This window comes from Pseudomonas sp. A2, assembly GCF_023100865.1.
GTDB lineage: Bacteria > Pseudomonadota > Gammaproteobacteria > Pseudomonadales > Pseudomonadaceae > Aquipseudomonas > Aquipseudomonas asiatica.
Genome location: NZ_CP039127.1, coordinates 3,023,988 through 3,136,973 on the forward strand (window position 1 = coordinate 3,023,988; position 112,986 = coordinate 3,136,973).

The following is a 112,986-nucleotide window of genomic DNA, read 5'->3' on the forward strand; positions in this document are numbered from 1 at the left end:
CATCGCCCCGAAACCTACGCCCGTTGGGCTGCGTCCGTACCAGAGCATTTCCGCTTTGCGGTGAAGGTGCCCAAGGCCATCAGCCATGAGCAGCGGCTCTGCGGGTGCGAGGAGGCGCTGGACAGGTTTCTTGCTCAATGCAGTCAGTTGGGCGACCGCCTGGGTTGCCTGCTGGTACAACTGCCCCCATCGCTTGGCCATGACCCCCAGCATGCGCGACGTTTCTTCGAAAGCCTGCGGCAACGGTATGACGGGCCGGTAGCGCTGGAGCCCAGGCACGCCAGCTGGCAATCGGCGCAGCCGATGCTGGTCGATTTGCGTATCGCCCAGGTTGCCGCGAGCCCGTCGCGCTTCGTTACCGATGCGCAACCGGGAGGTTGGCCGGGGCTGGTCTACTGGCGCCTGCATGGTGAACCAAGGATCTACCACAGCGAGTATCCCGACGAATATCTGCAGCGTCTGGCTGAACACTTGCGGTACAGCCTTGCCGCCGGAGTGCCCACCTGGTGCATTTTCGACAACACCGCCTCCGGTGCTGCGACAGCCAATGCACTGGCTCTGGAGCGGCATTTGCGCTGAGGAAGTGATGGAAGCATGGCGATGGAAAAGAGCGATGACCAACCAGTCAAAATTAATGAATCTTTTTACACGTTGCTCGCTCCATTAGTCTGAATTGGTGAAGGAGAGTGCAATGGCTGGACAGCAGTTGTATGTGATCGAGTACGAGCTTCATGGGGAATTTCGCACCTTCATCATCCGGCTCGAGCGTATGGACAACGCCGAAGCCTGGCACTGGGCAAGTTGCGATGCCGGCGTGGGTATCATTCCACGGTTCGGCCAGCACAAGATCAAGAAGGTCAGCCGGCCGATGGCTGAGCGCTACGGCATCAACAATGTGCGCTGGCGGGTATCGGGCGACGGGCCGGAGTTCGTCGCACCGACCATTGATGTAAAGAAGTTCTCCAATAGCGGTACCGGCAATACCTGAAGCTTGTTGTGCGCAAGCCCTGCCTGAAATCTTCAGGCAGGCTTGCGCTCATGGGTTCGCTTCTCAAGTTTCGAGACACGATCATCCTCACTTTCTTTCAGGAGCCAGCACGTGCCGCGAATCATCACTCCCGCCACCCCTGAACACGAAATCAGTGAGCAGAACGCCCGCATGTTCGGTTCGCCGAAAGAGCGCCTGGATTTCTACCGCTGTGAAATCCAGTACGAGACCAGCATCCTCGCCAACCGCACAGACGCCTATCTTGCCGCGCAGTCGTTTCTGGTGATCGCCTTCGTATCGTCGATGGGTAACCTCAACCAGAGCTGGGGGGAGATGTTCACGCTGGTGGTTCCGCCGTTTCTTGCCTTGCTGGGCGTATTGAGTTCACTCAATGCCTGGCCGGGTATTCGCGCGGCCTACAAGATCATCGAGCATTGGCAAGTGAAACAGAGCCACCTGCTGCGCAGCGAGCCATTGATGGGGCTGGCGTATGACGAATCGCCATTGTTCAGTGAGGCGGAAATTTCAGAGGCCGGGCACCGCAAGTCGTTGTTGTTTTCGCTGCGTACGCCTTGGATATTCCTGGTCTTCTGGATGGTTCTCGGTATCTACGCGGTCTTCATCCAGCTGGCGTGAGCAGCACAGCCGCACCCCGTTACAAGGCGGTGCTGCGATCGTTGTCAACGCTGATTACCGCCACATGCAAAGCCTTTGCTCCGGTACCAGCAACCAAGATTGATTGCGCTATTTTCTTTGGTCCTCCGGACAAATGTCATAGATCACAAACGCTGAACTCCTGCCGCCTTACCTGCGTCCCTCGAATGAATGCCCCAATAAAAGTGGCACTCACCCAACATTCAGCTTCGAGGGCGAAACGATGGACAAGACCAATCAAAGTTCGACATCTCCACCCGGTAGCACCCAGGAGCATGCCTTTATCGATGACGCCGGTGCGCTGCTTGGCGAGGCCAGGCACAAAGGCAGCGAGCAGTTCGAACATTACCGCGATAACGCAGCCGATCAGCTTGATTCGCTCGAGGAAGGTGCGCGTTCGGCGGCAGCTGCACTGCAAGGCAAGGACAGTCTCGGGCTGTCGCAGTACCTGAACCAGGCAGCAGAGTGCGTGGGTGAGTTCGCCGAACAGGTACGCCATGAAAGTGCCGAAAGCCTGCTGCAGCGTGGTGCTCAGTTGGCCAGGAGCAACCCGGCGCTATTCCTGGCCGGTAGCGTCGCCATCGGGTTTGCCGTATCGCGTTTCATGCGAGCCAGCACCAGCCATGAGTCCACCACCCCTGCGTCGTCCGGTGATTGGCAACAGTCCCACCCCGCGCAGCCAGTGCCTGATCGTGGTAGCGACGTATCCACCCGTGAACCTTTCACCCCAATCGACCCAGTCGGCCCTGGTGCAGGCACGCCGGTCAGTGGCAGCCCGTTCGAACGCGATCCACTCAAAGGAGGTGAATGATGAACAAAGAACCCTTGCATACCACCCCGAGCTTGCACACGGCGGAAGACGACGCCGTCGGTGTTGGCGGTTTGTTGCGCCAGCTGATGCGGGAAGTACCGGACCTGTTCACCAAGGAGCTGGCGCTGGCCAAGGCAGAGCTGCAGCAGAACCTCGCCACCCTCAAAGCCGGCACGGCTGCGGTGGCAGCGGGTGCGATCGTGATGCTGGCGGGCTTCGTCATCCTGTTGCTGGCGGCAGTCTACGCCTTGGCGATGGTGCTCGAACCCTGGCTGGCAGCCCTGATCGTGGGCGTGGTCACCTTGGTAATCGGGTTCATCATGTTGCAGTCGGGCAAGAAACGGTTCGAACCCACGCATCTGGCCCCTGACCGCACCTTGCATGCCATGCAGCAGGACAAGGACACGCTGAAGAGGAAACTGCCATGACCACTTCCTTCGAACATGAAGCGCACAAAGACCCGGACTTGCTCGAGCAGGAAATCAACGCCAAGCGCGAGCACATCAGCGATCTGGTGGACGCCCTCGAACAGCGCCTGAGCCCGGGCCAGATGGTCGACCGGGTCCTGGCCTATGCCAAGGGCAATGGCGGCGAGTTCTTCGAGAACCTTGGCACCACCCTCAAGAACAACCCCGTACCCGCAACCCTGACGGTATTGGGCCTGGCCTGGCTGGGCCTGAACCAGAACCGCCCCTTCAACCCCGGGCCTGCGCACCATGGGCCTGGGTTGGGCGAAAAGCTCGGCGACGCGGTGGACACGGTGAAGGGCGCTTTCGCGCAGGCGGGGGAGGCAGTGCACGACGCCAGCCAGAAGGTGCGCATGAAAGCCCATGACATGCGCGATCGGGCCAGCGACCTTGGCAGCGGCGCCCGCGACTCCGTGGGGGCTTCCGCGGATACCGTGCGCCATTCGGCACACAAGGCCGCAGATCAGGCCACGGCACTGAAGGGCCAGTTCGATCACCTGCTTCAGGAGCAACCTCTGGTATTGGCCGCTTTGGGCATAGCGCTGGGTGCGGCATTGGGGGCCGCATTACCCACTACCCGCAAGGAAGACCAGCTGATGGGCGGCAGCAGCGATCGCTTGACCGACACGCTCAAGGCCAAGGGCCGCGAGGTGAAGGCGTCGGTCGAAGAGTCGCTCGATCAGGCGGGTGGTAAAGCGTCGACACAGGCGGAGCGCAAGCCTGGAGACTCCGACCTTTCCTCAGGGTTGGGCTTCAATTCCTGATCCCGCTGGATGTGCGTCGCCGGCCCCTCTGCCTGCGCAGAGGGCTGGCGGCTCATCACGAATGTTGTAGACCCAGGCTGGGAATGGCTGCGCAATGTCGCTACGCTTTGGCCCACGTGCCAGGTCAAGAATTCGCCACAGTGAAGAAAACAGTTCGGTTTGATGATCTTCAGGTCTTCGTCACAACAGCCTTTGCCGGCAGCTTCTCGGCAGCGGCCAGGTTGTTGGATATTTCACCGGCCTTGGCCAGCGGGGCTGTCCAGCGACTGGAAAGCAGCCTGGGTGCCAGGTTGTTCGTGCGCTCCACGAGGCGTTTACGGCTCTCGGATGATGGCGAGCGATATCTGCCCCATGCCCGTCAGGCCTTGGACGCACTGGACGCCGGTGAGGTGGCGCTGACCGAAGGGCGAGATGAGATCGCGGGTACACTTCGCCTGTCCATCCCTTCGGATATTGGCAGGAATCTGTTGCTGCCCTGGCTCGACGATTTCCAGCGGTTGAACCCCAAGGTGACGCTGCAACTGCGGGTCAGCGATCAGGTGGCCGACCTTGTCGGCCAGCAACTGGATGCGAGTATAAGGTATGGGCAACTGGCAGACTCCAGCCTCGTTGCACTGATGCTCGCCCCAGGGAATCGCAGAACGGTCTGCGCCTCACCTCGATACTTGGCACGACATGGGGCGCCAGACGCTCTGGAAGACCTGGGCAGGCATAATTGCCTGCGCTATGTGATGGGCGAGCAGACTTACGAGCGATGGAGCTTCCATTTGCCCGATGGAATCAAGACCGTCCAGGTTACAGGCGACCGCTTGAGCGATGACGCCGATGTCGTTCGGCGCTGGGGTGTTGAAGGATTGGGGATCGTTTACAAATCCAGGCTGGACGTTCTGGCGGACATACGCGCTGGGCGGCTGGTCGAGTTGTTTCCTTGGGATTACGGCCAACCTGCGCCGTTGCAACTGGTGTGCGCTCATCGAACCTCGCTCACACCTGCTGTGCAGGTGCTCAGAGCGTTTCTGGCGGAGCGATTCGAGCAGCTCATCGCTGCTGATGGATAAGCTGACGGGGCTCATGGCCCCGCCTTGGTTACCTTGACTGGATGAATGCTCAGAAGCCTTCCAGGACAATCTTGCCTTTTGCCTTGCCGCTTTCGATCAGGGCATGGGCGCGTTTGAGGTTGCTGGCATTGATGCTGCCGAAGTGCTCGCCAACGGTGGTCTTGATGACCCCTTCGTCGACCAGCGCCGAGACTTTTTCCAGCAGATGGTGCTGCTTGATCATGTCCTCGGTCTGGTACAGCGAGCGTGTGAACATCAGCTCCCAGTGCACCGACAGCGATTTGCGCTTGAACGGCACGACATCAAGATGCTCAGGGTCATCGATCAGCGCGAGCTTGCCCTGTGGGCGCAGGACTTCGAGGATCTGCGCGAGGTACGCATCGGTGTGAGTCAGGCTGATCACGTAATCCACTGGGTTGAGCTGGAGTTGCTCCAGTTGCAGGGCAAAGGATGCCGAATGGTCGATGACGTGATGTGCCCCGAGTTCGCTGACCCAGGCCTGGGTTTCAGGCCGCGACGCGGTACCGATCACCTTGAGCTGGGTACGCTTGCGTGCAAGCTGTACCAGGATCGAACCAACCCCGCCGCCGGCACCGATGATCAGCAGGCTCTTGCCAGCGCCGCCATTTTCCTCAACACCAAGGCGGTCGAACAGCAGCTCCCAGGCGGTGATGGACGTCAGCGGCAAGGCTGCGGCACTGGCATTGTCCAGAGTACGAGGCTTGTGCCCGACGATGCGTTCGTCGACCAGGTGAAACTCGCTGTAAGTGCCCGGGCGGTCGATCGCGCCGGCGTAGAACACTTCGTCGCCAGGCTGGAACAACGACACCTCGGCGCCGACCTCGCGAACGATCCCCACGGCATCCCATCCCAACACCTGGGGATGGGCGCCGCTGCGGCTGGCTCTGACCTTGGTATCGACCGGGTTTACTGCGATAGCTTTGACTTCCACCAACAGGTCCCTGGCGCCGGGCGTGGGTTTGGGCAGTTCGTGCTCGTACAACGATCGGGAATCCTGGATCGGGAGGCCGGGGGTGTCGTAGACGATTGCTTTCATTGGGATGTGACCTTTCAGGTAAACAGTGGTAACAGGCTAATCGTGTCGGCCCCCCTGAAAAACCGGGCTATTGCCGGAACACTTTCCGCGTTTCGCTGAAAATCGGCTAGCTGCCGCCCGGGTTGAAAGGGCTCCCTTGGACCGGGCGGCAGCAATCGGCAGCCTTGTGGTGGAACGTTGCCAACAGACTGCGCAACGTTGTCGGGATTCGGGAATTGGGTTCAGGCAACAGGGATCGGGTTCTCAACCAGCGCCAGGTTGAACTGGTGAATCAGTTCGTGTTCGTTCAGGCCCTGGTTGGCACGCAGCGGGACGACACGATCCACCAGGACTTCCGTGGTTGCGGATTCGAGCTTGACCAAGGTTTCCTGGATAAAATCATCCAGCGGCATGGCGCGCTCATCACCGCTCTTGTGAATCAGATCGGTGTCCACCCAAGGTGGCGCAATTTCCAGTACCTCGACACTGGTGTCACGCAGGCTGAACCGCTGCGACAGTGAGTAGGAGTGGATGGCAGCCTTGGTCGCCGAATACAAGGCGGTGGCCGCCAGCGGCAGGTAGGCCAGAACCGAACTGTTGTTGATGATGCAAGCATCCGGTTGGCGCTTGAGGTGCTCGACGAAGGCTGCGCTGACGCGCACCGGGCCGAGCAGGTTGGTCTGCAGCAGGCTCACTGCTTGTTCGTCGTCGAGGTCCCCGGAAGCCGGATTGTCGAACGGCATGACGCCGGCATTGTTGATGATCACGTTCAATGCAGGATGGCGGCGGATCACATCCTGGGCCACCTCCTTGATCTGCTGCGGATCATTGATGTCCAGGCGCACTGTATCGATCCCCGGGTTGGCCTGGGCGATTTCATCCAACAGTGCCTGACGGCGCCCCGCAACGATCACTTTATTGCCACGTTGGTGGAATGCCTCGGCCAGGGCGCGGCCGATGCCTGAAGTACCGCCGGTAATGAAAATGGTATTTGCGCTAAGTTTCATGATCCGTCTCCTTGTATTGTTCAGTTGGCGTTGTAGCGAGGGGCAAGCTGATTGCTGGACAGCTGGCCGAACAGGGCTTGCCGGCTGGCCTCGTAGCGTTCGAAGGACTTCAGGTCATGCATCGAGGGGATAGAGATCAGTACCTCGTCGTCAAAGTCCTGCAGGGCACCGTCCACCAGGTCCTGGGCCGACATCACGATGCCCGGATCGAGGTTTTCGACCGGCAAGCCGCCGATCTGCCAGAAGTCGGTGGCGGTGGCTCCTGGCAGCACTGCCTGGATCCTTATGCCTTTGTCCGCAAGCTCCTTGTGCAGGGACTGGGTAAATGCGGTGACATACGCCTTGCTGCCTCCGTACACACCATTGAGCAGCTCCGGCGCCAGGCTGACAACGGACGAGATGTTGATCACGGCGCCTTGCGCACGGGCGACAAATCCGGGGATGGCCGCGTAGGTGAGGCGGGTGAGGGCGGTGACGTTGAGGGTGATCATTTCAGCCATGCGCTCGACATCACTTTCCAGCAGGCTGGTGTGGGTGCCTATGCCTGCGTTGTTCACCAGCAGGCTGATACTGGCGTCCTCGCGCAATTTGCGTTCTACCTTGGCCAGGTCATCCGTGTTTGCCAGGTCTGCCGGAAACACCTCCACGTTCTGCCGGGTTTCCGTAGTCAGCCGGCTGGCCAACGTATTGAGGCGCTCCCGGTTGCGGGCCACCAGCACCAGGTCGTAACCCCGACGCGCCAAGCGTTCTGCGTAGATCGAACCGATGCCGGTAGAGGCGCCAGTGATGAGGGCAGTGCCTTTGAATTGCTGCTTCATGGTCATGCTCCGTTGTTGGATGTGGAGCCCATGATGCAGAAGGTCGCCTTTGTCTTAAACGACACATATGGTACGTTTTCAGGACATCCAATGTGGAGCTCCAACCATGCACCGGGTCGGCTATCTCATCACCGAAGGTTTCCAGATCATGTCGCTGGCGACGCAGGCCGTGTTCGAGTTCGCGAACATTGTCGCGGGCGAAACGGTTTACAAGATCCAGAATTTTTCCATCGGCGGCGGCACGGTGCGTTCTTCCCTGGGCATGTACATGGACACGCTGCCGTTGGGCGCTCCTGGTCTGGCTGATACCTGGATGATCACGGGAACCCTGACGCCGCTGACTCCGCCAGGCGAGGAAGTGCTGGCCAGCGTCAGAGGCTTTGTCGATGGCGCTCGACGCACTGCCGGTCTGTGCACCGGCTGTTTCGTGTTGGCCCAGGCAGGCGTGCTGGACAACCGGCGGGCCACGACACATTGGGCCTATGCGAAAAAGTTGCGTGAACTGCACCCGAAGATCGAAGTGGAAGAAGACCGAATCTTCATTGTGGACGGGCAGATCTGGACGTCCGCCGGGATGACCGCCGCCCTGGACATGGCGCTGGGTATGGTGGAAAAAGACCTGGGAACCGAGATGGCCAGGTCAGTGGCACGCAAGCTGGTGATGCATCAGCGCCGCTCCGGAGGGCAATCGCAGCATTCCGAGTTGCTGGCGCTTTCGCCGAAGTCTGATCGGATACAAAACGCCCTGGATTACGCGCGCAAGCATTTGTGCCGTCCATTGAGTGTCGAAGAGCTCGCCGAGTCCGTGCATTTGAGCCCCCGACAATTTACCCGCGTATTCACTGCCGAGACAGGTCAGTCACCTGCCAAGGCTGTGGAAAGCCTGCGTCTCGAGGCTGCCCGCCTGATGATCGAGCAGAGTCGCCACAGCCTGGATGTGGTGGCGAAGGAAACCGGGTTCAGGGACCGTCGGCACATGCGGGAGGTGTTCATTCGCGGTTTTGGTGTCCCGCCTCAAGCCGTGCGAAGAGATGCCCGGCGGGTCGTATTGGTTGAATGACAACGCACGCAGCCCGGTGGATGTGCGCTTTCTTGCTCTGATCCACTACACAGGAAGCAGGTGCTCTCGTTCAAGCAACTCGATGTTGGACGGCTTGACCCGAACTTCGTGAAGCTCTGGGGCAGTGAACCAGCGGCACTCGACTATCTCGTGATCTGCAGCAGGCTTTGCTCCCGCTTCAACAGGCAGCTGATAGAGGTAGTGCTCCTCACCTGCGAGCACGTAATGGTTGAGGAATCGAGCACCATTGAAGGGTAGGCAAGTTTCCTCCATCAGCTCGCGCTGCACTGTATCCAGGTGGTGCTCGCCTGGGTCAATCTTCCCGCCTGGCAACGCCCATTCAGCGCCTTGCTTGCGCACGAAAAGGATGCGTCCTGCTTGCAGGCAAATGACGGTCGAGTGTCGTTCTCTGGCGTTGTTCATCATGCCCCTCCCGTACCATGGAGGTGGCATCAGGGCAGCAATCACCCTGATGCCTGCTGCTGATTATCAGCGCTCTTTATCCCACTGCTGCTGATCATCTGCCTGGTTTTGCTGACCACCCATGCGGTCCTTGTCTTGCAGGTTCTGGTTCTGCTTGTCGGTTGTACCCTGGCCGCCCTGGCTGCCCGTATCACGGGAACGTTCCCAGTCCTTGTTCATCTTGTCCTCAGGTTTTTGGCCGGATTGGCTGCCACCTTGCTGCTGACCGGGCATCCGCCCCCCCGAACCTTGGCCGCCTTGCTGGCCAGCTCCGGCAGTATTGTTGCCCATGCCGGTGTCAGCATTGCCCTGGTTGCCACCTTTGTCTTGATTGTTTGCCATGATCGCTTACCTCGGGTCAGACACAGGAAGATCTGTGTGTACTGTTATGACCGAGGCCCGTTCGCGCGGTATGCAAGGAATATTTGGCTAGCTGACTAAACGCATGAATTTCAGGGGTACGAGATTTTGGTGTGTGAACAGGAAGGTGCCTGAAGGGCAGCGCCATCTGCGAATCCCTGTTCGGGGCGATCGGTGATCGCCCCTTTTACGGTTCAGGGGCGGTCCTTGAGGGTTTCGAAGGCTTTGACGCTTTTGATCAGGCTTTTGTTGCTGGCGGAGCCGGCACTGTTGAACAGGAAAGAGAAATCCGAGGCCAATGACGGGCTGCCGGCAATCGTCGCGTACTGATGGCACTGATTGCAGTCATCACCCTGCACGTAGGTCTCCATGGTGGTGTTGGCCACCGGCACGTTGCCCTGGCTGATGAACGGCCCGTACGACCGCGGCACTTGCGCGTTGGCGCCCGGTTCCGGGCTGGGCGGATTGGGGGCGAGGGTCCAGAGTACGTTGATCAGCTTGTAGTACTGAAACACCGACTTGCCTTGGCTGTGCTGCGCGAAGTTGGCTTGTACCGCGCTGTTGAGGGCTTGCAGGTCGCCGGGCACGGGGTGTACGCGGGTGGTCTGTACCGGCTGGTCGCGTGGGAAGAGATCGGTGCAGTCCTTGTCGGGATGCGTTTGCTTGCACTGGATACGGGCTTGGTTCGGTGTGCACTCGGGGCCGTCGCCACAGTCAGGGTTGTTGAAGGCAAACCCGTTTGGCGGGGTTTGTTGCGGCGGGACCTGGGCCGGTTCGGGCACGTTGTCCACCTGCTCGAAGGTGGTCCAGATGAAGTTGGGCGAAGCCTGGGTCTTGTTGATGATATGCAGGCCCACCAGCCCCACCACCTCCTGGGTGCACTCCAGCGTGTCGGGGCGTTTGAGCCAGGCGACGGTAGTCAGGTAGCGCCCGAACAGCTCGGGTTTGCCGGTCAGCACCCGCCAGGCGGCCTTGAGCTCGATCGCGCCCAGTTGCTCCTGTGGCACTGGGGAGGTCGGCAGTGAGCGCATCGGTTCGCCGATGGGCAGCGACAGGCCCTCCGGTGTCTGGCCGTCGAGGTTTTGCGCGACCTTCAACTGGTTGGCAGCGTCGTAGAGCCCCTTGTCGACGATGTAGTCGAACTCGGCCTTGCCCACCTTGCGCTCAAAAAATACCAGTTTGCCCGCCTGGTCCGTCAGCCAGCCGCCGGACGCCTCCATGACCGGGTCGGGAATGGACGCAAGTGTCCCGGTCGACAGGTGGAAACCGTGCAAGGCATTGATCGCGCCTTCGGAGGTGGCGTTCATGAACTTGCGTGCGCCCACCTTGAGCGCCTTGAGGCTACCCTGGGTGCTGCAGCCGGACGGCACCAGGGTTTGCACGCCCCAGCCGGTAGGCGTGGGTGCGCCGGGCAGGAAGATGTCGTTGGCGTCCTTGTAGCTGGCCCATACCGGGGCCACGCTCATGGGCTGACCCGGTGCAGAGGGGACCCCGAACTGCGCCAGCGTGCTTTGCATGTCGGGTTCACCCGCCAGGCTGGCGGTGGCTGGCCAACCGGGGTTCACCGGCCAGTTCAAGGCAATGAACAACTGCCAGCCAAAGCAGTTCATGAACGCCTGGCTGGTGGCATTGAAGTTGTTGACCGGCAGGAATCCCCCGCTGGCCGGGTTGAACACCAATTGCTTCTGTACACAGGTATCGGCGTCCGACAGCGTGGCCGCCGTGGCGGGTTGCGGGGTCGACAGGCACAGTAGAATGCCGCACAGCAGCGACAGAAGACTCAAGCGTGACCTGGACATCATTGCGCTCCTTGCAAGCTGTGAAGCCGCACCCGAAGGTGCGGCGGTAGAAGGGCGTAAGTGGCGTAAGTGGCGTGGCTCAGGCGCCAGGCACCAGCGCCAGGCCAGATTCCCAAGGGTGGTCTGTCGCGCTCACGTTCACATCTTCACCCGGGTTGAGGGCACGCACTGCGACCAGGCCGGGTGCTGCGGAGGGGCTGACCGTGATGGTCAGAATGTAGGCCTGGGTGCCGCCCGAGTTGGTCTGCCCGGGAATGGCCGACGCGTCGGGCAGGTACTGGGTGACCTGCGCCGTCACCCCGGGGTTGGAGAATTGCACCCTTGCATTCTGCGCCGTGGTAGTCGGGTCGGCACCTTGCACCACCAGCACGAACTGGTTGCTGCTACCCGGTGCAAGCCAGGCGGGCAGGTCGGTGGGGGATTGCCCGTAGAACAGGTCCAGCGGCAGCAGTTGCACTGGCCAGGGTTGCAGGCCGGCCACCCGGTCTTGCACGCATGGGAACGCTTGTGGCGTGGCGCTGAGCGGCTTGACGGTGACGCTCAGGCCGACCAACAGTTGTTGGGCGATGACCCACACATAGTTGACCTTCTGGTTGTTGATGGTGATGTCATTGATCGAGAAGCCGGCGCTTTCCGGCACCTCGAACACCGCCTGGAGGATCTGGTCGGAACCATTGGCAGCCGACTTGGCCGTACCGCGCGTGATGCGCCAATACTGGCTCACGTCCTGGCCTTGCGGGCCCTTCCAGGCGCTGAAATCGGTGGGCTGCTGCAAGTACAGGCCAATGGGGTTGGTCAGCGACAGTCGGTTGTTCACTGCCGTGGTATTGGCCATGAAACCGATGTGCGGATCAGAGTTGCGATAGTTTTGCCCGTACTGCGCGCAGCAGATCAACGACTGGGCGTTCTGACTGCTGCTCACCGGGCGCAGGATGGTGGCGGCGGCGGCCAGGTACACCTCGGCGCTGAGGGTATTGGGGCCGGAGGTCAGGTGCATCGCACCGCCGTACTGGCCGGGCACACAGGCCGTTCCGGCGTTCCATTTGTTGACGGTGTCATAGGCCGGCTTGCCGGTGGTGGGGTCGATGACCGGGTCGCCGGCCTTGCCGGTCGGGCAGTCGACGGTGTAGCGCAGGTACAGGTCTTCGAGTTGCACGTTCGGGTCGATGTAGTCGCGGTACAGGCCCAGCACTGCGTTCGGGTCGATGCGCCACATGGTCAGGAAGTACGCGGGGTTTTCGCAGGTGAAGGTGATCTTGCGCATGTTGCCGTTGGCATCGCGTACGATCGACCACTCGCAGTACTCGTCGAGCCAGCCCCGCGGGCCGGAAGGCGAGAACGCCGTGTACTTGCCGTTCCAGTCGATGCTCGGGCAGCGCTTGGCCGGCAGTTGCAGCACAGTACCTTGCTTGTTGGGGTCGTAGAGCATGTAGAGGGTGTTGTCGAGCGTGATCTGGCCGTGGTCGGTCAACGCCATCACCTGGTCCAGGGTCATGGCCTTGCCACCCAGCTGGGGAATGACCGCCGCACCGTTGTTGTAGAAGAACGTCCAGAGCCGGTTGGGGAAGGGCGCCCAGGTGATCGCCGGGGCGGTCACGTCGCCGAAACCTTCCACCAGCGGGTTGTAGTAACCCGAGCGGGGGGCGTCGTTCAGGCCCGACCAGGGGTTGCCGATGATCGACGATTCGGTCCAGCCGGTGAGGTTGTTGTTCCAGTCGGTTTCAAACTGCGGCAACTGGTCTTCCAGGCCCAGCTTGTTGTAGTCCTTGGGGGCTTGGCCGGCGGGAGAGGTGAACTGCTTGAAGGGCGTGCTCATGTCGGTTCTCCTGATGTGCGTGAGGTGGAAGCAGAGCAGCAGCCGGCGACCGGGGGCGGGCCGGCGAGGGTCTGGCGCGGGTCGTCCCACACCAGTTGGGCGATGAAACCGGGCAAGGTCATGTATTCGTCAGGCGTCAGCACGCGACCGCTGTCGAGGTGGGTCACCACCAGCGACAACTGCACCGCGTCGCCGCGGCCAAGGCCCAGCGCAGCGGTGTTGCGGGCCGCATTCAGTGCGCGGGACACGCCGTGGGTGATGCATCGGCCCTTGTCGTCCACCAGCCCCATGCCGATACGGCTGAAGCGCCCCACGTAATGGGGGTTGTCGGCGCTGATGTGCTGCGTGGCAGCGTCGGGCTGGTCGAGAAAGACATCGATCAGATAGGTGTCATGGGTGCAGCGCACATGATCGAACACCACCCACGGCCCGGGCCCTGCGGCGTTGCCCGCGGCAGGCCCGGCTGTTGCGCTGTGCTTGCAGCAGGCGCCGGTGGCCGCCTTGGGCGCGCCGAATTGTGGGGCCACCGGCACGCCGTAGTCGTAGCCGATGTGCCGGCTGTCCTGGGCCATGTCGCCGATGGTGGTGTAGCGCCAGGCGTCGGCGCTGGTGAATGTGAGCTGCGTGGCATCGTGACCGGAGAACGGCTGGAGCAGGCACTGCGTGGTGAATTGCGCCCCGGGGTTGGCCCTGATCCATACCTCGAGCATGCGGTCGATGTTGGCGTGGTAGGAGCAGAACACCGGGTCGAAGGCGGTGTAGGCGTTGTCGGCCATGTCGCCGCCGATCCAGCCGTGATAGTTGTCGTGGGGTTGCTCGTAAAGGCCGTCGAAGTTGAGGGCACGATTGGGGTACAGGCTGTCCTTCTGGGGCGGGTCGAACACCGGGATGTTGGCCCACGGATAACCGGGCACACCCTGTGGTTGGCTGAAGGTGGTGAACTTCAGGGCATCCACCACCTGTTGCTGGAAAATCCGGCTCATGCCGAACAAACGGGTGCGCTCCGAACGCGAGTCGTCACCGTGGGTGTAGAACAACCGGTCGCGTTGCACATACCGGCAGTCCACCCCTTTGACCGCACCGCTGGCGCACACTTTCGAACAACCATCCTTGGCGGCCGCGTAGCGCAAGGGGTTGGGCCGGGTTTCGCCGGTGTGCGGGTGCACATAGGTTTCATCGAGAAAAGCCTGGGGCAGGCCGGCCTGTGGGCTGCCGTCGACGCTGGCGTCTTCGGCCATCCAGTCCCAATAGGGAATGGCACAGTCGATCAGTTGTTCCAGATACAACAGGTAGGCCCGGTGCCAGAGGGCAAACGCCTCCTGATAATGCAGGCACCAGTTGGTGTGGATGTAGGCGTAACGTTGCCAGGGCGAACCACTGTCGGGGTCGCCCACCTGCATTACATCGTCCAGGCGGGCGCGGTACAGGTTCAGTTCCTCAAGGGTCAGGGCGCGGATGTCCTTTCTCACCCGCCTGACCGATTGCGGCAGGTCTGGTGGCGGAATGCGTTCGGCCAGGTCGAAGGGAGAATCGGCGTCCAGGCGCCAGCCCTGGTTGACCCACAACCTGAAGGTTTCCAGCGCATCGATCGGCCAGAACTGTTGCTGGTCGAGGGTCAGCGGCATGTTGCGCGAGGCCAGGTGCTGGTAGATGGTTTCTGACCAGGTTTTGACCGAGTCCGGGTCGTCCAGGTAGACGAAATAGGCGTTCATGCACCCGGTCCACGAGGCTGCCACGGCCGCGCGCTGCGCAGCGGGGATCCAGTAGGGAGCGGTAAAAAGGCCGTGGATGTCCGCGGTCCATGTCGGTTTCGCGATGATCATAAGGTCCCTCTCATGCGCCCCGCAGGCCATATTCGGCCGGGCTGCTAAGCTCAGTTGATGGTAAAGAGCTGACGCGCAGGGAATCGTGCAAATTGGCGCGTTCTTGCGGCGGATTCATTGCAGTTTTTCAGGGAAGACACGTGAAAAATGACAGACGCCATGGATCTGAAGATTCTGGGAAAGCTGCAAAAGGATTGCAGCCAGAATCTGGAGTTGCTGAGCGACAGCGTTGGGCTGTCTTCCACCAGTTGCTACCGGCGTATCAGGCGCCTGGAGAGCGCAGGCATCATCAAGGCCAAGGTCGCGATACTGGACGAGCGCAAGCTTGGCATTCAGGTGACTGCCTTCTTTCTGGTGAAGCTGGACCGCGACAGCAACGACATTGACCGCAAGATGCAGCACATCCTGGCCAGCCACCCGGAGATTCAGGACTGTTACCTGATGACGGGCGAGTTCGACTTCGTGATGGTTGCCAAGTTTCGCGATGCCACCGAGTACACCGACTATATCTACCGGTTTCTCGACACCTACCGAGATATTCCGATTCGCACTTACTCCTCGACGTTGGTGGTGCGCACGGTAAAGAAATCGTACGAATTGCCGCTGGGAGGAGGGCTGCAGCAGACTGTCGATGCCTGACAAAGCTAGCGCGGTACCTTGAACCGCTCGTGATACTCAGCATTTATTCAGAGGTAGATTGCTGCCGTACCGTCGGAAGAGTACAGATGTGCTCCTTGATTGAGCAAAGGCTCAGTTTGAATGGACGCTTGTCGCTGCCAAGCCTGCGGCGACATTCCCTCGGCCTTGACGAATGTGCGGCAAAAGTGGGACTGATCGCAGAAGCCGCACTCCAGTGCGATCTCAGCGAGCATCATTCCCGAGCCCCCCAGTAGTTCCTTGCTTTTGCGCAACCGTTGTTCACGCATGTTGCCGCTGACCGAAAACTGACCCAGTAGAGGCTGTTCTGCCGACTGAAAACTGACCCAGGTGTTCAACTGCTTCTGCTCAATTTTTGAGCAGGAGAACACAGGGTGATCAGTATGGAAATGATGGGCAAAATTCGCCGGATGTATTTCCGCGACAAGCTGTCGCTGCATGAGATAGCCAAGCGCACCGGGTTGGCGCGCAACACGATTCGCAAGTGGGTCAGAGCACCTGAGGCCAAGCCGCCGGTCTACCAACGCCGCGCGATCTTCAACAAACTCAGCCCTTTTCACGCCACGCTGGAGCAGGCGCTAAAAGCCGATTCGCTGCGGCCCAAGCAACAGCGGCGCAGTGCCAAGGCGCTGTTGGCGCAAATCAAAGCCGAAGGTTATGACGGTGGCTACAGCCAGCTCACCGCGTTTATCCGTGCCTGGCGAGGGGGACAGGGCAAGGCGTCGCAGGCCTTTGTGCCGCTGACCTTTGCTCTTGGCGAGGCGTTTCAGTTTGACTGGAGCGAGGAAGGCTTGCTGGTCGGCGGCATTTACCGGCGTATGCAGGTGGCACATCTGAAGCTGTGTGCCAGCCGTGCGTTCTGGCTTGTGGCGTATCCGAGCCAGGGCCATGAGATGTTATTTGACGCCCATACACGCTCGTTCGGCTCCTTGGGCGGCGTGCCGCGCCGGGGCATCTACGACAACATGAAGACCGCCGTCGACAAGGTCAATAAGGGCAAAGGCCGGGCGGTGAATGCGCGCTTTGCGGTGATGTGCGCGCATTACCTGTTCGATCCGGACTTCTGCAACGTCGCCGCTGGTTGGGAAAAGGGCATCGTTGAAAAGAACGTGCAAGACAGCCGCAGGCGTATCTGGCTAGACGCCCAGGACTGCCAGTTTCACTCCTTCGAGGAACTCAATGCCTGGCTGGGCCAGCGCTGCCGCGCGCTTTGGAACGAGCTGACGCACCCTCAATACAGCGGGCTGAGTGTGGCCGAAGTGCTGGAGTTGGAGCGCGCTGAACTGATGCCTGTGCCAGCGCCATTCGACGGTTACGTCGAGCGGCCTGCGCGGGTCTCCAGCACCTGCCTGGTCAGCGTCGGGCGCAACCGCTACTCGGTGCCGTGTGAGTATGCGGGTAAGTGGGTCAGCAGCCGTTTGTATCCGACGCGAATCGAGGTGGTGGCTGACGACGCGCTGATCGCCAGCCATGTCCGCTTGCTGGATCGCGACCAGGTCAGCTATGACTGGCAGCACTACCTCCCGCTGATCGAACGCAAGCCCGGTGCGCTGCGCAACGGCGCGCCCTTTGCTGATCTGCCGGCGCCGCTGCGTCAGCTTAAGCACGGTCTGGGGCGTCATGCCGGCGGTGACCGGATCATGGCGCAAGTTCTGGCTGCCGTACCGGTCGCCGGGCTCGATGCGGTGCTGGTGGCTGTTGAGCTGGTACTGGAAAGCGGCAGCCTGAGCGCCGAACACATCCTCAATGTCGTGGCGCGCCTGGCCGCGACCGAACCACCACCCAGCGTCGAAACCCACTTGTCGCTCAAGGAAGCCCCCGTCGCTAACACGGCGCGCTACGACCGCCTGCGTGGCCAGACCGAGGAGATCGGTCATGCGTGATTTGATGGCGGAACTCAAGGAGCTGCGCCTGCACGGCATGGCCACGGCCTGGGCGGAGTTGACTGCGCAGGGTGAGTCGAACACAGCCTCGTCCAAGTGGCTGCTCGAACACCTGCTGGAACAAGAGCACACAGATCGCGCCATGCGCTCGGTGAGCCACCAGATGAACATGGCCAAGCTGCCGATGCACCGCGACCTGGCCGGCTTCGACTTCAGCGCCTCCAGCGCAGACGCTCGTTTGATCAGCGAACTGGCCAGTCTGGCCTTTACCGACACCGCGCAGAACGTGGTGCTGATCGGTGGGCCTGGCACCGGTAAAACCCACCTGGCCACTGCGCTGGCCGTGTCCGGCATCACCCGGCACGGCAAGCGCGTGCGCTTCTACTCCACGGTCGATCTGGTCAATCTGCTGGAGCGCGAAAAGCACGACGGCAAAGCCGGGCGGATCGCCCAAGCTCTGCTGCGCATGGATCTGGTCATCCTCGACGAACTGGGTTATCTGCCCTTCAGCCAGGCCGGCGGTGCGTTGCTGTTTCACCTGCTATCCAAGCTGTACGAACACACCAGCGTGGTGATCACCACCAACCTGAGCTTCGCCGAATGGTCGAGCGTGTTCGGCGACGCCAAGATGACCACCGCCCTGCTGGATCGGCTGACCCACCACTGCCACATCGTCGAAACCGGTAACGAGTCCTATCGCCTGCAACACAGTAGCTTGGCGGCCCAGGCCAAGATCAAATCACGGGAGCGAAAGCGTAAGGGCGGCCAGGAACCGGAGGACGATGAGCCGTTCTGATTTCATGGCGACGACGGCCTGCTACATGGCTGCGTGTGGCAGGTCTTAAACAACTGAACTGGGCTAGCGAAGGAGTGGGGGCAACAGCAGCTGCGCTGGTAGACTTATCCACAGTTGCTGGTAACAAAATCAGCAATCCGCCCTGGGTCAAATTTCAATCGGCAGGGTGGGTCAATTTTCCATCAGCGCCAACAGTCTATAACCAACCCTTGATCGAGGCATTCGATGTGCGGCCATTGTTCAGCGAACGGATGGTGCTGGTTGGCCCACCTGGCGAGGCATCGCGTAACGTCCGTCTGACTGCGCTTGGCGACTTCCCTTTGATCTTGCCGGGGTTGCCTCATAGCAACCGTCGCCTGGTGGAACAGATTGCCGCACAAAACGCGGTTCGTCTGAATGTCGTGCTCGAGGTCGATAGCGTTAGTTTGACGAAGCGGTTGGTCGCTGAGGGGCTTGGCTACTCCATTCTCGCCCATGCCGCTGTTCAGGAGGACATGAACAGCCACACGCTGGTCGGCCATGCAATTGAACGGCCCGGTATCCGCTCAACCGTGTCATTGACTCGGCTACGCGACCGACGTAGCTCTCGTCTGGCCTTAAGCTATGAAAAAATCTTGCTGGAGACCCTGGAAGAGCTCGTTACGGTCGGTGCTTGGAAAGAGGCAACGCACTGGCTGGCGCAGTGACAGCGATGCTCAAACCCATGTATGTCCTGTGCTAGACATCGCCCTCGCATGCTGTTCTTTCACCGAGGGAGCGGATTGAAGAGAGCCATGCTCAATTGTCATGAACTGCTATCAATACACGGTATTTGTCAGTTTTTTTTAAATGCATAGTCTGCTGTCAGCGGGGCAGGTATCAGCCTTCGCATACCAGATAAAAATAAGAGGCATAGACCATGCGTTCTACCTACTTTGCGACTTCACTAACTCTGCTCAGTTTTTGCTTGGCTAGCCAATTTGCTCACGCCAAGAATGATGTCTCCATCCTGACTGCGAGCAAGGGGGATGTCCACATTGAGGCATTGGTTCAGGGATCTGGAAAAACCATCGTCATCCTGCCGTCTAAGGGCCGGGGTGCTCACGATTACGATCAGGTAGCCAGCTACCTGGCTGATGATGGTTACCGCGTGATTCGACCAGAGCCTCGGGGTGTCAATGGAAGCCGGGCCCCCATGGACACGCCAACGTTGCATGATTTTGCTGCCGATGTTGCGTTAGTGATGGACAAGGCCCACACCGGGGCTGCAATTGTCGTTGGTCATGCCTGGGGAAGCCAGCCCGCACGCGTGCTTGCGGTTGATCGTCCGGATCTTGTGAAAGGTGTGGTGTTGGCTGCTGCATCCATTGGCAAGTTGCCTCCAGGATCGTCGGAGAAGCCCTATGGAAGGATGGTTGAAGCGATCAAGGGAGCGGGCAACTATGCGTTACCTGAAGCTCAGCGAATCAAATACCTTGAGCTAGCATTCTTCGCCCCTGGCAATGATGCGCGAGCGTGGTTAACCGGGTGGTATGACAAAACACATGTGGCTCAAGATCACGCCCGAGATAGCACACCGGTTGAGAGCTACTGGTCTGCTGGTAACACAGTGCCCATTCTGGACCTTCAAGCTGAAAAGGATGCAGTTGTAATTCCCAATATACTCAAGTCGATGCTGGGTGATCGAGTGGAACACCAAGTAATTGCCGGAGCAGGCCATGCCCTTGCACCTGAACGGCCGAAGGAGATGGCTGATGCGATTTCCAGGTTTGCTGATCGGGTTTACGCAAGTAAGGACTGACTCCTCCACCATCTCTCGGCTCGAGGTCTACATAATTTCTAAGCAAATTTGTCGTGTTCAGGAATCTGGCCATCGCTGATGGCCAGTTGGGAGTTTGATGTCGAAGCTCCAAATCAGGTCTGGTGTGGAGACATCACTTACGTCTGGGCACAGGGCAAATGGCACTATCTTGCAGTTGGATCGCGCCAATGTGGACACTGACGCTATTCTACCAAAGCAATTCCTGATGATTATCGAACGCAGTACCATGGAGAACCCTATCAGGACTGCTCAAAAAGGCCTCTAAACTTGAGCTTTCCACTCAACCAGCCACGATATGAAGGCGCTGGAATTATGTTGGCTCGCGGTAACTTTGGTTGTGGTTCTAGCCGTGAACATGCGCCTTGGGCTTTGCATGAATGGGGAATTAGGGCGATTATTGCACCGAGCTTTGCTGAAATTTTTTATAGCAACTGCTTCAAGAACGGGATTCTACCAATCGTGCTGGACGAGGTTGCTCTCGAAAATTTATTCGTCGCAGTTGAGCAGCTGCCAGGTTATCAAATAAGCATAGACCTTGAAAAACAAGAGATTGTAGACGGCCATGGCAACCGCGTTCCGTTTGATGTCGACCCGTTCCGAAAGCATTGCTTGCTTAATGGTTTGGACGAAGTGGGGATGACGTTACTAAAGGTGGGTGCTATTCGGGAATTTGAGAAAACACGTATAGTTTTGGAACCATGGCTTTACGAGAGGTTCTAGCCCTTCAATGGCTCCTCTACCAAAACTTTTTGGCGTTCGGCGCTGAGCATCCAGATGTCGTCGTGTAGCTAAAGGCTTTAGCGATGCTATACGCCATAGCGTTTGTTTCCCCCAGACGTGATGCAGTAGCGGCCGCCTCTTGGGCCTATGCATACACGACCAGAGGAGCAGGGGCACGATGATCCATATTCGGGTGTTGAGCTTCGAACTGGCTGCGGAGTAGGGCGCTCCCGTTTGGGCCGCGGGGCGACAAAGCAGTTCGGGCCGCTGCAGAGATTTTTGTAGGAGATCCACCGTTGTGGTTGGCCGTCGAGGCTGATGCGCGCCCATTCCGCTTTTTGCTCATAGACCTGAACCTTCTCACCGCGCTTGAGGCTAGAGATCACTTTCCCTCCCGGTTCAGCGCGCAGATTCAGCTTGTCCGCGTTGACGAAATGCTCAGGTGCCGAGGCTTGTGTAGGTTGTGGTGCTGGTGATGAATTTGAAGCCAAAGTGTTAACCGACGCCTGGATAGCTGGTGGCTCAGTTTTAGGCGAATCCTTCTTGCCAATGGCCCAGATCACCACGAAGAGAACTAGCAGCGGCAGAAACCATGATTGACCTTTCTTGCGCATATCCTTTGCACCCTCGAAATGATATCTGTCCTTTTAGAAGAGGCCGGCTGGAGCCTGGCGAGCAATTTTCCATCTTTCATCGCCGATACAATTCAGCTTAGCCGACTGAGGCTGGTTGGAGCGGCAGCCGCACCTGGCTGACGTCCCGGGCCGTTAACGCGCCTGATGGTATGTCGTGCCGGCTATGTTCAGTCATACGCTACCTGAGCCTCTCAGTGACCAGCCTTCGATAATCCCATGTGTGTCAAAGGTGCTCAGGAAAGCACGCAGGGTCGGGGAAGTTGGTGGTTGCAGCGACAGCAAGAGGATTGAGTACAAATGTGCTCCGTGGCGCTAGTGAAGGCTGACGGGCTCCATGAACGGGCACTTCCAAATACGTCATTTAACATAATACTCATTATGCGCTAGTCTATATTTGGTCACCAGACCACGAGTGAGGCACTTTGGGACCAGGGAAAGCTCCCTGGTCTAGTGTGACTATCAGTTGAAGACGGGAACGGGCAACGCATTTAAGTCTGAAGAAGCGCGATCGGCCCAGTGTCTTCATCATATTTATGAAGGAGCCTATAAAAGTACTTTTTGAACATGAAATAAGCCCGAGCGCGCTTTTTAGAGCTATTTCTTTATTTATGTATTTTTGGATTACGTCATTGATAGGAGGCTACCTTTGTAAGGTTTTCCCTTTTTAACAGCTAAAAATAAAAATACTGTTAAAAATCAAATGGTTTGGCCGGTCACCTGCTTCAACTGTTTTTCACAGGAAAGCTCCCTGGTCGATTTGATCTTCGCCAGCTCTGATCGATCGCTGGCCCACCAGCGCGGTCGTCAATCCGGTACCTCTGTCCGTGGTGCCTGCGATGCAAAAACGAAATCAGACCTTCGCACCTCAAGCGTCAGGCCAGCCATGTGCTTTCAGATTTGCGCGCAGGCCAGGAGCTTTCGGCATCACCGCACTTACTGTTCAGCCTTGCCCATCCCATTTCCATCCGCTGCCATTTGGAACGCAACGCGTGCGCATCCTCATTCCATGCCTCGTGTATGGATTGCAGGCTACGGCGATCAGTTCACATGATCGGCCTTATCGTTCAGCTTCCTGAATCCAGTCGCGCACCAACCGTTCACGTTGTTCATCAGATAACGCCGGCCTGCTTCAGGCCAAAGTTTGCCTTGATCATGAAGTAGCGACCGTCTGCTGGCTTCTTCGCGGGAAAGCCCTGCACCCGCATGTAGAACGCAAGCTTGAGGTTAACGCGGTACCTGTGGGAGCGGCGCCGCGCCGGCTTCTTCACGGTGAGCCCTCCCAAAAGTACAACGCAAGCTTCAGGTTCACACGATAACTATGGGAGCGGCTTCAGCCGCGGACTGACTGGCATGCGACTACTGACGATACCGGGACAGCACCCTGCGGAACACTACGTTTGCGGCTAATATGCAAATAAATTATAACTATGCTAAATATTCATTTAGAGTAGTTATATTAAAGCACCCACCTATCTGAGCATCCGCACCGAACTGGTCGCATCACAGGCCATATCCAGGTCCTCTCCTGAGAGGATTTGCGCGTAATGATCCTTTAACTCCTGCTCCCAGCTCGCCACTTCTTCAAGCAAATGCTCGGCTTGATCCCGTGTCAGTGCAAAGTGCGTATGGTGGCTGAGCAGATTGCTCCGGCTGACCTGGCTGCCCTCCCGGCCAATCGCCATGGCCAAGGCCTTCGCGGGCCCCTCATCAAGCATCGGCAATACGTCGTACATCGGTGAAAGCCGCCACTTCCCTCCAACCCAGACCACTGCATGGTTGCGCGGATGGTCGTCGGAGTTGCCTGCCAGGGCGTTGTAGCACATGCGTTTGAACAGCTCCTGCAGGTCGCCATCCGGCACGCCCCGCCGACGCATCTCGTCTGCCACGGCGGCATAGCGCCAATCCCTGTGGTGCGGGCCATCCCACTCCGAGTCGAGCAAAGTCAGAGCACTGAGCATCGGTATGCGCCTGGCGCCCTGGGCAATGGGCGTGCGGTCAAAGCGCTCGACCAGCAATGTAGATGGGTTTTCAGCATGCAGCGCGGTCCGGGCCACGTTAATACCCTTCCCCGCCGCAAATGTCATACAGGCGTACTCAATCGTCGGTAGGTCGTAGTGGTCAAACCGATCGCGTGGTTTAGCCAGAATGAGCATCCCTTTGTCCTGAAGGGTGCGTTTTGGTCGTGCGCCACCCAACGCAGAGCGTTGCTGCCGCACATTCAGCGTAGCGGCGGATTCACTGTCGAGCTGCCCGTCATATACCGTTTCACAAGCGGCAACGAATCTTGCCAGACCCATCAGGCTCGGTACCGCACCCCCGCCAATGCCTTCGGCAGGAGTTGTGGCGCTGCCTGCCATCAGGTTGCCGACGCGATCGTTGTTTGGTGATTTGAGCAGAAAGTCGATTGTGCCCAGGTCTTGCCCGTAAGCCCGGTGCAGCAGCCGCTCCCCCCAGCCGTCAGGCATGGCATCATTGATGAAGCCAGGTATGCCGCGGTTCTTGGTAATGCCGGAGTAGGCTTCGGCGCGCAGAGGGTAATTGATCGGGTCAGGTATCCAGCCGCCACGCGCCACCTGGTCTGGGGCATACAGGAACTCGCCCACCTTACCTTTCAGCGTTAGCCGCCCAAGAGTCATGACTTCGCCCGTTTCCGGGTGCTCCATATAGATGTACGCGCGAGACATCAGAACTCCTCGGGCTTGGGCTTCGCCAGCCGTACGCGCTTGGCCGCGATGCCCTGATGCGCGTCGTGGCCTCGGGTGAAGCGTGTGATCTGTGAGCTTTTTTCCAGGCCCTCCAGCGACGAGAACACCGTATCACTGATACCAAGTCGCCACAGCACCAGCATGAACGACCGTAGGTCCACTAGCTCGGAGCCGCTCTCGATCTTGCGCAGGGTATGCGCTGAAACATCGATAGCTGCCTTGAGGTCAGCCTGGCGCAGGCCTAGCGCCAGGCGCCGGGCCTTGACCAACAACCCGATTTTACTGAGTGTGTCGGCACATGCGACGGGGAAGTAGTCCGGCATAAGGCTTACCATGGTTAACATTAATCAATTTAAAGTTAACCATATCACACATTACGCAGGGCTTTCCCAAACCTAATGTCTATATGGGTTTACCTTATAAAGGGTAAGGCTCACTATGGTTGACATTATTTTTCAAATCAGCCCGCCAAAACGCCTGTAAAAGCCTTCATTCACATCCGGCAACGGCCCATCAGCCGTCTCCAGCGCTGCATTCAGCCATTCTTCCGCCTTGGCAAACACCAGCCGATAGAGGTTACGGCACAACTGTCGCGCGGCCCTTCCCTCCCAATCCCCAGGCAGCAGCTCGTCCGGCAGTTGCGGGTCGCGCAGCAGCAGCCGGCGGTGTTCGTGAATCAGCAGCGTACGTGCCAGGAAGCAATCCTGCGCATCGAGCTGTTGCTGCTCTTTCAAACCTTGCCAGAGCGGCCTGAACAGTTGGATGAACTCGCTGTACTGCTGCCCCAGTTCGTCGATGCGCCAGCTTTCCCGCACCTGGGCACGCATGGCCTTGGATGCCAGCACTTCCTGGGTGTGGGTTTCGAAGACGATGCTGTCGTCGCTCGCCTCCAGGTCACGCAAGGTGGCGGCCAGGTCGGCGCGGTCTGCCCGTGGGCAGCCCAGCAGGTTCGGCGCCATGGTCCCGAAGCCCTGCCACTCCAACTCTTCACGCACAGCCTTGCGCTTGCCGGCCTCCAGTTGCGAGAGCAAAACCAGTGTCCAGGCACCGTCCCAGGCTGGCTGGCTGGGGCTGTAGACCCGCTTGAAGGCCTTCTCGAAACGCCGGCGGCCGGTACCTGTCAGGCTGTAGTAGCTGCGGCGGCCAACCTTTTCGGCAGTGAGCCAGCCTTCCTTGGTAAGGCGGAAGATCGATGTGCGGATCAGGCGCTCGTTGATGCCGATCGGTTCCAGCAGGTTGATCAGGCTACCCAGCCAGACGGTTCCGCCGTGGGGCTCGATGGCGTCGCCGTACAAAGTGATGATCAGGGAACTGGCGCGGATCGGCGTCTGCTCCTGGAAGCGGGTGATCAGGTTGTTCAGTGGGGCGAGATTGCTCATGGGCGAACTGTGCGCGGTTAAAGCACCGACTATACCTGCGCGGCAGGCCGCCTGACCATTGCGTGACGCTGCCAGGCTCATGCCGATGCCTGGCCTTTGGGCCTGACGCCGGTGTCTTCCATGCGTGGGCGCTCGGGCTCGACCTCGGTCAGTGGCGAGCATTCGACCATGCTGTTCATGCAGCGTTGCGCCAGGTGCTGGTACTCCGCCGTGCCACATTGCTTCCAGGCCAGTTCCTGTTCGGTCAGTGGGCGCTTGACCTGAGCTGGCGAGCCCATCACCAGGCTTTGTGCCGCACATTCGAAGCCCGCCTTGACGAATGCCGTGGCCGCGACGAGGCAGCGCGGTGCCACATGGGCACCATCCATCACCACCGCGTTCATGCCGATCAAGGCGTCTTCGCCCACGCGGCAGCCGTGCAGCACGGCGCCATGCCCGACATGCCCGTTGCGTTCGACCACCGTATCGCCACCCGGGAAACCATGCATCACGCAGGTGTCCTGCAGGTTGGCACCCTCCTCCAGCACGATACGGCCGAAATCCCCCCTTAGTGACGCCAGTGGGCCGACGTAGCAACGAGGGCCGACGATGACATCACCAATCAGTACGGCGCTGGGGTGCACGTAGGCTGTCGGATGAACCACGGGCGTCAGGCCGTCCAGTCGATAGCAAGGCATGGCAAAGCTCCTGAAATGATTTCAAATGCGCCTTGATCTTGTATCACAATCTTGTGATGCGTCAATCGCCATGGTCGTGTATCGCTTTTGCTGGGGTCATCGCGCTCCATTAAAATCAGCGTAATTCGTTGATTACAATGTGATGAAGCGATTCAACATCATAAAACCCTTTGCTGAGGCAGGTGTCACCCCTGCAAAAAGAGATACATGAAACAATTTTGAATGTTGCTTTATTGTATCGCGTAATGCATATACTGGTTCCACCTGGACGTGACCCCCGCATCACGCCCCTGCAAACAATTCCAAGAAATGCCGGCCCCACGATGTGCCGTGCGTGCAGCCAGAGGAACCCGACATGCCGCGATATCTTGATGTGCAGGCGCCCGAACAGGGCGTCCAGCTCATTACCCTGCAACGGCCCGAGGCGCTCAACGCCCTGTGCACCGAGCTACTGGCAGAGCTGGCCGCTGCGCTGGAAGCGGCCGGGCAAGACGAACAGACCCGCGCGGTGGTCATCACCGGCAGCCGCAAGGCATTCGCCGCAGGCGCCGATATCCGCGAGATGGCCGAGCGCGACTTGGTCGGCATCCTCAACGACCCCCGGGTGGCCCACTGGCAAAGCATCGCCGCCTTCGCCAAGCCACTGATCGCCGCCGTCAACGGCTACGCCCTGGGTGGCGGCTGCGAACTGGTGATGTGTGCCGACATCGTCATCGCCGGCAGCGACGCCCGTTTCGGCCAGCCGGAAATCAACCTCGGCATCATCCCCGGTGCCGGTGGCACCCAACGCCTGCTGCGGGCAGTAGGCAAGCCGCTGGCCATGCAAATGGTGCTGACCGGTGAAGCCATCACCGCCCCTCATGCATTGCAGGCCGGGCTGGTCAGCGAAATCACCCAGCCGGAACTCACCGTAGAACGCGCCCTGCACATCGCCCGCAGCATCGCCGCCAAGGCCCCGCTGGCAGTGCGCCTGGCCAAGGAAGCGTTGCTCAAGGCCGGCGATACCGACCTGGCCAGCGGCCTGCGTTTCGAACGCCATGCCTTCACCTTGCTGGCCGGCACCGCCGACCGCGACGAAGGTATCCGTGCCTTCCAGGAAAAACGCCAGGCCCGCTTCCAGGGCCGCTGATCATCTTTCCCTCGACTGACGGAGCGAGTCTGTCATGACTTTCCAGCACATCCTGTTTTCCATCGAGGACGGCGTCGCCCTCCTCTCGTTGAATCGCCCCGAGCAGCTGAACAGCTTCAATACCGCCATGCACCTGGAAGTGCGCGAGGCGCTCAAGCAAGTACGCCAGAGCAGCGAAGCCAGGGTGTTGTTGCTGACTGCCGAAGGCCGGGGTTTCTGCGCCGGCCAGGACCTGTCCGATCGCAACGTCGCCCCGGGTGCCGAGATGCCGGACCTGGGCGAATCGATCGACAAGTTCTACAACCCGCTGGTGCGCACCCTGCGCGACCTGCCGCTGCCGGTGATCTGTGCGGTGAACGGCGTGGCAGCCGGTGCCGGTGCCAACATCCCGCTGGCCTGCGACCTGGTGCTGGCGGCCCGCTCGGCCAGCTTCATCCAGGCCTTCTGCAAGATCGGCCTGGTACCCGACTCCGGCGGCACCTGGCTGCTGCCGCGCCTGGTCGGCATGGCACGGGCCAAGGCTCTGGCCATGCTGGGCGAGCGCCTGGGCGCCGAACAGGCCCAGCAATGGGGGCTGATCCACCGCGTGGTGGACGATGCCGCGCTGCGCGACGAAGCCCTCACCCTCGCCCGCCAGCTCGCCACCCAGCCCACTTACGGCCTGGCCCTGATCAAGCGCAGCCTGAACGCCAGCTTCGACAACGGTTTCGATGAACAGCTGGAGCTGGAGCGCGACCTACAGCGCCTGGCCGGGCGCAGCGAGGACTATCGCGAAGGCGTGAGTGCCTTCATGAACAAGCGCACGCCGGCATTCAAGGGGCGTTGATCATGAGCGCACTCGCAAGCAATGCCCAAGTGGCGGTGATCGGTGCAGGCGCCATGGGCGCAGGCATCGCCCAGGTTGCGGCCCAGGCCGGCCACCCGGTAAAGCTCTACGACAACCGCCCGGGCGCTGCCGCCCAGGCGGTGGCCGGCATAGACCGGCAACTTGCCCGCCTGGTGGAAAAAGGCAAGATGCAGGCTGCCGAACGGGAAACCATAAGCGCCCGGCTGTGCCCGGTAGACGCCCTCGAAGCCCTGGCCGATGCTCACCTGGTGATAGAGGCCATCGTCGAGAACCTGCAGGTCAAGCAGGCGCTGTTCAGCCAGCTGGAAGCCTTGTGCGCCACCGACTGCATACTCGCCAGCAACACTTCGTCGCTGTCCATCACCAGCCTCGCCGCCGGGCTGCAACGCCCGCACCAGGTGGTTGGCATGCACTTCTTCAACCCGGCGCCGCTGATGGCCCTGGTCGAAGTGGTCTCGGGCCTGGCCACCGCCCCGGCTGTTGCCGCGTGCATTCATGCCACCGCCCAGGCCTGGGGCAAGCAGCCGGTGCACACGCGCTCCACGCCGGGCTTCATCGTCAACCGCGTGGCGCGGCCGTTCTACGCCGAAAGCCTGCGCCTGCTGCAGGAAGGCGCAGCCGATTGCGCCAGCCTCGATGCGCTGCTGCGTGATGCCGGTGGTTTCCGCATGGGCGCATTCGAACTCACCGACCTGATCGGCCACGATGTCAATTACGCCGTTACCTGTTCGGTCTTCGATGCGTTCTATGGCGACTTCCGCTTCCAGCCTTCGCTGGTGCAAAAAGAACTGGTGGACGCGGGCCGCCTCGGGCGCAAGACCGGCCAAGGCTTCTATAGCTATGCCGAAGGCGCCGAACGCCCGCAGCCAGCCGAACTGCATAGCCCCGCCATAGTCGATGCCTGCGTCGTCGAAGGCGACCTGGGGGTGATGCAGCCGCTGGTCGAACGCCTGCGCCAAAGCGGCGTCGCCGTGACCCAACGCGCCGGCAGCGGCCTGATCCAGGTGGGCGATGCCACCCTGGCGTTGTCCGATGGCCGCCTGGCCAGCCAGCGCGCCCGGGAAGACGGCCTGCGCAATCTGGTGCTGCTCGACCTGGCCCTGGACTACGGCACCGCCACCCGCCTCGCCATCAGTTGGTCGGCCGACACCAGCGACAACGCTCGCGACCAGGCGGTGGCCTTGCTGCGGCGTGCCGGCCTGAAGGTAACGGCGGTCGCCGACCTGCCCGGCCTGGTGGTGCTGCGTACCGTGGCGATGCTCGCCAACGAGGCCGCCGATGCCGTACTGCAAGGTGTCGGCAGCGCCGCCGACATCGACCTGGCCATGCGCGCCGGCGTCAACTACCCCTGCGGCCCGCTGGCCTGGGCCGCGAACCTCGGCATCCCCCACACCCTGCGCGTGCTCGACAACCTGCAGCGCAGCTACGGCGAGAGCCGCTACCGCCCTTCCCTGCTGTTACGCCGCTGCGAAGCCAAAGGAGGCACCCTGCATGACTGAAGTGGAACTGGCACAAGCCTGTGCCGAGGCCATGTATGCCCGCGACCAGGCCACCCAGGGCCTGGGCATCCGCCTGCTGGAAGCCGGCCCGGGCCAGGCATGCCTGCGCATGCCGGTACGCGCCGACATGATCCAGGGGCATGGCACCTGCCATGGCGGCTTCCTGTTCGCCCTGGCCGACTCGGCATTTGCCTTCGCCTGCAACAGCCACGACCAGGCCACCGTCGCCCTGGGCTGCAGCATCGACTACCTGGCCCCGGCGCTGCGCGATGACGTGCTTACCGCCTGCGCCAGCGAGGTCAGCCGCAAGGGCCGCACCGGCCTGTACCACGTCCGCATCGAGAACCAGCGCGGTGAGCTGGTGGCGATGTTCCATGGCAAATCCTACAAAGTGCGCGGCACCGTGCTGGCGCAGGAGACGCAAGATGACTGAACACACCCTGGCCGATGCCTTGATCATCGACGCCGTACGCACCCCCATCGGCCGATATGCCGGCGCCTTGAGCGGCGTGCGCGCCGATGACCTGGCCGCCATCCCGCTCAAGGCCCTGATCCAGCGCCACCCCGAACTGGACTGGAAAGCCATCGACGACGTCATCCTCGGCTGTGCCAACCAGGCTGGCGAGGACAACCGCAACGTCGCGCACATGGCCAGCTTGCTGGCCGGGCTGCCGATCGAAGTGCCGGGCACCACCATCAACCGCCTTTGTGGCTCCGGCCTGGACGCCATCGGCAATGCGGCCCGCGCCCTGCGCTGCGGCGAAGCCGGGCTGATGCTGGCCGGCGGCGTGGAGTCGATGTCACGCGCGCCGTTCGTCATGGGCAAGTCGGAGCAGGCGTTCGGCCGTGCGGCCGAACTGTTCGACACCACCATCGGCTGGCGTTTCGTCAACCCGCTGATGAAGGCGGCCTTCGGCACCGACTCGATGCCGGAAACGGCCGAGAACGTTGCGCAGCAGTTTGGTATTTCCCGCGCCGAACAGGACGCCTTTGCCCTGCGTAGCCAGCACAAGGCCGCTGCCGCCCAGGCACGCGGGCGCCTGGCACAGGAAATCGTGCCGGTCGAGATCCCGCAGCGCAAAGGGCCGGCCAAAGTGGTCGAGCACGACGAACATCCCCGCGGCGACACCACCCTCGAGCAACTGGCCAGGCTGGGTACCCCGTTCCGTGAGGGAGGTAGCGTCACCGCTGGCAATGCTTCCGGGGTCAATGATGGCGCTTGCGCCCTGCTGCTCGCCAGTAGCGCCGCCGCTCGCCGCCATGGCCTGAAGGCTCGCGGCCGCATCGTCGGCATGGCGGTGGCCGGGGTCGAACCACGGCTGATGGGCATCGGCCCGGTACCGGCTACCCGCAAGGTGCTGGAGCTTGTCGGGCTGTCGCTGGCCGACATGGACGTCATCGAACTCAACGAGGCTTTTGCCGCTCAGGGCCTTGCGGTACTGCGCGAGCTCGGCCTGGCCGACGACGACGCGCGGGTCAACCGCAACGGCGGTGCCATCGCCCTTGGCCACCCGTTGGGCATGAGCGGTGCACGCCTGGTCACCACCGCGTTGCACGAGCTGGAAGAAACCGCCGGACGCTACGCCCTGTGCACCATGTGCATCGGCGTTGGCCAAGGCATCGCGATGGTCATCGAACGCCTCTGAGCGGCTCAGACCATCGGCTTGTTACCGAACCGAACGCAGCCGTATATGCTGCTTCCATGACACTCACAACGCGGCCTGCAACCGGTACCGCGCGGCGTACAAGAACAATTCGAGTGAAGCCATGAACATGTACCATGATGCCGATCGTGCCCTGCTGGACCCGATGGAAACCGCCAGTGTCGACGCCCTGCGCCAGCACCAGCTGGAGCGCCTGCGCTGGAGCCTGAAGCACGCCTACGACAACGTACCGCTGTACCGCCAGCGCTTTGCCGAGTGCGGTGCCCACCCCGACGACCTCAAGTGCCTGGAAGACCTGGCGAAGTTCCCCTTCACTGGCAAGAACGACCTGCGCGACAACTACCCCTATGGCATGTTCGCCGTGCCCCAGCAAGAGGTGGTGCGCCTGCACGCCTCCAGTGGCACCACCGGCAAGCCGACGGTGGTGGGCTACACCCAGAACGACATCGACACCTGGGCCAATGTGGTCGCCCGCTCGATCCGCGCCGCGGGTGGGCGCAAGGGGGACAAGGTGCATGTCTCCTACGGCTACGGCCTGTTCACCGGCGGGCTTGGCGCGCATTACGGTGCCGAGCGCCTGGGCTGCACGGTGATCCCCATGTCCGGTGGCCAGACCGAGAAGCAGGTGCAGCTGATTCGTGACTTCCAGCCCGACATCATCATGGTCACCCCCTCCTACATGCTCAACCTGGCCGACGAGATCGAGCGCCAGGGCATCGACCCGCAAGACCTCAAGCTGCGCCTGGGCATATTCGGCGCAGAGCCGTGGACCGACGAGCTGCGCCGCTCTATCGAGCAACGGCTGGGCATCGATGCCCTCGACATTTATGGCCTGTCGGAAATCATGGGGCCTGGAGTGGCGATGGAGTGCCTCGAAACCAAGGATGGCCCGACCATCTGGGAGGACCATTTCTACCCCGAGATCATCGACCCGGTCACCGGTGCGGTACTGCCGGACGGCCAGCTGGGCGAACTGGTGTTCACCTCGCTGAGCAAGGAAGCGTTGCCCATGGTGCGCTACCGCACCCGCGACCTCACTCGCCTGCTGCCCGGTACCGCCAGGCCAATGCGGCGGATCGGCAAGATCACCGGCCGCAGCGATGACATGCTGATCATTCGCGGGGTCAACGTGTTCCCGACCCAGATCGAGGAGCAGGTGCTAAAAATAAAACAGCTTTCCGAGCTTTATGAGATTCATCTGTATCGCAATGGCAACCTCGACAGTGTAGAGGTGCATGTGGAACTGCGTGCGGAGTGCCAGCACCTTGATGAAGGCCAGCGCAAGCTGTTGACCGGGGAGCTGACCAAGCAGATCAAGACCTATATCGGCATCAGCACCCAGGTGCGCTTGCAGCCCTGCGGCACGCTCAAGCGTTCCGAGGGCAAGGCCTGCCACGTGTTCGACAAACGGTTGGCCAGCTGATTCATTCGGCTGCCTTTTCGGCCCCGGCATCGTCCGGGGCTTTTTTTTGCTTTTTTTCGGCTGGCCTCTTCGCGGGTAAACCCGCTCCCACAGGAATTGCATGATGCCTGGGGGCTGCACATGACCTGTGGGAGCGGGTTTACCCGCGAAAGGGCCGCCGATGTGATACACAAATCTCATGCGATACACATAAAACTGTTTGACGTTATGTTTTGTATCGCTTACAAATGACTCATGCCTTAGCAGGAGTCGGAACACATGTACGCACAGCTAGTGGAAACCGGAGTCAAGCGCGTCAAGTCGCTGGAAGAGATGTCGCCCGAGGAGCGCAACTTCCAGGAAAAGATCGACGCCGAAATCAAGATCGAAGCCAAGAACTGGATGCCCGAGGCCTACCGCCAGACCCTGATCCGGCAGATCTCCCAGCACGCCCACTCGGAAATCGTCGGCATGCTGCCCGAAGGCAACTGGGTCACCCGTGCCCCCAGCCTCAAGCGCAAGCTGCAGCTGATGGCCAAGATCCAGGACGAAGCCGGCCACGGCCTGTACCTGTACAGCGCCATGGAAACCCTGGGCGCCGACCGTGATGAGGAAATCGCCAAGCTGCACAGCGGCAAGGCCAAGTACTCGAGCATCTTCAACTACCCCACCCTCAGCTGGGCCGACATGGGCGCAGTGGGCTGGCTGGTGGACGGCGCCGCCATCGTCAACCAGGTGGTGCTGCAGCGCACCTCCTACGGCCCGTATTCACGCGCGATGATCCGCATCTGCAAGGAAGAGAGCTTCCACCAGCGCCAGGGCTACGAAATCCTTCTGACCATGATGCGCCACGGTACCCAGGCCCAGCGCGACATGGTTCAGGATGCGATCAACCGCCTGTGGTGGCCGGCACTGATGATGTTCGGCCCCAGCGACGAGCACTCCCCCAACAGCGCCCAGTCCATGGCCTGGAAGATCAAGCGCCAGACCAACGATGAACTGCGCCAGCGCTTCATCGACCAGACCGTGCCGCAGCTCGAGCTACTCGGCTGCACCGCCCCCGACCCCGAGCTGAAGTGGAATGCCGAGCGCGGCCATTACGACTTCGGCGATATCCAGTGGGACGAATTCTACGAAGTGATCAAGGGCAATGGCCCGTGCAACCAGGAACGTGTCGCCACCCGGCGCAAGGCCATCGAGGACGGCGCCTGGGTACGCGAGGCCGCCGTGGCCTACGCGCGCAAGCAACAGAACAAGAACGCCGCCTGAGCGGCGATTGATGCGGAGATCGAAAATGTCTGTCTGGACCCTCTACGAAGTGTTCGTGCGCAGCAAGCACGGCCTTAACCACAAGCATGTCGGCAGCGTGCACGCCGCCGATGCCGCCATGGCCATCGAAAACGCCCGCGAGCTGTACACCCGCCGCAGCGAAGGCGTCAGCCTGTGGGTGGTGCCCTCGGCACTGATCACCGCCTCTTCCCCGGACGAGAAAGACCCGCTGTTCGCCCCTGCGGACGACAAGGTCTACCGCCATGCCAGCTTCTACGAACTGCCCGACGAAGTCGGACACATGTGAGGTTGGCCATGCACAACGAAACCCTTGTCCCCTACCTGCTGCTGCTCGGCGACAGTGCCCTGGTGCAGGGCCAGCGCCTCTGCGAATGGTGTGGCCGCGCCCCGGCCATCGAAGAAGAACTGGCCCTGATGAACGTCGGCCTCGACCTGGTAGGCCAGGCGCGCAACTGGCTGGAGTACGCCGCCGAGCTGCTCGATGATGGCCGTGACGCCGACGCCCTGGCCTTCCGCCGTGACGAGCGCGCCTATCGCAACCTGTTGCTGGTCGAGCAGCCCAACGGCGATTTCGCGGTGACCATGACCAAACAGTTCTTCTATGACGCCTGGCATTTCGCCGTGCTTCAGGGCCTGATCGGCTCGAACGACGAGCGTATCGCCGGTATTGCCGCCAAGGCCCTGAAGGAAGTCACCTACCACCTGCGCCGCTCCAGCGAGTGGGTGCAACGCCTGGGCGGTGGCACCGAAGAAAGCCGCCAACGCATGCTCGCGGCCATCCCGGCACTGTGGCGCTTCACCGTCGAACTGGCCGCCGGTAGCGACAATGAAGTGCACCTGGCGCAAGCGGGTATCGCCGCCGACCCCGCTGCCGTCGGCGCGGCCTGGCTCAAGCAGGTTGGCGAGACCTTCGCTTCGGTCGAACTGCCGTTGCCCAAGGCCGCCAGCCACTTCTACCTGGACGGCCGCAAAGGCCTGCACACCGAGCACCTGGGCCTGCTGCTGGCCGAGATGCAGTTCCTGCCAAGGGCGTACCCCGATGCAACCTGGTGAGCTGATTGCCGGCGACCGTGGCGCCCGCGCGCCACGCGGCGATGACCTGGCCCGGGCCTGGGCGGTACTGGCCCAGGTCATGGACCCGGAAGTGCCCGTGGTCAGCGTGGTCGACCTGGGCATCGTGCGCGACCTCGACTGGCGCGCCGGGCACCTGCACCTGGTCGTCACACCGACCTACTCCGGCTGCCCTGCCACCGAGGTGATCGAAGGGGATATCCGCCAGGCGCTGGAGCAGGCCGGCTTCTCCGCGCCGCTGCTCGAGCGCCGGCTGACCCCGGCCTGGAGCACCGACTGGATCAGCGAACTGGGCCGCGAGCGCCTGCGCGCCTACGGCATCGCCCCGCCACAGGGCAGCACCAGCAAACGCAGCCTGCTCGGCGAGGCGCCGCAGGTGTGCTGCCCGCAGTGCGGCAGCGCCCATACCGAATTGCTCAGCCAGTTCGGCTCCACGGCTTGCAAGGCGCTTTACCGCTGCCGCGAGTGCCTGGAGCCGTTCGACTATTTCAAATGCATTTGAGCCGTGGAGAACGCCATGAGCCAGTTTCACAGCCTGACCATCAAGCAAGTGCGCAACGAGACCCGCGATGCGGTGTCGATTGCCTTCGACGTGCCCGAGCACCTGCAGGCGCAGTTCCGTTTCACCCAGGGCCAGTATCTGGTCATGCGCACCCACCTGGATAACGAAGAAGTCCGCCGCTCCTATTCCATCTGCAGCGCCGTGCAGGATGGCGAACTGCGTGTGGCGGTGAAGCGCGTGCCAGGCGGGCGCTTCTCGGCATTTGCCAACGACGTGCTCAAGGCAGGCCAGCAACTGGAAGTGATGCCGCCGTCGGGCAGCTTTTTCGTGCCACTGGAGCCGGCCCGCCAGGGCAACTACCTGGGCGTGGCTGCCGGCAGCGGCATCACGCCGATCCTGTCGATCATCGCCACTACCTTGGCCAGCGAGCCGCACAGCCGCTTCACCCTGCTGTACGGCAACCGCTCAAGCTCCGGCGCACTGTTCCGCGACAAGCTGGAAGACCTGAAGAACCGTTACCTCGACCGCCTGAACCTGATTTTCGTGTTCAGCCGCGAGCAGCAGGATGTCGACCTGTACAACGGCCGCATCGATGCCGACAAGTGCGGCCAGTTGTTCTCGCGCTGGATGGACGTTGCCAATCTGGACGCTGCATTCATCTGCGGCCCACAGGCGATGACCGAGACGGTGCGCGACAGCCTGCAGGCCAATGGCCTGGCCAAGGACCGTATCCATTTCGAGCTGTTCGCTGCAGCCGGCAGCGAAGCCCGCCGGGAGGCCCGCGAGGCGGCGCGCCAGGTGGATTCGGCGCTCAGTCACATCACCGTGATCAGCGACGGCCGCGCGCTTACCTTCGACCTGCCACGCAATACCCAGAACGTGCTGGACGCCGGCAATGCAATCGGCGCCGAACTGCCGTACTCGTGCAAGGCCGGCGTGTGCTCGACCTGCAAGTGCCGGGTAATCGAGGGCGAGGTGGAGATGGACAGCAACCATGCCCTGGAGGATTACGAAGTGGCGGCCGGGTATGTGCTGTCGTGCCAGACCTACCCGGTGAGCGACAAGGTGGTGCTCGATTTCGACCAGCTCTGAGACCGCGTCGCCTGCTTCGCGGGCGCGCCCGCTCCCACAGGGATAGCACAAGTCTCAAGCACGCCGCCGCACCTGTGGGAGCGGGCATGCCCGCGAAGAGGCCCTAAGCAACACCGCAACACCCGCGTGACCTCAACAAAACAATTACAACACCCAGAGATCGCAACCCATGACACCCGAACGCATCGAAAGCATCGCCAACCACCCCGACTTCCAGCACCTGGTGCAGCGCAAACGCCGCCTCAACGGCAGCCTGACCCTGGCCATGCTGGTGATCTACTACGGCTTCGTCCTGCTGGTGGCGTTTTCCCCCAGCATCCTCGGCCAGTCCCTCAGCGGTGGCGTGACCACCGTTGGCATGCTGGTGGGCGTGCTGATGGTACTGCTGTCCTTCGCCTTGACCGGCATCTACGTGCACCGCGCCAACAACGTGCTCGACCCGCTCAACGACAAGGTCAAGCAGGAGTGCGCACAATGAACTGGACTGCCATCTCGATGTTCATGGTGTTCGTCTGCTTCACCCTGCTGGTCACCCGCTGGGCTGCCATGCGCACCCGCTCGGCCAGCGATTTCTACACCGCCGGCGGGGGCCTGACCGGCATGCAGAACGGCTTGGCGATCGCCGGCGACATGATCAGCGCCGCCTCGTTCCTGGGCATTTCGGCAATGATGTTCATGAACGGCTATGACGGCCTGCTGTATGCCCTGGGCGTACTGGCCGGCTGGCCGATCATCCTGTTCCTGATCGCCGAGCGCCTGCGCAACCTGGGCAAGTACACCTTCGCCGACGTGGTCAGCTACCGCCTGGCGCAAACCCCGGTGCGCCTGACCTCGGCCTTCGGCACCCTGGTGGTGGCGCTGATGTACCTGGTGGCACAGATGGTCGGTGCCGGCAAGCTGATCGAACTGCTGTTCGGCATCAGCTACCTGTACGCGGTGATGCTGGTCGGTGTGCTGATGGTCGCCTACGTCACTTTCGGCGGCATGCTCGCCACCACCTGGGTGCAGATTATCAAGGCGGTGATGCTGCTGTCGGGCACCAGCTTCATGGCCTTCATGGTGCTAAAGCATTTCGGCTTCAGCACCGAGGCGATGTTCGCCAGTGCCGTGGCCGTGCATGCCAAGGGCCAGGCGATCATGGCCCCGGGCGGCCTGCTGTCCAACCCGGTGGATGCCATTTCCCTGGGCCTGGGCATGATGTTCGGTACTGCCGGCCTGCCGCATATCCTGATGCGCTTCTTCACCGTCAGCGATGCCAAGGAAGCGCGCAAGAGCGTGTTCTATGCCACCGGGTTCATCGGTTACTTCTACCTGCTGCTGATCGTCATCGGCTTTGGTGCGATCGTCATGGTCGGCACCGAACCGTCCTACCGTGATGCCACCGGCGCCATTATCGGCGGCGGCAACATGGTCGCCGTGCACCTTGCCCAGGCCGTAGGTGGCAATCTGTTCCTCGGCTTCATCTCCGCCGTGGCCTTCGCCACCATCCTGGCAGTGGTCGCGGGCCTGGCGCTGTCCGGTGCATCGGCGGTTTCCCACGACCTGTATGCCTGCGTGGTGCGCCAGGGCAAGGCCAGTGAACAGGAGGAAATGCGCGTGTCGCGTATCGCCACGCTGCTGATCGGCCTGCTGGCGGTAATCCTCGGCCTGATGTTCGAGTCGCAGAACATCGCCTTCCTCTCGGGGCTGGTGCTGGCCGTGGCCGCCTCGGTCAACTTCCCGGTGCTGCTGCTTTCGATGTTCTGGAAAGGCCTGACCACCCGCGGCGCAGTGTGCGGCAGCATGGCCGGCCTGGTTTCGGCGGTACTGCTGGTGGTACTGGGCCCGGCGGTGTGGGTCAACGTGCTGCGTCACGAAACGGCGCTGTTCCCCTACAGCAACCCGGCACTGTTCTCCATGAGCCTGGCCTTCCTCGGCGCCTGGGTGTTCTCGGTTACTGACAGCTCCGAACGCGCCAACCAGGAACGTGGCCGCTACCTGGCCCAGTTCATCCGTTCCATGACCGGAATCGGCGCCGCCGGCGCCAGCAAGCACTGACTCTCAGGGAAGAACAACCATGTCGGGTAAAACAACAACAATGAACCGCACGCACTTCATTTCGGCCGCCTGGCTGGCGACCCTCGCCCTGCCGATGCCGGCGATGGCAGACTTCATCGGCGACAGCCACGCCCGGTTGGAGCTGCGCAACCATTACCTCAACCGCGACTTCCGCCAAAGCAATGCACCGCAGGCCAAGGCCGAGGAATGGGGCCAGGGCTTTACCGCCAAGCTGGAGTCGGGCTTCACCGAAGGCCCGGTCGACTTTGGTGTCGACGCCATGGGCCAACTGGGCATCAAGCTCGACTCCAGCCGCGACCGGCGCAATACTGGCCTGCTGCCTTTCGGCCCGAACAGCCATGAACCGGTCGACGACTACAGCGAACTGGGCCTGACCGGCAAGTTGCGGGTGGCCAAGAGCACCCTGCGCCTGGGGACCTTGCAACCGATCCTGCCGGTGGTGGTGTACAACGACACCCGCCTGCTGGCCTCCACCTTCCAGGGTGGCCTGCTCACCAGCCAGGACCTGGCCGGCCTGACCTTCAACGCCGGCCGCCTGACCAAGGCCAACCTGCGTGATTCCTCGGGCCGCGACGACATCGGCTACGGCGCCGCCAGCAGCGACCACCTGGACTTCGGCGGCGGCAGCTACGCCATCACCCCGCAAACCAGCGTCAGTTACTACTACGCCAAGCTCGAAGACATCTACCGCCAGCAGTTCGTCGGCCTGATCGATACCCGCCCGCTGGGCGAAGGCCTGAGCCTGCGCACCGACCTGCGCTACTTCGACAGCCGCAACGACGGCGCCGAGCGTGCCGGCAACATCGACAACCGCAACTTCAACGCCATGTTCACCCTTGGCGTACGGGCCCACAAGTTCACCGCCGCCTGGCAGCAGATGTCCGGCGACAGTGCCTTCCCGTTCGTGAACGGCGGCGACCCGTTCACCGTCAACCTGGTCACCTACAACACCTTCACCCGCGCCGGGCTGGACTCGTGGCAGGTGCGCTACGACTACGACTTCGTCGCCATGGGTATCCCCGGCCTGAGCTTCATGACCCGCTACACCGATGGCCGCCACGCCGAGACCGCCACCGTCAGCAATGGCCGTGAGCGTGAGCGCGACACCGACATCACCTATGTCATCCAGAGCGGCCCGTTCAAGGACGTCAGCCTGCGCTGGCGCAACGTCACCTTCCGTTCCGGCAATGGCCTGACCAACGCCGTGGACGAAAACCGCCTGATCATCGGCTACACCGTGGCGCTGTGGTAACAGCGCCCCCCTCTACATTGGAGAACAGCATGTCTGCCGCCCCTACCCTGCAAAGCTTCATCGCCGGCCGCTGGCTTGGCCAGCACGGCGCCCAGGCCCTGCGTAGCGCCCTGGATGGCCACGTCCTGGCCTACAGCCACCAAGAGCGCCCGGATTTCGCCGAGGCCGTGGACTTTGCCCGCGCCCGTGGCCTGGCCACGCTGATGGCCATGGACTTCCAGCAACGCGCTGCCCGCCTTAAGGCACTGGCCCTGTACCTGGCCGAGCGCAAGGAGCAGCTCTACGCCCTGTCCCACCACAGCGGTGCCACCCGTGCCGACAGCTGGATCGACATCGAAGGCGGCAACGCCACGCTGTTCTCCTATGCGGGTATCGGCAGCCGTGAGCTGCCGTCGGGCAATCTGGTGCACGAAGGCCCGGCCATCCCGCTGGGCAAGCAAGGCCATTTCGCCGGCAGCCACATCCTGGTGCCGCGCGCCGGCGTGGCGGTGCACATCAACGCCTTCAACTTCCCCATCTGGGGCATGCTGGAGAAGTTCGCCCCGACCTTCCTGGCCGGCATGCCGTGCATCGTCAAGCCGGCGACCTCGACCAGCTACCTGACCGAGGCCGTGGTGCGGCTGATGAATGCATCCGGGCTGTTGCCCGAAGGCAGCCTGCAGCTGGTGATCGGCAGCACCGGCGACCTGCTCGACCGCCTGCAAGGCCAGGACGTGGTGACCTTCACCGGCTCCGCAGACACCGCCGCCAAGTTGCGCGTCACGCCGAACCTGGTGCGCAACTCGGTGCCGTTCACCGCCGAAGCCGATTCGCTCAACTGCGCCATCCTCGGCCCGGACGTGACCCCGGACAGCGAAGAGTTCGACCTGTATATCAAAGAGGTGGTCCGCGAAATGACCACCAAGGCCGGGCAGAAGTGCACCGCCATCCGCCGCGCCATTGTACCGGCCAAACACATCGACGCGGTTGCCACGCGCCTGCGCGAGCGGCTGGCCAAGGTGGTGGTCGGTGACCCGTCGCTGGAAGGCGTGCGCATGGGCGCCCTGGCCTCCCACGACCAGCAGCACGATGTGGCCGAGCGAGTGCGCAGCCTGCTGCAGAGCTGCGACCAGCTGTTCGGTGCCAGCGATGGCTTTGCGCCGCGTGGCGAGGGCGTGGCCGAGGGCGCGTTCTTTGCTCCGACCTTGCTGCAGGCCCGTGACCCGCATGCCGAAGGCGGTGCCCACGATATCGAAGCGTTCGGCCCGGTCAGCACGCTGATGGCCTATGACGACCTCGATGAAGCCCTGGCGCTGGCCGCGCGGGGCAAAGGCAGCCTGGTGGCGACCCTGGTCACCGCCGACCGCAGCGTGGCAGCCAAGGCCATTCCAGTGGCTGCCGCCTGGCACGGCCGCCTGCTGGTACTCGACAGCGAGGCGGCCAAGGAATCCACCGGGCATGGCTCGCCATTGCCGCAACTCAAGCACGGCGGCCCGGGCCGCGCTGGTGGTGGTGAAGAGCTGGGTGGCCTGCGTGCCGTCAAGCACTACCTGCAGCGTGCCGCTGTACAGGGTTCGCCAAGCATGCTCACGGCGGTAACCGGCGAATACGTGCGCGGTGGCGAAGTGATCGAAACCGAAGTACACCCGTTCCGCCGCTATTTCGAGCAGTTGCGCATCGGCGAGTCGCTGCTCACCCACCGGCGCACCGTGACCGAAGCCGACCTGGTCAACTTCGGTTGCCTGTCGGGTGACCATTTCTACATGCACTTCGACGAGATCGCCGCCAAGGAATCGCAGTTCGGCAAGCGCATCGCCCACGGCTATTTCGTGTTGTCGGCAGCAGCCGGGCTGTTCGTCTCCCCAGGTGCAGGCCCGGTACTGGCCAACTACGGCCTGGATACCCTGCGTTTCATCAACCCGGTCGGCATCGGCGACACCATCCAGGCGCGCCTGACCTGCAAGCGCAAGATCGACCAGGGCAAGACCAGCCCGCTGGGCCAGCCCCAAGGCGTGGTGGCGTGGGATGTGGAGGTGACCAACCAACTGGGCGAGCTGGTCGCCAGCTACGACATTCTCACCCTGGTGCTGAAACAGCCCTGACAGTGCCGTTGGTCAGGGGCGGTGGATATCCAACCGACCTCCCCTGGCTGTTGCCGCTCTCATTCAATGAGGGGTGGTCAATGGCTTCGCCTCTCACTCCTGTATTGGGCCCGCCTGATCGCGGGCCTTTTTTTTATCGAGAGCGAGGGTTGCGAGATGAAAGAGTTTACTGCGATGGGTGGCGGCAGCGCACAGGATGACTGGCCGGAGCTCGAGCCGGACCGGCGCAATGACCGGGCAGATGACCCGGATGCCGACCCCAATGTGACTGATGACGAAGAAAACCGCCCGGGCGTGCCGGCCAGCGACCCCGAGTCCGGTGCCTAGACGGCCTGCGCGTACCTGTAGAAGCGGCTTTAGCCGCGAAGAATCCAACGCGGTGCATGGCACCGGCTGCGCCGGTGTTCGCGGGCGCGCCCGCTCCCGCAGGTAGGGCGCACTCCTTGAACTGGTGATGTCCCTGTGGGAGATTGCCCAGCCCTTTGGGCTGCGCTGTCGCGCAGAGAACCAATATCGCTCGTCTGACGCGTCCTTTGTAGGAGCAGCCTTGTGCTGCGAAGAGGCCGGTACAGCCAATAGACAGGCTTCGTCAGCCCCGGCCTCTTCGCAGCACAAGGCTGCTCCTACAGGACCTCGCCGAACCAATGAGTCATGTGTTGTTCTATGAGAGCGGGCATGCCCGCGAAGCAGGCGACACAGTGCTTTGGGCTAGGGATCACATTGTCGCCGCTGGCCCCCCCACCGACTGGTTCGGCTTGCTGCCGGATACCCGCCAGCTCACCGCGGTAATCCCGTAGCGCTCGGCCATCGGCCTGCTGACTTTCCTGATTTTTTCGCGCCCGAACTTCGGAATGATGCCGATGCCCGCATCACAACTTGCCCAATGCCAGGCCTCGGCGTTGTCCAGCGTCTCCAGACGGATGATGAAACTGCGCGGCTTGCCATGCAGTTGGTAATCGATGATGTATAGCTGTGGGCCAGGCATCGCAGGGGCCTCCTCTTCTCCATGGATGACACCCTGATTGATCGGGGTACGGCCAGAAGATTCAAAAAAATGTCGAGCAACAGGTACCAAAGGCCATTGCAGCCCCGGTACACAGGAGGTAGCCGGCACCCGGCACTGCGGGTACCGGGTGCCCAGAAGCACTCAACTCACTGTTGGCGGCCCCCGCCGTGGCTGTTCTGGCCGCCCTTGCGACCGGCCTCCGATGCCCGTTGGCGGTCGTTGGCGAAGTTGCCGCCAGAGGCCTGCCCACCCTTGTGCCCCGCGCGGGAGGCCCGTTCCCGGTCATTGGCAAAATTGCCAGGGTTGGTTTCCTTGGTGCCGCCGCGCTGGCTGGTTCGCTCTTGATCCTGCGCCATGTGGTATCTCCTTGCGATGGATTGGCTGCTCGCATGGATGTTTGCCATGCCTTGGTTCCGAGCCGCCGATCACAGACTTTGCTCAATGGTTTTGCCAGCAACTGACCAACGGCACCAAACGTGTGTCGGCAAAAGGTTTGGGCGGCGGATGCAGGCGGGTCGCACTTTCCTTCGCAAGCAGAGGTCTCAATAACATGGCGACGGCCTATAATCCCGCCACACACACGCCCGATGATGCTGCTGAGGGCTGAACGTTCCGGTCTGCACAAGGCTCCGTCCATGAAGTCGTCCCCCAAGCAACCTGCCTCGCCCCAAAACCCGGCACTCAGCACCAGCCACCTGGATTTCCCGGTGGTGGGCATCGGTGCATCGGCAGGCGGCCTGGAAGCGATCTGTACGCTGTTCCGGCAAATGCCCAGCGATTGCGGCATGGCCTTCGTCGTGGTCCTGCACCTGTCCCCCGACCACCAGAGCGTCGCCGACCGCATCATCCAGGACACCACGCAAATGCCGGTGCGCCAGGTGACCGAGCCGGTGCCGATCGAGCGTAACCATATCTACGTGATTTCACCGGCCAATCGCCTGTCCACCAACGACGGCTACCTGCGGGTGACCCCGGCCAACCGGCGCCGTGGCGACCACGTGGCCATCGACCTGTTCTTCCGTGACCTGGCTGACGTGCACAAGGACCACGCCTTCTGCGTGGTGTTGTCCGGTACCGGTGCCGATGGCGCCGTGGGCCTTTCGAGGATCAAGGAGCAAGGCGGTGTGACCCTGGCGCAGACACCGGACGACGCCCAGTACGACAGCATGCCCCGCGCCGCCATCGAGACCGGCATGGTCGACCTGGTGCTGCCGGCGGCAGAAATGCCGCAGAAGCTGCTGGAGCTGTGGCGCAATGCCCGCCAGGTCCGGCTCCCGGAAATCGAAGACGGTACCCTGCCTCCGGCCTTGGGCACCCGTGTCGGCGATGCCCAGGCCAGCGAGCCGATGCTCGAAGAGATCCTGCTGCAGTTGCGCAGCAATACCGGCCACGACTTCCAGCACTACAAGCGCGCCACGGTACTGCGACGCATCGAGCGCCGCCTGCATGTGACCGGCCAGGCAGACCTGGCGGCCTACCTGCATTACCTGGAACAGCACCCAGCGGAATCCCGGGCGTTGCTGGCCGACATGCTGATTGGCGTGACCAATTTCTTCCGCGACCGCGAAGCCTTCGAAGCCTTGGAGCGCCATGTGCTGCCGCAGCTGGTCTGCGAACGCGACCCGGCCGAGGGCGCAGACGAGATACGCGTGTGGTCGGCCGGCTGCTCCACCGGAGAAGAGGCGTACAGCCTGGCCATGCTGGTTTGCGAGCAGCTGGCACTGGAGCAGCGCTCGCACAAGGTGCAGGTTTTCGCCACCGACCTGGACGAACGCGCCATCGGCATCGCCCGCAGTGGCTCATACCCCGAGGCGATCGTCACCGACGTGCCGCCAAGCCGGCTGCGCCAGTTCTTCCTCAAGGAAGACCAGCATTACCGGGTGCGCAAAGAGGTTCGCGAAAAGGTGCTGTTCGCCCGGCACAACCTGCTGTCGGACCCACCGTTCTCGCAGATCGACCTGATTGTCTGCCGTAACCTGCTGATCTACCTGGACCGCGAGGTGCAGCGTGACATCCTGCAGATGTTCCACTTTGCCCTGCGCCCGGGTGGCTACCTGTTCCTCGGTTCGTCGGAGTCGGCCGACGTGGCCAATGAACTGTTCGCCCCGGTGGACAAGCGCAATCGCATTTTCCGCGCACTCGATGCCAGCAATACCGGCCGCCGTTCCGGCCGTCAGCTGCCCGGCACTTCTGCCGCCGGCAGGCCCCAGGAAGCGCTGGCCAAGGCCAAGCCGGGGCGCAAGCCATCGTTCGCCGACCTGCACTACCGCGCCCTGGCGCGTCGCATGCCGCCCAGCCTGATCGTCGATATCGATGGCAATATCCTGCACATGAGCGAAGGCGTGGGGCGTTTCCTGCAAGTGGCCGGTGGCGAACCGAGCCGCAGCTTGCTCAACCTGGTGCTGCCGCCCCTGCGCCTGGCCCTGCGCAGCACCTTGTTCCAGGCGCGCCAGGGGACCGAGGCGGTCACCTCGCGCCCTGTCGACCTGGCGGAAACCATGGGCAAGCTGCAGTTGGAAATCACCGTGCAGCCATACAGAGACGACCTCAGCGGTAGCGATTGCCTGCTGGTGATATTCGAGGAGCGCGCGCCTGATCCGTCCCTGCCGATGCCTGGTGTCATCCGCCAGACCGACAGCATGGTCTTGCACAACCTCGAGCGCGAACTGCAGCGTACCCGCCTGCAACTGCAGGAAACCATCGAGCAGTCAGAGGTCTCCAGCGAGGAACTGACGGCTTCCAACGAAGAGATGCAGGCCATCAACGAGGAGTTGCGGTCGGCCAGCGAAGAGCTGGAAACCAGCAAGGAAGAGCTGCAGTCGATCAATGAGGAGTTGCTCACGGTCAACTACGAGCTGAAGAACAAGGTCGAGGAAACCGACAAGGTCAACGACTACCTCAGCAACCTGATCGCCTGCACCGAGATCGCCACGGTGTTCGTCGACCGCAACTTGCATATCCGTTGGTTCACGCCGCGCGCCACCGACCTGTTCAACATGCTGCCGGTCGATACCGGCCGTTCCCTGCTCGACATCACCCACCGCCTGGATTACCCGGCACTTGCCGACGATGCCCGCGCCGTGGCTCAGGGCGAGGCCATCATCGAGCGTGAAATCGGCGGCCAGGGCGATCACTGGTACCTGGCACGCCTGCTGCCCTACCGCTCCAGCGAGCAGAAAATCGACGGCACGGTGCTGACCTTCATCGACATCAGTAGCAGCCATGCCGCCGAAGAGCGCGTGCGCCTGGGCGAAGAGCGCCTGAGCAAGCAGCTGGCCGAGACGCAGAGTACCAGCCACATGAAGGACGAGTTCTTCGCCGTCATGTCCCATGAACTCAAGCACCCGCTCAACCTGATCCAGCTCAATGCCGAAATCCTGCGCCGCCTGCCGTCGCTGCGGAACATCAGTGCAGCGAGCAAAGCCGTGGGTACCATCTGCGACGCGGTAACCAGCCAGGCGCGGATCATCGACGACCTGCTGGATGTGGCGCGCATTCGGACCGGCAAGCTTAAGCTCAAGACCGGACCTGTGGATCTGCTCGCCCTCCTGCAGGGCATCCACGATGTGGTGGTGAGCGAGCAACACCCCTGCCCGGTTCGCCTGGAGCTGCCCGCCGACACCCTGCCGGTGATGATCGAAGGTGACGTGACCCGCCTGGAGCAGATCATCTGGAACCTGCTCAACAACGCGCTGAAGTTCAGCCCGGCGGGCAATGAGATACGCCTGGTGCTGAGCCACGACGAAGACCACGCGCGGCTGCAGGTGATCGACCATGGCGTAGGCCTGAGCCACGACAGCCTCGAGCACATCTTCGACCTGTTCAGCCAGGCTACGCCGCAACAGGCCAGCCACAGCCGCGAGGGCCTGGGCATCGGCCTGTCGCTGGTACGGCAACTGGTCGAGGCCCATGGCGGTACCGTACGCGCCAAGTCACCGGGGCTTGGCCTGGGCTGCACCTTTGAGGTCACCCTGCCACTTTGCGATACGCAACTCCCGCAGCGTGAGCAAGGCTCGGAGCCACTGAGCGAGGGCCGCCTTAATGGAATTCGCGTGTTGCTGGTGGACGATTCCGTAGAAGTGCTGGCGGTAATGCAGGAGCTGCTGGAAATGGAGAGCGCCACTGTCAATGCCTTCAGCAAGCCGCGTGAGGCCCTGGACGCCGCTGCGGGTGAGGAATACGACATCATCCTGTCCGACATCGGCATGCCGGTGATGGACGGCCATGCGTTGATCAAGGCCCTGCGTGGCTACGTGCACCTGCGCCATACCCCGGCCATCGCCCTGACCGGTTATGGCGCCAGTGCCGACCAGTACAAGTCGCGCCAGTCGGGCTTCGATCGGCACCTGAGCAAGCCGGTGGGCTATGACGAGCTGGTGGAGGCCATCGAGGCGCTAAGCGGCTCGGTGCCCTACTGACCGTTGGTCGCTTTCAACGCAACGTTCATTGCCGCCGGGGGCCGAATCTACATGGAATGAGGGATTCGCCCGGGAGCCTGAATGAAACCAGTCAAGCATCGCGCAACGATCATCTGCCGGCATGGCAAACAAGCCCATAAATGGCTGTGGGTGAGAAAGCCCAACGCCGCCTGGACCCTGCCCGGTGGCAAGATCGAGCCCGGCGAGACGCCAATACAGGCAGCGGAGCGTGAATTGCTTGAGGAAACCGGGTTGCAGGCAGAATCGCTGACCTTGTTGATGCGCCATGAAGCGGCAGAGCGCATGCATTATGTGTTCGAAGCGGAGTTCGCCGACGCCCCGCATCCCAAGGCCCTGCATGAAATTGCTGATTGCCGGTTCGCCCACCCGGACCAGGTGCCCATGCTCAAGGACGAGATCAAGCTGCTGATCCGCTCGTTGCTGGCGTGTGACCGGGCAATGGCAGCGTCAGTGAGGTAGACCTTTTTCTCCTGTGCCGGCCCGTTCGCGGGCTTGCCCGCTCCCACAAGTACTTCACCGTTTCTGAAGCATGTGCTGAACCTGTGGGAGAGGGCATGCCCGCGAAGAGGCCGGCACAGGAATCAGCTAGGCATGCACACTCCACTGACAAGCCTCCGCCTCGATCGGCATCTCGTCTATGGCATGGATCATCCCGTTCGCCAATGCCTCCCGGGGCCCGAGTATCCGCGGGTACGCCATCAGATACCGTGGTACATCCAGCACCTCGTCCGCCCCTTCGGTCCGCTCGGCGACGATTTGCGCGTACAGCCGCAGGTCATAATCCAGGCTCATCGCGTATTCAGCCATGCGTGAGTGGTCGACCGAGCCATGCAAGGTCCAGTGGAAAGGATGAAACAGGAACTTGCTGTAACTGCATGCCGTGCGCCGTTCCCCGGCCAGGAAGATGATGTTGCCCATGGATTCCACCGTGCCCAGGTTGTGGGTATGCACCTCGACCGGTAACGCCCGCAGAAAGTTGTACAAGGTAAACCCGTAGCTGCACTCTCCGCCCATGGTGGCGATGTTCAGTTGCAGGACGTCGGCGCCCTGCTGCAACGCCCGCGAACAGGTGTTGATCAGGTTGCCGCAGGTGGATGAATTGATAGGCCCGGTGAAGTGGACGATATGTCTGGCCATGCTTGCCTCCAGGGTTGGCAGGTCATTCCTTGGTTGAATGCGCATCGTCACCCTGCCCGGCCATCTGCCGGTATTGCTTGCGCAGGGCATGCAGCTCGGCCGGATCCATGTCTTCAAGGTCCAGCAGCGCCTTGTGCGCCTTTTGGGTGGTGCGCAACAGCTCATCGATCTTGATGTGCAGTTCGTCGTTGTCGCGGTTCTGGGTGTTCTGGATCAGGAACACCATGAGGAAGGTGATGATGGTGGTCGAGGTGTTGATCACCAGTTGCCAGGTGTCGTTGAAGCCGAACAGCGGCCCGGTCACTGCCCAGATCAGGATCAGCAGGCAGGCGATGCCAAAGGTCAGCGGGCGGCCGGCCCAATTGGCCAGCCATTGGGCGAAACGGTCGAATTTCATCCTGGTGCCCTTCCTCGTAGCAGGTATGCGGTGGAAACGCCGCGGGCCGCAAAGTTCCGCGCCGCATCAGCCTTTTCCGTTGGTCAACCGTGCTGAACCCTGGCCGCTGTTCACCAGTCGCACCTTCAGAGTGACCGAACAAGGACTGGCAATGAGGAAGGCAGCGTGAGCGATATCCGCATCGGCATCTCCGGTTGGCGCTACGGCCCGTGGCGCAAGGATTTTTACCCGAAGGGCCTACCCCAGGACGACGAACTGGCGTTCGCTTCGCGGGCGGTCAACAGCATTGAAATCAACGGCTCGTTCTACAGCCTGCAAACACCCGAACGCTACCAGGGCTGGCATGACCAGACACCGCCCGGCTTCGTGTTCGCGGTAAAAGCCCCGCGCTACATCACCCATGTCCGCCGGCTCAAGGACATCGAAGAAGCAGTGGCCAATTTTTTCGCTTCCGGGCCGCTGCTGCTCCGCAAGAAGCTCGGGCCATTCCTCTGGCAGTTTCCACCCAACATGAAGTTCGACGAGGCCCGCTTCGCCCGTTTTCTCGAACTGTTGCCGCACAGTCGCAAGGCTGCCCGCGAATGCGCGCAGGGGTGTGCGCAACAACTGCGGGACAACGGCAGCACCGATATCAAGGGCAACGCTCGGCTGCGCCACGCTGTGGAGATTCGCAACGAAAGCTTTTTGTGCGAAGCCTTCATCAAGCTGCTGCGCAAGCACCGGGTAGCGCTGGTCGTGGCCGACAGCGCCGGGAAATGGCCGTATGTCGAAGACCTTACCGCCGACTTCGTGTACATGCGCCTGCATGGCGATGTCGAGCTGTACAGCAGTGGCTATACCGCCCAGGCGCTGCGGCGCTGGAAGCAGCGCATCCAGCACTGGAGCCAGGGCCGCCAGGCCGACGATGCCCAGCTGGTGGTGCAAGGCCCGCCACCACGGCGCGCTGCCCGGGACGTCTACTGCTATTTCGACAACGACCAGAAAGTCCATGCACCTTATGACGCCCGGCGCCTGTTGCAGAAGCTCTCGCTGGACCATGAACTGATGACCGAGCCTGGCGTGGTGCCGGAGGTGCCCCTGTGAACAGGACCCTGCCTGCGCCGCACGGCATCATCGACAAGATCACCGCCGTGCGTCGGCTGAATGTGCTGACGTTGAACGTGCACAAGGGTTTCACCTTCTTCAACCGGCGCTTCATCCTGCCCGAGTTGCGCGAAGCCGTGCGCGCCACCGGCGCCGACCTGGTGTTCCTGCAGGAAGTGCACGGCAGCCACCAGCAACATGCCCTGCGCCACCCGGCCTGGCCAGATACGCCGCAGTACGAGTTCCTGGCCGACAGCATGTGGCCGCAGTTCGCCTACGGCCGCAATGCGGTGTACCCCCATGGGGACCACGGCAACGCGCTGCTGTCGAAATTCCCCATCAGCCGCTTCGACAACCTGGACGTCTCGGTGCAGGGCAACGAACAGCGCGGGCTGCTGCACTGCCAGCTGGAGGTGCCGGGCCATGACCAGGTACATGCGGTGTGCGTGCACCTCGGCCTGCGCGAGGCCCACCGGCAACGCCAGGTAAAGCTGCTGCTGGACCTGCTCGACAGCCTGCCGCCCAAGGCGCCGGTAATCATCGCCGGCGATTTCAACGATTGGCGGCTGAAGGCCGATGCCGTGCTGAGCGAACACCTGGTAGAGGCCTTCGGCGAACATTTCGGCACCCCGGCGCGCAGTTTTCCGGCGCGTCTGCCGCTGTTGCGCCTGGACCGCATCTACCTGCGCAATGCCATGCCCGGCACGGCCCAGGTGCTGTCGAAGTACCCGTGGTCGCACCTTTCCGACCACGCCCCTCTGGCTGCGGAGATCAAACTGTGAACCGACCCTGGGTAGACGGCAACAGCGTGCAGTTGCTGATCAATGGCGAGCAATACTACCCCCGCGTGTTCGAGGCCATGGCCCAGGCACGGGAGGAAATCCTGCTGGAGACCTTCATCATTTTCGATGACAAGGTTGGCCAGCAATTGCAGCAGGTGCTGATCGATGCCGCCCAACGCGGCGTACGTGTCGAAGTGGCCGTGGATGGCTATGGCACGGCCGACCTGCCCGACTCCTTCATTGCGGCCATGACCGATGCCGGGGTCAGTTTCCATGCCTTCGACCCTCAGCCGAGGCTGGTGGGCATGCGCACCAACCTGTTCCGGCGCCTGCACCGCAAGATCGTGGTCGTCGATGGCGAGCGGGCCTTCATTGGCGGCATCAACTACAGCGCCGACCACCTGGGCGACTTTGGTGCCATGGCCAAGCAGGACTATGCCGTAGAAGTCGCCGGCCCGGTGGTGGCGCAGGTGCATGCCGCCAGCAAGCGCCTGATGTCGCCGGTGCTGCAGCCGCCCAGCGCGGTACGGCCGCTGACCGAGGCTGCCGGTACCTGCAGCGCCGTGCTGGTCGAGCGCGACAACGGGGTGCGCAGCACCGATATCGAAGCCCACTACCTGCAGGCGTTTCGCAGCGCCCGGCAGCGCATCGTGGTGGCCAACGCGTATTTCTTCCCGGGCTACCGGTTGATGCGTGAACTGCGCAATGCGTCCCGGCGTGGCGTGGAGGTGCGGCTGATCCTGCAGGGCCAGCCAGACATGCGCTGGGTGCGGGCGCTGTCGCGGCTGTTGTACAACTACCTGCTGCGCGATGGTGTGGCCATTCACGAGTATTGCCAGCGGCCGCTGCACGGCAAGGTGGCGCTGGTGGACGATGAGTGGGCCACGGTCGGCTCCAGCAACCTGGACCCGCTCAGCCTGTCGTTCAACCTGGAAGCGAACCTGTTCATCCGTGATCGCGCCTTCAACCAGCAGCTCAACCAGCACCTGCAGCAGCTGGCCCGCGAACAATGCAAGCCGGTCACCCTGGAACGCATGGTTCGCGGCTACTGGTGGCGGGCGCCGCTGATATTCGTGTGTTTCCACGTGATCCGCCATTTCCCGCGGATTGCCGGCTGGTTTCCGGCGCACCGCCAGCAGCTGCGCTCGGTGCAGCCGGAGGCCGAGGCACAGGGTGACTACCACGAGGGCCAAACCTGATGGCGCGTAAGAACTGGCAAACCTGGGGCAAGCGGCTGTTCACCCTGGCATTCCTGATCCTGATCCCTGCGCTGTTGTACCTGCTGGCGCGCAACCTGGACTGGAACGAGGTGCGCCAGTCGTTGCTGGCCTACAAGCCCGGCACCCTGGCCATAGGCCTGGCGCTGGCCGGGTGCAGTTACCTGACGTTCGCCAGCTACGACCTGCTGGCCCGAGCCTACACCGGCCACCACCTGCCGGCACGCCAGGTGTTGCCAGTGGCCTTCGTGTGCTATGCCTTCAACCTCAACTTCACCACCTGGGTGGGTGGCGTTGCCTTGCGCTACCGGCTGTACAGCCGCCTGGGCCTGGACACGGCTACCATCACCCGCATCCTCACCCTGGGCCTGCTGACCAACTGGATGGGCTACATGCTGCTGGCTGGCACCGTGTTCGCCTTGCGCCTGGTCGAGCTGCCCGCCAACTGGGCGGTCGGTGCCAGCGGCCTGCAGCTGATCGGCGTGTTGTTACTGGCGATTGCCGCTGGCTACCTGCTGGCCTGTGGCTTCGCCAAAAAGCGCACCTGGCGCTGGCGCGACCATGAGGTAACGCTGCCGTCGCTGCGCCTGGCGCTGTGCCAGGTTGTACTGGGTGCCAGCAACTGGGCGCTGATGGCGCTGCTGATCTTCTGGTTGCTGCCTGGCGAAGCCTTTTACCCGTCGATTCTCGGCATCCTGCTGATCAGCTGCGTTGCTGGTGTGGTTGCGCATATCCCGGCCGGGCTGGGTGTGCTGGAAACGGTGTTCCTGGCCCTGCTGCATGGGCAGCTTGCCCAGGGCACGCTGGTGGCGGCCCTGCTGGGCTACCGCACGCTGTACTACCTGGTGCCGCTGTTGCTGGCGGTGCTTGTCTACCTGATCCTCGAGAAACGCGCCAAGGCCATGCGCCGGCGCGACAAGCCTGCCTAGACCTGACAAGGGCCATTGGCCCGGGAGGTGGCAAATGCGTGGCGCTGTCTTGAAGCCGATGTTGATACTGATGATGGCCAGCCTGCTCAGCGGCCAGGCCCTGGCCGAAGCCTGCAACGTACTCACTCGCTCCTCCAGCGAGGCGGTAACGCCGGTGGAGCGACACAGCTGCTACAGCTACAGCAACCTACCCGCCGAAGCGATCAACTGGTCGTGCAGCAATGAGAGCAAGGACATGCTCAACAGCGAAAAGCACAAGGTCGCGCGCTGTGCCGATGGCAGCGTTGGCAGTTGCATCGCGCCATTGACCCAGGAGGCATTGGCCAACCCCAAGGCAACTGGCGGTGACAAGCCGGCGTTGCCCAAGGATGCACGGGTGATCACCTACTACTACGACACCCCCAGCCTGGGCCAGGCCCGCACCGATTGCGAGCGTAGCAACGGTATCTGGCAGACTCACTGATTCTGCAGGCTTGGCGCGTGTTTTGTAGGAGCGGCCTTGTGTCGCGAAAGGGCCGCAAAGCGGCCCCGGCAATTTTCCGTGCGAAGCTGAAATTCTGGGGCCGCCTCGCGGCCCGTTCGCGACACAAGGCCGCTCCTACAGGATCATCACCGCCCCATAGACCTATGCAGAACCTATGAGACGGCGATGTTTCAGGGCGAAATCGGGTCACTCGCCGGGAAAGTCTCGTCCAGCGCATTGTCCACGGCGCTTTCCTTGGTTTTTTCCCCGCATTGGCAATCCGGCATCCGGCACGGCTCGCCATTGCGATGCCCGTTGGCACAGGCCTCGCAGCAATACACCTTGCCTTCGAGCCGCAAGGCATTGGCATCCACGGTGCAGGAACAATCTGCACAGGCACAACGCAACTCGTTCATGGCTTGCTCTCCTCGTCATCGATCACATCATCGGTCCACGGTTCGCCATCAAGCGGTGCGGAGCGGGCCAGTTCGGCTTCGTCCAGGCCTATGCCGCCGCCAATCTCATTGGCCTCTACCCGCCTAAGGGTCTTGTCTGCAGGGCCACCGCTGCCACCGGGTTCGTGCGGGTCACGGGCACCGGTCTCGTCCAGCAAGGTGTCCGGGCTCAGGTCGTCATAGGTGACGTTGTCCTCGTGCAGGCTGTCGCTCAACGCCTCGCCGCCAGTCATGCCGCTTTCGGCCACGCGCCGGGGCGGGAACTCGCGGGCCACGTCCGCGGCCGGTCGCTCGTCACCCGCACGCCCCTCGCGCTCGTCCAGGCGCTCGTCGAAGTCCAGTTCATGCACGCTGCCCATGCGGTCTTCGGTGTCGTCGATTTCAGTGGGGGTATAGGGCTTCGGTTTATCTGTTCGGGCCATGTGCGTTCTCCGTCAGGTGGCTTCATTCGGTCGACTGCACTTGATGTTTGAAGATTCAGAGTTTTTTTGAACTACCGCCCGGGCCGTTGCCTCCCAGATTAGAGACTGCGAACCGCCCGGAGCCCGCCATGGCCAAGCCACTGCAGGAATATGCGCGCAAGCGCGACTTCAATGCCACGCCCGAGCCCAGCGGCAAGCGCAGCCGTGGCAAGCGGGCCCACGCGCTGCAGTTCTGCATCCAGAAGCACGATGCCAGCCACCTGCACTACGACTTCCGCCTGGAACTCGATGGCACGCTGAAAAGCTGGGCCATCCCCAAAGGGCCGTCGCTGGACCCCAAGGTGCGCCGCCTGGCCGTGCACGTAGAGGACCACCCGCTGGACTACGCCGACTTCGAAGGCCATATCCCCGAAGGCCATTACGGCGCGGGTGACGTTATCGTCTGGGACCGGGGCATCTGGGAGCCCGAAGGTGATGCGCGTGAGGCCTATGCCAAGGGCAAATTGCGTTTCCGCCTGCAAGGCGAAAAGCTCGGCGGTGTATGGAACCTGTTCCGCACCCACCTGGCCGGCAAGAAGGAGCAGTGGATGCTGGTCAAGTCGCACGACAGCCAGGCGCGCAGCGAAGCCGACTACAGCATCGTCGACGCCCAGCCCGACAGCGTGCTCAGCGACCGCACGCTGGTGCCGCGCAAGCCCGCAGCAAAAAAGGCCGCCGCGCCACGTCGCAAAGCCGCCAGCAAAGGCCGGAAGGTGCCGTTGCCGGCGCAGCTGCAGCCACAACTGGCGACCTTGGTCGACTCCCCGCCCAGTGGCGACTGGCGCTACGAGGTCAAGTTCGACGGTTACCGCATCCTTGCCCGCATCGACGGTGATGACGTGCGCCTGTTCACCCGCAACGGCCATGACTGGAGCGGCAAGATGCCCAGGCAGGTTGCCGCCTTGCGTGCGCTGGGCCTCGATTCGGCCTGGCTCGATGGCGAGGTGGTGGTGGCTGGCGAAAACGGCGCGGCGGACTTCCAGGCGCTGCAGAACGCTTTCGACACCGAGCATGACGAGCACATCACCTATTACCTGTTCGACCTGCCCTTCCTGGGCGGCCAGGACCTGCGCCAGTTACCGCTGCAGGACCGGCGAGACACCCTGCAGCGCCTGCTGGAGCACAACGAATCGGACGTGCTCAAGTACTCCGACGATTTTGACCAGCCCGTCGAGTCCCTGCTCGACAGCGCCTGCCGGCTGCAACTCGAAGGCCTGATCGGCAAGCGCGTCGACAGCCCCTACAGCGGCCGCCGCAGCCCTGACTGGATCAAGCTCAAGTGCAAGCAGCGCCAGGAGTTCGTGATCGTCGGCTACACCGACCCCAAAGGCAGCCGCAGCGGCTTTGGTGCACTGCTGCTGGCCTTGCACGACAACGACAGCGGCGAGTTGCGCTATGCCGGCAAGGTCGGCACCGGCTTCAGTACAACCACGCTGGCCAGCATCCATGCCCGGCTCAAACCATTCGAAACCGCCAAACCGGCCCTGCCCAACCCGCCCACCGGGGCCGAAGCCCGGGGCGTGCACTGGCTGAAACCGCAACTGCTGGCCGAAGTCGCCTATGCCCAGATGACCCGTGACGGCATCGTGCGCCACTCGGTGTTCCACGGCCTGCGCGATGACAAACCGGCTACCGCCATCGACCTGGAGCGCAGCATGCCCGCCAAGACCCTGCCCAAGCGCAAGCAGGCCAAGGCCCCCGAGGCTTTGGGCGAGCTGCGCCTGACCCACCCCGAGCGGGTGGTCGACGCCACCAGCGGCGTTACCAAGCGCGAGGTCGCCGAGTACTACGCCGCTGTCAGCCGATGGATACTGCCCCAGCTCAAGAATCGCCCGGTGGCGCTGGTACGTGCACCGGACGGGCTGGCCGGGGAGCTGTTCTTCCAGAAGAACGCCGGCCAGTTGCATCTGCCCAACGTGCTCAGCTATGACAAGGCCGAGGCCGGCCAGGCGGCGATGGTCATCAATCGCGCCGACACCTTGATCGGCGCAGTGCAGATGAACATGCTCGAACTGCACACCTGGAACGCCACCGACAAGGACTTCGACAAGCCCGACCGCTTCGTCCTCGACCTTGACCCGGACCCGGCACTGCCGTGGAAGGCAATGCTGGAAGCCACCCAACTGGCCCTCACCTTGCTGGATGAGCTGGGCCTGAAGGTTTTTCTCAAGACCAGTGGCGGCAAAGGCATGCACCTGGTAGTGCCCCTGACCCGGCGTGCCAGCTGGGATGAAGTCAAGGCATTCAGCCACGGCATCGTCGATTACCTGGCCAGGTTGTTCCCCGACAGGCTCAGTGCCGTGTCCGGGCCCAAGAACCGTATCGGGCGCATCTTCATCGACTACCTGCGCAACGGCAAGGGGGCTACCACCGCCTGCGCGTATACCCTGCGCGCCCGCGAAGGCCTGCCGGTATCCGTGCCGATCTGGCGCGAGGAACTGCCGCAACTCAAGGGCGCCAACCAGTGGAACATCGGCAACGTGCTTGAACGACTGGGCGATGTGGACGACCCCTGGGCCGATTATGGCAAGACCAGGCAATCGATCACCGTGGGCATGCGCAAGCAGCTGGGGCTGGCCTGATGACGGCTTGCCTTCAGCGCTACGCCCGCAATGCCTCACCAAGGAGCCGAGCCCATGAGCATCGTCCAGGATTTTGACCTGACCAACCTCGATCGCCTGTTGCGGGCCTTCGGCGAGCGGCAGCAACCGCTCAACCTCGATACCCAGTTGCCGCAGCTGATTCAGGCACTGCAAGCCGACCACCTCGACCTGCTGCCCCTGCCCGGCCAGGGCAATACGCTACGGCGCTGGCAAACCCTCGCCCGGGTGGCAGGCTGTGACCTGGCCTTGGCCAAGCTGTACGAGGGCCACACCGACGCGTTGGCGATCCTTGCCGAATGCGCGGCTGCACACCACGCTGCCGAGGGTATATGGGGCGTGTGGGCCGCCGAACCGCCGGATGCCCGCGCCTGCATTGTCGCCCGTGATGGCGACCAGGTCCGCCTGAAGGGTCGCAAGGCCTGGTGTTCGGGCGCACTGCAGATCGATCGGGCGCTGGTCACGGCCTGGGACCAGCATGACCAACCCCAGCTGGTGGCCATCGAACTGTCCCATCCCAGCCAGGGCCTTGTCATAGACCGCTGGCAGGCCATCGGCATGGCCACCACCGCCAGTGTCGAAGTCGAGTTCAACCACACCCCTGGCATCGCCATCGGCCGCCCCGGGCAATACCTGTCACGCCCCGGCTTCTGGCATGGCGGTGCTGGCATTGCAGCCTGCTGGTACGGCGCCGCCGAGGCATTGGCCGATTACCTGCGCGAACACTGCCGCAACCCCCGCCCCGACCAACATGCCGACGCTCACCTGGGCGCGGTCGATGCCGCCTTGTACGGCGCCAGGGCGGCACTGCGCGAATGCGCGGCATGGATCGACCGCCAGCCAGGCGCAGACGCCAGCTTCGAAGTGCGCCGCACCCGCGCCCAGGTGGAACAGGCCGTTGAACAGGTGATCCACCACGTTGGCCGGGCGCTGGGCGCTACTCCTTTCTGCCGTGACAACCACTTTGCCCGGCTGAGTGCCGACTTGCCGGTGTTCCTGCGCCAGAGCCATGCCGAGCGCGACCTGGCGGCGCTCGGGGAGCAGTTGGCAAAACAGCCGGCGGGAGTCTGGCAACTATGAGCGAGAACCTGATCCAGGCGAACAGCGGTACACCGTGGGCGGACTGGCAGCAGGCCGCGCACCTGGCCAGGGCCACCTGGATCACCCCTCAGCAATTGTGCCCGCCGGGCCGCCGCCTGGTGCTACTGGCACCGCACCCCGATGACGAGATTCTCATGGCCGGCGGGCTGCTGGCGGGCTTTCATGGCCGGGAAGACGACCTGGTGTTGATCTCCGCCACCGATGGTGAAGCCAGCCACCCTGGCTCTACCCACTGGAGCGAACACCGCCTGCGCCGGCAAAGGCCACTGGAGAGCCGCCATGCGCTGCAACAGCTTGACCTAGACCTCGGCCGCCTGGACTGGCGGCGGCTCCACCTCAAGGACGGCGCGTTGCCACGTGACGAGGCATTTCTGCTCAACCACCTGAGCCAGTTGCTCAGGCCTGACGACCTGCTGATGGCTACCTGGAGCGGCGATGGCCACTGTGACCACGAAGCAGTAGGCCGGGCTGCCGCGCAGGCGGCCCGGATGCGCAAGGCGCAATGCCTGGAGGTACCCGTGTGGGCGTGGCACTGGGCACGACCGGACGACCCGCGTCTGCCGTGGCCGCGTGCCCACCGCATTCAGCTGGACGAGGCCAGCCTGGCCCGCAAGCGCAAGGCCCTGGCCGCCCATGTCAGCCAACTCGAACCGGACGGCCAGTGCCCGCCCGTACTGCCGCCGAACTTGCTGGATTGTCTGCTGCAACCTTTCGAACTGGTGTTCCTGTAAAAGGAGTTGTCATGAGCCTCGACCCACAGTATTTCGCCGACCTGTACGCCACCAGCGAAGACCCTTGGGCCTTTCGCACCCGCTGGTACGAAAAGCGCAAGCGCGAGCTGGTCATGGCCTGCCTGCCGCGCCAGTGCTACCAGCGCGTGTTCGAGCCCGCTTGCGCCAATGGCGAGCTCAGCGCCTTGCTGGCCGAGCGTTGTGCCAACCTGGTGTGCCAGGACCTGGACCCTACTGCGGTAGCGCTGGCCGGTGAACGCTTGGCTGGGCTGCGCAATGTCTCGGTGGAACTGGCGCGGCTGCCGGCGGACTGGCCAGGTGGGCGTTTCGACCTGATCGTGCTGAGCGAGGTGGGTTACTACCTCGACCCGACCGACTGGTTGCAGGTGATCGAACAGTCGGTGGCCAGCCTGACCTACGACGGCGGGCTGCTGGCCTGCCACTGGAAGCATCCCATCGCCGGCTGCCCGCAGGACGGGCGTGAAGTGCACCGCATGCTGGCCCGTCACCTTCCGCTGTATCTGCAGTTCCAGCATGACGAGGCGGACTTCTTGCTGGAGTACTGGTCCTCTCAGCCCAGCGTGGTCGACCTCGATGAGACCTGCCCATGATTGCCGTGGTGATCCCGGCCCACAACGAGGCCCGGCGCCTTGGGCGCTGCCTGCGGGCAGTACTGGCTGCCGCCCAGCAGGCGCAGCAGGCGGGGCACCAGGTGGAGGTACTGGTGGTGCTGGACCGCTGCAGCGATGGCAGCGCCGCCGTGGCAAGGCGGTTCGGTGTACAGGTGCTGACCGTGGATGCCGGCAACGTCGGTATGGCCCGCCGGGTGGGCGCGGCATACATGCTCGAGCGCGGCGCGCAGTGGCTGGCGTGCACCGATGCCGACAGCCGGGTGCCGGCGCACTGGCTGCTGTCGCAACTGGCCTGCAGGGCCGAGGTAGTGTGCGGCACGGTGCACGTCGAGTACTGGCAACCCTGGCAGACAGCGGCCTTGCGCAAGCTGTACCACAGCCGTTACCAGGCACATGAAGGGCATCGGCATGTGCATGGCGCCAATCTGGGTGTGTGTGCCGACGCCTATGATCGTGTGGGCGGCTTCCAGCCACTGGCGGCGCATGAGGATGTGCAATTGGTCAGCGACCTGCAGGCCAGTGGTGCGCAGATCGTATGGACCGCCAGGCACAGCGTGGCCACCAGCAGCCGGCGCGACAGCCGCGCCCGCGAAGGGTTTGGTGATTATCTGGCGGGGTTGCAGACACAGGTTTGAGGAGGCTTGTGTTTGACTCTTGGTTCAGCAGTTTCTGTAGGAGCAGCCTTGTGCTGCGAAGAGGCCGGTCCTGACAAAGCCTTTCTATTGCTTGTACCGGCCTCTTCGCAGCACAAGGCTGCTCCTACAAAGGACGCTTCAAACGAGCGATATTTGTTCTCCGCGCGACAGCGCGGCCCCAAAGGGCTGGGCAATTTCCCACCCAGTGCAAGCGCAACGGAATCACGACGCCTTGCGTGTCTTCTTCGCCGGCTTCTTGCCACCGAGGCTGCGCTTGAGCAGTTCGGTGAGGTCGAGGATGTCTGCGCCTTTCCCTGCTTCCGTCGCCTCGCCCTTCTCCACGGTCTCGATCTTGCCCTTGCTGGCCTTTTCTTCCACCAGGTCCATGATGGTCTGGCGGAAGGCATCGTGGTAATCCGCAGGCTTCCACTGCCCGCTCATGTCCTCGACCAACCGCTTGGCCATGTCCAGTTCGCGCTTGTCCACCTTGGCCTCGGTGACGCTGCTGTCCAGCTCCAGCGTTTCCAGCCCACGCACTTCTTCAGGCCAGCGCAAGGTGATCATCACCAGCGCATCATCCAGCGGCCGCAGCAACGCCAGGTGCTGGCGGGTGTGCAGCACTACCGTGGCCAGCGCCACTTTGCCGGTCTTCGCCAGGGTTTCGCGCAGCAAGGCGTATACCTTGCCGCCACGGCGGTCGGGGGTAAGGTAATACGGCGTGTCGAAGTGCTGCAGCGGGATCTCGCCAGCCTCCACGAAGGAGAAGATATCGATCGTCTGGGTCGCCTCGGGCCGGGCCTTGCGGATTTCCTCCTCGCTGATCACCACATAGCGGCCCTTCTCGAATTCGACGCCCTTGACGATGTTGTCCTTGTCGATTTCCTTGCCAGTGACCTTGTTCACCCGCTTGTAGCCGACCGGCTCCATGCTGCGCTTGTCGAGCCAGTCGAAATCGACCCGCTCGGTGCGCACCGCGGTATTGAGGGCCACGGGGATATGCACGAGACCGAAACTGATGGCGCCTTTCCAGATTGCCCTAGCCATTGAAGGTGCTCCCAGGGTTGCCTGCCAATACCTGAATCGACTGCAACGGGCGGCGAAGGTTTAGCCGCCCCGCCCTACGGCAGCGGGTTGCCGCCGGTCACGCCGAACACCTCGCCGGTGATGTAGCTGGACTCCTGGCTGGCCAGCAACACATACACCGGCGCACACTCGGCGGGTTGCCCCGGTCGCTTCATCGGCGTTTGTGCGCCGAACTCGGGAATTTTCTCCGGCGGTTGGCCGCCACTGGGCTGCAACACGGTCCAGATGGGCCCCGGGGCCACGGCATTGACCCTGATGCCGCGCTCGATCACCTGCTTGGCCAAGGCCTTGGTGAAGGCGACGATCGCGGCCTTGGTGGTGGCATAGTCGAGCAAGGTGGCCGAAGGCTGGTAGGACTGGATCGAGGCGGTATTGATGATGGTCGCCCCCGCCGGCATCAGCGGCACGGCCGCCTGGCACAGCCAGAACAGCGCGTAGACGTTGGTTTTCAGGGTGTGATCGAACTGTTCGTGGCTGATCTGGCTGATGTCCTTGCGCGCTTCCTGCTTGCCGGCGACGTTGACCAGGATGTCCAGCCCGCCAAGTTGCTCATGGGCCTGGTCGACCAGCTCCTTGCAGAACTGCTCATCCTTCAGGTCACCGGCAATTGCCACCACCTTGCGGCCTTCGGCTTCAATCAGCTTGATGACTTCGCGGGCATCGGGTTGCTCGATGGGCATGTAGTTGAGGGCAATGTCGGCACCCTCACGGGCAAAGGCGATGGCCACTGCACGGCCGATGCCCGAATCCGCACCGGTGATCAGCGCCTTGCGCCCTGCCAGGCGGCCAAAACCCTTGTAGGTGGTTTCGCCGTGGTCCGGCTCGGGCTGCATGTTGGCATCCAGCCCCGGTGCTGGTTGGCCTTGGGCCGGGAATGGTGGATGCGGGTACTGGGTCAGCGGGTTCTGCATGCTGAACTGGTCGTGGGGTTTGCCAGGCATGGGGCCTCTCCTCTGGTGTACCGGTGTTGGCCCATTCGCGGGCTTGCCCGCGAAGGCCGTCCTACCGTTTTCGAGGAGAGCCCTCATCGATGGTTTTTTTCGACTGGCCCAAACACCGACCAGCGGTCACACCGGGCTAAACAGCACCCGCCTGAAGGCCTCGGCAGCCAGGTGCACCTGTACCGCCCAGTCCTGCGCCGCGTCACTGCCGGCATCATCGGAAATGTACTTCAGGCACACGAACGGGATGCCTTCGCTGCGCGCGATCAGCGCCAGCACGTAGGCTTCCATGTCGACCACGTCATAGGGTGCATCGCCATGGTTGATCTCGAAGCTGTCACCACTGCCGCAGGTCTCCAGGGGCAGGCCGGGGATCTGCGCCCCATGCTCCAGCACCACCGGGATGTCCGACAAAGGTGTCTGGTAACGGGCGAAGCCCAGTGGGGTCACGTCCATGTCGCGCTGCACGAAGCGGGTGCAGCACACCACCTCGCCCTTGCCATGGCGCTGGCTGCCGGCCGAGCCGAGGTTGACGATCAGCCTGGGCCGGCGCGCAGCAATGGCCTTGGTCAGGGCGATGGCGGCATTGACCTTGCCGATGCCGGTGAACACGGTGTTGACGTCAGCGAATACATCGCCGGCCTCGGCTTCGAGGGCGAAGACAAACAACGTGTCGTCCAGGGAAATGTCGGGGAATTGCTTGATCAGCATCATGGCGCAGGTGGTTCCGGGTGGCTGCGAAAGGCGCGGCCATTTTCGGTCAACCCCGGCTAATTGCAAGCCCCGGCGGCCACCACGGCTCGCAATGCCTGCGCCCTGCCCAAGCCTGCAGCGCTGGCCTGGGCCAGGCATTGCAGCTGCTGGTCGGCATGGGTGCCATCGCGCAGCAGGCGTTGTGCATGCAGGAAGGCGCGTTCGGCGTCTACAGTGTCGATCGGCAACTGTTCCTGCAACTGGGCCAACCAACCTGCGGCCGTGACCGGCTGCTGCTCATGCAGGCCAATGAACTCGCCCTGGCGCCCATGGCGCATGGCGCGCCAGTAGTTTTCCTGGGTGATCCAGCGCTGCTCGCGGTTGCAGGCGGACGAGTCGTGCCGGTACACGATGCTGTGCTCGACCAGGTGACGAAATAGCGCGGCGATGCACAGCGCGTCCTCCAGCCGCGGGCAGCCATCGCAGATGCGCAGTTCGACCGTCGGGAAGCGCCGTGAAGGCCGGATCGCCCACCAGAAGTCGCCATCCGCGGCCAGCGACCCTGTGCGTTGCAGCAATGCACGGTAGCGCTCGTAGGCAGCCCAGTCCGGCAACGGCTCGGGCAAACCCATGTGCGGCCACTCCCCGCAAATTACCCGCCGGTAGCTCATGTAGCCGGTGCACTGGCCTGCCCACAGCGGGGATGACGTGCTCAGCACCAGCAACAGAGGCAGCCAGCCCAGAACACGGTTGATCAATTGGATGCGGTCGCAACCTGGCGGTACGCCCACGTGAACATGCAGGCCGTTGAGCAGGCTACGCCGCGCCACATGCCGGTAGTCAGCGAACAGTTGCTGGTAATGCGCAGGGGCTGCAGGTTTCTGACGCAGCCAGGCGGCATTGGGGTGGCTTGCCGCGCCGTACAGGCCCATGCCCTCTTCGGCCAGCGCTGTGTTCAGCCGCTGGCGGCTGTGCTGGAAGAACTCGCGTGCCTCGAACAGGTTGGCGAACACCGGCGAGGCCACCTCGATCTGGCTGCGGAACATTTCCTGGGCAAAATGCTGGCCCAGCGCCTTGCGACAACGCCCGAGCACGGCTGGCGAAGGTGTGGCTGGCACCTGCCCCGTGTCCAGGTTCACCAGCAGGTATTCTTCCTCGATGCCGAACGTGCAGGGTCGGGCCATGCTGCCTCAGCTGTTGCGGGTGACTGTGAGCACCACCGCGGCGATGCGCTCGACCTGCTCGTAACCGGGTTCGTTCAGTTGCTCGCCAAACACGTCCGGGTCGATTTCCCGATATACCCAGGACCATTCCGGGCCCGCCAGGCGCAGGCGAATGGCTTCGAGCAAGGCATCACGGCCTTCGCTTATCGCCACGCCGGTATATAGCAGTAGCGAGCCCCCCGAGCCGAGCCGCTCGCAAGCTTGCTCGACGATACGCAGCGAAAGCTGCGCGCCGAGCGAACCACCGCCATGCCGATAGGTACGTTGGCAGGCATCCAGCATGTACGGCGGGTTGGCAACGATAAGGTCGAACAGCCCGGTAATGCCGTCGAGCAGGTCACTGGGTTCCACGGAAACATTGCTCAAGCCCGCCAATGCCGCGTTGATCGCGGTGTAACGCAGCGCGAGCGGGTTGATATCCACGGCGCTGACATGGGCATGGGGCGCCGCGCGGGCGATCAGCAAGGCGCCGACACCCGTGCCGCACCCGATATCCACGGCATGCTCGACACGCTTGGGGGTGCGTTGCAGGTGATCGTGAATCACTTGGGCGAAACGGTAACTGTCGGGGCCGAGAAACACTGCGTCGGTTTCCTCGGTGGGGTAAGCAGAGTGCAGCAGCAGCAGGTCGTCGATCGTGGACCAGCGCACGGTGCTGATCAGCAGTTCTCCGTGCTGCTTGAGCACCTGAGCCCGCCGCATCTGGTCCAGTTCATCGGCAGAAACCAATGATGAACGGAACGGGCGGCTCCAGCCGAACACATCGCGCACTGTCCTGGCTTGCCCGGCTTCCGGGCGCGCATTCACGCGAGCATGGGTTGCCGGTGTGACACAGGTGAAGCGGTAGCCGTCGGCGCGCAGGCGCCTGCCCAATTGCAGCATTGCCTGGTCAGCCTGGATTTGTTGTGGATCGAGCAGCATCAGCGGGTTACCTCCTGATTCAGGCCGGTAGCACGCAAGTAGCGCCGGGTGGCCAGCAACCCTTCCGGTGTCGCATGACGGTTACCGGACATCGTGTCGATCAACGTCTGGATATCGGCGTCCGGGGCAGGAGTCGCGAGCGTATCATCCGATTCCACCTGCACCTCCCAGCTGCCAGGCAGCACGCGACGCCCGCGGGCTTGCAAGCCTGCAGCGATCCAGTCGTGCCATAGCTGTTTTTCATACGCCGTGAACACGCCATACATCGGTGCCGAGGGGCCATCGATGAGTCCCCACCAGCGGCTGTTGGCGGGTGCTTCACCACGGCGGATCCAGCCCTGTGCCTGCAAGGCTTTCAGAAACGCGGGCATGGCACCGGGCTCGGCCAGCCATTGGTTGACGGTGCGTTTTTGCAAGCGGCAATGGTCGGAATGCATGAACTGGCCAAAATTGCGCTTGCGCTCCAGTGCCGACAGCAGCTCGGATTCAAGATCGAAGCTGCTGATCAGGCTGGGTGTATCAAGCCCCAGGTCATTCAAGCGGTACCCGCTGCGCACCCGCTGGTAGAACTGGCCAGCGTCGTCGACCGGGCAGAATTGGCGTAGCGCCTGGATGGACAGATGCGCATGCCCGCTGGCCGCGTTGTCGATGGTCACGTGAAGCTGGAAATAATGGCCATCGATGCCCACTTCCGCCAGTTCGTAAGTAGTAATGAGCAAATGCAACGGTGGTTGTTCATAGCCCATGTTGTAGCCGATCAGCTCGGGAAGAAAATCATCGCCATTGCGCCCCAATGCCAACTGCAAGGCTCCTTGCAGGTAACGCTGGTCGTCCAGTTCAGGCAGGCCCAGGCAACCCAGCCGGCTCAACAGCCGTTGGTAGATCAGCACATGGTTGCAGCGCGGATCACCGCCACCCAGTTCTTCCAGGTAGGTGCGGATCAGGCCGTGATAGCGCGGATCGCCCCAGTGGCGCAAGGTGCTGTGCAGCCATGCCCCGTCCACTGCCTTGGTTGGCGCCACTTGTTGCAGGAACCACAACGCCTGTGCGCGGTTGGCAAAGTAGCGCCGAGGTGCGCCTTGGCGGCGTTGTTCGAGGTAACTGGCATAGGCTTCGGCCACCTGGCTTGCATGGCCGGCGCTCCAGGCTTCCAGCTGAGCAGGATCGGCAGGCAGGTCATCCGGCAAACGCTGCGCGCGTGCCAATTGTTCGCTCAGCCAGGCTGTGCTCGTGGTGTCTTGGCTCACGAGCAGCTTGTGGTAACGCTCCTTCAGGCTTGGCCCAGTTGCCGAAGCCGGTATCACCGCGCCGGTCTTGCGGGTCATTACCGTCATGCCGTAGTCCTTGTCCGCGTTTTATTGGCTGGGTTTCTGCCCGGGCATCGGTTCAGGGTCCGGCGCCGGTTGGGTAGCGGGTTTGTCGCCGGGTTGCTGCATCTGCAGCGAAGGTTTGCTTTGGTCGGCATCCTTTGCCGGGTGGTCGTTGTCCCGGTCGAAACAGCCACCCAGCAAGCCAAGCGTGCCCACCAGCGCTATCAGGGGGATCAATCGCATGGGGTTCTCCTTATGTGCAGAATCGCAGTGCCCGATCACCCGGGCACTGCGTAGGCTCACTTACGAACGGCCGCCCTTGCGGCCCGATTCGCTGGTACGGCCACCACCGGATTGCTGGCCGCCCTTGCGCCCAGCTTCGGAGGCTTTTTCGCGGTCATTGGCAAAGTTGCCCGGGTTCTTGTTGCCACCCTGGCTGCCTTGCTGGTTGCCGGTGCGGCTGTTCTCTTTGTTGGCCATGGTCTTAAACCTCGTATGACTTCGGAATGCACGGCATTACCCGCCGTACACCTGTTGGGAGTTCGGTCATTTCGGCGGATTCGGTTTAATGCGAAGCGTTCTGACCAGCGGCATTAAATAAGCGGCATCAGCATATTTGGCGCGCCTGTCAGTCGCGCGATGTGCTTTCCAGGCGTGCCTGTCGCCTTCCCAGCACCCCGCCGGTCAGCGCCCAACCCAAGGCAATCAACGTACCGATCAACATCGCCAGTTGCGGATACTCGCCCATCACGTCCAGCGCGCGTTTGAGCCAACCACTCAACGCATCACCGCCGCGGTAGACCACGGTGTCGATGAAGTTCTTGGCCTTGTACTTGTCCTCGGCGGGCAGCACGGTAAACAGCATCTCCCGCCCCGGCCGCACCAGCGCGTACTCACCGGCCCGACGCACCACCATCACCACCACGAACACGGCGAACACCGGGGCCAGTGCCAGCCACAGGAAGCCCGCAGCCATCACCAGCGGCACCGCCACCAGCAGCACGCCCACCCCCAGCCGGCGGGCCAGGCGACCGGTGAGGAACACCTGGGTGAGGATGGCCAGGGCCTGTACCACGCTGTCAATCAGGCCGAACACCTGGGTTTGCCGGGTACGGTCGGTGAAGGTTTCGCTGACGATGCGTGCCTGCTCGAAATACAGGAAGGTGCTGACACTGGCGAGCAACACCACGAACAGGGCAATGCCCAACAGATAGGGCGAGCGCAGTACGGCAGTGGCACCGGCAAACGGGTTGCCGCCCAGTGGCCGGGAATCCGCCCGCTCGGCTTGCGCCGGTAGAGGGTTGAGCTTTCGCCAGCGTTGCAAGTACAACGTAGCGCCAATGCTGCCCAAAAGAAGCGCTGCGGCCAGCACCAGCAAGCCGGCATGGCCCAGCGGCGCTACCAGCAGCGTGCCCAGGATGGGGCCGCTGAGCCCACCCAGGCTGGCCCCGGCCGCCAGCAGACCGAACAGGCGCTTGCCTTGTGCCGTGGAAAACAGGTCGGCGAGCACGCTCCAGGCCAGCGATATGCTCAGCAGGTTGAACACCGACAACCAGATGTAGAAGGCCCGCGCCGCCCATGAAGCTTCCGGATTGCGGGCGAACAGCACGGCGAACAGCAGCAGGTTGCTGGCGAAAAAGCCGTAGGTCCAGGGCAGGATGTACCGGCGCTGCACCTTGGAGGCCAGCCAGCCAAACAGCGGCAGGCACGCCAGGGTGGTGATGAAGGTGCCGGTGAACAGCCATTGCAGGTTGTCCACGCCACCGGCGACGCCCATGGTTTCGCGCACCGGGCGCAGCATGAAATAGCCAGTGAACAACAGGTAGAACAGCAGCAAACCGGCGATCACCGCTGGCCCTTCGCCGGGCTGGATGTTCAGCCCCTGGTCCAGGCGCCGCCGCCAGGCTGCCATGGTGTCAGGCAAACTGCTTGATCAGCGCCTGTTGCTGCGCCTGGGTCAGCAACGGCCCGTGCCCGGCCTTGAGCTGGTCAAGTTGGCGCTCGGGCCGGCTGGTCGCGGGGATGACCGTGGTCACCGCCGGGTGACTGATGGCGAACTTGAGAAACAGCTGCGCCCAGCTGCCGACACCCGCCTCTGCGGCCCAGCCGGGCAAGGCCTGGTCCTTCACCCGGGCGAACAGGCGGCCATCGTCGAACGCCCGGTTGACCAGCACGGCGACGCCCTTGTCCTGGCACAGCGGCAGCAGTTCGCGGGCGGCGTCGGGGGCATTGACCGAGTAGTTGATCTGGATGAAATCCAGCGGCTCGCTGCGCACGATGCGGGCTACCTCGTCCTGGCCACTGTTCAGGTAATGGGTGATGCCGACATAGCGGGTCTTGCCCTGCTGCTTCAATTCGCGGGCATAAGGCAGCTGGGTCTGCCAGTCGCGCAGGTTGTGGATCTGCAGCAAGTCGACCTTGTCGGTGCGCAGGCTCGCGAGGCTGCCGGCCCATTGCGCTTCGGCGTCTGCCCGGTTGTCGGCGGCGATCTTGGTGGCAATGAAGCATTGCCGGTGCCAGCCGCCCTCTTCCAGCAGCTGGCCGAGAATGCTGTCGGCGCCGCCGTAGTTGGGCGAGGTGTCGATAACCCGGCCACCGCCTTCGAAGAACGCCTGCAGTACAACTTTCAGCTGCTGGTACTGGGCGGAACCGGCTTGCACTTCGAAACTGCCGGAGGTACCGGCGCCGATCACCGGCAGCGCTTCACCGGTGCTCGGCACTTGGCGGGTCAGCAAACCCGCCGGGGCAGCGGCGTGCAACCAGGGGCTGGCGGCCAGCAAGCCCAAGGTGGCACCCGCACGTAGGACATCACGACGTGCGTACATGGAAAAGCTCCCGTCATGAAGCGGAAACTTTCAAGGCTAGCCGCTGCCCCCGGCTGCGTCCGGTGTTTCTGTATCTGGATGTTTAGCGATCAGGCTTGCAGCAACAGGCTCAGGTCGACACCCGTCTCGCTCATCGGCGGACACCAGTAGTATCCACCGGTCAGTGGCCGGCTGAAGCGGTACAGGCCGTCGATGATGCCGTCCTCCAGGCCGCTCATGCGCCGCAGCTGCACCTCGAACGCATCGAAGCTGTGGCCCAGGGCCACGAAGGCCAGGCCAGCGCCCCGTTGGTCTGCCCAGGCCACCGAACGACGGACCATGAACGCTTCTGGTTCGAAACTTTCCTGGGCCGTGCGCTTGACGTGGGCGGACTCGGGGGCGTCGTCGAGCTCTTCGTTGTCGCTAAGGCGCCGGCCGATGATGTTGTCCTGGTCAGCCTGGGGCAGCGACTTGAAGTACTCCAGGTCGTGCTTCCACAGCTGGAACGCGGCAAAGCTGGAGCCATCGGCGCCAATTGCCGCCTGCACGGCCTCTTCGTCCACCGGGTTTTCGGTGCCGTCCTCATAGCCGGTCAGGTCATGGCCGCCACGGTGCAGGAAGCCATCGACGCTGTCGGCCAGGCGCAGGGCCGGAGCCAATGCCAGCTCAAGGGCCTGGGCCCGCAGCAGCAGGTCACCGCGCTCGTCGCCACGCAGCCACAGCCACAGGGCGTGTTGGGTGCTGGGGTTCTCCACGGCAGCATCCAGCTGAGGGAAGGTGCGCAAGCCAGGTACGTCACGGCCCAGGGCCTTGGCCAGCGGGGCGCCGACACCCAGAATCAGCTGTTCGCCATCGACCTGCGGCAGCAAGGCATCCAGGGCGGCAGGCAGGGCCTCGGGCGACTGCAGGGAGAAGAACAGGTGACGGGCGTGGGCCGGCACCGGGGTGGCAAGCAGACCTTGCTGGAACGGCATGACAGGCTAATCCTCGGTAAAAACAGGAATGCTACTGCGCCTGCAGGCCTGCTGCAACGCGGCATACAGCCTCGCTGGGCGCTGCGCTCGGTAACAAACGGTTACCAAGGGCTGGCGTTTTGCGATTAGCTATCAATCAGGGCCGACCTACACTCCACCGGATCCTTCGCCCGAGAGACCGCCCATGACCGCCTCCCCTTTGCTCACCGCTTTTCTGCCGCTGGCCCTGGGCATCATCATGCTCGGTCTCGGGTTATCGCTGACCCTGGCCGACTTCGCCCGCGTGGTGAAGTACCCCAAGCCGGTGGTGGTAGGCCTGGTTTGCCAGATCCTGCTGCTGCCGCTGGTGTGCTTCCTGATCGCCAACGGTTTTGGCCTGGAGTCGGCGCTGGCGGTGGGGCTGATGCTGCTGGCCGCCTCGCCGGGCGGCACCACGGCCAACCTGTTCAGCCACCTGGCTCATGGCGATGTGGCATTGAATATCACCCTGACGGCAGTCAACTCGCTGATCGCGATCCTGACCATGCCACTGCTGGTGAACCTGTCGCTGAGCTGGTTCATGGCATCGGACCAGGCCATACCGCTGCAGTTTGCCAAGGTGATGCAGGTGTTTGCCATCGTCCTGCTGCCGGTGGCGCTGGGCATGCTGGTTCGCCGCTTTGCACCCGCCTTCGCCGCGCGCATGGAGAAGCCAATGAAGCTGGTGGCTGCGTTGTTCCTGGTGTTCACCATCGTCCTGGCGCTGGCCAAGGACTGGCAGACCGTGGTTGCCTACGCGCCGGTGGTGGGCCTGGCCGCGCTGCTGTTCAACCTGCTGAGCCTGGGCGTGGGCTACTGGGTACCACGCCTGCTGAACATTCCCAAGCGCCAGGCGATTGCGATCGGCATGGAGATCGGCATCCATAACGGCACCTTGGCGATTGCTCTGGCATTGAGCCCTTCGCTGCTGAACAACGCCACCATGGCGGTGCCGGCGGCGCTGTACAGCCTGATCATGTTCTTCACCGCGGCGGCGTTTGGCTGGTGGGTGAGCCGCGGGCATGTGGCGGCGCAGCCCAAGGGTGAAACGGTGAATTGAGGGCCTTTCCACGTACCCTGTGGGAGCGGGTTTACCCGCGAAGAATCCAACTCGGTGCATGGCACCGGCTGCGCCGGTGTTCGCGGCTGAAGCCGCTCCCACAGTGTCCCTGCTGACTCAATGAGTCATGTGCAGTTGCATCATCGTGGGCTGCTCTGCCAGGCCCTGTCACAACTGGCTGCGCTTGTGCCGCAACTGCTGCTTCAGCACCTTCAACGGCGGTGCATAGAAGAACCCGAACGACACACTCCCCGTTCTCCCCTTCACCGCATGATGCAACCGGTGTGCGCGGTGCAGGCGCTTGAGGTAGCGGTTGACCGGCCGTGGCTTGCGTGGCCAATGCCGATGAAAGAACCCATCGTGGGCCACGACATACAGCACGCCGTACCCCGCCACGCCGCCACCCACCCACTGCAAGGGCGCAAAACCACCCTTGCCCAGGGCCACCAGCAGCGTGGCGATCAGCCCCAGGGCCACCAGGTACAGGTCATTGGTTTCGAGCATGCCCAGTTGCGGCTCATGGTGCGAGCGGTGCAACCACCAGCCCCAGCCATGCATGATGTACTTGTGAGCCAGCGTGCCAACGCCCTCCATGGCCACCAGGGTGCCGAACAGTACGGCGAGATTGAACAGCATGGAACGGTCCGGGGGATGGCAAGGGAAGGCGCAAGGGTACCGATTGCCCGCGTTTTTTTCCATGCAGGCGTGACCGGTTGACGAAAGGTGTAAGCTCGGTGCGCTGCAATTGCAGCCGCAGGTGCTGGCGGCAGACCAGGACGTACAACTTGAAAAGGAATGATTGATGCGCATCCGCCCTACCCTTGAGCGCGATATTCAATGGCTCCCGGACGTCGAGCGCTCGGCTGCCCAGGCCTTTGCCGCCTGGCCGGCGCTGGCATGGCTGGCGCAAGGAGATGTGATGGACTGCGGCGCCCATCAGGCATTTGTCGAAGCTGGCGGGAGCTGGGTGGCCGAGGGGCCAGATGGGCGCATTCTGGGGTTTGCCTGTGCCCGGTTCGAGGATCAGGCGCTGCATCTTCATGAAATTTCGGTGCGCCGGGAGGCCCAGGGGCAAGGTGTCGGGCGCAAGCTGTTGCAGCAGGTGGTCGATGCGGCGCGCCATGTGGGGGCGCGGGAGCTGACCTTGACCACCTTTGCCGATGTTCCATGGAATGCGCCGTTCTATGCGCAGTTGGGGTTCGAGGTGATCGGTGAGGGGCTGCTGGATGCACGCTTGCAGCAGATTCTGGCCGATGAGCTTGCCCAAGGGCTTGCGGGCCGTTGTGCGATGCGCCTTGGCTTAGATATTTAGACCCCGGGGCTGCTTTGCAGCCCATCGCCGGCAAGCCAGCTCTCATAGAACAACACATGACTCATTGGTTCGGCGAGGCTCTGTAGGAGCAGCCTTGTGCTGCGAAGAGGCCAGTACTGACAAAGCCTGTCTATTGCTTGTACCGGCCTCTTCGCAGCACAAGGCTGCTCCTACAAAGGACGCGTCAGACGAGCGATATTTGTTCTCTGCGCTACAGCGCAGCCCAAAAGGGATGGGCAATCTCCCACAGGTAATGTGCATCTCTTTGGCACTGCGCGGTCCCTGTGGGAGCTGGCTTGCCGGCGATGGGGCCGGTACAGGCAACCGAGGGCCTTTATTCATCTACGCCCACCACTGCACGTTCTGCCAGGCAATACCCGTCCCGACCCCGGCGCTTGGCCTGGTACAGCGCCGCATCCGCTGCCGCCATAAGGCGCTCGGCCGTCACCCCCTCCCGCGCCAGGTCACCCACCGCAATCCCCGCACTGCACGACACCCGCCCCAGTGGGCTACCTGCATGCTCCAGCATCTGACGCCGCAACAGCTGTTGCACTTCCTGCACCAGCAGCTCCGCCCCGCGGGCATCGGTATCGGGGAGCAGCAGTGTGAACTCCTCGCCCCCATAGCGCACAGCCAGGTCGGCCGGCCGCTTCAGTGCCTGCTGCAGCACCTCGGCAAAGCGCCGCAGGCACTGGTCGCCCGCTGGGTGCCCGTAACGGTCGTTGTAGGCCTTGAAGTAATCCAGGTCGAGCATCACCAGCGCCAGCGAGTAGCCCTGGCGTCGTGCCCGACGCAACTCCGGCTCGAACACTGCATCCAGCCGCCTGCGGTTACCCAGGCCGGTCAGGCTGTCGGTCAGTGCCAGGGCCTTGAGGGTCTGGTGTGCCTGGTGCAGCGCCCGCTCGATGACAATACGCTCGCGTAACTGGCGCAACACCACACCACCAAACGCTGCCAGCCCCACCAGCAACAGCAGCAACACTGCCACCGACTTGATCGCATCGTGCCGCCAGGGCGCGACGATCGATTCCCGCGACAAGCCGGCCTCCACCACCAACGGGTAACTGGCCAGCGCGCGATAGCCATACAGCCGTGGCGTACCGTCCACCACGGCGACCGCCTCGGCCACCCCTTCGCTTGCATGCGGCAGGTGCTTGCGGAAGATCTCGCTGCTGCTAAGGCTGCGGCCAATCACCTGTTCGACGAACGGCCGCCGTACCAGGATAGTGCCGTCGCGCTTGGCCAGTACCAGCGCGCCGCGTTCGTCGATCTTGAAGTCGCCGTAGTAGCGTACGAACCAGTCCACCTTGATGGTGCCCAGCAACACCCCGGCGAAGCTGCCATCGGCGTATTGCAGGCGCCGCGAAATGGGGATGATCAGGTCGCCAGTAGAACGGCTGCGCACCACCGAGCCGATGTGGACCCTGCGGTCGGTATGCTCGCGGTGGTAGATGAAGTAGTCGCGGTCGGCATTGTTGGCATTGGGCGGGACTACCGCCTGGTCGGTAACGATCCAGCTGCCATCCGGGCCATACACGAACAACCCGTGCAACTGCGGCATGATGCTTTTCTGCTGGACCAGCAAGGTATGCAGACGCGGCCGGTCGATGTGCTCGAAGCCGTCGCCTTCCAGGCGCTCGGCCAGCGCCGCGGTAATTGCGTCGACCTGGCGGATGGCATCTTCGGCATGCTGCGCCGTGGCCCGGGCCAGGTTGGAGACCATGTTCTCGGCATTGGTGAAGGCGTGCCGGTAGTCGCGCCAGATGCGCCAACCTTCCACCACGACGAAGGCGAGCATCACCGCCAGCATGAACGCGAGTACCAGGCGGAACAGCGCCACGGCCCGGCCCTCGCCGGTTATCGCGAAGAGCCCGTCCTCATCCTGTTTCCTGGCTGCGCACATTGAAATCCCTAGCCTTACCGCGTTCGCCGCGTTTCACTATAGTTCAGCATCACCTGGGCGCAGCCGACCAGGAAAAAGATTAAACCTTTGCTCCCCATTCACCCTCAACCGTACGCGACACTGAGGTCGCGCCACGGTTTAAGGAGTGAAGCATGAGCAGTCTCTTCATCAAGCGTGTCGGTTTTTCCATGGTGTTGGGCTTGGCATCGGTGCAGGCAATGGCGGCGAGTTCCGATGACTTCGTCGAAGCGGCTACCGAGGCCGGTATTGCCGAAGTGGTCACCGGCAAGCTGGCTCTGGAAAAAACTCAGAATGCCGAAATCAAGACCTTTGCCCAGCAGATGGTCAGCGACCACACCAAGGCCAATCAGAAACTCGGCGACATCGCTCGCAAGCTCGACATCTCCGTACCCGATGAGGCGGCAATAACCGACAAGGTCAAGAAAATGATCCTGGAATGGCGAGAGGAGTCGTTTGACAAGTCTTACGTCAACAACCAGGTCGACGCTCACGAAAAGGCGGTGGAGTTGTTCAAGAAGGAAGCCGCATCTTCCGACAAGGCTGAATTGAAGGCCTTTGCCAGCGAAACCCTGCCCAAGCTCGAACAGCATCTGGATCATGCCAAGGCGCTTCAGGCCAAACACGGCAAGTGAGGCCCGCCATGAGTAACGATGCATTGAAAGCCGAAGTGCTGACTCGCCTGTTGCACGCTCACCCCCAAGGGTTGGGCAAGGAAGTGCTGGACAACTACCGGGGCGAGAAAGCCGTGGCCGGCATGCTCAAGACCCTGCAGGAGGCCGGTTTGATCCAGGATGGCAGCGTGGCGGTGAGCAGCGACCACCAGATCAGCGTGAACTACCCCATCAAGCTATCGGCGGCAGGTGTGGAGGCAGCCAGACAAGCCGAAGACTGAGTGGGAGCGGGCGTGCCCGCGAAGGGCCCAACGCGGTGTATGGCACCGGCTCCGCCGGTGTTCGCGGCGGTTCGACGCCTCGACACGCCCGCTCCCACAGGCCCTCTTCGCAGCTACTGCGCCGCGTTGGCGGCAGTCAACTGCGACTGACACTGGTGCAGCGCTTCGTCTCGTGCCTTGAGTTGCTCTTCAAGCTGCCGCAACTGGCGAGCCTGTTCCGTGCACAAGTCGCGCCTGGCCTCCAGGCTCTGTGCCTGCACATCCAGCTGCCGACGCATTTCCTCGCTAGCACCCTGCGCCTGGGCCAGGATCGTGCGCAAGCCCTGGATCTGCGCATCACGCTGCTCCAGCAATTCGTCCTGCGCCCTGCAGGCGCTGGCGGCCTGGCGATGCTCACCCAGCAAGCGCTCGTTGTCGCGGTGCAGGCGGGTCAGCTCGTCCTGCTTGACGATCATGCCTTGCTGCAGTTGACGCACCTCCACCTGCAACTGTTGCAGCTGCGCTTCGTGGCGGCGCTGCTCCTGTTCACGCTGTTCGCGGCTGGCGTTGCGATAGTATTCCAGCGCATCGCGGGCATGACGGTGCTTGTCTTCCAGTGATTTTACCTGCTCCTCCTTGTCGGCCAGGCGCACCTGCAGCTCGCCCAGCGACTGGTTGAGGCTGGCACTGCGCAGCTGTTCGGCCTGCAGGGTGCTTTGGTTGGAAAGCAGTTTTTCCGATTCGGCGGCCAGTGCGGCCACATCGATCTGATGCTGTTGGTGCGCCGCAGCCAGTGCCTGCTGGGCAATGGCCAGTTGTGCCTCCAGCTGTTCGCGCTGTCGAGTGAAGGCGCTTTCGGCCTGCTCGATCTTCAGGTCGGCCTCGTCCTGCAACTGGGTTGCCAGTTGCCCGACCATTCGGCTCAGCACGTCACTCAGTGCAATGCCGCCCTCGGAAGCCACGGGTTGCTGGCCGTTCAACTCTTTCAGATAGCGGTGAATCGTGGTCTTGGAGCCGGTGTTGCCCAGCTCGATACGTATCGCATCGATGCTGGGGTTCTCGCCCCGGGCAATCAGCGCCTGACGTGCCTGCTGCACTACAACCTTGTTTATACCGCCCCGGGCCATGCTTGCTCCTACGATTTTGTACCGTGTTATGTACCATGTAATTACATACCAATTATGGAGACAAGCCATTGCCCGTGCAAACATTTCCTATGGTGGAATAATCACGGGTTATCGCATGTGAATGGTTCTTGGGAGCTGTGCGCGGGCATAAACCAGTACGCCAGACAGCAAAGCGCCCCGCTCGGCTTCAAGCCGGCGGGGCGCTGCAGAATGCTGAAGCAGGGAGCGTCAGCTGTAGTGTTCAACCCTGGCAGGTGTTCTACGCATGAGCACCTTACCGTTGCGTACCGACACCAGCGCATGCCCCTGGCTGCGCACCATTTCGTAATCGTCCGGCGCAGAGAGCAGCAACAGGTTGGCCGGTCGCCCCACTTCGATGCCGTAACGCTCGCCCAGGTTCAGGGTGCGGGCGCTGTTGTCGGTGATCAGGTCCAGGCAACGCTGCAGGTCTTCGTAGCCAAGCATGTGGCAGATGTGCAGGCCGGCCTCCAGAATACGCAGGATGTTGCCATTGCCCAGCGGGTACCAAGGGTCGACGATGGAATCCTGGCCAAAGCACACGTTCATCCCGGCCCGGTCGAGTTCGGCCACGCGGGTGACGCCGCGGCGTTTCGGGTAGTTGTCAAAACGCCCTTGCAGGTGAATGCTCTCGGTCGGGCAAGATACGAAATTGATACCCGACTGCTTGAGCAGGCGGAACAGCTTGTAGCAGTAGGCATTGTCGTACGAGCCCATGGCCACGGTATGGCTGGCTGTTACCCGAGCGCCCATGTCGCGCACCCGCGCCTCTTCGGCCAGCACTTCGAGAAAGCGCGACTGCGGGTCGTCGGTCTCGTCGCAATGCACATCCACCAGGCAGCCGGTACGTTCGGCCAGGTCCATCAGGAACTTGACCGAAGACACGCCCTGGTCGCGGGTGTTCTCGAAGTGTGGAATGCCGCCGACCACGTCGGCACCGATGGCCACCGCTTCGGTCATCAGCGCCCGGCCGTTGGCGTACGACTCGATACCCTCCTGGGGGAAGGCGACGATCTGCAGGTCGAGCAGGTGGCGCACTTCGTCACGCACTTCGACCATGGCCTTTAGCGCAGTCAGGGTGGGGTCGGTGACATCGACATGGGTACGCACATGCTGGATGCCATGATCCACCAGCATGCCGATGGTCTTCTTAGCGCGGTTTTTGATGTCGTCGTGGGTGGTGATTGCCTTGCGCTCGGCCCAGCGCTCGATGCCTTCGAACAGGGTCCCGCTCATGTTCCACTGCGGCTCGCCGGCGGTCAGCGTGGCGTCCAGGTGGATGTGCGGTTCGATAAAGGGCGCCACCACCAGGTTCTGCCCGGCATCCAGGTCATCGGCAGCGCGCGCCGCCACCCCTTCGGCCTGGGGCACGATGGCGGCGATGCGTTCGCCGCTGAGTTCGATGCGGAACAGGCCAGGCTTGCCGCGCAGGCGTGCGTTGATGATGTTCATGATGCTTCTCCCTGGGCTTTGCGGGTGGCCCTACCAGCATAGTGGCCGAAATCTCATCTGCCCGGTTAGCGCGGACCTACAAGAGTCCGCGCAGGGCCATGCAGTGCGTTATTGGCTAGCCAACCCCATCTGCCAGAAGTCCGCCTCCAGGCTGGACGCCTGGCCGAAGATCTCCACCAGCTCGGCAAACCGTTGCTCGGTCATGCTCCGCGCTGCCAGCTCGTCCAGATGCTTGCGCGCCGCTGTGGCGACACCCTGGTAGCCCTCGCCGGCATACTCGGCGATCCACTCGCGGTACGGGTGATTGCTCAGATCGCCAATGCGCTCGGACAACGCCCGGCCAATCTCCGCATAACCGATCACGCAAGGCGCCAGCGCCACATGCAACTCCAGCAGGTCGCCCGCGGCACCGCAGTCCAGCACATAGCGGGTATAGGCAACCGTGGCCTGGTGTTCGGGCGCGGCCTCGATATCAGCCTGGGTCAGGCCCCAGCGCGCGCACAGGCGCAAGTGCAGCTCGGTTTCATCCAGAATCGCCGCCAGCCCGGCCTGCGCGGCGCGGATGTCGGCCGGTCGACGGCTCTTGTAGGCAGCCAGTGCCCAGGCGCGGGCGAACTGGATGAGGAACAGGTAATCCTGTACCAGGTAGGTGCGGAAGGCGGCTTCGCTCAACGTACCCTCGCCCATCTGGCGCACGAATTCGTGGTCGACGTAGCTGTTCCACTGCGGCGTGGCGGCAGCCTTGAGGCGGTCGAAGATATCCATGCTCATTTATCCTCCGGGTAGACAGCATCGAAGAAGGCCAGCTCCAGCGCCACGGTGCGCTGGTAGAAGTCACCCGCCAGCACGGCGTCCTGCGGGCCGACGCGGTCGAGTTCGGCTTGCAGGAAGGCAACGAAGTCCTGGAATGCCGGGTTGTCGTGCAGGGTGATCCATTCAGCGTGGACGAAGTTGTCCGGCATCGGCTTTGGCGCCTTCAACGCCCAGTCCAGGTACAGGCCTTCGGCGACGTTGAGCACCGCCAGCGCGGCCGCATAGGACCGGGTGGCCGCCGCTTCGCGCATGATCGCCTTGAAGCCTGCGGTCGGGACGGTGTCGGCTGGTTCGCTGCGTTGTGCGGCGCTTACCCCCAAGGCCTCGAAGGCGCGCAGGAAGTAAGTGTTCTCGTCACTGGAGATCATCCCGGCAAAGCGCCCGAAGCGCAGGCGCGCCTCGAAGGTGTCGGCGGTGGCGATGGCCGCGCCCAGCAGGGTCAGGAAGCTGTCAAGGAAGCGGTGGTCCTGCACCAGGTAGTCGACCATGATCGGGTCCGGCAGGCTGCCGTCGCACAATTGGGTGACGAAGCGGTGGCCAACGGCCGCCGACCAGGTCGGCTCGCTGCGGCGGCGCAGGGACTGGCTGAAGCGTTCGGTCATGTTGCTGTCCTTGATGGGGGGTGACAGCGAGACCGCGGTGATTGGCATGGACGGGCCTCGCAGTGAGGCCGGCAAAAAGGCAGGTTTCAAGTCCCAATCCCTTCGCCGGCATGATCCGGATCAGGTTCGAAGGGTCACCGCGCTGCAGCATCCAGCGGTTTCTCAGCCCGGTGCCGGGCTCCCCTTGGTGGCGCTCAGGTATACCCCAGGGCGCCGCGGCTGTCACCACCCAATCTGGGGGAATGGGTGACCCACTAGTGGGGCCCCCTCACCCGTTTTTGACGCCATGGTATTTAGCGCGCATCAGGCGCCACAAGGATTTGTTTAGAAACATATTCCTCGTATTTGGGTTGGCACACCCGTTGCTCCAGCCCCAGAAACGGGCAAAAAGCCATGATGTCGCAAACGAGGCGCAAGGCAATGAAAACACCTGCCGTGATCCACCCTGCCAGGCATGCATTCCAGCTGTCCACCGTCGCTACGCTGATGCTCGGCTTTGGGCTGGTCACGGCGACAGCGGCGCCCATGGACGACAACAGCATGCCCCCGCCGACCGACCCGTCGGCCTACACTGACCAGCCGACTGACCCGACCCAGCCCTTGCTGGACCTCTATAGCATGCCAGAGGCGAATCAAGGCTCACTCGAACTGACCGATGGCGTTTACGGTGACCGCAACACGGTAAGCGCAAACAACGTGTTGCCACCGGCCCTGCAAACCGGGGAAAAATACCCCACCAATGGCAAGCCAAGCCCGCTGTTCGGCGCGTTGCCGTTTACCCAGCAGTTACTGCTGTTCGAGGAATTCGGCACGGAAAGGCTCGACCCCACGCTGCCGCCGCCCACTCTGACCTTCCCGGTGCCGACCCTGGGCGCGGCACCAGCGCAGGACCCCAACGTGGTGGCCCGCAGCGGCCCCAGCGGTACAGCCCTGGAAGCCTTCCTCAAACAGCCGGGCCTGTACCCCTTCCCGACCCAGTATTCCAACGTGCTCGACCGCAACCCATGGAAGGCGCAGATCGAGATGTTCCTCAACCGCCAACCGGTCGGTTCGCCTGCGGAAGGCCGGCCACCAGGAAAAGGCTGGTCGCACCAGCGCTGGAACGAGTTCTACCCGCAGGCGGGGTTCAAGACCGCCCAGGCCGGTGCGCGCATCAACCTCGGCCTGCGTGACCGCAAGCAGCTGCACAACTATGCAGTTGGCGAGTTCGCCCCGGGCGGCCTGTACTACCAGACTTCCGATATCCCGAACACACTGGGCACCACCAAGGGCATCGACACCCGCTTCCACCCGAAGATGCCGCTGCAAAACCACAAGTCGCTATGGACCTTCGACGGCACCTTTCCGCCCAAGCTGCTGATGGTGCGCTATGGCCAACCGATCCTGATGCGCCATTACAACGCGTTGCCGATCGACCCCTCGGCCAACGCCGGGTTTGGCCTGCACACCCTTTCGACCCATGAGCACAACGGCCACTCCCCGGCCGAGAGCGATGGCTATGCAAACGCCTACTTCTTCCCGGGGCAGTACTACGATTACCGCTGGCCGCTGCAACTGGCTGGGTATGACACCATCAACACCCGTGCCGAAGACCCACGCGCTGCGTTCCCTTGCTCGGCGGGCGAAACCTTGTTCGTCAACGATGCCAACCCCGGCCTGAAAACCTGCCAGAACGGCAGCATCAAGATTCGTGGTGACTGGCGCGAAACCATGAGCACCCACTGGTTCCACGACCACATGATGGATTTCACGGCGCAGAACGTCTACAAGGGCAACGCCGTGATGATGAACTACTACAGCGCCCTGGACCGCGGCAACGAGGCCCTGCAGGATGGCGTCAACCTGCGTTTCCCCAGTGGCTCGGGCATGCCGTGGGGTAACCGCGACTACGACGTCAACCTGGTGATCGCCGACAAGGCCTGGGATGCCAACGGCCAGCTGTGGTTCAACCCGTTCAACACCGATGGCTTCCTCGGCGACCAGATCCTGGTCAACTGGCAGTACCGGCCAACGCTCAAGGTACGCGCGCGCAGCTACCGCTTCCGTATCCTCAATGGCTCGGTGTCGCGCTACCTGAAGCTTGCCGTCGTGCGGGAGATCGCCGGCAACAGCGGGGAGTTCAAAGGCCCTACCGGCTCCAACCTTTCATACGCGCGGGTACCGTTCCACATGATCGCCAACGACGGCAACATCATGGAACACACCGTGCCGTTCGACGGCACCATGGACCTCAACGGTGACGGCAACCTGCAGGACAACAACGGCGTCCTGCCGCTGCAGGGCATCGCCGAACGCTACGACATCATCATCAATTTCGCCAAACACGGCATCAAGGTCGGCGACAAGCTGTACCTGGTCAACCTGGAGGAACATCAGAGCGGCAAGGGCCCGGAGGGTGCCATTGCCCTGGCCGATGTGCTGTCGGAAAAATACAAGGCGGTGATCAAGCAGACCAGCAACGGACCTGAGTGGGACAACGGCGACCCGGCGATCGGCAAGTTCATGCAGTTCGTGGTTCAGCCCTACAGCGGCCAGGACCTGAGCATGGACCCGGTTGCCTATGAGCCGGCCAAACCGGGCAAAGCCGAAGGCCTGAAAATGCTGCCGCTGCCGATAGACCGTAATTCGGCCACCGACCAGGCCAAGCTCAAGGATGCCCGCCATCGCGAGTTCATCTTCGGCCGCTCGGACGGTACCGACACCCAGCCCTGGACCATCAAGACAGATGGCAGCTTTGGCTACTCCATGGACCCACGTCGCATCAACGCGGCGCCACAGTTGGCCCAGCAGTCTACCGACGGCGGTTTCAGCGGCGACGGCACATTGGAAGTGTGGAAGATCATCAATGGCGGCAATGGCTGGAGCCACCCGGTGCATGTGCACTTCGAGGAAGGCGTGATCCTCAGTCGCGACGGCAAGGCCCCGCCAGAATGGGAAAAATGGGCGCGCAAGGACGTGTATCGCATCGGCCCGGATATCGATTCTTCGGAAGAGGTGGAAGTAGCCCTGCGTTTCCGCGAGTTTGCCGGGACCTACATGGAACATTGCCACAACACCCAGCATGAAGACTCGTCGATGCTGCTGCGCTGGGACCTGGAACACCCAGGCCAGTTCCAGGTGATGCCGACCCCGCTGCCGGGTTGGGATGGCGTGGAGTACGTGGCTTCGGTTGGGCTGCCGACCTTCCGCACCGAAGACCATGATAACGACGACCCGACCAACAAACCGCCGGTTGCGGCCAACGACAGCGCAGCTACCACGGCCGGCAAGCAGATCACCTTGAACGTGCTGGCCAACGACACCGACCCGGAAAACAACCTGCCGTTGACCGTAGTCGGCCTCAGCCAGCCGGACTCCGGCCAGGGCACTACCAGTACCGACGGCAGCACGGTCACCTACGTCCCACCGGCCACGGTAACCACAGCGTTCACCGCCAGCTTCAACTACACGGCTCGTGACGCCAAGGGCGCCGAATCGGTGGCCCCGGCCACGGTCAGCATTGCGGTGAGCCCGGCAGCGGCGGTCGACCAGATCCAGGTCACCAGTGCCACGGTGCAGGTGCGCAGCGGCAACCGCTTTACCTGGGATATTTCGGGCACCACCACGGTGGCCACCGGCAACAGCATAACCGTGACTGCGGCAACCACCAGTGGCCCGCTGCTGCTGGGTACGGCCACGCTGAGTACCACTACCAGCGGCGCCCGTTGGCGCCTGTCGACCACAACCACCGGCAGCGGCCCGGCCACACCGGCGACCGTGACCGTGAAATCGGCGCTGGGGCAGAGCGTGACGGCGCCGGTCAGCATCAGGTAACCGAAAAGCGGGGGCCGCTGTGCGGCCCATCGCTGGCAAGCCAGCTCCCGCCTCGACCGCATCGGCTTCAAGCATATGCGGTCCTTGTGGATGCTGGCTTCCATCTCGCCCCCTGTGGGAGCCGGCTTGCCGGCGATGGGCTGCATGGCAGCCCCGCTACCGTTATCGACGAGGACCGCATCATGTCCGGCTCATGGCGTTTCCTGCTGGTGCTCTCGCTGTTCGCCGCCAGTATCCCGTTCTGGCCGTTGCAACCACAGCAACCCGTGGCCGAGGAAGCTGCAACTCCCTGGGGCGCAAACTACTTCCCCAACATCCCGCTGCTCAGCCAGGACGGTGAAAAGGTGCATTTCTTCGACGACCTGATCAAGAACAAAGTGGTCGCCATCAATTTCATCTTCACCGGCTGCTCCGACTCCTGTCCGGTGGAAACCGCGCGCCTGCGCCAGGTGCAGAAAATCCTCGGTGACCGGGTCGGCAAGGACATCTTCCTCTACTCCATCAGCATCGACCCCTACAACGACACCCCCGCCACCCTCAAGCGCTACGCCGAAAAGTTTGGCATCGGCCCCGGCTGGACGCTGCTTACCGGCGAGCCGGCCGATATCGAACAATTGCGCCGCAGCCTGGGCCTGTACATCGATGGCCTGGAAAACGGCCGCTCCAAGGACCACAACCTGAGCCTGATCATCGGCAACCAGGCCACCGGCCGCTGGATGAAGGCCTCGCCTTTCGAAAACCCATACATTCTCGCCGACCGCCTGGGCAACAGCCTGCACAACTGGAAACAGGCCAGTGCCATGGCCAATGACTACGCCCAGGCTCCCGAGGTGCGCGCACCCAGCAGTGGCGAGCAACTCTTCCGTACCCGCTGCTCGTCCTGCCACACCCTGGGCAATGCCGAGCCCGGACAACCCGGCATCGGCCCCGACCTGCTCGGCGTGACCCGCCAGCGTGATGCCAACTGGCTGACCCGCTGGCTGAAGGAGCCCGACCAGATGCTGGCCCAGAAAGACCCCCTGGCCATGCTGCTGTACGAACAATACAACCGCGTGGCCATGCCCAACATGCGCCTGGGCGATACCGAAGTCAGCGCGCTGATGAGTTACATGGAGGAAGAAACTGCACGCCTGCAGACGCCGCTGGCCGATAAGGGAAATCCTTAAGGGCAATTGGCCACCAGTCATTAGGCTGTCATCTTACTGTCGTATTTTTCGACCATCACCCAGGGTCGGGAACTATCAGCAGTGATTCGCCGTTCGCTTTCATCCGCCAGCCTTCTGCGGCTGCTGATCCTGATGCTCTGTGCAGCCACCCTGGCCTTTGTCTGGGGGCTGCATGTTTCGCAGAAGGTTGCCGCCCGCCAGGACGCGCTGTCGGCCAAGGCCGCCGAGCACCTGAACCTGGCCAGTATCGTTGGCGAAAGCCTGCGCCAGTTGGTGGATCGCGCCCAGGCCGTGGGCCGGGTCGCCCAGGACGACATGAAGATGCTGAGCCAGGGCAGCGTCAGCCTGGCGCGCATGCTTGCCGAAGACCCGGTATTCAAGCGCATGAGCCTGTACGACCGGCAAGGCCGGCTGTTGTCGGCCAGCCATGCCGACGAGGCCGCCGAGCTGCCCGAAGACTGGCTGCGCCAGCTGCAGCGGCACGTTGCCCGCTACGGTTTCAAACCGTTCCTGCCCAGCGTGCAGCCCCCCGGGCAAGCGACCACCGTGCCCAACTGGCACCTGCCCTTCCTGCTGCCGCTGACCAACCTGCCCGGTCGCGAAATCGACAATATCCTGGTGGTGCAGCTGGACATCGGCTACCTGGCGGTGCTGCTGCAGCACATCGACCTGGGCGGCAGCGGGCTGGTGCGCCTGCTGCAGGATGACGGCCTGGAGTGGGTGCGCATCGATAGCAGCGGCGTGGTGGCCGGTGACGCACTGCTGCCCGGGCTGCCGGACAGCGGCAGTGAAGCAGGCATGCTGACCCAGTACGCGGCCGGCGCCCCCTACCAGAGCCTGTACCGGCGCCTGCCGGAGCGGGGTTTCAGCGTGGTGGTCAGCCAGCGCCAGGACGAAATCCTCGCGCCCTCGACGCTGGCCTATTCCCGGCAGTTCTGGTTGAACCTGAGCATGACCCTGATGATCCTCGCCAGCCTGCTGTGGACCTTGCGCCTGTTGCGCAAGCGCCAGGAGGCCTTCAGCGCACTGGAACAGGCGCAGCAGGTCAACCAGCAGTTGATCGACCGCCTCGAGGACGAACACCGGCGCAGCAGCCATGCGGCGGCCACCGACCACCTCAGCGGCCTGCACAACCGCCGCCAGTTCGTCGAGGTGGCCGGCCAGGTGCTGACCCGGCAACGCGGCAAGCGCCGGCTGATGGCGATCCTGTTCATCGACATGGACCGCTTCAAGTCGATCAACGACTCGCTCGGGCACAAGATCGGCGACCTGCTGCTGCAGGCCGTTGCCGGGCGTATCCAGCGCCTGCTGGAGCCCGGCGACGAGGCTTCGCGCTTTGGTGGCGACGAGTTCGTGGTGCTGCTGGCCGGCGAGCGCAGCGAGGAGCAGATCAATGCCTGGGTCCGCGTACTGGTGCAGAAGCTGTCAGCCACCTACGCGCTGGACGGCCAGGAGGTCAACACCAGCCCCAGCGTAGGCGTGAGTATCTGCCCGCGCGACGGCCAGGACATCGACAGCCTGATCCGCAGTGCCGATGCCGCGATGTACTCGGCCAAGCAGGCCGGGCGCGCGCAGTACCGTTTCTTCGACCCATCGCTGAACCTGGCCGACATCCGCGCCTTCACCCTCGAACAGGCCTTCGGCAGCGCCCTGGCCGAGCGCCAGTTCGTGCTGCACTACCAGCCACAGATCCGCCTCGACACCCAGCAGGTGCTGGGCTACGAAGCGCTGGTGCGTTGGGACCACCCCGAGTTCGGCCTGCTGTACCCTGACCGGTTCATTGACCTGGCCGAACGCAGCGGCTTCATTGTCGAGCTGGGCTGGGAGGTGTTGCGCCTGGCCTGCGAAGCCCTGTCGGGTTGGGACGCCCAAGGCCGGAAGACGCGGCTGGCGGTCAATGTATCTGCGCTGCAGCTACGCCAGGCAGACTTCGCTGCACGGCTACTGAGCGAACTGCAGCAGTACGCCATCGCCCCGCAGCGGCTGGAGCTGGAAATCACCGAAACCACCATCCTCGACCCCGAAGGCACGGCGGTGGCGCACCTGCACACCCTGCGCGACGCCGGGCTGGGCATCAGCCTGGACGATTTCGGCCGCGGCTACGCCGGTTTTGCCCACCTGCATTCGCTGCCACTGAGCAAGCTGAAGATCGACCGCTCGCTGATTGCGCCTCTGTCCAACAGCCACGACGACAGCCCGATCGTATCGTCCACCATCATCCTTGCCAAACGCCTGGGCCTGGAAGTGGTGGCCGAAGGCGTGGAAACCCGCGAGCAAGTGGTGTGCTTGAAGCTTGCCGGCTGCGATATCGCCCAGGGCTACCACTTCAGCCGGCCGCTGTCACCGGCGCAGCTGCGTGACTACCCGCTCTTCAACGGTGTCGAGGACAAGGCCTGCGTGTAACGCAAGCCAGATTGGGGCTGCTTCGCAGCCCCCGACAATCCCGCCAGCATCGCAGCCAGGACAGGCAATCCATTTCGGTTTATCGTGTGCCCATCATCCACTTGCACCCGCACCATGACCGACATCGAGCGCTACCTCCGCGCCGCCACCCGTGACAACACCCGGCGCAGCGACCAGGCCGCCATCGAGCATTTCGAAACCCACTGGGGCGGTTTTCTCCCGGCCACGGCCGAGAGCATCGCCCGCTACCTGGCCGACCACGCCGACCAGCATGCCGTCAGTACCCTGCGCCAGCGCCTGGCGGCGCTCAGCCAATGGCACGTCGCCCAAGGTTTCCCTGACCCGACCAAGGCGCCACTGGTGCGCCAGGTGCTGCGCGGCATCCGCACCTTGCACCCGACACCGCCCAGGCAGGCGGCGCCGCTGTTGCTGCAGCACCTGCAAAGCGCAGTGCAATGCTTCGAAGAAGAAGCCCGCCAGGCCCGCGAACAGCATGACCTGGCCACCCTGCGCCGGGCGCGTCGCGACGCTGCGCTGCTGTTGCTGGGCTTCTGGCGCGGTTTTCGGGGTGATGAACTGGCCCGCCTGCGCGTGGAGCACATCCAGGCCGAGGCCGGCGTCGGCATCACCCTGTTCCTGCCGCGCAGCAAGGGCGACCGCGAAGCCCTGGGCGTACAGCATCGCACCCCGGCCCTCAAGGCCTTGTGCCCGGTCACGGCCTACCTGCAATGGCTGGAAGTCGCCGGCATCGCCCATGGGCCGGTGTTCCGCAAGCTCGACCGCTGGGGCAACCTCGGCGACACCGCGCTCAACAGCAACAGCCTGGTCGGCCTGCTGCGGCGCATGCTGGAGCGCGCCGGGGTACCGGCGGCGCTGTATACCGGGCACTCGCTGCGCCGAGGTTTTGCCACCTGGGCCACGGCCAACGGTTGGGAGCTGAAGGCGCTGATGAGCTATGTGGGCTGGAAAGACGCGAAGTCGGCGTTGCGCTACATCGACGCGGCGCAGCGCTTTGGCGAACTGGCCGTGCTACCGGCCAGCCAGGCGCAAAAGCTTATTCCTTGAAGGTGTGACGGGCGATGCCGCCAATTTCCGGGTTGATGGCATACAGGTCGCCAGCGTCGGGGTAATGCTGCAAGTCTTCGGCACTCATGCCCAAGCGCGCGGTGCTGATGAACAAGGTATTCATCCCCTCCCCACCGAAGCAGCAACTGGTGGGGCACGGCACTGGCATCAGTACCTGGTCGGTGAGGTGGCCATGGCGGTCATAGCGTAACAGGCAACTGCCATGGTACTGGCACACCCACAGGCCGCCGTCACGGTCCAGCGCAAGGCCGTCCGGCCGCCCCAGTTCGGCAGGGGTTTCGGCAAACAGAGTGACCGCGCCAAGCCGGCCTTCGGCCAGGTAACTGGCGCGGTAGATCGAGCGCGCCGCCGAGTCCACGAAGTACACCGTGTGGCCGTCCTGCGACCAGGCCAGGCCGGTGGGCAACGCCATGTCGTCGTGGATCACCTGATCGTTCAACTGCCCGTCAAAGCGGAACAGTGCCCCGGTGTTGCCGCTCAGGGCATCGTCCATCAGCCCGGTCACGAATCGGCCCTGCGGGTCGCAGGCGCCGTCGTTGAAACGGTAGGTCGAACGTGGGTGAACCGAGACCGAATGCCGGCGTACCTTGCGCAGCGGCACGTCGAAGATGGCCACGCTGGCGTCTTCGGTGAAAATCAGGTTGCCCTGGTCGGTCAACGCCAACGCGCCGATGCGTGCCGCGGATTCGTACAGGCACTCGGCTTCGCCATCGGGCATCAGGCGGTTGATACGGCCGCCAGAGATATCGACGAAGTACAACGCGCCGCTGCATTCATCCCAGACCAGGCTTTCGCCCAGGTCGGCGCGGGTGTTGGCGACGTTGACTGGCACATGGCTGCATGCCTTGAGGCGGTTACGCAGTTCGTCCACCTCCGCCAGCGTCATGGAACAGGCCAGTCCCAGGCCCTGTGCGGCATCGGTGAAGACCGCAACGTTGTCGTGGAAAGGCTCTGTGACGGGCATTTGCTGGCTACCTTCGATTCTCCTTTCTACGATAACAACAAAAAAATCAATGACCAAGCGCGGGGTGCGGCAGACTGCAGCGGTCGATCAAGTTCGCGTTGCGCAGCGCCACAGCCGCCCGATATCACAAGACCGCGCCCGCAGCAGCCCAGCGGCATTGGCACATGCCTGCTCCAGGCTCATCGGCCCGCTGGCCAGGGCAAAGGCAGCATCGACACCATGGGCATACAGCTGCTGGTAGCCTTCACCCAAGGTCCCGGCCAGCACCACCACCGGCACCCCGTGGCGCTTGGCAACCCGGGCCACGCCCATCGGTGTCTTGCCACGCAAGGTCTGGGCGTCGAAGCGACCTTCGCCGGTCACCACCAGGGCTGCGCCCTGCACCAAAGCATCCAGGCCGGCCAGTTCGGCCACCACTTCCACCCCTGGGCGGAACTGCGCGCCCATGAAAGCACGCGCGGCGAACCCCATGCCGCCGGCAGCGCCACAGCCAGGGTAGTCCCGCACATCCTCACCCAGCAGCTGCGCACAATGGTCGGCAAAATGCCCCAGAGCCTGGTCCAGCGCCTGCACCTGCTGTGGGTTGGCGCCCTTCTGCGGGCCGAAGATCGCCGAGGCGCCATTGGCGCCACACAGCGGGTTGTCGACGTCTGCTGCGACTTCGAACTGCACCTCGGCCAGGCGCGGGTCGAGGTCGCTGGCATCGATGCGGGCCAGCTTGGCCAAGGCCAGGCCGCCCTCCTCCAGCGCTTGCCCATCGGCGTCCAGCAGGCGCAGGCCCAGCGCCCGCAACATGCCGCTGCCCGCGTCGTTGGTGGCACTGCCGCCGATGGCCAGCACTACCCGTTGCGCGCCGGCGGCCAGGGCGGCGGCAATCAGCTCGCCGGTGCCCCAGGTGCTGCTGCGGCAGGCATCGCGCTGGCCTGGCGGCACCAACTGCAGGCCACTGGCCTGGGCCATTTCGATGATCGCCGTGCGGCTTTGCGGCAGCCAGCCCCAGCCCGCCTCCACGCTTTGCCCCAACGGCCCGCGCACGGTCTGACGACGCAGTTCGCCGTGGCTGGCAGCGAGAATCGCATCCATGGTGCCTTCGCCACCGTCGGCCATCGGGCACTCGACCAGCTCGGCCTCCGGCCAGGCCTCGCCCAGGCCCGCCGCGATGGCGCGGGCGACACCGGCAGCATCGAGGCTGTCCTTGAACGAGTCGGGGGCAATGACGATCTTCATGGGGTTTCTCCTGTCCTGATGAGCGGCATGCTGACAGGTGGCTGCCAAGGAGGCCTCGGTCAAATGCACAAAACGCCGGGCGGGTTGTTTGGGCAGATGCCTTTCACCTGCACTGGCCCTTCAGTCGGCAGGCAGCAGCTGCAACCCCAGGTACAGGCTAAGCATCCCTTCCATGCGCTGCGGGTCGACCTCGCCCAGCTCGGCAATCCGCTCCAGGCGGTAGCGCAAGCTGTTGCGGTGGATGCCCAGGGCATCGGCACAGGCCTGGCTCTGGCCGTCATGGGCACACCAGGCGCGCAGGGTGGTGAGCAATTGCCCGCTGCCGTCCTTGCTGCGAATACGTTGCAACGGCTCCAGCAATTCATCCAGCGCATCGTCGTTGCGGTGCCGCCACAGCAATGCCGGCAACCGGTAACGTTGCAGGCTGAGCAGGCGCTCGCCGGGCAGTACCTCGCGCCCATAGGCCAACAGGTCGCGCACCCGGCGATAACCCCGGCGCAGTTGCTCCAGGCTTTGCGCGACACTGCCCAGGGCCAGCCGCTCCACGTCCCAGCCATGGCGCTGCAGGCGTTCCAGCAGGCGAGTTTCGTCCAGCGCCACACCTGCCGGGCGACACCACAACAACGACTGGCGGGCCGGGCTTACGCACCAACTGTCCGGGTAGCGGCTCATCAACCATGCCGCCAGGGTTTCGGCGGCTGGCCCCGAGGCCAGCTCGAACAGGCACGGTACCCGCGGCAGCTGGGGCTTGAGGCCCAGTTGCCGGGCCTCGTCGAGCAACCGGGGAGAATCGCCGCTGCCGCCCAGCAACAGGGCCAGCAAATCGTCACAGCGCTGGCGTCGCCATTGCTGGTCGGCCTGCAAATGGCGCTGGGCCAGCAGCATTTCGGCGGTCATGCGCACCAGCTCGCCATAGGTGCGCACTTGCTGCGGGTCACCGGTCAAGCCGAGTACGCCCATCAATCGGCCATCCAGCATCAGCGGCAGGTTCACCCCGGGCTGCACGCCCTTCAGGCACTTGGCAGCGTCCGTATCCAGCTCGACGATGCGGCCGTTGGCCAGCACCAGTTGCGCACCCTCGTGGCGGGTGTTGATACGCTCAGGTTCGCCACTGCCGAGGATCAACCCCTGGCTGTCCATGACATTGACGTTGCATGGCAGAATGGCCATCGCGCGGTCAACGATATCCTGCGCCAGGTCATGGTCGAGTTCGAACATTGAGCGGTCCTTTGGGTGTCAGGGATTTGGGCTCGGGCACAGCAGCCCGGTGCAAGTGCTGTGCAAAAGCACAAAGACAGGCACGCCGCAGTCCCCGAGACTCGTCAGGGCGAGCGCCGGAACAGGCGACGCGGCGACAACCATAACAACAGAGAACCCGATCATGGCATACAGCCCCGCCCCTGACCAAGGCACGGACACCACCCGCAACGCGCTGTACCGGCGCATCACCCTGCGGCTGATTCCGTTCATTTTCATCTGCTACCTGTTCAACTACCTGGACCGCGTCAACGTCGGCTTTGCCAAGCTGCAGATGCTCGACGCCCTGAAGTTCAGCGAAACGGTGTACGGCCTTGGCGCCGGCATCTTCTTCATCGGTTACGTGCTCTGCGGCCTGCCGAGCAACCTGGCACTCAACCGCTTCGGCCCGCGGCGCTGGATCGCGCTGATGATGATCGCCTGGGGCAGCCTCTCCACCTGCCTGCTGTTCGTCACCACGCCCACCGAGTTCTACGCCTTGCGGCTGCTGACCGGCGCCGCCGAAGCCGGCTTCTTCCCGGGCGTGGTGCTGTACCTTTCGCGCTGGTTCCCGGCGGCCCGCCGCGGCCGCATCATGGCGCTGTTCATGTCGGCGATCCCGGTTTCGGGCTTGCTCGGCGGGCCATTCTCCGGCTGGATCCTCCAACACTTCGCCGCCGGCCAGCACGGCCTGGCCGGCTGGCAATGGATGTTCCTGATCCAGGGCCTGCCGACCGTTGCCCTGGGTGTACTGGCGGTGTTCCTGCTCAGTGACGGCTACCAGAAAGCCGCCTGGCTGAGCCCGGCCGAACGTCAGCTGATCGCCGCCGACCTGGACGCCGATGCCGCCAGCAAGCCGAGCACCACCGGCGACGGCGTGCTCGCCGTGCTGACCAACCCGCTGATCTGGACCTTCGGCTTTGTCTACTTCTGCATCCAGAGCGGTGTGTACGCGATAAACTTCTGGCTGCCGTCGATCATCAAGAACATGGGCTTCGACAACCCGCTGCTGATCGGCTGGCTCAGCGCCATCCCGTACCTGCTGGCCGGCGTGTTCATGATCCTCTGCGGGCGTTCTGCCGACCTGCGCAACGAGCGCCGCTGGCATCTTGTGGTGCCGATGCTGATGGGCGCCATCGGCCTGCTGATCGCGGTGAACTTCGCCGGCAACCCGACCATTGCCATCCTCGGCCTGTCGATCGCCACCATGGGCGCGCTCACCGGCCTGCCGATGTTCTGGCCTATGCCCACCGCGCTGCTCAGCGCCGGCGCGGCTGTCGCGGGCCTTGCGATCATCAACTCGGTGGGCCAGATGGCCGGTTTCCTCAGCCCGTACCTGGTCGGTTTCATCAAGGACCAGACCGGCTCGACCGATGCTGCGCTGTATTCGCTGGCGGCGTTGATCGTGCTGGGTAGCCTGGTGGCCTTGCGGGTTACCCGGGCTGGCGCGCTGAGTACTGCAAGGGCCAGTTGAGGCATTCGCGGGTAAACCCGCTCCCACAGGATCACCACCAACTCGAAGATGGTGGGATCCATGTGGGAGCGGGCAAGCCCGCGAAGAGGCCAGCCCAGGCCACATAAAATCCACACCCTCCACCGATCGTCAGCTCAACGCATCCCCTCCCCAGCCCAGGCGTCAAATGGTTCCAAAGGTCCCTTTGGAGAACCCCCATGACCCAGCACGCCGTGGCCCGCCTGGCCCAACTCGACGAACACCGCCCCCTGCGCGTCCAGGCCGGCAGCGAGGAGATCATCCTCATCCGCCAGGGCGACCAGGTGCACGCCTACCAGGGCAACTGCCCCCACGAAGGCGCGCCACTCAATGAAGGCGTGGTGTGCGGCGGCCTGCTGGTGTGCCCCTGGCACAAGGCCGCGTTCGCTGTGGACGAGGGCGCGGTCTGCGAACCGCCGGCCCTGGCCGACCTGCGCCGCTACAAAACCTGGGTCAAGGGCGACGAGGTCTGGGTCGACGACCAACCCCTGCCCAGAACCGAGCCGCCCCGCCACAGCGACGCCCGCTGTTTCGTGGTGGTCGGCGCTGGTGCCGCGGGCAGTGCCGCAGTTTCCACCCTGCTGGCCCATGGCTTTGCCGGCCGCCTGGTCTGGATCGATCAGGAGCGCCAACCTGCCTACGATCGTACTTCCCTGAGCAAATTCGTGATCGCCGGGCAGATGCCGCCTGATGAAGTACCGGCCCTGCTCGAGCCCGATGCTCTGCGCAAGGGCCAGCTGGAGCGCAAGCATGGCAAGGTGCGCACCCTGAACACCCAGAAACGCCAGGTCACCCTGGCCGACGGCCAGCAGATCGACTACGACGCCTGCCTGCTGGCCACCGGCGGCAAGGCGCTGCGGCCCGATATCCCGGGCGTCGACCTGCCTGGGGTATTTACCCTGCGTTCACGGGAGGATGCCGCGCACCTGCTGGATGCTGCCGAGCCCGGCCAGCCGGCAGTGATCGTCGGCGATGGCTTCATCGGCCTGGAAGCCGCGTCGGCCTTGCGCAAGTACGGCGTGCAGGTGCACCTGATCACCCGCCATGAGGTCCCCCTGGCCCGGCAACTGGGCGAGCGCATTGGCCGTAGCATCCGCGAGTTGCACGAACGCAAGGGGGTCACCTTCCACGGCCCTACCGAGGTCGAACGGATCGAGGGCCAGGGCAAGGTCGAGGCCGTGCTGCTGGCCAACGGTGAGCGGCTACAGACGCCATTGGTGCTGCTGGGTACCGGGGTAAGACCTGCGACCGCGTTCATTCAGGGCGTACTGCTGACCGAAGACAAGTCGGTGCAAGTCGACGCTGAAATGCGTGCTGCAGATAGCCTGTGGGCCGCAGGGGATATCGCCACCTTCCCGCTCAGCGGGCGCCCGGTGCGTATCGAACACTGGCGGCTGGCCCAGCAACATGGGGTGATCGCCGCGGCCAACATGCTCGGCGAGCAGCGCCGCTACGCCGACGTACCGTTCTTCTGGACCTACCAGCACGGCCGCACCTACGAAGTACTGGGCCACGCGCGGGACTGGAACCGTATCGAGTTCGTCGGCGAGCCGGAAAAAGGCGACTTCATTGCCTTGCAATGCGTGGATGAGCGGGTCGAGGCAGTTGTCGCCAAGGGCTATTCCGATGCCATGGCGACGCTGTCGCAACGCCTGAAGCGCCCGTTGACCTTGCAGGAGGCCTTGGCGCTGATCGGTTGAGGCTGCCTTTCATTGCGCCCAGGTTGTGTGTAAAACGGGTAGATCAGCCGACCGCACAAGGACCCAAGCGCATGATCTACCGCCCCCTCGGCCACAGTGGCCTGCAGGTTTCCGCCCTTACCCTGGGCAGCATGATGTTCGGCGAGCAGACCAGCACCGAGGACGCCCTGCGCATCATCGACAAGGCCTGGGACCAGGGCATCAACTTCATCGACACTGCAGACGTGTACAACGCCGGACGTGCGGAGGAAATCGTCGGCGAAGCGGTGGCCCGCCATCGCCATGACTGGATCGTGGCCAGCAAGGTCGGCTTTGGCCCGGCCGATGGCCTTCCCAACCGCAGCGGCCTGTCGCGCAAGCACATCTTCAATGCCCTCGATGCCACGCTGACGCGCATGGACATGGACTACCTGGATATCTACTACCTGCACCGCGAAGACCACAAGGTGCCGCTGGAGGAAACCGTGCAGGCCATCGGCGACCTGCTGCGCCAAGGCAAGATCCGCTACTGGGGCGTGTCCAACTTCCGCGGCTGGCGCATCGCCGAGGCGTGCCACATTGCCGAGCGCCTGGGCGTGCCCAGGCCGGTGGTGAGCCAGCCGCTGTACAACATCGTCAATCGCCAGGCCGAACCGGAGCAGCTTACCGCTGCGGCCGCCCATGGCCTGGGCGTGGTGCCATTCAGCCCGCTCGCGCGGGGCGTGCTCAGCGGCAAATATGCGCCGGGGGCGGTGCCGGATGCCGGTAGCCGTGCCGGGCGCCAGGACAAGCGCATCATGGAGGTGGAATGGCGCCAGGAGTCGCTGACCATTGCCCGGCAGATCCAGGCCTATGTGGAAGCCAAGGGCGTGGGTATCGTCGAGTTCGCGATTGCCTGGGTACTGAACAATCGGCTGGTCAGTTCGGCGATTGTCGGGCCGCGGACCGAAGAACAGTGGGATACCTATGGCGGGGCGCTGGCGGTGAAGATTACCGCGGAGGATGAAGCGTTCATTGATTCGCTGGTCACGCCGGGGCATGCATCGACGCCGGGGTTCAATGATGTGGCGCATTATGTGAGTGGGCGGTTGGCCCGTAGCTGATCGTTCTCCTGTTCTGGCCTCTTCGCGGGTAAACCCGCTCCTACAGGATTGCCCATGACTCCAGAGCCTGTGCAACCGCTGTGGGAGCGGGTTTACCCGCGAAGAGGCCGGTAGCTTTAACCCAGCTGCGCCAGGGCCTGCGCGGCATAGGCATGCGAACGCTGCCGTGCCAGCGGGTCGTGGATGCGGCAGTCGATCATCAGTTCATCCGCACCGGTCTGCTCGATCAGCGTGCGCAACCCTTCCCTTACCCGGTCCGGCCCGCCGGCCACGGTGCAGGCCATCACCTGCTCGAGTACCTCGCGTTCATGGTCCGGCAGGCTCTCGACATAGCCCTCCTGCGGCTTGGGCAACAGGCCGACGCGCCCGACGTGCAAGTCCAGCATCCACTTGCGATGGGAGCTGGCCAGGTAATCCGCCTCGGCATCGCTGTCGGCGGCGAACAGGTTCATGCCCACCATCACATACGGCTTGGCCAGTTGTGCCGAAGGCTGGAAGTTGGCCCGGTAATGGGCAATGGCCTGCAGCAGGTAGCGCGGGGCAAAGTGCGAGGCGAAGGCATAGGGCAGGCCCAGTTTCGCTGCCAGGTCGGCACCGAACAGGCTGGAGCCGAGAATCCACACCGGTATGTCATGCTTGCCAGGCACGCCGCGCACCCGCCGTTTGCCATTGTCAGCCAGGTAGTCGCGCAGTTCGGCTATGTCCTGGCTGAAGTCGCGCTCTGGCGCAGCACCACGCAAGGCGCGCACGGTAGGCCCGGAGCTGCCCGGCGCACGGCCGAGGCCCAGGTCGATGCGGCCAGGGTGCAGGGTGTCGAGCGTACCGAACTGCTCGGCCACAACAAGCGGCGCGTGGTTGGGCAGCATGATGCCACCGGCGCCAACGCGGATATGCCGGGTGGCGTTGGCGATTTCGTTGATGACCAGTGACGTGGCGGCCGAGCCGATGCCCGGCATGTCGTGGTGCTCGGCGATCCAGTAGCGGCTGTAGTGCTGTTGCTCGACATGGCGCGCCAGTTGGCGGGACTCTTCGATCGCGTCGGCGAAGGTCTTGCCTTCGCCGATCATGACCAGGTCCAGTACGGACAGTGCAGTCATGGGGTCTCCACAGGGATTATCAGTGACTGCCAGTTTCCCTGCTGCGCAGCCAGTGATAAACCCGGCTTCAGGCCCGGCATAGGGGCCTGCCATTCCCCAATCAGTCTTCCCAGGGCACGCCCGGTTCCCAGCTGGCTACCAGCAGGTCGATAAAGCCGCGTACCCGCGGCGACAGGTGGCGCTTGCTTGGGTAGACGATGCGAATCGGGTCCGCCGGTGGCCGATAGGCTTGCAGCACCTCCACCAGGGTGCCGGCGCGCAGGTCGTCGCCGGTGATGTAGGTGGGCAGGTGAACCAGCCCGAAACCCGCCCGGGCGCCAGCGAGCATCGCCTCGGAGCTGTCGATGTTCAGCCGCCCGGGGTCTTCGCACAGGTGCAGCCCCGCTTCGGTATGAAAGCGCCACGGCATGACCTTTTCGCCGGCCAGGAAGGCGATCTTGTCATGGCCGTAGAGGTCGCCGGGCACCTGTGGTACGCCGCGTGCGTCCAGGTATGCGGGAGAGGCGCAGGTGACGAACTGCTGCCAGGCCACCGTACGGGTCAAGAGTTGCGAGTCTTCCTTCGGTACACCGATACGCACCGCAACGTCGATACCCTCCTCGACCAGGTCGACGAAACGGTCGGTGAAGCGTATATCCGCGCGCAGCTCGGGCCACTGGTTCAGGTAGCGGTCGAGAATCGGCAGCACATGGCGCTGGCCGAACGACAGGGGTGCTGTCAGGCGCAGGGTGCCGGTGGGCTTGCCACGGCGCTGGGCCATGGTGCTTTCCACCTCGTCCAGGTCGTCCAGAATCTGCCGCCAGCGCTCGTAGGCCACCAGGCCCTCGTCGGTCAGGCTCAGCTTGCGCGTGGTGCGGTTGAGCAAGCGCACGGCCATGCGCGCCTCCAGGCGAGCGATGCTCTTGCCCACCGCCGAGCGCGTCAGGCCCAAGGTGGCGGCGGCGGCGGTAAAACTGCCGGCCCTCGCGGCGCTGACGAAGGCGGCGATGTCGCCGAAGCGGTTGGGTTCCATGGGTGGTTCCTGGGTCTGGTGCGGCTGGTTTAGATAGGTATGGATTTGTGAAATGCAAGCAGGACTGTCGAGAGCGATCAAGCGAAGACCTTGATCACCAATAAATGCACGGGATAGAACAGGTAGCCCCAACGTCCCACTGCTGGCACCCGCCAATCATCATGACGCAGCAACAGCAATCCGACCGGAATGGCCAAGGCTGCAGCAGTCAGCGTCAGCACGGTAATGGGAGCCAACAGATGTTCCCGCAACCAACTGTTGGTCAGGTTCCCAGCCATGGCCAACAGGCTGGGCAACAACCAGGCCGCCCCTTCCTTGCGCCGGGCCATCAACCAGGCGCCCGGCAGCATCACCCCCGGCAGCCCGTACATCAGCTGTTCGCTGAACAGCCACCCTGCAAGCAGACCGGCAAAGCCAAGCACGCGCGCCGAGATCAACGGATGATGCACACCCCAGGCAACCAGCAACCCCAACACCAGGGTCGGCATCACGCTGAATGTTGAAGAACCACTGTCCAGCCAACGGTACGCAGGTTCCGACAGCACCGCGAACACCAGCATCAGCCCCAGATAACGCAGGTTGCCGCGGGTATAGAGCGTCCCGCACCTGGTGCGCGCCACATTCACCGCAATCGCCAGGCAAAACAGTGGAAACGCCAACCGGCCAACCACGAACAAGCCATCGGCATCAGGCCACAGAAAACGCAGGTGGTCGGCGACCATGGTCAGCATCGCCGTCCACTTGACCAGGTCCAGCCCGGCTGAACGCACGCCTCAGCGCCCGCGCTCGACTGTGGCAGGCCCCAGGTAGCGATCGGTCCAGGCAGCCAGCGGCAAAGGTGGCTGCTGCTCGACGATCCGTCGCCAGATCAGCACCAGGTCGTCGCCATTGAACGCCGCGCCTGGCCCGGCACCCTCCCACAGCGATGGCACATCGGCAATCCAGTGCCCCTGGCTGTCTCGGTGGGCCATGTTGAAGCGGAACGTGTAGTTACCCGGGATGCCCATGCGCAGGTCGCTGACCACCAGCGCATCGCCGACCTGGTCGTAGCGCAGCCAGTCATCGGTGAACCAGCGCAAGCGCTGGTGCAACGGGTGCCCGGCCAGCGCTTGCGCCAGTTGAAGATTACGCGGCAAACGTTGCATTTCTGGCGGGTGCTGGTCGAACCCGCTGCTGATGCCCTCGTAGTAATCGCCATCCGGGGTCTTGGCAAGCACCCGCCAGACCAGGCTGTTGAACGCTATCGGCACGGCACGCACCTGGCTGACGGCGATGCCTTGGCGGTCGAGGGCAGCCTGGAACCGCTGCTCGGCCGCCATGCGTCCGGCCAGGCCGAACCCCAGGTAGGCTGCGCTGAAGAGCAAGGCCAAGGTCATTAGCTGCACCGCCTTGCTTGTCAGCCCCTTGATACTTGCGTAGATCACCGCGGCCAGCAGCGGCAATGTGTAGACCGGGTCGATGATGAACACCGCCGCCCAGCTTTCCGGGGTGGCCGGCAAGGGCCAGAACAACTGCGTGCCGTAGACCGTGAAGGCGTCGAGCAACGGGTGGGTGACCAGCACCAGCCAGAACGCCAGGAACAGCCTGGGCAAGGTATAGCCTTTGCCTGGCCAGCACTTGTTGACCAGCCAGGCCAGCAGCAAGGCCAGCCCGGTGAGCACGAACAGGGAATGAGAAAAGCCGCGGTGGTAAGTCATCTGCGACACCGGGTCGGCGTAGCGGATGATCACGTCCAGGTCGGGAAGCGTGCCCAGCGCCGCACCATACAACAGTGAGCGGCGGCCCTGGATGCGGCCGAGCAGGGTACCTTGCAAGGCCGCGCCAAGTACGGCCTGGGTGATGGAGTCCAAGGGTGGCATTCCTGAAAAGGTGGTTTCCAGAAGCTACCTTCATCCAGCCCTGATGCGCAATTCCCTTGGTTATGGGCTTTCATTGTGGGAGATGGCCCAGCCCTTTGGGCTGCGCTGTCGCGTAGATAACTGACATTGCAAGCACTCCGCATACCCTATGGGAGCGGCTTTAGCCGCGAAGAATCCAACGCGGTGCATGGCACCGGCTGCGCCGGTGTTCGCGGCTAAAGCCGCTCCCACAAAGGTCCCGCTGGCAACCTGTGGATGCGTCAGAACAACTGCCAGGTGTACACCAGCGTCAAACGGTTCTCGTCGATGTCGCTGCGGTAGTTGGACCGGGCCATGGCATTGCGCACCCGGATCCCCAGCCCCTTCAGCACCCCGCCCTGCACGGCGTAACCGATGTCCAGGTCGCGCTCGCGGTCGCGTCCTTCATAACCCAGCCCGGTGTCGACATTGTTACCGGTAATGTAGCGCACGGTCGCGGTCAACCCCGGCACGCCCATGGCAGCGAAGTTGTAGTCGTAGCGCACCTGGTACGAGCGTTCGTCGGTGTAGGCGAACTCATAGGTCGGTACTTCGTTACCCAGCGGCGAGATGTTGGCGAACACCCGTGGGAAGGGGCTGTCGCCATAAATGCCCTGGTAGCCGGCATGGAAGCTGTGCCCGCCATGCCGGGCAGTGAACATCGAAAAGAACGCCTGGTTGTCGATGTTGCCGAGCAACGCATCGCCGTCCTCGCGCGCGGTGAAATACCCCAGGTTGGCACTGAGCACCCAGTTGCCCAGGGGCTTGCTGTGCTTGAGGCCGACAAAGCTCTGTTCGTAAATGTCCTCCAGCTGGCCATACCACAGGCTGACGCTGCTCTGGTTGGCATTGAACGCATAGTCCCCGCCCAGGTAGTTGAAGGCGTCGCTTTCTACCTGGCGGATCGGCACATGGCCGAGCATGGCGTTCATCTTGCCGTCGCCGCCTTCGTTGCGCAGGTGGGTGCTTTTCAGGTGCCCGGCCTGCACGGTCAGGCCGTCGATTTCCGCCGAGCTCAGGCTGGCGCCCTGGTAGGTCGGTGGCAACAGGCGGATGTCGCTGAAGGTCAGCACCGGCAGGTTGGGTTGCAGTTCGCCGACGCGCAATTCGGTTTTGGACAGCCGGGCCCTGAAGGTGGGCGCGATGCGGCTGTATTCGTCGGCGGCGCGGCCATCGCCGTGCACCGGCAGCAACCCGGTATTGGTGCGATCGGGGCTGCTGTCGAGCTTGATGCCCAGCAGGCCCAGGGCATCAATGCCAAAGCCGACCGTGCCCGGGGTGTAGCCCGACTTGAAGTCGAGGATGAAGCCCTGGGCCCACTCCTCGGCCTTGGATTGCCGGTTGGCCCCGACGATGTCGGAGAAGTCGCGGCTGAAGTAGTAGTTACGGGCACTCAGGGTGGCCTTCGAATCTTCGAAGAAGCCGCCTTCGGCGGCCAGCAACGGTTGGCTGAGCAAAGTCAGGCCCAGGGCGACGCAAGGGGTGTGGTTCATTCCGAAGCTCTCTTGATCTTGTTTTTATGGGTAAAGCGTTGGAAGCACGGCGGTTCATGGGGTACGGCGCAGCACCTCCCGAGCACGTGGCTGGCGCAGCCTGAGCAACCCATGGCTCAGCAGGCCGAACAGCAGGCCCCAGAAAGCTGCCGACAGGCCCAGGAAGGCCACCCCCGAAGCGGTGACCAGGAAGGTGAACAGCCCGGCATCGCGCTCGGTTGGTTCCGCCAGGCTGCGGGCCAGGGCTTCGCTGATGGCGCCATACAGGGCCAGCCCGGCCAGGGCGGCGATCAGGGCGGCGGGGAATGCTGCAAACAGCGACATCAGCGTGGCCCCGGCGATACCCAGCAGCAGGTACAGCGCACTGCCAGCCACCGCCGCGACATAGCGCCGCCGTGGGTTTTCATGGGCCTCATGCCCGGTGCAAAGGCTGGCGGTGACCGCCGCCAGGTTCAGCCCGTGGCAACCGAACGGCGCCAGCACGGCACCGGCCAGGGCGCTAGCGCTGATGATCGGGCTGGCCGGCGTGGGGTAGCCGGCGTTGCGCAGTACTGCCATGCCCGGCATGAACTGCCCGGTAAGGGCCACCAGCACCAGCGGCAGTGCCAGGCTGAATACCGCTGCCAGGCTGAACTGCGGGGTGACCCACTGCGGCGACGCCAGCTCAAGCACCAATGCCTCGCTGCGAAACGCCCCGCTGGCCACGGTCACCAGCGTGCCCACGCACAGCACCGCCGCCACGGCGTAGCGCGGCTGCACCCGGCGCATCAGCACGTAGGTGACGAACATCGCCAGTACCAGCAGCGGTTGCACCGGCAAGGCGCGGAACACCTCGATGCCGAAGCTGAACAGGATGCCGGCCTGCATGCCGGCGGCGATGGAGCCCGGCAGGCGCGCGATGATACGGTCGAAGGCCCCGCTGATGCCGATCAGCAGCAGGACCAGGTTGGCTACCAGGTAGGCGCCAACGGCCTGTTCCAGACCCAGTTGCGGCAAGGCGGTGACCAACAGCGCCGAGCCAGGGATCGACCAGGCGATCACCACCGGCACCCGGTAGCGCAGGCTGAGCAGCGCGCCGAGTACGGCACTGCCCATGGACACTGCCCAGACCCAGGAGGACAGTTGCCGATGGGACAGGCCGGCGGCTTCTGCGGCGTGGAAGATGATCACCAAGGGGCCTGCGTAGGAGATCATCGTGGCGATGCAGCCGGCGACGATGGCGGACAGTGAACTGTCCTTGATCAGGGTTTTCATGGCACCTCTCGCAAGGCATCTGGCCGGGCTAAGTGACCGGCTCTTGTTCTTGTGTTGCCTTCTTCGCGGGTAAACCCGCTCCCACAGGGACTACACAGGTTCCAGCATTTGCGCCGTACCTGTGGGAGCGGGTTCACCCGCGAAGAAGACAACTGGGTGGATCAGGCCTCCTGCAACGCCCGCGGCCGCCCACTGCGCTGCTCATCGGCACCGCCCCGGGCCTGCTGCAACTGGAAGTCGAATTTCAACTCGGCATGTCGCCCCGCCTCGCCCTCGACGAACACCACCTCGCCCACCAGCCCATCCCGCGTGGCATAGGCAAAGTCATCCCACAGGTATTTGTCTCCGGCCAGGTTGATCTGCGTGGTCAGGTGTCGGTACCCCGGTGCCGAGATGAAGAAGTGCACATGCGCCGGACGCTGGCCGTGACGGCCGAGCAGGTCCAGGCACTCCTGGGTCGGCCCCTGTGGATCGCAGCCATACCCGGACGGCACGATGGAGCGCGCGCGGTAGCGGCCTTCGCCATCGGTGATGATGCGCCGGCGCAGGTTGTACTCGGACTGGCTCTGGTCGAAGAACGAATAGGTGCCACGGGTATTGGCATGCCACAGGTCGACCGTGGCCCCAGGCAACGGCCGCCCTTGTGGGTCGAGCACCTGGCCCTCGAGGTACATCGGCGTGGCCACGCCCTCTTCGCTACCGTCATCCATGCGTACTTCACCTTCGGCGATCGGCGCGCCGGCCACGTACAGCGGGCCTTCGATGGTGCGGGGAGTGCCGCCGACAAGGCCTGCCTGCTGGTCCTTGGCATCCTGCAGCAGGTCGAGGAAGTGCTCGATGCCCAACCCAGCCACCAGCAACCCGGCCTCGCCGCGGCCACCCAGGCGGTTGAGGTAGTCGACGGCATGCCAGAACTCGTCTTCGCTGATGTCCAGGTCTTCGATCAGCCGCGCGGTGTCTTGCAGCACGCGTTGCACGATGCGCTTCAGGCGCGGGCTGCCGGCATCGTTGCCAAAGCCTGCGGCCTCTTCGAAGAACTGCTGTACCTCGGCAGTGTGGGAAATTTTCACGGTCATGGTGGTTTACCTCATGTTGTTTTTCTGGAGTTACGCCTGTGCCGCAACCGCCTGGGCGTGCCGACGGCCGCTGGCCAGGTGCACGGCCATGGCCAGCGCGGCAATTGCGCCAGGGATGGCGAAAGCAATGAAATTGAGCTGCAGGGGCAGGTTGATGCCCATCAGCGCACCACCCAGCAGCGGGCCGACGATGGCACCGTTGCGGCCGATGCCCGAGGCCCAGCCCAGCCCGGTGGAACGCACCGATAGCCCGTACAGCTGGGCGGCGCCGGCATACAGCAGGATCTGCGTGCCGATGGTGGTGGCGCCGGCAATGAAGATCAGCAGGTACAGCACCGGCATCGGGCTGTTGACGCCCAGCAGGCTGATCGACAGCGCGGCGGCGATGAAGAACGCCACTTTGACTTTGACCAGGCTGTAACGGTCGCCCAGCCAGCCACCGAGAATCGCCCCGGCCATGCCACCGAAGTTCAGCGCCAGCAGGAACGACAGGCTCGAGCCCAGGCTGTAGCCGGCGTTGGCCATCAGCTTCGGCAGCCAGGAGCTGAGCGCGTAGACCATCAGCAGGCAGCAGAAGAACGCCAGCCACAGCGCCAGGGTGCGAATGGCCAGGCCGTTGCGAAACAGTTCCAGCACCGAAGCCCCGCTGCCTTTGCGGTCGGCCGCCTGCAGCACATCGTCCGCCTGCACGTCGCAATCCGGGTCCAGCCGCTTGAGCAGCTTGCGGGCCTCGTCGGTACGGCCCTGGCGTACCAGGAAACCGATCGATTCAGGGAGGTAGTACAGGATTACCGGCAACAACAGCAGTGGCACCGCTGCGGCGAAGAACATCGATTCCCAGCCAAAACGCGGCAGCATGAAGATGCCGACACCCGCCGAGAGCATGCCGCCCAGCGAGTAGCCACTGAACATGATCGCTACCAGCGTGCTGCGCAGTCGCTTGGGCGCGTACTCGTTCATCAGTGCCACGGCGTTGGGCATCAGGCCGCCACAGCCCAGGCCGGCAATGAAGCGGTAGATGCCGAACTCGCTCGGGCTGCTGGCAAACCCGTTGAGGATGGTTGCCCCGGAGAACAAGGCGAAACAGATGGCGATGCCTTTCTTGCGCCCGATGCGGTCGGCCAGGCTGCCGAACGCCAGGGCGCCGAACATCATGCCGAACAGCGCATAGCTGCCCAGTGCACCGGCCTGCAACGGGGTCAGGCCCCACTCTTTCATGATGACCGGCAGTACCACGCCGTAGATGAACAGGTCATAGCCGTCGAAGATCAGCAGCAGGCCGCACCAGGCCATGACCATCCAGTGGAACGGGGTAAAGCGCGCGTTATCGATGATCGGGTGTACGTCAAGGGTTCGCATGGCATCTGTCGCTCTTGTTTTTGTTGTGAAAGAAAGCTTTTTGCCTTGGGGTGTCGCTCAGCCGAGGTCGCCGCCCCCTACCGGCAAGGTCACGCCGGTGATGTACGAGGCTTCGTCGGAAGCCAGGAACAGGATTGCGCCCACCTGCTCGTCGATGCTGCCGTAGCGGTGCATCAGGCTGCTGTCGAGGGTCTGGTCGACGATCTGCTGGTACCAGTGCTTTTCCTGTTCGGTCTGCTCGGCACTGTTGCGCGGTACGCGCCGGGGTGGCGCTTCGGTGCCGCCGGGAGCAGTGGCGTTGACCCGGATGCCACGGCCGGCGGTTTCAAAGGCCAGGCACGCAGTCAGCGCGTTGACGCCACCCTTGGCTGCGCCGTAGGGCACGCGGTTGACGCCACGGGTGGCGATGGACGAGACGTTGACGATGGCGCCGCTGCCACGTTCGAGCATGTATGGCAGTGCGGCATGGCAGCACCACAGGGTGGGGAACAGCGAACGGCGTACTTCGGCTTCGATCTGGTCCACTTCGTAGTGTTCGAAGGGCTTGGCCCAGATGGTGCCGCCAACGTTGTTGACCAGAATGTCGAGGCGGCCGAACGCTTCAACCGCGTTGGCCATGACCCTGGCGCAGTCACCATATTGTTCCAGGTCGGCGGTGAGGGTGAGCATGCCCTCGCTGGCCAGTTCGTGAACCAGTTCGGAGCGGTCTACCGCTATCACTTGCGCGCCTTCGGCCTTGAGCCGCCAGCACACGCCACGGCCGATGCCCTGGGCGGCACCAGTGACCAGGGCGACCTTGCCTTGGAATCGGTTGTTCATATGCAAATCTCCGCTAGCCCGCGGTCCCTGTGGGAGCGGGTTTACCCGCGAATGCGTCCAACAAGACAAAACCGCTGTACCTGCCGGCCTCTTCGCGGGTGAACCCGCTCCCACAGAAGCGGTGTTATGTTCGGATGAAGGAAATCAGGCCGCCGCCGCGAACTTCTCGTAGTAGAAGTTCGCCGGTGTAATGCCCTGCTCGCGCACGTACTGGCTGACCGCCTCGACCATCGGTGGCGGGCCGCACAGGTACACATCCACATCGCCATCGTTGAGGTGGCGCGGTTCGATGTGCTGGGTCACGTAGCCCTTCTGCGGGTACTGGCTGTCGGGGTTGGCCACGCAGGCACTGAAGGTGAAGTTGGGGATGCGCGCCGCCAGCGCCTGCAAGCGGTCGAGTTCGACCAGGTCGAAGTCGTTGGTCACGCCGTAGATCAGGTGCAGTGGGTGCTCGCTGCCCTGCTCGGCGATCTTCTCCAGCATCGCCGTGAACGGCGCCAGGCCGGTACCACCGGCCAGCAGCAACAGCGGGCGCTGGATCGGCCGCAGGTAGAAGCTGCCCAGCGGCCCGGCCAGGGTCATGCTGTCGCCGGCCTTGGCCAGGTTGGTCAGGAAACTGCTCATCAACCCACCCGGCACGTTGCGGATCAGGAAGCTGACCTCGCCGTCCTTCTGCAGCGAGCTGAACGAATAGGCTCGGCTCTGCTCGCTGCCCGGCACCTTGAGGTTGACATATTGCCCCGGCAGGAAGGCCAGGCGGCTGAGGGATTCACCCTTGATCGACAGAGCAATGGTGCTGGCCGACAGTTGGCGGACATCACTGATGGCGGCCTCGAAACTGGCCTGTTCGGTCTTGCACAGCTGCGACGAGGCCGGGATGCGGATGACGCAGTCGCTCTCGGCGCGCATCTGGCAGGTCAGTACGTAACCTTCGGCGATTTCATCTTCGCTCAGGGCATCTTCGATGAAGTTGTCGCCCAGGTCGTAGCGGCCGGACTCGGCCTTGCACTTGCAGGTACCGCAGGCGCCGTCGCGGCAGTCCAGCGGGATGTTGATGCCCTGGCGGTATGCGGCGTCGGCCACGGTTTCATGGCCGGTGGCCTCGATGAAGCGGGTAACCCCGTCTTCGAAATTCAGTGCGATCTGGTAGCTCATGTTGCACCTCGCGGGCGAGCCGGGCCACGGTACGTCGCAGGACGCACCGGGCAGCACTCGCAAAACCCTGGATCAGATGTGGTAGATGTCGATGACCTGGCGAACGTAGTCGTTCTTCAGCACCACCTTCTTGGCCTTGATCAGCGGCTGCTCGCCGCGCAGGTCGAGGGTGTAGAAGCTGGTGCCGAAGTAACTGTCGGTGGTCTTGTAGCGGAAGCTCAGGGTGTGCCAGTTGAAGCGCACCTGGCAGCTGCCCTCGCCCTGCTCGACGATCTCGATGTTGCTGATGTTGTGCGAGGTACGGGTGTCGGGCACGGTCGCACTGGAGCGCTCGGTCTTGATGCGGAACACCCGGTCTTCCAGGCCGCCACGGTTGCCGTACCAGATCAGCGAGATTTCGCTTTGTGGGTCTTCGGTGAGGGTGTCGTCATCGTCCCAGCTCGGCATCCAGAAGGTGCAATCGCTGGCGTACATTTCCAGCCACTGATCCCACTGGGCGTCATCCAGGTAACGCGCTTCGCGGAAAAGGAAGTCGCGCACGGTTGCATACAGGCTCATTGCACGGCCTCCACGGGGATCAGTTGCTGTTCATCCTTCAAGGCCTGGATCATGGTTTCCTGCCAGTACTTGTGCTGCAGCACGAACAGGCCTTCGTCCTCGGTGCGTACGCCCGACAGCAGCGGCTTGAGTTCGATTTCCCGGGCCGCCTCGTCGGCGCCTTCCACCCAGTGTTCAGCGCCGCGGGACATGTCGTTCCAGCCGGTACCGCCGCCGTAGCCGGTCTGGCACGAGCGGAACTCTTCCAGGTCGTCGGGGGTGGCCATGCCGCTGACGTTGAAGAAGTCTTCGTACTGGCGAATGCGCTTGGCGCGGGCATCGGCGCTCTCGCCTTTCGGTGCGATGCAGTAGATGGTGATTTCGGTCTTGTTCACCGAAATCGGCCGGGCGATGCGGATCTGCGAGCTGAACTGGTCCATCAGGTACACGTTCGGGTACAGGCACAGGTTGCGCGAGTTCTCGATCATCCAGTCGGCACGGGCCTGGCCGAAGTCGGCGGCCAGTTGGTCGCGGCGCTCGTAGGCCGGGCGGTCCTCGGGGTTGGCCCAGCGGGTCCACAGCAGCAGGTGGCCGTGGTCGAAGGAGTAGAAGCCCCCGCCCTGCTTGGCCCAGGCGCCAGCGCTCATGGTCTTGATCTCGTCACCCGCCTCACGCTGCTTGCGCTGGTTCTGGGTGGCGGCATAGTTCCAGTGCACGGAGCTGACGTGGTAGCCGTCGGCGCCATTCTCGGCGGTTAGCTTCCAGTTGCCTTCGTAGATGTACGAACTGGCGCCACGCAGCACTTCCAGGCCTTCCGGCGACTGGTCGACGATCATGTCGATGATCTTGGCCGACTCGCCCAGGTGCTCGACCAACGGCTTGACGTCGGCCTTCAGGCTGCCGAACAGGAAGCCACGGTACGACTCGAAGCGTGCCACCTTGGTCAGGTCGTGGGAGCCGTCGCAGTTGAAACTGTCGGGGTAGCCGGCGTTGCTTGGGTCTTTGACCTTGAGCAGCTTGCCGCTGTTGTTGAAGGTCCAGCCGTGGAACGGGCAGGTGTAGCTGGAGCGGTTGCCGCGCTTGTGCCGGCAGAGCATGGCGCCGCGGTGGCTGCAGGCGTTGAGGAAGGCATTGAGTTCACCGTCCTTGTTGCGCGCGATAAAGATCGGCTGGCGCCCCATGGTCAGGGTGAGGAAGTCGTTTTTCTCGGGTATCTGGCTTTCATGGGCCAGGTAGATCCAGTTGCCCTCGAAGATGTGTTTCATCTCCAGGTCGAACAGGCGTGGGTCGGTGAACATCTCGCGCTTGCAGCGGTAGATGCCCTTTTCACGGTCGTCCTCGAGCAAGGCATTGAGGTAGTCGAATCCCAGGGACATGGCCAGGGTCTCCCTTGTTATTGTTTAGACCTGGTCAGGTTAGGGATTGGGATCGGGAGGGAATATCCGGTTTGTGCGCAGTGCTATCCGTTTTGTGCAGGCTGGTTTTTCTGCAGTGCCCTGTGGGAGCGGGTTTACCCGCGAAGAGGCCGATGCGGCTCAGCGCCGATTACGCAAGGTTTCCGAGGGCAACTCGCCAAACTGCTGCCGATACACCTCGGAAAACCGCCCCAGGTGCATGAAGCCATAATCCATGGCCAGCTCGGTAACGCTGCGTACCGCGCAACTGGCATCACCCAGGCAGGCATGTACCTGCTCAAGCTTGCGCTGACGCACATACTGCTTGGGCGTGGTCTGCAGATGCCGGTCGAACAGTGCGTACAAGGATCGCAGGCTCATGCACGCCTGCTCCGCCAGCGCTTCAGCTGTCAACTCAAGCTTCAGGTTGCGGTCGATGTGGTCGATGATCCGTTCAAGGCTTGCGCCCGGCGAACCCAGGCATTCGCGACGGATATTGGTACTCATCAGGGTCAGCAGCTTGCTGGCGACGATCTGGCTGTAGTGGCCCTGCACCCTGGGCAGCGAATCGCTCACCTCTGCTTCCTGGCAGACCATGGCCAGCAGGTTGACGAACCCGTCCAGCTCGTCCAGCCGGTAATGGTTGCGCAAGAACCGCACCCCGCCATCAGGGCGGTGCCAGCGCTGTTCGTCGCAGATCGAGTCCAGTAGCCGGGTCGGCACCTTGAGGATGAACTTCTCGCAGTCTTCCGAGTAGGTCAGGTCAACCGGGTCGTCAGGGTTGATCAACAATAGCTCGCCCGGCACCAGGTGATGCTCGCGCTTGTGCCCGCGCCACAGGCAGTTGCCGTTGAGCAGCACCTGCAGGTGGTAGATGGTTTCCAGTGCCGGCGAGGTAACGCGCACGCTGCCGCCGTAGCTGATGCGGCAAAGGTCCAGCTCAGCGAACTTGCGGTGGCTGAGGCTGGCTTGCGGATGAGTGGTGCGAGACAAACCGATGCAATGCTGGCCTACGTGCTGGTTGACATAATCGGACACAGCATAAGGGTCGGCGTGATGAAACACGCTACTGCGCTCGCTCAGCAGGCGGCTTTCCATAGACAAGGTTACCCGGATCGTTATTGTTCTGGTTGCCGCTTCCTAAGGCCCGGCGGGCTGTGGCTGCGGTCGTCACGGTCATTCTACCGAGCCGGTTGCGGGTAGCGGGGGCAGGCGACAACCGGTGGATGGGCACACTTAAGCAAAAAGGCGGGGGTTGGGCAATGCGACCTTGGGAATGGATGGGCGGATAGCGAACAGTAAGGACAGGTCAGTGTTCGTTTATCGAACGGCTCAGGCAACCCGGCACCGCTCACTTCACTGCACCGGCAGGAAGTTCATCAACAGCAGGCTTTGCGCATAATTCAACCCAATTCGTCGATAACGCTCATCCAGCAACTCCGCCAGCAAGTCCAGCCGTGCCACGATCTTGCCGAACTCCACGGCAAAACTCAGGTTGCTGCCCTCTTCCGAGATCTCGTTGGAGAACAACAGCAGCACACCATTGGCATCCTGCCGCTGGCTCAACATCCAGGTGGCCTTCTCGATATTGCGGGCCGCGTTGTTGACGAACAGCGGGTCGATGGTATCGGTCATGTAGAACTCGGTACGGCCGCCGTGCGCGGTAATCAGCATGCTGCCGATGGCGTAGATGAACGCACCGACCCGGTCACCGCGAAACTCGGGGCTCAGGGCGTAGCTCAAGGCTGCCAGGTCGCGACGGTTGCCTAGTTGTGGCAAGGGCTGGCGTTGCTCGATGGCGATACGGATCTGCCGCTCGGCAGTTGCAGCATCCACGTAGCCGGACAGCTTCCACTGGTTGGGGTTGCGCAGGTACAGCTTGTTCATCAGCAGGTACAAGCTCTGCAGGTTGTCGCGCATGGACAGCGTGGCCAGGCGGTCGACGCTGGTCTGGAACAGTTCGCTGGGCTTGCCGTTGCCGAACTGCTCGAGCACGTCGCGGCCCTGCTGTTGGGTGCAGGCGCACAGGCATGTGAGGGCGCCTGCCATTAGCAGGCGGGGGAAGAGTTTTGGCTTGCTTGCAACCATCGGCACCGGGTCGATATTCGGCGGCCGCACCGTGGATCAGTGTGGCCTGGCCAAGCATAGAGCCCGGAAATTGGAAAAAGTGCTATGTGCGCCAATTATGAGGAGCTCGATGAACTCACTTCACGTGGATACGCCATACGTCAGGATGACGCCGTACGATGGCAGATTGACTGCGCAAAATGCCGCGCCGGTCATGCCCGTACGGTAATCCATCAGGCATTCACTCAAAGCTCCATCAGATCAACCTCGCAGTCTTGCTAGTTTACGCTTTGTTTCGAGGGGCTAATAATTTTCCTGTAGAGAATTCTATGGAATAGCTATCTATATCAAGGCAGCAGACGCCTGCTTGCCCCTCAATGCATCTGGTATACACATGAAAAAAGAACTTGCAATCTCCAGGCACGCGAAGTTTGACAATACTATCCATTTGAGGTTGCTGGGCTATTTGGGTCTCGTTTCCTGGGGCTCAACCAAACACATCAAATCGATAGAATACACTCTGTATTCAAATGACATCCCCTCAGGGAGCGAGGTGCAAGAACGAATATTCACTACAGGGTGCTCGTTCACCCAAGTGAAACACGAGCCCAAGAATCAATACCATGGCAAGGTAGTCATCACCTACCAGGATGGTACAACCGAAGCGCACATCTCCAAAAAAATTTTGATTACCGATATAGAAATACCGTCGATCAGCACCTCCTCCAACCCCTCTGCACGCGTAAAATACTTTTCCACGAAAGAGAACTTCAGACCTTCGCCTGATTACAGCTATTATATTGAAATTCAATTCGAAACGGACGGTTTGGAACGCTTCCGCAAAGACGACCCGCTGCGCGCCATCCAAGACAAGGTTGGCCACCTTGAGTTGACAAAAAATCCGGTTCGTCGTCAGGACCTGTACAGCATCACGCAAACAATTGAAATAGCGGACATGCTGTCGATCACCCAAATTTTGAGCAAGCTGGACTACGTGAGATATGCAGCCCTGACACCAACGCCTCATTCGCTGAACGCCAAATCGCCGGACTTCGATAACACGACTGAGAAGCTGCCAGTCACCGAACTCAACAGCGACCAGACTCCGGACTTCACACACAGGCAGGGCTACCTCGATGCTATATCAGCCACCGGTCAATTGGGCATGAACGTGAGAGAAGCCTGGCGGCAATCGGTTGGTTCACACGCCACCGTAAGGCATCTTGACTTTGGTGTATATGAGGACCATGAAGACCTGAAAGGGCACATCACGATTGCAACCAATGGCAAGAGCAACAAGGAACATGGCACAGCCTCCACAGGCGTAATTGCAGCCATGGACAATGGTGTTGGCATCAAAGGCGTTGCGCACGACTGTAACTTCATCTATTACGATAAAGGTACAACCATGGAGCCCATTCTGGATGATGTATTGCCTGGCGATATTGTCAGCCTGGATATCCAGACCGCAGACGCCTATCCCATCATCGCTTATTGGAGTTGGTGGAGCAAAATAAAAGCGGTGGTTGAACGCGGTGGCATCGTGTTCATGGCGGCGGGTAACGGCCTTTCCGATTTGGCCTGGCTGATTGAAAAGAACCTGATGGAAGATTTTGGCGACAGTGGCGCTTTCCTGGTGGCGGCATGTCAAGATTCAGATGGCCGCATTCAGGGCTATTCCAATTACAACCATTATGGACTACTGGTTAACTCCTGGGGCAGCCCCAGGGTGGTCACCACTGGTTATGGTGACCTCTTCAGCCCAGACAGCAGCCATACCAGGGATTACACAGCACGGTTCGCCGGGACCTCGAGCGCGCTGCCTCTGGTAGTCGGCGTCGCTGCGCTGCTGCAGTCCTACAGCATCGAACAATTCAACCTCTGCCTAACAGCCAAGGAGTTGGTCGCTATTCTTGCAAAGACCGGCTACACAGAAGGCAGCCAAGACAAAATTGGCCACAGGCCGAACGCCGAGGCTGCTTTTGCCTACCTGTATGAACTCGTTTCAGCATCATCAGCAATAAATTGATTTAGCTTGCAGCACCTGCCGTGCTGATCGTGGACCGCCCCACGAACAGCACGGCACAGTTGCTGCACAAGTTACATGGCGTGACGCAACATCTCCACCACCTGCGCATGCAGCGCCGGGTCGCCACAGGCCACCACGCACCCGCCATTCTGCGCGCTGCTGCCATCCCACGCCGTGATCACCCCGCCCGCCCCTTCGATGATCGGCATCAGCGCCTGCACGTCGTATGGCTGCAGGCTCGCCTCGACGATCACGTCGACGAACCCGGAAGCCAGCATGCAGTAGGCATAGCAATCGCCACCGTAACGCATCAGGCGCGCCTTGCCGGCAACGGCCTCGAATGCGGCCTTGCGCGCGGCGGTATCGAACAT

Annotated in this window: 108 protein-coding genes, 2 pseudogenes and 1 riboswitch (2 of these 111 running past the window's edge); of the genes and pseudogenes, 54 read left to right on the forward strand and 56 right to left on the reverse strand. The window is 62.9% G+C overall.

Translation table 11 applies throughout. The features are described from left to right. The 7 genes from E5221_RS14110 to E5221_RS14140 form a co-directional block, all read left to right on the forward strand. Positions 1-579 carry the 3' portion of a DUF72 domain-containing protein gene (locus tag E5221_RS14110; protein WP_247847700.1) on the forward strand. Its footprint begins 135 nt before the window's first position, so 579 of the gene's 714 nt are visible here — the last part of the coding sequence; its start codon lies beyond the left edge, outside the window; the stop codon is at positions 577-579. Positions 580-691: 112 nt separating this feature from the next. Further along, positions 692-988 (forward strand): DUF6555 family protein, encoded by a 297-nt coding sequence (locus E5221_RS14115; RefSeq protein ID WP_024087113.1) that lies wholly within the window; start codon positions 692-694, stop codon positions 986-988. Between the two features lie 111 nt (positions 989-1,099). After that, entirely contained in the window at positions 1,100-1,624 is a 525-nt protein-coding gene (locus E5221_RS14120) for a hypothetical protein (protein WP_061551483.1), read from the forward strand. A 241-nt stretch (positions 1,625-1,865) separates the two neighbouring features. After that, positions 1,866-2,453: a hypothetical protein gene (locus tag E5221_RS14125; protein WP_247847701.1), complete on the forward strand. Its 588-nt coding sequence runs from the start codon at positions 1,866-1,868 to the stop codon at positions 2,451-2,453. Next, positions 2,453-2,881 carry a phage holin family protein gene (locus E5221_RS14130; RefSeq protein ID WP_247847702.1) on the forward strand — a complete coding sequence of 143 codons (429 nt, stop codon included), beginning with the start codon at positions 2,453-2,455 and terminating at the stop codon, positions 2,879-2,881. Before E5221_RS14125 ends, E5221_RS14130 begins: the two co-directional genes overlap by 1 nt. Beyond that, positions 2,878-3,684, forward strand: coding sequence for a DUF3618 domain-containing protein (locus E5221_RS14135; RefSeq protein WP_247847703.1), 807 nt, complete (start codon positions 2,878-2,880; stop codon positions 3,682-3,684). Before E5221_RS14130 ends, E5221_RS14135 begins: the two co-directional genes overlap by 4 nt. 83 nt (positions 3,685-3,767) lie before the next feature. After that, positions 3,768-4,742, forward strand: a complete 975-nt coding sequence (locus E5221_RS14140) for a LysR substrate-binding domain-containing protein (protein ID WP_247847704.1) — start codon at positions 3,768-3,770, stop codon at positions 4,740-4,742. Positions 4,743-4,791: 49 nt separating this feature from the next. Here E5221_RS14140 and E5221_RS14145 read toward each other — a convergent pair whose 3' ends face one another. From E5221_RS14145 to E5221_RS14155, 3 genes are all read right to left on the reverse strand, one after another. Then, positions 4,792-5,799 (reverse strand): zinc-binding alcohol dehydrogenase family protein, encoded by a 1,008-nt coding sequence (locus E5221_RS14145; RefSeq protein WP_247847705.1) that lies wholly within the window; start codon positions 5,797-5,799, stop codon positions 4,792-4,794. A 221-nt stretch (positions 5,800-6,020) separates the two neighbouring features. After that, positions 6,021-6,785: an SDR family NAD(P)-dependent oxidoreductase gene (locus E5221_RS14150; RefSeq protein ID WP_247847706.1), complete on the reverse strand. Its 765-nt coding sequence runs from the start codon at positions 6,783-6,785 to the stop codon at positions 6,021-6,023. Positions 6,786-6,805: 20 nt separating this feature from the next. Then, positions 6,806-7,603, reverse strand: a complete 798-nt coding sequence (locus E5221_RS14155; protein ID WP_015270283.1) for an SDR family oxidoreductase — start codon at positions 7,601-7,603, stop codon at positions 6,806-6,808. A gap of 106 nt (positions 7,604-7,709) precedes the next feature. Here E5221_RS14155 and E5221_RS14160 point away from each other — a divergent pair, with 106 nt between their 5' ends. Then, positions 7,710-8,663 (forward strand): GlxA family transcriptional regulator, encoded by a 954-nt coding sequence (locus E5221_RS14160; RefSeq protein WP_247847707.1) that lies wholly within the window; start codon positions 7,710-7,712, stop codon positions 8,661-8,663. Between the two features lie 45 nt (positions 8,664-8,708). Here the strand turns inward: E5221_RS14160 and E5221_RS14165 are convergent, their stop codons facing one another. The 5 genes from E5221_RS14165 to E5221_RS14185 all read right to left on the reverse strand — a co-directional run bounded on the left by E5221_RS14165 (position 8,709) and on the right by E5221_RS14185 (position 14,923). Continuing rightward, the gene (locus tag E5221_RS14165) at positions 8,709-9,086 is read right to left on the reverse strand and encodes an NUDIX domain-containing protein (RefSeq protein WP_247847741.1); all 378 of its coding nucleotides are present in this window, start codon (positions 9,084-9,086) and stop codon (positions 8,709-8,711) included. Positions 9,087-9,152: 66 nt separating this feature from the next. Then, the gene (locus E5221_RS14170; RefSeq protein WP_061551487.1) at positions 9,153-9,467 is read right to left on the reverse strand and encodes a hypothetical protein; all 315 of its coding nucleotides are present in this window, start codon (positions 9,465-9,467) and stop codon (positions 9,153-9,155) included. Between the two features lie 212 nt (positions 9,468-9,679). Beyond that, the gene (locus tag E5221_RS14175) at positions 9,680-11,284 is read right to left on the reverse strand and encodes a hypothetical protein (RefSeq protein ID WP_247847708.1); all 1,605 of its coding nucleotides are present in this window, start codon (positions 11,282-11,284) and stop codon (positions 9,680-9,682) included. 79 nt (positions 11,285-11,363) lie between these two features. Beyond that, complete coding sequence (locus tag E5221_RS14180) at positions 11,364-13,100, reverse strand: hypothetical protein (RefSeq protein WP_182329296.1); 1,737 nt, start codon at positions 13,098-13,100, stop codon at positions 11,364-11,366. After that, a complete protein-coding gene (locus tag E5221_RS14185; protein WP_247847709.1) occupies positions 13,097-14,923 on the reverse strand; it encodes a tyrosinase family protein in 1,827 nt (608 codons plus the stop codon). Before E5221_RS14185 ends, E5221_RS14180 begins: the two co-directional genes overlap by 4 nt. Before the next feature lie 159 nt (positions 14,924-15,082). Between E5221_RS14185 and E5221_RS14190 the strand changes: the two genes are divergently transcribed. Then, positions 15,083-15,562, forward strand: coding sequence for an Lrp/AsnC family transcriptional regulator (locus E5221_RS14190; protein WP_123084130.1), 480 nt, complete (start codon positions 15,083-15,085; stop codon positions 15,560-15,562). A 47-nt stretch (positions 15,563-15,609) separates the two neighbouring features. On the opposite strand, the pseudogene E5221_RS28880 reads toward E5221_RS14190, so the two are convergent. After that, positions 15,610-15,849: pseudogene (locus E5221_RS28880) on the reverse strand (AraC family transcriptional regulator); the annotation flags it as partial. 114 nt (positions 15,850-15,963) lie between these two features. On the opposite strand from E5221_RS28880, the gene istA reads away from it, so the two are divergent. From istA to leuD, 5 genes and pseudogenes are all read left to right on the forward strand, one after another. Then, on the forward strand, positions 15,964-17,463 hold the full coding sequence (gene istA, locus E5221_RS14200) for an IS21-like element ISPst3 family transposase (protein WP_024012635.1): 1,500 nt from the start codon (positions 15,964-15,966) through the stop codon (positions 17,461-17,463). Further along, on the forward strand, positions 17,456-18,259 hold the full coding sequence (istB, locus tag E5221_RS14205) for an IS21-like element ISPst3 family helper ATPase IstB (protein WP_010454871.1): 804 nt from the start codon (positions 17,456-17,458) through the stop codon (positions 18,257-18,259). The genes istA and istB overlap by 8 nt, the downstream gene beginning before the upstream one ends. 35 nt (positions 18,260-18,294) lie before the next feature. Next, positions 18,295-18,945, forward strand: a complete 651-nt coding sequence (locus tag E5221_RS14210) for a LysR substrate-binding domain-containing protein (RefSeq protein WP_247847710.1) — start codon at positions 18,295-18,297, stop codon at positions 18,943-18,945. 212 nt (positions 18,946-19,157) lie between these two features. Beyond that, positions 19,158-20,039 carry an alpha/beta hydrolase gene (locus E5221_RS14215; protein ID WP_015270316.1) on the forward strand — a complete coding sequence of 294 codons (882 nt, stop codon included), beginning with the start codon at positions 19,158-19,160 and terminating at the stop codon, positions 20,037-20,039. A 166-nt stretch (positions 20,040-20,205) separates the two neighbouring features. After that, a pseudogene (gene leuD / locus E5221_RS14220) lies at positions 20,206-20,705 on the forward strand (3-isopropylmalate dehydratase small subunit); the annotation flags it as partial. A gap of 161 nt (positions 20,706-20,866) precedes the next feature. Here leuD and E5221_RS14225 read toward each other — a convergent pair. From E5221_RS14225 to paaY, 6 genes are all read right to left on the reverse strand, one after another. Beyond that, positions 20,867-21,394 (reverse strand): SH3 domain-containing protein, encoded by a 528-nt coding sequence (locus E5221_RS14225; RefSeq protein ID WP_080604872.1) that lies wholly within the window; start codon positions 21,392-21,394, stop codon positions 20,867-20,869. A gap of 1,130 nt (positions 21,395-22,524) precedes the next feature. Next, entirely contained in the window at positions 22,525-22,683 is a 159-nt protein-coding gene (locus E5221_RS14230) for a hypothetical protein (RefSeq protein ID WP_156485961.1), read from the reverse strand. A 201-nt stretch (positions 22,684-22,884) separates the two neighbouring features. Continuing rightward, positions 22,885-24,099, reverse strand: a complete 1,215-nt coding sequence (locus E5221_RS14235) for a type II toxin-antitoxin system HipA family toxin (protein WP_247847711.1) — start codon at positions 24,097-24,099, stop codon at positions 22,885-22,887. Next, the gene (locus tag E5221_RS14240) at positions 24,099-24,443 is read right to left on the reverse strand and encodes a helix-turn-helix domain-containing protein (protein WP_013972604.1); all 345 of its coding nucleotides are present in this window, start codon (positions 24,441-24,443) and stop codon (positions 24,099-24,101) included. The genes E5221_RS14235 and E5221_RS14240 overlap by 1 nt, the downstream gene beginning before the upstream one ends. A 132-nt stretch (positions 24,444-24,575) precedes the next feature. Further along, positions 24,576-25,499 carry a phenylacetic acid degradation operon negative regulatory protein PaaX gene (paaX, locus tag E5221_RS14245; protein ID WP_247847712.1) on the reverse strand — a complete coding sequence of 308 codons (924 nt, stop codon included), beginning with the start codon at positions 25,497-25,499 and terminating at the stop codon, positions 24,576-24,578. 77 nt (positions 25,500-25,576) lie between these two features. After that, a complete protein-coding gene (paaY, locus tag E5221_RS14250) occupies positions 25,577-26,176 on the reverse strand; it encodes a phenylacetic acid degradation protein PaaY (RefSeq protein WP_247847713.1) in 600 nt (199 codons plus the stop codon). 355 nt (positions 26,177-26,531) lie between these two features. Between paaY and paaF the strand changes: the two genes are divergently transcribed. The 16 genes from paaF to E5221_RS14330 all read left to right on the forward strand — a co-directional run bounded on the left by paaF (position 26,532) and on the right by E5221_RS14330 (position 42,390). Beyond that, the gene (paaF, locus tag E5221_RS14255; protein ID WP_038409636.1) at positions 26,532-27,305 is read left to right on the forward strand and encodes a 2,3-dehydroadipyl-CoA hydratase PaaF; all 774 of its coding nucleotides are present in this window, start codon (positions 26,532-26,534) and stop codon (positions 27,303-27,305) included. A 34-nt stretch (positions 27,306-27,339) separates the two neighbouring features. Continuing rightward, positions 27,340-28,131 (forward strand): 2-(1,2-epoxy-1,2-dihydrophenyl)acetyl-CoA isomerase PaaG, encoded by a 792-nt coding sequence (paaG, locus tag E5221_RS14260; protein WP_015270321.1) that lies wholly within the window; start codon positions 27,340-27,342, stop codon positions 28,129-28,131. A 2-nt stretch (positions 28,132-28,133) separates the two neighbouring features. Next, positions 28,134-29,651 carry a 3-hydroxyacyl-CoA dehydrogenase PaaH gene (gene paaH, locus E5221_RS14265; protein WP_247847714.1) on the forward strand — a complete coding sequence of 506 codons (1,518 nt, stop codon included), beginning with the start codon at positions 28,134-28,136 and terminating at the stop codon, positions 29,649-29,651. Beyond that, a complete protein-coding gene (gene paaI, locus E5221_RS14270) occupies positions 29,644-30,084 on the forward strand; it encodes a hydroxyphenylacetyl-CoA thioesterase PaaI (RefSeq protein ID WP_023663508.1) in 441 nt (146 codons plus the stop codon). The genes paaH and paaI overlap by 8 nt, the downstream gene beginning before the upstream one ends. Beyond that, the gene (gene pcaF, locus E5221_RS14275; RefSeq protein WP_247847715.1) at positions 30,077-31,297 is read left to right on the forward strand and encodes a 3-oxoadipyl-CoA thiolase; all 1,221 of its coding nucleotides are present in this window, start codon (positions 30,077-30,079) and stop codon (positions 31,295-31,297) included. Before paaI ends, pcaF begins: the two co-directional genes overlap by 8 nt. A gap of 121 nt (positions 31,298-31,418) precedes the next feature. Further along, the gene (gene paaK / locus E5221_RS14280; protein WP_039613396.1) at positions 31,419-32,738 is read left to right on the forward strand and encodes a phenylacetate--CoA ligase PaaK; all 1,320 of its coding nucleotides are present in this window, start codon (positions 31,419-31,421) and stop codon (positions 32,736-32,738) included. Positions 32,739-32,996: 258 nt separating this feature from the next. Then, positions 32,997-33,986, forward strand: coding sequence for a 1,2-phenylacetyl-CoA epoxidase subunit PaaA (paaA, locus tag E5221_RS14285; protein WP_044047043.1), 990 nt, complete (start codon positions 32,997-32,999; stop codon positions 33,984-33,986). 25 nt (positions 33,987-34,011) lie between these two features. Beyond that, complete coding sequence (gene paaB / locus E5221_RS14290) at positions 34,012-34,293, forward strand: 1,2-phenylacetyl-CoA epoxidase subunit PaaB (protein ID WP_013972614.1); 282 nt, start codon at positions 34,012-34,014, stop codon at positions 34,291-34,293. Between the two features lie 8 nt (positions 34,294-34,301). Next, the gene (paaC, locus tag E5221_RS14295; protein ID WP_247845836.1) at positions 34,302-35,060 is read left to right on the forward strand and encodes a 1,2-phenylacetyl-CoA epoxidase subunit PaaC; all 759 of its coding nucleotides are present in this window, start codon (positions 34,302-34,304) and stop codon (positions 35,058-35,060) included. After that, on the forward strand, positions 35,047-35,580 hold the full coding sequence (gene paaD, locus E5221_RS14300) for a 1,2-phenylacetyl-CoA epoxidase subunit PaaD (RefSeq protein WP_247845837.1): 534 nt from the start codon (positions 35,047-35,049) through the stop codon (positions 35,578-35,580). The genes paaC and paaD overlap by 14 nt, the downstream gene beginning before the upstream one ends. Before the next feature lie 15 nt (positions 35,581-35,595). Beyond that, positions 35,596-36,672 carry a 1,2-phenylacetyl-CoA epoxidase subunit PaaE gene (gene paaE, locus E5221_RS14305; RefSeq protein WP_015270328.1) on the forward strand — a complete coding sequence of 359 codons (1,077 nt, stop codon included), beginning with the start codon at positions 35,596-35,598 and terminating at the stop codon, positions 36,670-36,672. A gap of 169 nt (positions 36,673-36,841) precedes the next feature. Continuing rightward, positions 36,842-37,150 carry a DUF485 domain-containing protein gene (locus tag E5221_RS14310; protein WP_247845838.1) on the forward strand — a complete coding sequence of 103 codons (309 nt, stop codon included), beginning with the start codon at positions 36,842-36,844 and terminating at the stop codon, positions 37,148-37,150. Next, positions 37,147-38,709: a cation acetate symporter gene (locus tag E5221_RS14315; protein ID WP_247845839.1), complete on the forward strand. Its 1,563-nt coding sequence runs from the start codon at positions 37,147-37,149 to the stop codon at positions 38,707-38,709. The genes E5221_RS14310 and E5221_RS14315 overlap by 4 nt, the downstream gene beginning before the upstream one ends. 40 nt (positions 38,710-38,749) lie before the next feature. Then, a complete protein-coding gene (locus E5221_RS14320) occupies positions 38,750-39,982 on the forward strand; it encodes an OprD family porin (RefSeq protein ID WP_247845840.1) in 1,233 nt (410 codons plus the stop codon). Positions 39,983-40,011: 29 nt separating this feature from the next. Beyond that, on the forward strand, positions 40,012-42,063 hold the full coding sequence (gene paaZ / locus E5221_RS14325; RefSeq protein WP_247845841.1) for a phenylacetic acid degradation bifunctional protein PaaZ: 2,052 nt from the start codon (positions 40,012-40,014) through the stop codon (positions 42,061-42,063). Between the two features lie 156 nt (positions 42,064-42,219). After that, positions 42,220-42,390, forward strand: coding sequence for a hypothetical protein (locus tag E5221_RS14330; protein ID WP_155252250.1), 171 nt, complete (start codon positions 42,220-42,222; stop codon positions 42,388-42,390). A 388-nt stretch (positions 42,391-42,778) separates the two neighbouring features. On the opposite strand, the gene E5221_RS14335 is transcribed toward E5221_RS14330, so the two are convergent. Then, positions 42,779-43,048 carry a DUF6555 family protein gene (locus tag E5221_RS14335; RefSeq protein WP_054573301.1) on the reverse strand — a complete coding sequence of 90 codons (270 nt, stop codon included), beginning with the start codon at positions 43,046-43,048 and terminating at the stop codon, positions 42,779-42,781. A 167-nt stretch (positions 43,049-43,215) separates the two neighbouring features. Further along, the gene (locus E5221_RS14340; protein ID WP_003259459.1) at positions 43,216-43,425 is read right to left on the reverse strand and encodes a general stress protein; all 210 of its coding nucleotides are present in this window, start codon (positions 43,423-43,425) and stop codon (positions 43,216-43,218) included. Between the two features lie 279 nt (positions 43,426-43,704). Between E5221_RS14340 and E5221_RS14345 the strand changes: the two genes are divergently transcribed. Both E5221_RS14345 and E5221_RS14350 read left to right on the forward strand, forming a co-directional pair. Further along, positions 43,705-47,487: a CheR family methyltransferase gene (locus E5221_RS14345; RefSeq protein WP_247845842.1), complete on the forward strand. Its 3,783-nt coding sequence runs from the start codon at positions 43,705-43,707 to the stop codon at positions 47,485-47,487. A gap of 81 nt (positions 47,488-47,568) precedes the next feature. Then, complete coding sequence (locus E5221_RS14350) at positions 47,569-47,967, forward strand: NUDIX hydrolase (protein WP_247845843.1); 399 nt, start codon at positions 47,569-47,571, stop codon at positions 47,965-47,967. Between the two features lie 126 nt (positions 47,968-48,093). On the opposite strand, the gene E5221_RS14355 is transcribed toward E5221_RS14350, so the two are convergent. Next, the gene (locus tag E5221_RS14355) at positions 48,094-48,645 is read right to left on the reverse strand and encodes an ATP-dependent Clp protease proteolytic subunit (protein WP_003259457.1); all 552 of its coding nucleotides are present in this window, start codon (positions 48,643-48,645) and stop codon (positions 48,094-48,096) included. 22 nt (positions 48,646-48,667) lie between these two features. Then, complete coding sequence (locus E5221_RS14360) at positions 48,668-49,042, reverse strand: low affinity iron permease family protein (RefSeq protein ID WP_003259456.1); 375 nt, start codon at positions 49,040-49,042, stop codon at positions 48,668-48,670. A gap of 165 nt (positions 49,043-49,207) precedes the next feature. Here E5221_RS14360 and E5221_RS14365 point away from each other — a divergent pair, with 165 nt between their 5' ends. From E5221_RS14365 to E5221_RS14385, 5 genes are read left to right on the forward strand one after another with little or no spacing between them, the layout of a single operon-like run. Continuing rightward, positions 49,208-50,125 carry a DUF72 domain-containing protein gene (locus tag E5221_RS14365; RefSeq protein WP_247845844.1) on the forward strand — a complete coding sequence of 306 codons (918 nt, stop codon included), beginning with the start codon at positions 49,208-49,210 and terminating at the stop codon, positions 50,123-50,125. After that, positions 50,122-50,907 (forward strand): endonuclease/exonuclease/phosphatase family protein, encoded by a 786-nt coding sequence (locus E5221_RS14370; RefSeq protein WP_024087135.1) that lies wholly within the window; start codon positions 50,122-50,124, stop codon positions 50,905-50,907. The genes E5221_RS14365 and E5221_RS14370 overlap by 4 nt, the downstream gene beginning before the upstream one ends. Next, positions 50,904-52,106 (forward strand): cardiolipin synthase ClsB, encoded by a 1,203-nt coding sequence (gene clsB / locus E5221_RS14375; protein WP_247845845.1) that lies wholly within the window; start codon positions 50,904-50,906, stop codon positions 52,104-52,106. Before E5221_RS14370 ends, clsB begins: the two co-directional genes overlap by 4 nt. Further along, the gene (locus E5221_RS14380) at positions 52,106-53,053 is read left to right on the forward strand and encodes a lysylphosphatidylglycerol synthase domain-containing protein (protein ID WP_039613384.1); all 948 of its coding nucleotides are present in this window, start codon (positions 52,106-52,108) and stop codon (positions 53,051-53,053) included. Before clsB ends, E5221_RS14380 begins: the two co-directional genes overlap by 1 nt. A gap of 34 nt (positions 53,054-53,087) precedes the next feature. Continuing rightward, a complete protein-coding gene (locus tag E5221_RS14385) occupies positions 53,088-53,516 on the forward strand; it encodes a hypothetical protein (protein WP_054573294.1) in 429 nt (142 codons plus the stop codon). A 191-nt stretch (positions 53,517-53,707) separates the two neighbouring features. Here the strand turns inward: E5221_RS14385 and E5221_RS14390 are convergent, their stop codons facing one another. Both E5221_RS14390 and E5221_RS14395 read right to left on the reverse strand, forming a co-directional pair. Continuing rightward, the gene (locus tag E5221_RS14390) at positions 53,708-53,932 is read right to left on the reverse strand and encodes a metallothionein (protein WP_015270340.1); all 225 of its coding nucleotides are present in this window, start codon (positions 53,930-53,932) and stop codon (positions 53,708-53,710) included. Then, entirely contained in the window at positions 53,929-54,393 is a 465-nt protein-coding gene (locus E5221_RS14395) for a hypothetical protein (protein WP_038409647.1), read from the reverse strand. The genes E5221_RS14390 and E5221_RS14395 overlap by 4 nt, the downstream gene beginning before the upstream one ends. 128 nt (positions 54,394-54,521) lie before the next feature. Here E5221_RS14395 and ligD point away from each other — a divergent pair, with 128 nt between their 5' ends. From ligD to E5221_RS14420, 5 genes are read left to right on the forward strand one after another with little or no spacing between them, the layout of a single operon-like run. Beyond that, positions 54,522-57,014 (forward strand): DNA ligase D, encoded by a 2,493-nt coding sequence (ligD, locus tag E5221_RS14400; protein WP_247845846.1) that lies wholly within the window; start codon positions 54,522-54,524, stop codon positions 57,012-57,014. Between the two features lie 54 nt (positions 57,015-57,068). After that, entirely contained in the window at positions 57,069-58,112 is a 1,044-nt protein-coding gene (locus E5221_RS14405) for an acyl-CoA dehydrogenase family protein (RefSeq protein ID WP_247845847.1), read from the forward strand. Beyond that, the gene (locus E5221_RS14410; RefSeq protein ID WP_061551224.1) at positions 58,109-58,864 is read left to right on the forward strand and encodes a PIG-L family deacetylase; all 756 of its coding nucleotides are present in this window, start codon (positions 58,109-58,111) and stop codon (positions 58,862-58,864) included. The genes E5221_RS14405 and E5221_RS14410 overlap by 4 nt, the downstream gene beginning before the upstream one ends. Before the next feature lie 11 nt (positions 58,865-58,875). Further along, positions 58,876-59,475 (forward strand): SAM-dependent methyltransferase, encoded by a 600-nt coding sequence (locus tag E5221_RS14415; protein ID WP_013972635.1) that lies wholly within the window; start codon positions 58,876-58,878, stop codon positions 59,473-59,475. Continuing rightward, on the forward strand, positions 59,472-60,131 hold the full coding sequence (locus tag E5221_RS14420) for a glycosyltransferase (RefSeq protein ID WP_247845848.1): 660 nt from the start codon (positions 59,472-59,474) through the stop codon (positions 60,129-60,131). Before E5221_RS14415 ends, E5221_RS14420 begins: the two co-directional genes overlap by 4 nt. Positions 60,132-60,353: 222 nt before the next feature. Here E5221_RS14420 and E5221_RS14425 read toward each other — a convergent pair whose 3' ends face one another. The 11 genes from E5221_RS14425 to E5221_RS14475 form a co-directional block, all read right to left on the reverse strand. Beyond that, complete coding sequence (locus E5221_RS14425; protein WP_015270347.1) at positions 60,354-61,175, reverse strand: Ku protein; 822 nt, start codon at positions 61,173-61,175, stop codon at positions 60,354-60,356. A 74-nt stretch (positions 61,176-61,249) separates the two neighbouring features. Further along, positions 61,250-62,155, reverse strand: coding sequence for an SDR family oxidoreductase (locus E5221_RS14430; RefSeq protein ID WP_247845849.1), 906 nt, complete (start codon positions 62,153-62,155; stop codon positions 61,250-61,252). 126 nt (positions 62,156-62,281) lie between these two features. Further along, on the reverse strand, positions 62,282-62,869 hold the full coding sequence (locus E5221_RS14435; protein ID WP_061551227.1) for a nucleosidase: 588 nt from the start codon (positions 62,867-62,869) through the stop codon (positions 62,282-62,284). A 56-nt stretch (positions 62,870-62,925) separates the two neighbouring features. After that, positions 62,926-64,032: a carboxylate-amine ligase gene (locus E5221_RS14440; RefSeq protein WP_182329311.1), complete on the reverse strand. Its 1,107-nt coding sequence runs from the start codon at positions 64,030-64,032 to the stop codon at positions 62,926-62,928. A gap of 6 nt (positions 64,033-64,038) precedes the next feature. Then, positions 64,039-64,992: a class I SAM-dependent methyltransferase gene (locus tag E5221_RS14445; protein ID WP_247845850.1), complete on the reverse strand. Its 954-nt coding sequence runs from the start codon at positions 64,990-64,992 to the stop codon at positions 64,039-64,041. Then, the gene (locus E5221_RS14450) at positions 64,992-66,326 is read right to left on the reverse strand and encodes an iron-containing redox enzyme family protein (RefSeq protein WP_247845851.1); all 1,335 of its coding nucleotides are present in this window, start codon (positions 66,324-66,326) and stop codon (positions 64,992-64,994) included. The genes E5221_RS14445 and E5221_RS14450 overlap by 1 nt, the downstream gene beginning before the upstream one ends. 21 nt (positions 66,327-66,347) lie before the next feature. Further along, complete coding sequence (locus E5221_RS14455; RefSeq protein WP_039613375.1) at positions 66,348-66,545, reverse strand: hypothetical protein; 198 nt, start codon at positions 66,543-66,545, stop codon at positions 66,348-66,350. A 60-nt stretch (positions 66,546-66,605) separates the two neighbouring features. Beyond that, a complete protein-coding gene (locus E5221_RS14460; protein WP_003259933.1) occupies positions 66,606-66,782 on the reverse strand; it encodes a KGG domain-containing protein in 177 nt (58 codons plus the stop codon). Between the two features lie 148 nt (positions 66,783-66,930). Further along, positions 66,931-68,214, reverse strand: coding sequence for an MFS transporter (locus E5221_RS14465; RefSeq protein WP_247845852.1), 1,284 nt, complete (start codon positions 68,212-68,214; stop codon positions 66,931-66,933). A gap of 4 nt (positions 68,215-68,218) precedes the next feature. Then, positions 68,219-69,127: an aldo/keto reductase gene (locus tag E5221_RS14470; protein WP_247845853.1), complete on the reverse strand. Its 909-nt coding sequence runs from the start codon at positions 69,125-69,127 to the stop codon at positions 68,219-68,221. Between the two features lie 89 nt (positions 69,128-69,216). Further along, positions 69,217-70,080, reverse strand: a complete 864-nt coding sequence (locus E5221_RS14475) for a Dyp-type peroxidase (protein WP_247845854.1) — start codon at positions 70,078-70,080, stop codon at positions 69,217-69,219. 184 nt (positions 70,081-70,264) lie between these two features. On the opposite strand from E5221_RS14475, the gene E5221_RS14480 reads away from it, so the two are divergent. Next, positions 70,265-71,158 carry a bile acid:sodium symporter family protein gene (locus E5221_RS14480; protein WP_247845855.1) on the forward strand — a complete coding sequence of 298 codons (894 nt, stop codon included), beginning with the start codon at positions 70,265-70,267 and terminating at the stop codon, positions 71,156-71,158. Between the two features lie 168 nt (positions 71,159-71,326). On the opposite strand, the gene E5221_RS14485 is transcribed toward E5221_RS14480, so the two are convergent. Next, a complete protein-coding gene (locus tag E5221_RS14485) occupies positions 71,327-71,794 on the reverse strand; it encodes a sterol desaturase family protein (RefSeq protein ID WP_015270356.1) in 468 nt (155 codons plus the stop codon). A gap of 166 nt (positions 71,795-71,960) precedes the next feature. Between E5221_RS14485 and E5221_RS14490 the strand changes: the two genes are divergently transcribed. Continuing rightward, positions 71,961-72,470, forward strand: coding sequence for a GNAT family N-acetyltransferase (locus tag E5221_RS14490; RefSeq protein ID WP_247847742.1), 510 nt, complete (start codon positions 71,961-71,963; stop codon positions 72,468-72,470). 334 nt (positions 72,471-72,804) lie between these two features. Here the strand turns inward: E5221_RS14490 and E5221_RS14495 are convergent, their stop codons facing one another. Further along, positions 72,805-74,373: a sensor domain-containing diguanylate cyclase gene (locus E5221_RS14495; RefSeq protein WP_247845856.1), complete on the reverse strand. Its 1,569-nt coding sequence runs from the start codon at positions 74,371-74,373 to the stop codon at positions 72,805-72,807. 152 nt (positions 74,374-74,525) lie between these two features. Here E5221_RS14495 and E5221_RS14500 point away from each other — a divergent pair, with 152 nt between their 5' ends. Beyond that, positions 74,526-75,026, forward strand: a complete 501-nt coding sequence (locus tag E5221_RS14500) for a DUF4142 domain-containing protein (protein ID WP_247845857.1) — start codon at positions 74,526-74,528, stop codon at positions 75,024-75,026. 8 nt (positions 75,027-75,034) lie between these two features. Beyond that, entirely contained in the window at positions 75,035-75,286 is a 252-nt protein-coding gene (locus E5221_RS14505) for a hypothetical protein (RefSeq protein ID WP_075045200.1), read from the forward strand. Positions 75,287-75,399: 113 nt separating this feature from the next. Here the strand turns inward: E5221_RS14505 and E5221_RS14510 are convergent, their stop codons facing one another. The 4 genes from E5221_RS14510 to E5221_RS14525 all read right to left on the reverse strand — a co-directional run bounded on the left by E5221_RS14510 (position 75,400) and on the right by E5221_RS14525 (position 79,277). After that, a complete protein-coding gene (locus E5221_RS14510; RefSeq protein ID WP_247845858.1) occupies positions 75,400-76,392 on the reverse strand; it encodes a DNA-binding protein in 993 nt (330 codons plus the stop codon). Between the two features lie 228 nt (positions 76,393-76,620). Next, positions 76,621-77,862 (reverse strand): cytosine deaminase, encoded by a 1,242-nt coding sequence (gene codA, locus E5221_RS14515; RefSeq protein WP_015270361.1) that lies wholly within the window; start codon positions 77,860-77,862, stop codon positions 76,621-76,623. A 108-nt stretch (positions 77,863-77,970) separates the two neighbouring features. Next, entirely contained in the window at positions 77,971-78,633 is a 663-nt protein-coding gene (tenA, locus tag E5221_RS14520; RefSeq protein WP_013972655.1) for a thiaminase II, read from the reverse strand. After that, positions 78,630-79,277, reverse strand: a complete 648-nt coding sequence (locus E5221_RS14525; RefSeq protein WP_015270363.1) for a TenA family protein — start codon at positions 79,275-79,277, stop codon at positions 78,630-78,632. Before E5221_RS14525 ends, tenA begins: the two co-directional genes overlap by 4 nt. An 80-nt stretch (positions 79,278-79,357) precedes the next feature. Beyond that, positions 79,358-79,472: riboswitch (TPP riboswitch) on the reverse strand. Between the two features lie 225 nt (positions 79,473-79,697). Between E5221_RS14525 and E5221_RS14530 the strand changes: the two genes are divergently transcribed. The 4 genes from E5221_RS14530 to E5221_RS14545 all read left to right on the forward strand — a co-directional run bounded on the left by E5221_RS14530 (position 79,698) and on the right by E5221_RS14545 (position 87,724). Further along, entirely contained in the window at positions 79,698-83,090 is a 3,393-nt protein-coding gene (locus E5221_RS14530) for a multicopper oxidase domain-containing protein (RefSeq protein WP_247845859.1), read from the forward strand. A gap of 182 nt (positions 83,091-83,272) precedes the next feature. Then, the gene (locus E5221_RS14535) at positions 83,273-84,256 is read left to right on the forward strand and encodes an SCO family protein (protein ID WP_061551236.1); all 984 of its coding nucleotides are present in this window, start codon (positions 83,273-83,275) and stop codon (positions 84,254-84,256) included. Between the two features lie 81 nt (positions 84,257-84,337). Then, on the forward strand, positions 84,338-86,659 hold the full coding sequence (locus E5221_RS14540) for an EAL domain-containing protein (RefSeq protein ID WP_247845860.1): 2,322 nt from the start codon (positions 84,338-84,340) through the stop codon (positions 86,657-86,659). Between the two features lie 114 nt (positions 86,660-86,773). Further along, complete coding sequence (locus E5221_RS14545) at positions 86,774-87,724, forward strand: site-specific integrase (RefSeq protein WP_247845861.1); 951 nt, start codon at positions 86,774-86,776, stop codon at positions 87,722-87,724. Here the strand turns inward: E5221_RS14545 and E5221_RS14550 are convergent. The 3 genes from E5221_RS14550 to E5221_RS14560 all read right to left on the reverse strand — a co-directional run bounded on the left by E5221_RS14550 (position 87,714) and on the right by E5221_RS14560 (position 91,154). Next, positions 87,714-88,631, reverse strand: coding sequence for an SMP-30/gluconolactonase/LRE family protein (locus E5221_RS14550; protein ID WP_247847743.1), 918 nt, complete (start codon positions 88,629-88,631; stop codon positions 87,714-87,716). The two genes, E5221_RS14545 and E5221_RS14550, sit on opposite strands and share 11 nt — an antisense overlap. A gap of 165 nt (positions 88,632-88,796) precedes the next feature. Continuing rightward, entirely contained in the window at positions 88,797-89,936 is a 1,140-nt protein-coding gene (locus E5221_RS14555) for a glycerate kinase (RefSeq protein ID WP_247845862.1), read from the reverse strand. A 120-nt stretch (positions 89,937-90,056) separates the two neighbouring features. Further along, entirely contained in the window at positions 90,057-91,154 is a 1,098-nt protein-coding gene (locus tag E5221_RS14560; protein WP_061302249.1) for a sugar diacid recognition domain-containing protein, read from the reverse strand. Between the two features lie 163 nt (positions 91,155-91,317). Between E5221_RS14560 and E5221_RS14565 the strand changes: the two genes are divergently transcribed. From E5221_RS14565 to E5221_RS14575, 3 genes are all read left to right on the forward strand, one after another. Next, positions 91,318-92,646 carry an MFS transporter gene (locus tag E5221_RS14565; RefSeq protein ID WP_015270371.1) on the forward strand — a complete coding sequence of 443 codons (1,329 nt, stop codon included), beginning with the start codon at positions 91,318-91,320 and terminating at the stop codon, positions 92,644-92,646. 197 nt (positions 92,647-92,843) lie between these two features. Beyond that, entirely contained in the window at positions 92,844-94,364 is a 1,521-nt protein-coding gene (locus E5221_RS14570) for an FAD-dependent oxidoreductase (RefSeq protein ID WP_247845863.1), read from the forward strand. 71 nt (positions 94,365-94,435) lie between these two features. Beyond that, on the forward strand, positions 94,436-95,446 hold the full coding sequence (locus E5221_RS14575; RefSeq protein WP_054573269.1) for an aldo/keto reductase: 1,011 nt from the start codon (positions 94,436-94,438) through the stop codon (positions 95,444-95,446). A 116-nt stretch (positions 95,447-95,562) separates the two neighbouring features. Here E5221_RS14575 and E5221_RS14580 read toward each other — a convergent pair whose 3' ends face one another. From E5221_RS14580 to E5221_RS14645, 14 genes are all read right to left on the reverse strand, one after another. Beyond that, the gene (locus E5221_RS14580) at positions 95,563-96,543 is read right to left on the reverse strand and encodes an LLM class flavin-dependent oxidoreductase (RefSeq protein ID WP_054573268.1); all 981 of its coding nucleotides are present in this window, start codon (positions 96,541-96,543) and stop codon (positions 95,563-95,565) included. Positions 96,544-96,643: 100 nt separating this feature from the next. After that, positions 96,644-97,555 carry a LysR family transcriptional regulator gene (locus E5221_RS14585; protein WP_182329322.1) on the reverse strand — a complete coding sequence of 304 codons (912 nt, stop codon included), beginning with the start codon at positions 97,553-97,555 and terminating at the stop codon, positions 96,644-96,646. Between the two features lie 77 nt (positions 97,556-97,632). After that, entirely contained in the window at positions 97,633-98,325 is a 693-nt protein-coding gene (locus E5221_RS14590) for a TraX family protein (RefSeq protein WP_082810560.1), read from the reverse strand. 3 nt (positions 98,326-98,328) lie between these two features. Further along, complete coding sequence (locus E5221_RS14595) at positions 98,329-99,405, reverse strand: metal-dependent hydrolase (RefSeq protein WP_061551242.1); 1,077 nt, start codon at positions 99,403-99,405, stop codon at positions 98,329-98,331. A 269-nt stretch (positions 99,406-99,674) separates the two neighbouring features. Next, positions 99,675-100,925, reverse strand: coding sequence for an OprD family porin (locus E5221_RS14600; RefSeq protein WP_247845864.1), 1,251 nt, complete (start codon positions 100,923-100,925; stop codon positions 99,675-99,677). A gap of 54 nt (positions 100,926-100,979) precedes the next feature. After that, complete coding sequence (locus E5221_RS14605) at positions 100,980-102,179, reverse strand: benzoate/H(+) symporter BenE family transporter (RefSeq protein ID WP_182329324.1); 1,200 nt, start codon at positions 102,177-102,179, stop codon at positions 100,980-100,982. A 161-nt stretch (positions 102,180-102,340) separates the two neighbouring features. After that, on the reverse strand, positions 102,341-103,255 hold the full coding sequence (gene catA / locus E5221_RS14610) for a catechol 1,2-dioxygenase (RefSeq protein WP_061551245.1): 915 nt from the start codon (positions 103,253-103,255) through the stop codon (positions 102,341-102,343). A 30-nt stretch (positions 103,256-103,285) separates the two neighbouring features. After that, complete coding sequence (locus tag E5221_RS14615; RefSeq protein WP_182329325.1) at positions 103,286-104,614, reverse strand: aromatic acid/H+ symport family MFS transporter; 1,329 nt, start codon at positions 104,612-104,614, stop codon at positions 103,286-103,288. 57 nt (positions 104,615-104,671) lie between these two features. Beyond that, positions 104,672-105,433, reverse strand: coding sequence for a 1,6-dihydroxycyclohexa-2,4-diene-1-carboxylate dehydrogenase (locus E5221_RS14620; protein ID WP_013972676.1), 762 nt, complete (start codon positions 105,431-105,433; stop codon positions 104,672-104,674). A 144-nt stretch (positions 105,434-105,577) separates the two neighbouring features. Next, positions 105,578-106,588: a benzoate 1,2-dioxygenase electron transfer component BenC gene (gene benC / locus E5221_RS14625; RefSeq protein WP_013972677.1), complete on the reverse strand. Its 1,011-nt coding sequence runs from the start codon at positions 106,586-106,588 to the stop codon at positions 105,578-105,580. A 72-nt stretch (positions 106,589-106,660) separates the two neighbouring features. Next, the gene (gene benB, locus E5221_RS14630; RefSeq protein WP_013972678.1) at positions 106,661-107,146 is read right to left on the reverse strand and encodes a benzoate 1,2-dioxygenase small subunit; all 486 of its coding nucleotides are present in this window, start codon (positions 107,144-107,146) and stop codon (positions 106,661-106,663) included. Next, positions 107,143-108,501, reverse strand: a complete 1,359-nt coding sequence (gene benA / locus E5221_RS14635) for a benzoate 1,2-dioxygenase large subunit (RefSeq protein ID WP_039613617.1) — start codon at positions 108,499-108,501, stop codon at positions 107,143-107,145. The genes benB and benA overlap by 4 nt, the downstream gene beginning before the upstream one ends. 159 nt (positions 108,502-108,660) lie before the next feature. After that, entirely contained in the window at positions 108,661-109,617 is a 957-nt protein-coding gene (locus E5221_RS14640; RefSeq protein ID WP_182329327.1) for an AraC family transcriptional regulator, read from the reverse strand. A gap of 258 nt (positions 109,618-109,875) precedes the next feature. Next, complete coding sequence (locus E5221_RS14645; RefSeq protein ID WP_247845865.1) at positions 109,876-110,607, reverse strand: hypothetical protein; 732 nt, start codon at positions 110,605-110,607, stop codon at positions 109,876-109,878. 373 nt (positions 110,608-110,980) lie between these two features. On the opposite strand from E5221_RS14645, the gene E5221_RS14650 reads away from it, so the two are divergent. Further along, the gene (locus tag E5221_RS14650) at positions 110,981-112,615 is read left to right on the forward strand and encodes a S8 family serine peptidase (RefSeq protein ID WP_247845866.1); all 1,635 of its coding nucleotides are present in this window, start codon (positions 110,981-110,983) and stop codon (positions 112,613-112,615) included. A gap of 71 nt (positions 112,616-112,686) precedes the next feature. On the opposite strand, the gene hisN is transcribed toward E5221_RS14650, so the two are convergent. After that, positions 112,687-112,986 carry the end of a histidinol-phosphatase gene (hisN, locus tag E5221_RS14655; protein WP_247845867.1) on the reverse strand. Its footprint extends 492 nt past the window's final position, so only the last 300 of its 792 coding nucleotides appear in the window; the start codon falls outside the window, past its right edge; the stop codon is at positions 112,687-112,689.

Excerpts from the sequence above, each read along its gene's own strand:
- E5221_RS14115 (WP_024087113.1), top strand. The coding sequence starts at position 692 with ATGGCTGGACAGCAGTTGTATGTGATCGAGTACGAGCTTCATGGGGAA.
- E5221_RS14125 (WP_247847701.1), top strand. The coding sequence starts at position 1,866 with ATGGACAAGACCAATCAAAGTTCGACATCTCCACCCGGTAGCACCCAG.
- E5221_RS14130 (WP_247847702.1), top strand. The coding sequence starts at position 2,453 with ATGAACAAAGAACCCTTGCATACCACCCCGAGCTTGCACACGGCGGAA.
- E5221_RS14135 (WP_247847703.1), top strand. The coding sequence starts at position 2,878 with ATGACCACTTCCTTCGAACATGAAGCGCACAAAGACCCGGACTTGCTC.
- E5221_RS14140 (WP_247847704.1), top strand. The coding sequence starts at position 3,768 with ATGGCTGCGCAATGTCGCTACGCTTTGGCCCACGTGCCAGGTCAAGAA.
- E5221_RS14145 (WP_247847705.1), bottom strand. The coding sequence starts at position 5,799 with ATGAAAGCAATCGTCTACGACACCCCCGGCCTCCCGATCCAGGATTCC.
- E5221_RS14150 (WP_247847706.1), bottom strand. The coding sequence starts at position 6,785 with ATGAAACTTAGCGCAAATACCATTTTCATTACCGGCGGTACTTCAGGC.
- E5221_RS14155 (WP_015270283.1), bottom strand. The coding sequence starts at position 7,603 with ATGAAGCAGCAATTCAAAGGCACTGCCCTCATCACTGGCGCCTCTACC.
- E5221_RS14160 (WP_247847707.1), top strand. The coding sequence starts at position 7,710 with ATGCACCGGGTCGGCTATCTCATCACCGAAGGTTTCCAGATCATGTCG.
- E5221_RS14165 (WP_247847741.1), bottom strand. The coding sequence starts at position 9,086 with ATGAACAACGCCAGAGAACGACACTCGACCGTCATTTGCCTGCAAGCA.
- E5221_RS14170 (WP_061551487.1), bottom strand. The coding sequence starts at position 9,467 with ATGGCAAACAATCAAGACAAAGGTGGCAACCAGGGCAATGCTGACACC.
- E5221_RS14175 (WP_247847708.1), bottom strand. The coding sequence starts at position 11,284 with ATGTCCAGGTCACGCTTGAGTCTTCTGTCGCTGCTGTGCGGCATTCTA.
- E5221_RS14180 (WP_182329296.1), bottom strand. The coding sequence starts at position 13,100 with ATGAGCACGCCCTTCAAGCAGTTCACCTCTCCCGCCGGCCAAGCCCCC.
- E5221_RS14185 (WP_247847709.1), bottom strand. The coding sequence starts at position 14,923 with ATGATCATCGCGAAACCGACATGGACCGCGGACATCCACGGCCTTTTT.
- E5221_RS14190 (WP_123084130.1), top strand. The coding sequence starts at position 15,083 with ATGGATCTGAAGATTCTGGGAAAGCTGCAAAAGGATTGCAGCCAGAAT.
- istA (WP_024012635.1), top strand. The coding sequence starts at position 15,964 with ATGGAAATGATGGGCAAAATTCGCCGGATGTATTTCCGCGACAAGCTG.
- istB (WP_010454871.1), top strand. The coding sequence starts at position 17,456 with ATGCGTGATTTGATGGCGGAACTCAAGGAGCTGCGCCTGCACGGCATG.
- E5221_RS14215 (WP_015270316.1), top strand. The coding sequence starts at position 19,158 with ATGCGTTCTACCTACTTTGCGACTTCACTAACTCTGCTCAGTTTTTGC.
- E5221_RS14225 (WP_080604872.1), bottom strand. The coding sequence starts at position 21,394 with ATGCGCAAGAAAGGTCAATCATGGTTTCTGCCGCTGCTAGTTCTCTTC.
- E5221_RS14235 (WP_247847711.1), bottom strand. The coding sequence starts at position 24,099 with ATGTCTCGCGCGTACATCTATATGGAGCACCCGGAAACGGGCGAAGTC.
- E5221_RS14240 (WP_013972604.1), bottom strand. The coding sequence starts at position 24,443 with ATGCCGGACTACTTCCCCGTCGCATGTGCCGACACACTCAGTAAAATC.
- paaX (WP_247847712.1), bottom strand. The coding sequence starts at position 25,499 with ATGAGCAATCTCGCCCCACTGAACAACCTGATCACCCGCTTCCAGGAG.
- paaY (WP_247847713.1), bottom strand. The coding sequence starts at position 26,176 with ATGCCTTGCTATCGACTGGACGGCCTGACGCCCGTGGTTCATCCGACA.
- paaF (WP_038409636.1), top strand. The coding sequence starts at position 26,532 with ATGCCGCGATATCTTGATGTGCAGGCGCCCGAACAGGGCGTCCAGCTC.
- paaG (WP_015270321.1), top strand. The coding sequence starts at position 27,340 with ATGACTTTCCAGCACATCCTGTTTTCCATCGAGGACGGCGTCGCCCTC.
- paaH (WP_247847714.1), top strand. The coding sequence starts at position 28,134 with ATGAGCGCACTCGCAAGCAATGCCCAAGTGGCGGTGATCGGTGCAGGC.
- paaI (WP_023663508.1), top strand. The coding sequence starts at position 29,644 with ATGACTGAAGTGGAACTGGCACAAGCCTGTGCCGAGGCCATGTATGCC.
- pcaF (WP_247847715.1), top strand. The coding sequence starts at position 30,077 with ATGACTGAACACACCCTGGCCGATGCCTTGATCATCGACGCCGTACGC.
- paaK (WP_039613396.1), top strand. The coding sequence starts at position 31,419 with ATGAACATGTACCATGATGCCGATCGTGCCCTGCTGGACCCGATGGAA.
- paaA (WP_044047043.1), top strand. The coding sequence starts at position 32,997 with ATGTACGCACAGCTAGTGGAAACCGGAGTCAAGCGCGTCAAGTCGCTG.
- paaB (WP_013972614.1), top strand. The coding sequence starts at position 34,012 with ATGTCTGTCTGGACCCTCTACGAAGTGTTCGTGCGCAGCAAGCACGGC.
- paaC (WP_247845836.1), top strand. The coding sequence starts at position 34,302 with ATGCACAACGAAACCCTTGTCCCCTACCTGCTGCTGCTCGGCGACAGT.
- paaD (WP_247845837.1), top strand. The coding sequence starts at position 35,047 with ATGCAACCTGGTGAGCTGATTGCCGGCGACCGTGGCGCCCGCGCGCCA.
- paaE (WP_015270328.1), top strand. The coding sequence starts at position 35,596 with ATGAGCCAGTTTCACAGCCTGACCATCAAGCAAGTGCGCAACGAGACC.
- E5221_RS14310 (WP_247845838.1), top strand. The coding sequence starts at position 36,842 with ATGACACCCGAACGCATCGAAAGCATCGCCAACCACCCCGACTTCCAG.
- E5221_RS14315 (WP_247845839.1), top strand. The coding sequence starts at position 37,147 with ATGAACTGGACTGCCATCTCGATGTTCATGGTGTTCGTCTGCTTCACC.
- E5221_RS14320 (WP_247845840.1), top strand. The coding sequence starts at position 38,750 with ATGAACCGCACGCACTTCATTTCGGCCGCCTGGCTGGCGACCCTCGCC.
- paaZ (WP_247845841.1), top strand. The coding sequence starts at position 40,012 with ATGTCTGCCGCCCCTACCCTGCAAAGCTTCATCGCCGGCCGCTGGCTT.
- E5221_RS14330 (WP_155252250.1), top strand. The coding sequence starts at position 42,220 with ATGAAAGAGTTTACTGCGATGGGTGGCGGCAGCGCACAGGATGACTGG.
- E5221_RS14335 (WP_054573301.1), bottom strand. The coding sequence starts at position 43,048 with ATGCCTGGCCCACAGCTATACATCATCGATTACCAACTGCATGGCAAG.
- E5221_RS14340 (WP_003259459.1), bottom strand. The coding sequence starts at position 43,425 with ATGGCGCAGGATCAAGAGCGAACCAGCCAGCGCGGCGGCACCAAGGAA.
- E5221_RS14345 (WP_247845842.1), top strand. The coding sequence starts at position 43,705 with ATGAAGTCGTCCCCCAAGCAACCTGCCTCGCCCCAAAACCCGGCACTC.
- E5221_RS14350 (WP_247845843.1), top strand. The coding sequence starts at position 47,569 with ATGAAACCAGTCAAGCATCGCGCAACGATCATCTGCCGGCATGGCAAA.
- E5221_RS14355 (WP_003259457.1), bottom strand. The coding sequence starts at position 48,645 with ATGGCCAGACATATCGTCCACTTCACCGGGCCTATCAATTCATCCACC.
- E5221_RS14360 (WP_003259456.1), bottom strand. The coding sequence starts at position 49,042 with ATGAAATTCGACCGTTTCGCCCAATGGCTGGCCAATTGGGCCGGCCGC.
- E5221_RS14380 (WP_039613384.1), top strand. The coding sequence starts at position 52,106 with ATGGCGCGTAAGAACTGGCAAACCTGGGGCAAGCGGCTGTTCACCCTG.
- E5221_RS14385 (WP_054573294.1), top strand. The coding sequence starts at position 53,088 with ATGCGTGGCGCTGTCTTGAAGCCGATGTTGATACTGATGATGGCCAGC.
- E5221_RS14390 (WP_015270340.1), bottom strand. The coding sequence starts at position 53,932 with ATGAACGAGTTGCGTTGTGCCTGTGCAGATTGTTCCTGCACCGTGGAT.
- E5221_RS14395 (WP_038409647.1), bottom strand. The coding sequence starts at position 54,393 with ATGGCCCGAACAGATAAACCGAAGCCCTATACCCCCACTGAAATCGAC.
- ligD (WP_247845846.1), top strand. The coding sequence starts at position 54,522 with ATGGCCAAGCCACTGCAGGAATATGCGCGCAAGCGCGACTTCAATGCC.
- E5221_RS14405 (WP_247845847.1), top strand. The coding sequence starts at position 57,069 with ATGAGCATCGTCCAGGATTTTGACCTGACCAACCTCGATCGCCTGTTG.
- E5221_RS14410 (WP_061551224.1), top strand. The coding sequence starts at position 58,109 with ATGAGCGAGAACCTGATCCAGGCGAACAGCGGTACACCGTGGGCGGAC.
- E5221_RS14415 (WP_013972635.1), top strand. The coding sequence starts at position 58,876 with ATGAGCCTCGACCCACAGTATTTCGCCGACCTGTACGCCACCAGCGAA.
- E5221_RS14420 (WP_247845848.1), top strand. The coding sequence starts at position 59,472 with ATGATTGCCGTGGTGATCCCGGCCCACAACGAGGCCCGGCGCCTTGGG.
- E5221_RS14425 (WP_015270347.1), bottom strand. The coding sequence starts at position 61,175 with ATGGCTAGGGCAATCTGGAAAGGCGCCATCAGTTTCGGTCTCGTGCAT.
- E5221_RS14430 (WP_247845849.1), bottom strand. The coding sequence starts at position 62,155 with ATGCCTGGCAAACCCCACGACCAGTTCAGCATGCAGAACCCGCTGACC.
- E5221_RS14435 (WP_061551227.1), bottom strand. The coding sequence starts at position 62,869 with ATGATGCTGATCAAGCAATTCCCCGACATTTCCCTGGACGACACGTTG.
- E5221_RS14440 (WP_182329311.1), bottom strand. The coding sequence starts at position 64,032 with ATGGCCCGACCCTGCACGTTCGGCATCGAGGAAGAATACCTGCTGGTG.
- E5221_RS14445 (WP_247845850.1), bottom strand. The coding sequence starts at position 64,992 with ATGCTGCTCGATCCACAACAAATCCAGGCTGACCAGGCAATGCTGCAA.
- E5221_RS14450 (WP_247845851.1), bottom strand. The coding sequence starts at position 66,326 with ATGACGGTAATGACCCGCAAGACCGGCGCGGTGATACCGGCTTCGGCA.
- E5221_RS14455 (WP_039613375.1), bottom strand. The coding sequence starts at position 66,545 with ATGCGATTGATCCCCCTGATAGCGCTGGTGGGCACGCTTGGCTTGCTG.
- E5221_RS14460 (WP_003259933.1), bottom strand. The coding sequence starts at position 66,782 with ATGGCCAACAAAGAGAACAGCCGCACCGGCAACCAGCAAGGCAGCCAG.
- E5221_RS14465 (WP_247845852.1), bottom strand. The coding sequence starts at position 68,214 with ATGGCAGCCTGGCGGCGGCGCCTGGACCAGGGGCTGAACATCCAGCCC.
- E5221_RS14470 (WP_247845853.1), bottom strand. The coding sequence starts at position 69,127 with ATGTACGCACGTCGTGATGTCCTACGTGCGGGTGCCACCTTGGGCTTG.
- E5221_RS14475 (WP_247845854.1), bottom strand. The coding sequence starts at position 70,080 with ATGCCGTTCCAGCAAGGTCTGCTTGCCACCCCGGTGCCGGCCCACGCC.
- E5221_RS14480 (WP_247845855.1), top strand. The coding sequence starts at position 70,265 with ATGACCGCCTCCCCTTTGCTCACCGCTTTTCTGCCGCTGGCCCTGGGC.
- E5221_RS14485 (WP_015270356.1), bottom strand. The coding sequence starts at position 71,794 with ATGCTGTTCAATCTCGCCGTACTGTTCGGCACCCTGGTGGCCATGGAG.
- E5221_RS14490 (WP_247847742.1), top strand. The coding sequence starts at position 71,961 with ATGCGCATCCGCCCTACCCTTGAGCGCGATATTCAATGGCTCCCGGAC.
- E5221_RS14495 (WP_247845856.1), bottom strand. The coding sequence starts at position 74,373 with ATGTGCGCAGCCAGGAAACAGGATGAGGACGGGCTCTTCGCGATAACC.
- E5221_RS14500 (WP_247845857.1), top strand. The coding sequence starts at position 74,526 with ATGAGCAGTCTCTTCATCAAGCGTGTCGGTTTTTCCATGGTGTTGGGC.
- E5221_RS14505 (WP_075045200.1), top strand. The coding sequence starts at position 75,035 with ATGAGTAACGATGCATTGAAAGCCGAAGTGCTGACTCGCCTGTTGCAC.
- E5221_RS14510 (WP_247845858.1), bottom strand. The coding sequence starts at position 76,392 with ATGGCCCGGGGCGGTATAAACAAGGTTGTAGTGCAGCAGGCACGTCAG.
- codA (WP_015270361.1), bottom strand. The coding sequence starts at position 77,862 with ATGAACATCATCAACGCACGCCTGCGCGGCAAGCCTGGCCTGTTCCGC.
- tenA (WP_013972655.1), bottom strand. The coding sequence starts at position 78,633 with ATGAGCATGGATATCTTCGACCGCCTCAAGGCTGCCGCCACGCCGCAG.
- E5221_RS14525 (WP_015270363.1), bottom strand. The coding sequence starts at position 79,277 with ATGACCGAACGCTTCAGCCAGTCCCTGCGCCGCCGCAGCGAGCCGACC.
- E5221_RS14530 (WP_247845859.1), top strand. The coding sequence starts at position 79,698 with ATGAAAACACCTGCCGTGATCCACCCTGCCAGGCATGCATTCCAGCTG.
- E5221_RS14535 (WP_061551236.1), top strand. The coding sequence starts at position 83,273 with ATGTCCGGCTCATGGCGTTTCCTGCTGGTGCTCTCGCTGTTCGCCGCC.
- E5221_RS14545 (WP_247845861.1), top strand. The coding sequence starts at position 86,774 with ATGACCGACATCGAGCGCTACCTCCGCGCCGCCACCCGTGACAACACC.
- E5221_RS14550 (WP_247847743.1), bottom strand. The coding sequence starts at position 88,631 with ATGACGCTGGCGGAGGTGGACGAACTGCGTAACCGCCTCAAGGCATGC.
- E5221_RS14555 (WP_247845862.1), bottom strand. The coding sequence starts at position 89,936 with ATGAAGATCGTCATTGCCCCCGACTCGTTCAAGGACAGCCTCGATGCT.
- E5221_RS14560 (WP_061302249.1), bottom strand. The coding sequence starts at position 91,154 with ATGTTCGAACTCGACCATGACCTGGCGCAGGATATCGTTGACCGCGCG.
- E5221_RS14565 (WP_015270371.1), top strand. The coding sequence starts at position 91,318 with ATGGCATACAGCCCCGCCCCTGACCAAGGCACGGACACCACCCGCAAC.
- E5221_RS14570 (WP_247845863.1), top strand. The coding sequence starts at position 92,844 with ATGACCCAGCACGCCGTGGCCCGCCTGGCCCAACTCGACGAACACCGC.
- E5221_RS14575 (WP_054573269.1), top strand. The coding sequence starts at position 94,436 with ATGATCTACCGCCCCCTCGGCCACAGTGGCCTGCAGGTTTCCGCCCTT.
- E5221_RS14580 (WP_054573268.1), bottom strand. The coding sequence starts at position 96,543 with ATGACTGCACTGTCCGTACTGGACCTGGTCATGATCGGCGAAGGCAAG.
- E5221_RS14585 (WP_182329322.1), bottom strand. The coding sequence starts at position 97,555 with ATGGAACCCAACCGCTTCGGCGACATCGCCGCCTTCGTCAGCGCCGCG.
- E5221_RS14600 (WP_247845864.1), bottom strand. The coding sequence starts at position 100,925 with ATGAACCACACCCCTTGCGTCGCCCTGGGCCTGACTTTGCTCAGCCAA.
- E5221_RS14605 (WP_182329324.1), bottom strand. The coding sequence starts at position 102,179 with ATGAAAACCCTGATCAAGGACAGTTCACTGTCCGCCATCGTCGCCGGC.
- catA (WP_061551245.1), bottom strand. The coding sequence starts at position 103,255 with ATGACCGTGAAAATTTCCCACACTGCCGAGGTACAGCAGTTCTTCGAA.
- E5221_RS14615 (WP_182329325.1), bottom strand. The coding sequence starts at position 104,614 with ATGCGAACCCTTGACGTACACCCGATCATCGATAACGCGCGCTTTACC.
- E5221_RS14620 (WP_013972676.1), bottom strand. The coding sequence starts at position 105,433 with ATGAACAACCGATTCCAAGGCAAGGTCGCCCTGGTCACTGGTGCCGCC.
- benC (WP_013972677.1), bottom strand. The coding sequence starts at position 106,588 with ATGAGCTACCAGATCGCACTGAATTTCGAAGACGGGGTTACCCGCTTC.
- benB (WP_013972678.1), bottom strand. The coding sequence starts at position 107,146 with ATGAGCCTGTATGCAACCGTGCGCGACTTCCTTTTCCGCGAAGCGCGT.
- benA (WP_039613617.1), bottom strand. The coding sequence starts at position 108,501 with ATGTCCCTGGGATTCGACTACCTCAATGCCTTGCTCGAGGACGACCGT.
- E5221_RS14640 (WP_182329327.1), bottom strand. The coding sequence starts at position 109,617 with ATGGAAAGCCGCCTGCTGAGCGAGCGCAGTAGCGTGTTTCATCACGCC.
- E5221_RS14645 (WP_247845865.1), bottom strand. The coding sequence starts at position 110,607 with ATGGTTGCAAGCAAGCCAAAACTCTTCCCCCGCCTGCTAATGGCAGGC.
- E5221_RS14650 (WP_247845866.1), top strand. The coding sequence starts at position 110,981 with ATGAAAAAAGAACTTGCAATCTCCAGGCACGCGAAGTTTGACAATACT.